The following is a 113,140-nucleotide window of genomic DNA, read 5'->3' as shown; positions in this document are numbered from 1 at the left end:
GCCGTGGTCGCGGCGGCATCCGGCGCGCGGGCGCACCGGGGGACGATCAGTCCTTGGTGAGCCGGGTCTCGGTCTGCGCGGGGGATTCCTCGACCGCGTCGGCCGCGTGCGCGCCGTTGGCGTCCGCGGCGGCCGGCTCGACGGCGATCGTATCGGCGTCGGCGTCGATCGTGTCGGCATCGTCGGTGTCGGTGCGCACCTCGCGGATGGCCGCGCGCAGCCAGGTCGTGACGACCTCCTCGGCGATCTCGAGATCAACCGTGGTGTCGTCGAGATCGACGACGGTGCCGTACAGCCCCGACGTGGTGATGACCTGATCGCCCGCCTTGAGGGTGTCCTGCATCTCCGTGACCTTGGCGGCTTCCCGCTTCTGGCGGCGGACGCCGAGGAACATCGGCACGAGCAGGGCTACCAGCAGCAGCGGAAACAGAAGTTCCATCGTCGAAGTCAGTCCCTAGTCTTGTGGGTGGGATGGGTATGTACCCAGACAGTCTGCCAGTTCATGTCTCCGCCGCCACACCGGCACACCTGCTGGGGAGCGCCGATGTGCCCGCGAGCCATATCGCATCGCGAATCGTAGGCGCCCACCGGAGCCCGAAAGACCCGGTCGGTTTGCCCGGAAATTCTCCGGCGAGAAACCCGTACGTAACGAATTCCGTTGCCTTACAGTAGAAATCGCAGGGAATTCATCAGCGCAGGACGTCCCGACGGCGTGGCCGGGGAGCCTGATCTACGCACGAACTCAGCACTCTTCGAGCCGTGTCCCGGGACCTTCTGTGCCTTCACAAAGGGGACGATGATGGCCGAGGAAGCTCGGATCGACGTCAAAACGCTCATGCGGAAGGCAGCGGGGGATCTTGCCGCACCGGAGCTCTATGACCTGGCGCGCAGCGCCGAATCGGGACCGTGGTTCGGCACGCCGGAGGCCCGCGACGGTGAACCGGCGCGGCGGCCGGAGTTCGAGTGGCCGCTCGTTTCCGAACATCCCTACCTGGGGAAATACGGTAAGGGCACGGCGGCGGTGCATCTGGGGAACGGGCACGAGCGCTTGGTGAATCCGATGATCTTCGCCGACGGGTTCAACTACGGTCCGAGCGACTTGGACGGCCTGTGGCAGTGGTTCAACCATCCGTATTCCGACGCGGGTGAGCGCCTGTTCGACCAGTTGCTCGCCGCCGGCATCGACATCGTGTTGCTCGGCTTCGATGCCCGGCACGACTACATCCAGGTCAACGCCGGGGTGGCGCGGGCCTGCATCGGCAAGGTGATGGCCGAACAGCAGGGCACGACGCCGCTGATCACGGGCGGGGTGAGCATGGGCGGGCTGATCACCCGGTACGCGCTCGCCGCGATGGAGAAGGCCGGGCAAGACCACCGGACCGGGACCTATCTGTCCTGGGATTCCCCGCACAACGGGGCGTGGATTCCGCTGATCCTGCAGCAGATGGCCTACTTCTTCGAGTTCTTCGAGACGCTCACGCCCGGGAAAGCGAGCAAAGCCAGCCTGATTCGCAGCCCTGCGGCGCAGCAACTGCTGTGGGCCTGGGTGGCGGACGCGCGATATTCGGGTCCGGTCGCGACCGCGTCGCCGCTGCGTGCCCAATTCGTCCAGGAGCTGGCCGATCTGGGCGGATTCCCGCAGCGTCCGGTGCGGCTCGGCGTGGCGAACGGGCGCGGGGACGGGCAGGGTCCCGAGCTACCCGCCGGGGAGGTCGTGTTCGACAAGAAGTTCCTCGGCGGGCTGGTCGGTAGCGCCACCGCGCGGTATCAGCCGGCGTTCGGGGACAAGCAGCCGATCGGCGGCATGCATCTCGGGCTGACCGCGCGCACCTCGACGACCACCGCGGTGGCGCCGTTCGACGGCGCACCCGGCGGCCTGCTCGATTCGTTCGGCCAGGTGGCGAACACGCTCGGGATCGAGCTGGCGGAGGCGAAGCGCTGGGGCTGTTTCGTCCCGTCGGTCAGCGCGATCGCGCTGGACTTCGACCCGATGACCTGGGCGGTCGAGCTGGACAAGGATCTGCGCAAGGTGACCGCCGAGCACACGGCGCTCACCGAATTCTGTTGTAACGCAACCAATACCGAGCACTCGGTGGTGACTCCGACGCTCGCGGACTGGGTGCTGCGCAAGATCGCCAAGTAGCGACGCGAGCCCCGCCGGATCGTATTCCGGCGGGGCTCGACGCAACGAGATCAGGCGGACTTGCCGTAGACGTAGTCGTCGAGCGGGAAGCTGACCGCCTCACGGTGCGCGTTGAGCGTGCTGGTCGGGCGCAGCAGCGCGGCCTCGCCGTGCGGGTTGAAGTAGTAGCTGCGCGCGGTGGAGCAGTCACCGCCGTAGAACACGGAGGTGCCGAGCTTATCGGTGACCCGATCGAGGAAGCCGGCGTTGGCCTGCTCGGTCACCTCGAAGGTGTGCTCGCCGCGGCGGAACAGCTCGGTGAACAGCCGCCCCATGTGCTTCATCTGCGCCTCGATGGTGGTGAAGTAGGACAGGCCGCTGTAGGAGTACGGGCTGTTGAGGCTGAGGAAGTTGGGGAACTTCGGCACGGTGATGCCCTCGTAGGCCTGGAAACGGTTGTCCCGCCAGAACTTTCCGAGGTTGACCCCGTCGCGGCCGATGATCTCGATGGCCGGGAAGTTCACGTCCCACAGGTTGAAGCCGGTGGCCAGGATCAGGGTGTCGATCTCGGTCTTGTGCCCGTCGGCGGTGACGATGCCGTCGGCCTCGATGTGGTCGATCGAGTTCGTCTCCAGACGCACGTTCGGCTGGTTGAACGAGCGGAAGTAGGTGTTGGAGAAGGTGGGGCGCTTGCAGCCGAAGTCGTAGTGCGGGGTGAGCTGCTTGCGCGTTTCCTTATCCCGCACCGAGGTCCGCAGATGCGCCTTGGCGAGCAGGCCCGCGGCCCGGTTCAGCGGCTTGGCCTGGGTGTAGTGCAGCACGCCGACCACCATGAGCGCCTCGAGCAGGCTGGTGTTGAACAGCCGCGCCGCCTTCTGGGTGGCGGGCACCCGGTCGAACAGCTTCTGCACCGGCTTCGGGATCGCGGTGTCGATCTTCGGCACCACCCAGATCGGGGTGCGCTGGAAGACGGTGAGCGCCTGCGCCTTCTTGGCCACCTCGGGTACCAGCTGCACGGCGGTGGCGCCGGTGCCGATGATCGCCGCCTTGCGACCGGTCAGGTCGAAATCGTCCTCCCACGCGGTGGTGTGGATGATCTTGCCGGCGAACGAGTCGATGCCGGGGAACGGCGGGGTGTAAGGCTGGGACAGGAAGCCCGTCGCAGTGAGCAGGTAACGGCCCGTGAGGGTTTCACCGCCCGCGATCGACACCACCCACTGCTGGTGCTCCTCGTCCCAGCGGGCGCCGTCGACCACGGTGCCGAAGCGCATGCGGCGGCGCAGGCCGTACTTGTCCGCGACGTGCCCGGCGTACTTCTTCAGCTCCGCGCCCGGCGCGAACAGGCGCGTCCAGTACGGGTTGGGCTCGAAGGAGTACGAGTACGTGACCGAGGCGATGTCGACCGCGAGGCCGGGGTAATGGTTGACGTGCCAGGTGCCGCCGAGATCATCCTCGCGATCGAGGATGACGTAGTTGCTCAGGCCGAGCCGATCGAGCTCGATGCCCGCCCCCATGCCACCGAATCCCGCACCGACCACGACCGCGTCGTACTGAGGCGCCACTCCGAACCTCCAGGTATGTGAACCGTTTATCACAGAATGACACATCATTCCGTTTGTGACGACTGTATCATCGGTGGCGTGACGAAGCCATTGACGCGTGCCGAGCGGCGCAAAGCCGAGCTCCGCCAGGAAATCATCGACACCGCCTTCGTCTGCTTTTCGGAGAAGGGCTATCACGGCACCGGCATCGCCGATATCGCCGGTCACCTCGGCATCGGGCACGGCACCTTCTACCGGTACTTCAGCAACAAGCGCGACATCATCGACCACGTCATCGACGACCTGTCCGCCAAGATCATCGACGCCCTCGGCACCGAGAACGCGCCCGACGCGGCCACCACGCTGGACGAATACCGGGCGCAGACCGACCGGATCGGCCAGGCGCTGACGCACATCCTGATGGACGACCGCCGGGTCGCGCAGCTGCTGCTGGTGCACGCGCCCGGCATCGACGACGAACTCACCGCGCGCCTCTACGGACTGCTCGACATGGCCGACGCGCTCACCGCGGGATATCTCGACCACGGTGTCGAACTCGGTTATCTGCGAGCGGATCTGGACACGGTCAACACCGCGCGGGCGGTCACCGGCATGCTGCTGGCCGGCATCGTGCACGGCCTGCGCGATACCGACGAGGGTTCCATCCAGGGACTCAACGAGGCCATTCGGCGGCTGCTGATCGACGGTGTCCGCAAGGATTGAGCAAATCGATAGGCCCCCTGACGGCGTCGGCGGCGTTATGGTGTGAGAACAGTTCCGACGAGTCCGCCAGGGGGCGCTCGTGGTCGCACGAGACCAGGGAGTACGAAAAACGCACATTCCGCCGGCCCGGCGCGTCGGGCCTGACAGAATGTCGCCCGTGACCCCCGAGGATGTGAGCCGAATCAGTTTCGCGACACCACCATTCGGGCAGCGTGGTTATCACGCCGACGAGGTGGACGCCTTCCTCGACCTCGTCGCCGCGACGATGGCCGGGCGGGGTTCGCTCGCGGCCGACGATTTGCGGCATGTCACCTTCGACGCGCCGCGGGCCGGTGCGCGCGGGTATCGGGCGGATCAGGTCGACGAGTATCTGGATCAGGTGCGGGTCGAGCTGGAGAGCCGGCAGCGTGGGGCGCGGCCGGCGCCGTCGGGCAACGGGCATTCCATCCTGACGCCGGATGATGTGCAGCGCATGCGATTCACCTACGCGCCGGTCGGCCGTCGCGGGTATCACGAAGACGAGGTCGACGCCTTCCTCGACCTGGTCGCGGCGACCCTCGCCCACGGCGGCCCGGGCAGCCTGACCGTCGCGGACGTGCGCTCGGTGCGCTTCAGCGGAGCCCGCATGGGCACCCGCGGCTACCAGGGCGACGAGGTAGACGCCTTCATGGACCTGGTGGTCGCCGCGTTGCAACACGCCGAACACCAACACCACCGCTGGACACTGCATCGAGACGCCGGCGAGTAGCGCCGCACCGCTGAGCAATTCGCACTGCCTGTATCGCTCCAGCCGCCCAGAAGTGAGCGCCACCAACACCCGCACACCTCCCGACGCCTCGCACACCAACTCGCCGCACCAACACCCGTACGTATGTCAAAGGGTGTGCGGCGCTGGTGCAACTCAATCGAGTCGAGTCAAAAGGTCGCTCGTTGATCTTTGACGGCCACCTTTCGACTCGACTCGGCGAGAGGCACGCCTGCACAGAGAGCCGCCACTTGACTCAACACACCCAACCTGCCACGGCACCCAGCTCCACTCGGCGTCAGGACCGACAGCCGCACACCTTCTTATTCCCCGCACACCGACTCGCCGTACTAACACGCGTGCGTATGCCAAAAGGTGTGCGGCGCAACGGCAGCTCGATCGAGTCGAGTCAAAAGGTTGCTAGTTGATCTCTGACAGCGACCTTTTGACTCGGTTCGATGGTTACTCGAACAGGTCGAGGGTGGGTTGGGGGTTGTGGGTGCGGACTTCGATGGAGCCGAAGACGAGGTCGGGTGGGGGGACCAGGCCTAGGTGTTCCCAGGCGGCGGCGGTGGCCACGCGGCCGCGGGGGGTGCGGGCGACCATGCCGGCGCGGACGAGGAATGGTTCGCAGACCTCCTCGACGGTGGCGGCCTCCTCCCCTACCGCGACCGCGAGAGTGGAGACGCCGACGGGGCCGCCGCCGAAGCTGCGGACCAGCGCGGCGAGCACGGAACGGTCGAGACGGTCGAGGCCGAGCACGTCGACGTCGTACACCTCGAGCGCGGCCTGCGCGATGGGCAGGGTGATCATGCCGTCGGCGCGGACCTCGGCGTAGTCGCGGACGCGGCGGAGCAGCCGGTTCGCGATACGCGGCGTGCCGCGGGAGCGACCGGCGATCTCGGCGGCGGCGGCGCGATCGATCTGCACGCCGAGGATCTGGGCCGAGCGCAGGATGATCCGCAGCAGTTCGGCGGGATCGTAGAAGTCCATGTGGCCGGTGAAGCCGAAGCGGTCACGCAGCGGGCCGGTGAGCGCGCCGGACCTGGTCGTCGCGCCGACCAGGGTGAACGGGGCGATATCGAGCGGAATCGAGGTCGCGCCAGGACCTTTGCCGACGACTACGTCGACGCGGAAGTCCTCCATCGCGAGGTAGAGCATCTCTTCGGCGGGTCGCGCGATGCGGTGGATCTCATCGATGAACAGCACGTCGCCGTCGACCAGGTTGCTGAGCATGGCCGCGAGATCGCCGGCGCGTTCCAGCGCGGGGCCGGAGGTGATGCGCAGCGCGGTGCCCAGTTCGCCCGCGATGATCATCGCCATGCTGGTCTTGCCGAGGCCGGGCGGGCCGGACAGCAGCACGTGATCCGGGGTGCCGCCGCGCTGTTTGGCGCCGCGCAGCACCAGCGCCAGCTGTTCGCGCACCCGCGGCTGGCCGATGAAATCGTCCAGCGACTTCGGCCGCAGACTGGCCTCGATCTCCCCGTCGGACTTCAAAAGGCTTGGCGTGACCTGGGATTCGTCCGGTTCCTCGTCATATTCCATGCCGGACTACCGATTCCGGCCGAGCAGGTTGAGCGCGGCGCGCAACCCGACCGAGGTGTCGGCGGCTGGCTGTTCGGCCAGCACAGAGTCGATGGCCTGCTCGGCCTGTTTGAGCGGGAATCCGAGGCCGGTGAGCGCCTCCACCACCTGCTCGCGCACCGGGGTGATGACCGGGGTGGGCGTGCTGCCGGGCGGACCGGATTGCACCGGAACGAGATTCACCTTGTCGCGCAACTCGACCACCATGCGTTCGGCGCCGCGCTTGCCGATGCCGGGCACCCGGGTGAGCGCCGCGACATTGCTTTCGGCGAGCGCCTTGCGCAGCGCCTCGGGTTCGAGCACCGCGAGCACCGCCATGGCCAGGCGCGGGCCGACGCCGGACACCGTTTGCAGCAGACCGAACAGGTCGCGCGCCTCGGTATCGGCGAAGCCGAACAGCGTCATCGAGTCCTCGCGGACGATCATCGCGGTGTAGAGCCGGGTTTCCTCGCCGCGGGTCAGCGTGGACAGCGTCGCAGGGGTGACATTGAGCCGGTAACCGATGCCGGCCGCCTCGATCACCGTGTGGTCGAGGGCGATTTCCAGCACCTCACCGCGAACCGACGCGATCACCTCTTTACCGCCTTCCGTTGTTCGGCAAGCCGTTCCGCGTACTTGCGTTGCGCCTCGGCCGCTTGGGCTTCGGCCTTGGCCATCCGCTCGATCAGCGGCGCCCGCCAACAATGGCAGATGGCCAGGGCGAGCGCATCCGCCGCGTCGGCCGGTTTCGGCGCGACCTGCAGTCCTAGTATTCGGGTAACCATGGCCGTGACCTGCGCCTTGTCCGCGGTGCCGTTGCCGGTGACCGCGGCCTTCACCTCGCTGGGCGTGTGGAACGCGACCGGTATGCCGCGGCGCGCGGCCGCCAGCGCAATCACTCCGCCGGCCTGCGCGGTGCCCATCGCGGTACGCACATTGTGCTGGGCGAAGACCCGTTCGATCGCGACGGCCCCCGGTTTGTGCGTGTCCAGCCACAATTCGGCGGCATCGGAAACCTGGAGTAGTCGCCGCGCGAGGTCCATGTCGGGTGGAGTGCGGACGACATCGACGGCGATGGCGGTCACCTTCCGGCCGATACCGCCCTCGACGATGCTGAGGCCGCATCGGGTGAGACCCGGGTCGACACCCATCACCCGCACGAAAACCCCTCTCGCAGACACGAACAACTGTTCGAGAGTTTAGCCGAGGGAAGGGGTCGCGCAGTCCAGCGACACGGATGCCCGCTCCTCCCGCCCGGAGGTACGCCGCAATAACGCCGGACGAAGCGGGATCCGCAGAAAATGCTGCGCGGTGCGCGTCGCCGCCGCCGTCACGCCGTGCCGTATGCCCGCGCGTTTCATTGCGTGCTGGAAATCCGAGCAGCTCCGGATTCGTAAGGCGTGCAGCTCACTCGTCCACTGGATCCGGGACGAGGCGGTACACCCGCAGGATCAATGCTTCGCGGTCACGCTGTGCGGTGCACCGCATTCAGATTCGACGGTTAGTGCCGGCCCGCGAGGCGGCCTGTCCGACGGTTCATGCCGAGCCGGAAAATCCGAGTAGCTCCGGGTTCTTGGCGCGGGTGGCCCATTCGCGGGCCGGGTCGGTGACGAGGCGGCGGGCGCGGAGGTCCAGTAGACCGCTGACGTTGGTGACGGTGGCGGCGACTTCGCCGTCCATGCGGGTGAGGATTTGTTCGACGCGGTAGGTCTTGCCGGTTCCCCACAACCAGTGGCAGGACACGTCGACCGCGTCGCCGCCGCGTAGTTCCTTGTGGAATTTGATCGTCGTCTCGAGGTTGACCGGTCCGAACCCGTCCGCGATCAGCTCGTCGACCGAGATGCCCGCGGCCTGCACGCAGGCGAAACGGGAGTGGTCGGCGAACTGGTGATACGCGGCGCCGGTGACATGCAACTGCGGATCCAGATCGGACACACGAACTTCGATACGCGTACTGAAGGGCACGTGGCCGACTATGCCAGCACCCACCGACAAGTTCGGGCACCCAGGTTGCCTGGAGCCGATTCACAGGGTGTCTCGAGGAACGGTGTCGACAATGCCGTACGTGTCTGCCCCTGGAGTGCCGTTTGCCGCGCCCGCGATCCCGGCGCCACCGCCGCCCCCGCAGCTGCCGTCGGCGAATCTGAATCCGAACTACCAGAACACCTTTCACCACGGAATTTCGCTGCTGCACGGATGGCTGCCGCTGACCGTCGAACTCGTCGCGGTGGCGTTGCTGCTGCTCGCCGTCGCGCGGAGAACGCGGCGGTGGTGGGTGATCCAGGTGCCGGTGTGCGTGCTGATCGGCGTGGCCGGGGCGCTGGTCGCGCGGTGGTATGTGTCGAATCAGGGGCTGGCGTCCGATCCGGCGCCCGCGTTGCTGTGGGCGTGCATCGGCGCGACGGCGAGTGCACTGGCCGTCGCGGTGCTCGGCTGGCCCGGCGCGCGGTGGTGGCGGCGCGGAGTGGCTCTGCTCGCCATTCCGCTGGCGCTGATCAGTACCGGGATCGTGCTCAATCAATGGGTCGGCTACTACCCCACCGTGCAGGCCGCGTGGGGCGCGGTGACCGCCGGTCCGCTGCCGCACCAGACCGATCTCGACGCGCTGGACGGCCTGCGCGACACCGACGTCCAGACGGGCAAGGTCGTACCGGTCCGAATTCCCGACTCGGGCAGCGGTTTTCCGCATCGCACCGAATACGTCTACCTGCCGCCGGCCTGGTTCGCCGGGCCGAAGCCGCCCACGTTGCCGGTGGTCATGATGATCGGCGGCGAGTTCAACACGCCCGCGGACTGGATGCGCAGCGGGCAGATCATGCCCGCCGTCGACCAGTTCACCGCCGCCAACGGTGGCCGCGCGCCGATCCTCGTCTTCGTCGACTCCAGCGGCAGTTTCAACAACGACACCGAATGCGTGAACGGCCCACGCGGCGACGCCGCCGACCACCTGACCCGAGATGTGCCGGGCTACCTCGAATCCGAGTTCGGCGCGTCCGCCGATCCCGCGCAGTGGGCGGTGGTCGGCTGGTCCATGGGCGGCACCTGCGCCGTCGACCTGGCCGTCATGCACCCCGAACTGATCCGCACCTTCGTCGACATCGCCGGCGACATCGGCCCCGTCTCCGGCACCAAGGACCAGACCATCGCCCGCCTCTTCGGCGGCAACGCCGACCAGTGGGCCGCCTTCGACCCGATGACGGTCATGGCCAAGCACGGCCGATACACCGGCACCGCAGGGCTTTTCGACGACCTCACCCCGCCCCAGCGCCACCCGAACGGCAACGCCACCCCGCGCGCCAACCGTCCCCCGGTCGAGGACGACGACACCGCAGGCATGGGCGGCCACGACGGCATCATGGACACCGGCGAGGTCGGCGCCGCCGAAAAGCTCTGCGACCAGGGCCGCGAGGTAGGCATCGACTGCACCATCCACACCACCCAGGGCGGCCACACCTGGCAATTCGCCTCGGCCGCCTTCACCTCCTCCCTCCCCTGGATCACCGCCCGCCTAGGCCTCCCAACTCCCAACCCCACCTGACCCCCACCGCACAGTGCCCCCACTCGCCCTCAGCCACGGCCATCACCCGTCGACCACCCGCCGCACACTCAGACCTCGCCAATCCGACTGCCGCCCTTCGACACCCACCACTCCAGACCAACGGGACATGAGGGTGTGCCTACTCGCACTTTGCCACCATCATGTCCCGTTGATCATGGTGTGCCGAGCGGACTGCCGATCCAATCCGCCGAGCGTCGCCTAGATTTCGTTCGACCAGTGGAATTGCGTGCGGGCGTTGGCCTGACGAAACTCGCGCGACGACAACGCGATTGAAGCCCGGCCTCAGGCGGGGGCGAGGGTGCGGGTGAAGGTGCGGCGGTAGGCCTGGGGGGAGACGCCGATGGCCTCGTGCAGGTGCTGGCGCAGGGAGGTGCCGGTGGCGAAGCCGACCTCGCCGGCGATGCGGTCGACGGTCATGTCGGTGGATTCGAGGAGGTGGCGAGCGCGGAAGAGTCGCTGCTGGATGAGCCAGCGGCCGGGGCTCATACCGACCTCCTCGCTGAAGCGGCGGGCGAAGGTGCGCTTGCTCATGCGCGCGGTGGCGGCGAGTTCGTCGACGGTGAGCGGCAGGTGGAGGTTTTCCAGTGCCCATTGCCGGGCGGCGGCGGTGCCCGCAGAGGTGGGCGGCGGAACGGGCTGCTCGATGTACTGAGCCTGGCCACCCTCGCGCCAGGGCGGCATGACGCAACGCCGGGCGACCGCGTTGGCCACCGCACTGCCGTGATCGCGGCGCACGAGATGCAGGCACACGTCGATGCCCGCCGCCGCGCCCGCGGAGGTGAGTACGTCATCGTCGTCGACGTAGAGCACGTCGGGATCGAGCCGGACGCGCGGGAACGTGCGCCGGAACAGCTCGGCCTCGCGCCAGTGGGTGGTCGCGGGACGACCGTCGAGCAGACCCGCGGCCGCCGCCACGAACGACCCGGTGCAGATGGCGACGAGCCGCGCGCCGGGCCGGATCCGGGCGAGCGCGTCGCGCACTGGTCGGGGCAGATCGCCGCCGAGGGTCATCCGGATGTCGCAGGCAGGCAGGATCACCGTGTCGGCGGTGTCGAGAATGCTGCTGTCGTGTGCGACGGCGATCGAGTAATCCGCGACGGTTCGCACCGGCTGACCGTCGAGCGAACAGGTGCGGATCTCATAGCGTCCGTCGGCACTGCCGAACACCCGGGTGGGGATGCCGAGCTCGAACGGATAGACCCCGTCCAGCGCCAGCACGACGATCCGATGCGCCGAAGGCTTCATGGCACGATCATATCGAAGAATGGCAATCGTGCCATTTTCCCGCCGGGGCCAACCGAGAAAACTCGATGCCATGAACGAAACCATGCGTGCGATCAGTCAGAACACCCTCGGCGGCCCGGAGGTCCTCACCGAGGTGCGACTCCCCCGCCCCGTTCCCGGTCCGGGCGAGATCCTGGTCAGGGTGCGCGCGGCCGGCCTCAACCCGACCGACTGGAAGCACCGGGCCAACGTCGCCTTCCTCCCGGCACCGCCGTTCGTCCTCGGCTGGGACGCGTCCGGAGAGGTCGCCGCGACCGGCGTCGGCGTGACCCTGTTCCAACCGGGCGACGAGGTCTTCGGCATGCTGCCCTACCCGAACGGCCATGGCGCACTGGCCGAATACGTCGTCGGCCCGGCCCGCGCCTTCGCCCGCAAACCCGCGAGCCTGGATCACGTACAGGCCGCCGCGATCCCGCTGGCCGCACTGACCGCGTGGCAGGCGCTGGTCGACACCGCCGATCTGCAGGCCGGACAGCGGGTGCTGATTCACGCGGCGGCAGGCGGCGTCGGGCACTTCGCCGTCCAGATCGCCAAGGCCCGTGGCGCCTACGTCATCGGCACGGCCAGCGCGCCCAATCACGAATTCCTGCACGGCATCGGCGCGGACGAGGCGATCGACTACCGCACGACCGATATCGCCGAGGCGGTTCGCGACGTGGACGTGGTGCTGGATTCGGTCACCGACGACAACAGCGTCCGCTCACTGCGCACGCTGCGTCCGGGTGGCGTGCTGGTCACGTTGCGCCCGATCGGCGACGTCGATCTCGCGGCCGAGGCGAGCAAGCTCGGCGTGCGCGCGCTGCGCATGCTGGTGGAGGACGACCACGCGGGCATGGTCGCGCTGGCCGGGCTGGTGGACTCCGGCCGGTTGCGTCCGACGATCGCGGGCACGTTCCCACTGACCGACGCCGCGAAGGCACACGCGTTGGGCGAGACGGGCCGCACCGTCGGCAAACTGGTTGTCACTGTCCCCTGACACCGAAACTTTTTCCGCGCGGCGCTTCGGTGAATCCACGAAATCGGGACGGTCACGCTTCTACCATCCGATGATGAGCACTGTTGTGAAGGCTGTCCTCGAGGGCGGGCCGAAAGACATGCCCGCACGTATCGTTCCCATCACCCCGCCGGGAATCGAGCTGAAAGTCCCGTTCAAGGGTGGTTACGAGCACTTCAAGGTGACCGGTAAGGAGAAGGACACCCCGGAGGGGCGGTTGCGTGTTTACGAGTGGTCCAGCCGGACCGAGCTCCCGAAGTGACGCGCGAATAATCGTCCTGTGCGGCCGGTCGGATCATCGACCGGCCGCCTTCCCCTGGACCGCCCAGGCAACCACGGGCAACCTCTGGACAAAAGCGTAACCAATTGGTTACGCTTTTGCGGTGGACGAAGTGGCGAGCGCGATCGCCGATCCGGTGCGGCGGGAGATCCTGACGCTGTTGCGCGGGACCCGGCTCACCGCGGGTGAGATCGCGGGGCAGTTCGAGATCAGCAGGCCCGCGATAAGCCGGCACCTGCGGGTGCTGCGCGAAAGCGGGCTGGTCCATGACGAACTCATCGGCAGACAGCGGTATTACGTGCTCGACCCGGAACCGTTGAACCAACTCGCCGACTGGATCGCACACTTCGACACCAGCACTGCGTGGGAGCACCGGCTCGACGCACTCGGCACCGAGGTCTACCGGACGCGCCGCGAGCACCGCGCCGCACCGGCCGACCGAAACCCCAAGGAGAACACGGGATGACCCTGCGACCCACCGGACGCCTGGACCGCGCCGACGGCAAGCGCGACCTGATCCTGACCCGGACCTACCGCGCGCCGATCGCGGACGTGTGGGCCAGCATCACCGAATCCGACCGCACCGCACGCTGGTTCGGCCCATGGGAGGGCGAGCCGGGCACCGGACAGAACATCAAGGTGCAGATGGCGCACGAGGAGGGCGCCCCCTGGTGCGACGCCCGCATCGACGCGTGCGAACCACCGCACCGGCTCGCGCTCACCACCACCGACAGCTACGGCAGCTGGCACCTCGAAGCAGTGCTCACCGAAACCGACGGCGTCACCGAACTCGTCTTCACCCACCACCTCGAGCCCGAGGCGAAGATCGCCGAGGTCGGCCCAGGCTGGGAGTACTACCTGGACGCACTCGGGGCGGCCCGCGCAGGCACGGACCGCCCCGAGTGGGACGACTACTACCCCTTCATGAGGGAGTACTACGAATCGCTGCCGGACTAGTCGTCCAGCTGCGCCAGGATCTCGTCGGAGATGTCGACGTTGGTGTACACGTTCTGCACGTCGTCGCTGTCCTCGAGCGCGTCGACCAACTTGATCACCTTGCGCGCGCCGTCGGCGTCGACCTCGACCGACACCGACGGCTGGAAGCCGGATTCGGCGGAGTCGTAATCGATTTCGGCGGCCTGCAACGCCTTGCGCACCGGGATCAGGTCGCCCGGTTCGCTGATGATCTCGAACGAATCACCGAGGTCGTTGACCTCCTCGGCGCCCGCGTCGAGCACGGCCATCAGCACGTCGTCCTCGGACAGGCCGTTCTTCTCCAGCGTCACGACGCCCTTGCGGTGGAACAGGTACGACACCGAACCCGGGTCGGCCATGTTGCCGCCGTTGCGGGTCATCGCGACCCGGACCTCGCCCGCGGCACGGTTGCGGTTGTCGGTCAAGCACTCGATCAGCACCGCGACACCATTGGGGCCGTAGCCCTCGTACATGATGGTCTGCCAGTCGGCGCCGCCGGCCTCTTCACCACCGCCGCGCTTGCGGGCACGCTCGATGTTGTCGTTGGGCACCGACGACTTCTTCGCCTTCTGGATGGCGTCGTAGAGCGTCGGGTTGCCGCCGGGGTCACTGCCACCCGTGCGGGCCGCCACCTCGATGTTCTTGATCAACTTGGCGAAGAGCTTGCCACGCTTGGCGTCGATCCCCGCCTTCTTGTGCTTGGTGGTGGCCCATTTGGAGTGGCCGCTCATTCCCTACTTCCTTCAGGTCGATGGCACGTTCGGTGGTGTGTACCGTACCGGCCTGGCCGGACGAACAACTTCTCCAGCCTACTCGGCCGGTCGCGGCGGTCTGAACAGCGCGTGAACTACGCGTCCCGGACCAGGTCCACGAACATCCGGTGCACGCGCAGATCGCCGGTGACCTCCGGGTGGAACGACGTCGCCAGCACGTTGCCTTGGCGCACTGCCACAATGCGGCCGGCGAACGGCCCGTCGGGCACGGTCGCGAGCACCTCCACGCCGTCGCCCGCCCGTTCCACCCAGGGCGCCCGGATGAATACCGCGCGCATCGGTCCGTCGTCGAGTCCGGTGAAGTCCAGGTCCACCTCGAAGGAGTCGACCTGACGGCCGAAGGCGTTGCGGCGCACCGTCATATCGATGCCGGACAGGTGCTGCGCGTCCGGCCGGGTGTCGAGCACCTCGTCCGCCAGCAGGATCATGCCCGCGCAGGAACCGAAGGCGGGCATGCCATCTCGCAGTCGCGCGCGCAGCGGTTCGAGCAGTTCGAAGACTTCCAGGAGCTTGCTGATGGCGGTCGATTCGCCGCCGGGCAGGACCAGCGCGTCGACCGCGGCCAGCTCGGCGGCGCGGCGGACCAGCACGGGCTCGGCGCCGCAGTGCGCGAGGGCCGCGATGTGCTCACGCACGTCACCCTGCAGGGCCAGCACGCCGATGGTGGGGGCCTGCGCGAGGTCGGCGGCGGCAGGGGCGGCGACCGGGGAAGCGTTCACGTCGGAAAGTTTACGAGCCGTCGCGGTGTGGGCCTGCTCACGGTCTCCGTCAGGGTTCCGTCAACGGCAGGGGCTGTGCGCGCGAAACGGGTCGACACTCTCAGGGTGATAGCTGTGTTGCCGCGCAAGGTCCCCGCGCCGCGCGGAGGGGCGAAGGGTGTCCGGGCCCGCAAGGGGCTGACCGTGCCGACCGGATTGGCGGGGCTTTCCCTCGACGCGATGGCGTCGGTGTCCTACGGTCCCGAGGCGATCGTGCTGGTGCTGGCCGCGGCGGGCGGGGCGGGGCTCGGGCTGACGCTGCCGGTGACGTTGGCGATCGCGGCCCTGCTCGCGGTGCTGGTCGCCTCGTATCGGCAGGTGATCGCGGCGTTCCCGAACGGTGGTGGGGCGTACGCGGTGGCCAAGGCCCATCTCGGGCATCGGACCAGTTTGACCGCCGCGGCCTCGTTGATCATCGACTACGTGCTGAACGTCGCGGTGTCGATCGCGGCCGGTGTCGCGGCGCTGACCTCCGCCTTTCCGGCGTTGCTGCCGTACACGGTGTGGTTGTGCGTGGCGATTCTGGTGGGCATCACGGGGTTGAATCTGCTCGGGATCACCGAGAGTGCTCGGGCGTTCATGGTGCCGACCGTGGTGTTCGTCGCAGGGATCTGCACGGTGATCGTCGCGGGGTTGCTGCGGTCCGAGCCCGCGAGTCTCAGCCAGGGCGCCGCGACGGTGCTGGACGCGCACACCGTCGGAGTTCTGTTGCTGCTCAAGGCTTTCTCCAGTGGGTGTGCCGCGTTGACCGGCGTGGAGGCGATCGCGAACGCGGTGCCGAGCTTCGAGGCGCCGAAAGTTGTTCGCGCGCAACGGGCCGAGGTGGCGCTGGGGGCCCTGCTCGGGGTCATGCTGATCGGGCTCGCGGTGCTGATCGAGAAGTTCGAGGTACGTCCGATCGAGGGCACCACGGTGTTGTCGCAGTTGACCGAGGCCGCACTCGGACATGGAATCGGTTACTACGTAGTGCAATTCGCGACGGTCGTGTTGCTGGCGCTGGCCGCCAACACCTCCTATGGCGGGCTGCCTACGCTCACCAAGATTCTCGCCGACGACAACTGCCTGCCGCATCGATTCGCGGTCAGCTCGCCACGGCAGGTGTACCGATATGGCGTGCTGACCCTGGCCATCGCGGCGGGCGTGCTGCTGATCGGCGCGAACGGCAAGATGAACGCGCTGGTCCCGCTGTTCGCGATCGGGGTGTTCGTCGGGTTCACCATCGCGCAGGTCGGCATGGTGCGGCATTGGCTGCTGCACAAGACGTCGGGTTGGCGATGGCGGATGGCGCTCAACGGATTCGGGGCGCTGCTCACCTTCATCGCCGCAATCGTCACCACCGCAATGAAATTCACCGAGGGCGCGTGGTTGATCGTGTTGATCCTGCCGGTACTGGTGGTCGGGATGGAGCGAATTCGCGACACCTATGGCAAGATCGGCGCGTTCCGGCGCTCCGACGAGGTACCGCCGCCGCCGCGACCGCGCGACGCCGTCATCGTCGTGCCGGTGTCCGAGGTGTCCGACCTGAGCTGCGAGGCGCTGTCCGCGGCGCTCTCGATCGGCAAGGACGTTGTCGCGGTGCATGTTTGCCTGCCCGGCGAGTCGATCAAGGCGTTCACCAAGGCGTGGGAGGCATGGCATCCCGAGGTGCGGCTGGTGCTGCTCGAGGACAGCGACGCCACCGTCGGCGGGCCGGTCGCGCGCTATGTGCGGGACAACTTCGAGGGGCGGCGCAAGGTCGTCGTCATCGCCGAGGTCGACCCGCCGGTCGGCTGGAACCGCGTCCTGCCCAGCCATCGCAGCGATGAACTCGAACGCGTGCTGCGCCGTATGACCGACACAGTGGTCTGCCACCTGCGCGTCCAGGTGGGATAGAGCCTGAGTGAATTCAGGCGGCCGCGGTGGTGTGCGTCGGCCACACGCACACCACTGCGGTCGACAAATCGCTCGCGGTTCGGTACGCCGAGATTGCCGGCCAGGCCGATGCGCACCAATTCACCCGCCGCGCAGCTGTTTGCCAGCGATTCCTGCCGCCACGGGCCAGGCAGGCGCGCACCAATTCACCTGCCGCGGAGCTGCTTGCCAGGGACTCCTGCCGCCACGGACCGGGCCGGTGCGCATCGATTCACCTGCCGCTCAGCAGCTGTTTGGTGGCAATTCCTGCCGCCGCGTGCCATGACACGCGCGGCGGCCGGCGGTCAGTCGCGGAGGTTACGGATGAGGCCTTCCTGGACCACCGCTGCGACCATCTGCCCTTCGCGGTTGAAGATCTTGCCGCCGGTGAGCGCTCGGCCGAAGCCGGCCGACGGCGACGATTGGTCGTAGAGCAGCCAGTCGTCGGCGCGGAACGGGCGCAGGAACCACATCGCGTGATCGAGGGACGCGTTCTGGGTCTGCTCGTCGGGGTGGGTCACCTTCGACGAACCGAGCAACGTCATATCGCTCATGTAAGCCAGCGTGCAGACGTGGAACAGCGGGTCGTCGGGCAGCGGGTGCCGGTAGCGGAACCACACCTGCTGCTGGGAGACCACGCCGTCGCGGCGGGTCACCTGGTCCTGCGGGACCGTGCGGATGTCCCAGTGTTCCCACTCGCGCATCGCCCACAGGCGTTCCGGGCTCATCGTGATGCTCGCGTCCGGGAGCTCGTCCGGCGGCTGCACCGGCGGCATCTCGTCCTGATGCTCCGGGCCCTGGTCGCCGGTGTGGAACGACGCCGACATCGTGAAGATCGCCTGACCGTCCTGCACACCGGTGACCCGGCGGGTGCAGAACGAGCGTCCGTCCCTGATCCGTTCGACGAGATACACCGTCGGCTGGTCCGGGTTACCCGGACGCAGGAAGTATCCGTGCAGCGAATGCACCTGATACCGCTCCTCGACCGTGCGCACCGCCGACACCAGCGCCTGGCCGGCAACCTGTCCGCCGAACGTGCGCGGAAGCTGAGTCTTCGTGGACGCCCCACGGAAGATGTCGCGCTCGAGCCGCTCTATCTCCAGCGCCTCTTCGATTGTCGCCATGGGCTGAGATTAACTCGCCACGTCGTCACGGTCGTCCTCGGCCGTCGGGTGATCCGCCAGCAATGAGGTTCCGGTCCCCGGTCGGGTCGTGCGGCGAGATGACCGGGCCGAGCTACCGCGCGGGTTCGGCCCGTCAGTTCCCTTCGAACTGAGCGAGCATGCGGCGCCATCTCCGTTTGCGGGTGCCGCCGACTCGGCACGTCCGCTTGGTTTGCTCTGATTGACCGGTGCCACAGTTCGTTCCGATCACTCAGGACGCACTCGTCGAACGTCTCGTCGAGCGGGTCCGCACTCTGCCCGGCCGTCGGGTGATCGCCATCGACGGCGCCGATGCGGCCCGTCCCCTCGATTTCGCCCACCGCACCGCCGCCGCGTTGCGTGACACCGGCAGATCTGCCGAGGTGGTCTCGCTGCACGACTACGTCCGTCCGGCATCGCTGCGGGTGGAGTTCGGCCGCGACGACATTTCCTATCGGACCGCCTGGTTCGACTATGAAGCGCTCCGCCGCGAGGTCATCGACGCAGTGCACAAAGAGGGCCGCTGGCTCCCCGCCCTCTGGGACGAAGCCACCGACCGCTCCGCCCGCGCCACCATCCGCCCCGCCGCCGCCGACACCGTCCTCTTCATCGCCGGCCCCATGCTGCTCGACCACTACCTCGACTTCGACCTGACCCTGCATCTCCACATGTCCGAACAAGCCCTCCGCCGAACCACTCCACCCGAAGACCACTGGACCATCCCCGCCCTACTCCAAACCTCCCCCACCCCAACCTTCTTCGCCCGCTGGGACCACCCCGACCGCCCAGCCCTGCGCCTCACCGACTAACCTCCGACCCCGCCAGGATCCCACCAAAGAATCGCCTCCTTGCCTGCTGCCCCTTTGCCTCCTTGCTTCTTTTATCTCTTGTCTCGCGGCGTTTCCCGGAATCTCGTGACCGGTTGAATAGATAGATGCGCATATCCACGTAACCAGATGTGTCTATGCCTACGATCGAGCTCCAGCTCACGACTTGGTGTGCCACAGCAGTCGTCCTTTGCCGCCGAGCGGGCACAGCGGCGGGGCCACTCGTACTTTGCCGCAGCCACATCCCCCGCCAGCGCTCGCTAGTGTGGCCCGATGGGGAGTGAATGCGCCATCTGCGCGAAACATCAAGGGGTCGGGCCACTTGTCGGGCCGGTGATCTTCGAAAACGATCTGATCGTGGTCACCCATCGCCCCCTCGACCAGGCCTCCCCCGTCCCGGGCTACCTGTTCGTAGAAACCCGCCGCCACACCCCTACGGTCGCCACCCTGACCGACCCCGAAGCCGCGGCCGTAGGCATGGCGGTGACTCGCGCGGCCCGAGCCCTGCACGAAGAACTGGCCCCTGAGCACGTTTTCTCCGCCATCACCGGTCGCTCGGTCCCGCACTTCCACCAACACGTCTTCGCCCGCCCGCACGGCACCCCACCGACCACCCCCTGGACCGACGTCGACTCCTGGCCTGACTCCCCCCGAACCACCCCCACCGCCCTGAAACCCTTGTGCACCCGCCTCTCCAACCATTTCACCGGCTTTTGAGTGGCACACCACGGCGGGCCGCTCTCGGCGTTTGCCGCCACCCTGTGCCACTCGATGTGGGGCTAGACGAGGCGGTGGCCGCCGTCGGCGTGCAGGACGGTCCCGGTGATGAAGGGGTTGTGCATGAGGGCGAGCATGGCTTGGGCTATTTCGGCGGGGTGGCCGATGCGGCCTACGGGGAGGCGGGCGGAGAGTTGTTGGTGGCGTTCGGTTTTGGCGGAACCGGCGATGGCGTCCCAGATCGGGGTGTCGATCCAGCCGGGCGAGACGACGTTGACGCGGGTGGGGGCGAGTTCGACGGCCAGGGCGTAGGCGAGGGATTCGAGGGCGCCGTTGGCGGCGGCGACGATCGAGGAGCCGGGGCTGGGGCGGTAGGCGGCGATGCCGGAGGTGAAGGTGAGCGAGCCGCCGGGGGCGATGCGGGCGTGTTTGGCGAGGAGGGCGGGGCCGATCAGCTTGGCGTCCAAGGTCTTTCGGGCCAGGTCTACGTCGAACGAGGCGACGGGCTGGTACACGCCCTCGACGTCGACCGCGGTGGTCACCACGTGGTCGACCTGGCCGACCTCGGTGAACAGTCGCTCGATGTCGGCCTCGATGGTGATGTCGGCGACGAGAGACCGCACCTTGCCCGGCCCCTCGGGCAACGCGCGTTCCGTGTCGGCGAGCCGATCAGCGGAGCGACTGGCGATGACTACCTCCGCGCCCTCCCCCACAAGGGCGGCGGCCAACGCCGCGCCCATGCCGGAGCTGCCGCCGATAATGACGACTCGTTCCGCTGTTGTGGTGCTAACTGTCATGCCTCCACCCGACCATCGCGCTGGCCGAGTGTCCATGTCGCGCTATCGAATTCGCGTTAGCGCCGACCTAACACCGCAGGTAGGCACCGCACCGAGCGAGGGTGTGCGCACGGAAGACGAGTGAGCCGCACGCCTTTTGATTTCCCGCACCAGAAATCGCATGCAATTCTCGGTGCGGGAAATCAAGAGGCGTGCGGCTGTGTGCCAAACGGCGGAATCAGGCAGCGCAGGCCGGGGACTGCTGATTGAGGTTGGCGAGAGCACCGCAGGCCCAGGACTTCTGGACCTTCCACTTGCCGCCGTCGAGCACGAACGGCACGTCGACCACGTTCTCCTGGCCGTTGACGGTGAATTTCCCTTGAGCGCTCACGGATTCACCGAAAACGGTAACCCCGGTGATCTCGGCCTTGGCGTTCGCCTGCTTGAACGCCTCGGCCAGCCGGTTGGGCAGGTCCGGGTCGGCCTCGATACCCTGCACGAGGTCCAGCTTCTCCGCGCTGGGCACCGCCGGATCCAGCGCCTTCTGCAGCAGCGCGTTCAACTCGTCGACGGTCGGCGGCGCGGGCGTGTTCGCGGTGGCAGTCGCGCTGGTCGAAGTGCGGGAAGGCTTCGGCGGATCCGACTTGTCGTCGCTACCGCAGGCCGTCAGGCCCAGTGCGGCCACCACGGCCAAGCCGGCAATCGCCATGCGTCCGGTCTTACGAAGCTTCAACTGCTCGTCCTTTACGTTCGGCTGATACATCGACGGTGATGCGGCACGAGCAACCAGCGCAGTGGTCGACAGGCATCGAAACGTCAAGCTACCCAGCACAATTGTGAGAACAATAAGACGATGGTGAGGTCCGGAGAAGAGTCCGCCCAGACCGCGTTCAATCCGCGCTGTACCGGGTCGAAACGCTGAGCAAGAGATTCGTCAGCCGCACATAGGACAACTGCGGAACGGAAGTCACCAGCCGTTCGAATACCCACCTACTCACCAACTCGAAAGTCGGCCGGAACGAGAATTTCTCGGTCCAACGCCGGCCAACTCGACAACGACCGCGTCGATCACGCTGTCGAGTTCGTCGGTGTCGATGAACCACCCCCGATCACCGAGCTGGTCATCCTCGAAGTCGAACCCGACCCGCAACTCGACGTCGAACGGCGCCCCGGGCGATCGGACCGCAACCCCGCGGGCTCGTCGCACCGGCGACGGAAGACCTTGCCGCGCAGCGAATTCGCGTGTGATCTCGATCGTGAACATGCGGGCAGAGTAGTCGAACTCGATCGGGCGCTCAGCGTCGACAACGGCGCGGAGGCCTCAGGTTCGGTCGGCGGTCGCTCGCCAGTTCGGATTGGTAGCCACGACATCGACCAGCGCGCGTACTGCCGGATTTCGGATGGGGACCCGCCAGATCGCCACGTAGGTGACCTCGACGGGGCCGCCGCGGAGTGGGCGCCAGGTGAGGCCGGGGTGGTGGGCGGGGCGGGAGGTGCTGAGGCCGATGACGTCGGGGCGGGAAGGGAGGACGGCGAGCATTTGGGCGTGGCCCATGGCGCTGTCGCTGAGCCGGACTCGGGCGCCCCTGGCGTGGAGGGTGCGCAACAGTTCGTCGTGCAGGCCCGGGGCGGAGTCTCTGGCGAACAGGATCAGTTCGCGGTCGGTGAGATCGGTGGGGTCGATCTCGGCATGATCCGTGAGCGGGTGGGCCGAAGACATCAGGACGCCGAGTTCGTCGCGGGCGATCGGCTGCTGGGCGAAACGGTCGGGCAGCGCGACCGGAGCGCGGACGAGGGCGAGGTCGACTTCGTCGTCGTCGAGCAGCCGGACCTGGTCCGCGGTGGTTCCGCCGGTGAGCACCATGCGGGTGCCGGGCGGCAGCAATTCCTCGATTCGTGCAGGGAGCCAAGGGGGTACGCCGTTCAGCAATCCGAACCGCAGCACCGGCGCGCCCGCCGCGGACGCACGCCGGGTCTCCCGCACCACCGCGTCCACCGACCGCAATACCTCGCGCCCGGTCCGGAACAGCACCTCCCCCGCCGCCGTCAATTCGACCCGCGGATCCCGATTGAGCAGCGCCCCGCCCATCTCCCGCTCCAGCACTTTGATCTGCTGGCTGAGCGTCGGCGTGGAAATGAACAGCCGCTCCGCCGCCCGCCGGAAATGCAACTCCTCCGCCAGCACCACGAAGTACCGCAACTGCCGCAACTCCACGACCGCCTACGCCCCCGCACCCTCGATCAGCCGCGTACAGCCGACACCCACATCAATTCCCGCCATACCACCGACGCTACTGCCCCGCAGCGCAACCAGGCTTCGCAGGCCGTGGCTCCGACACCTTCCTACCGGCATACCGGTTTCACCCCTCCAGCCTCACGAACCAACGCTGCCCACAACGCACGCAATCCCGGGGATTCCCGCCCGCTACAGTCCCGCTGAGCCCAGACGAGGCGCAATGGGTTGTCCGCCACCAACCAATTCATGATCACCGGGAACTGATGCCAGTGCCTTCTCGACGGATGCCAGCACCAGTTCCCCCTGATCTTGAAACCCGACCCCGACAGACAAACAGGCAGGGACTCCGCGGAGTCCCTGCCCGTACAACGCTCAAATCGCCCGCACGGGGCGGGAATTCACCAACCGCGCTCGGCCAGCCGGTGATCGACCGGCAGTTCCTCGACGTTGATGCCGACCATCGCCTCACCCAGTCCCCGCGAAACCTTCGCGAGCACATCGGGGTCGTCGTGGAAGGTCGTCGCCTTGACGATCGCGGCCGCCCGCTCGGCCGGGTTGCCCGACTTGAAGATGCCGGAGCCGACGAAAACACCCTCGGCACCGAGCTGCATCATCATCGCGGCGTCGGCGGGGGTGGCGATACCGCCGGCGGTGAACAGCACGACGGGCAGCTTGCCGGTCTCGGCGACCTCGCGAACCAGCTCGTAGGGCGCCTGCAACTCCTTGGCGGCGACGAACAGTTCGTCGGCGGGCAGCGAGGACAGCCGGCGGATCTCGCCGCGGATCTTGCGCATGTGCGTGGTCGCGTTGGACACGTCGCCGGTGCCTGCCTCGCCCTTGGAGCGAATCATGGCCGCGCCCTCGGTGATTCGGCGCAGCGCCTCACCGAGGTTGGTGGCGCCGCAGACGAAGGGAACGGTGAAGTTCCACTTCTCGATGTGGTTGGCGTAGTCGGCGGGGGTGAGCACCTCGGACTCGTCGATGTAGTCGACGCCGAGGCTCTGCAGGATCTGCGCCTCCACGAAGTGGCCGATGCGGGCCTTCGCCATGACCGGGATGGAGACGGCGGAGATGATGCCGTCGATCATGTCCGGGTCGCTCATCCGGGACACGCCGCCCTGCGCGCGGATGTCGGCGGGCACCCGCTCCAGCGCCATCACCGCGACCGCGCCGGCGTCTTCGGCGATCTTGGCCTGGTCGGCGGTGACCACGTCCATGATCACCCCGCCCTTCAGCATCTCGGCCATGCCGCGCTTCACGCGGGCGGTGCCGATGGTCTGGGTGGTCTCGGGCGTCGTCACGGCAAACTCCTGGGTCATCTGCGCCAATCGGGGTCGCAAGGGATGGAATCGACCCAATTCTAGGCGGGCCACCCAGGCCACTTGATAGCCAGTCGGAGATGACTGGCCTTGTCACCTACCAGGGGCTCTGCCCGTCGGCGTGCCGCACTGGACCGCTCGGCCGGGCCACGGAACCGGATTCACCGGGCGGCGGGGCGGTTTCACCGTCCCCGCTAACTTCCGGCGGCGACTCAGAGCGGGCCGACCACCAGCAACTGTGCCCAATACTCGGCGGCGGCGGGACCGATGAGGGGCAGCAGGAAATCGAACAACAGGTAGGACATGTACTACGTACCTCCGCACACCGAGCGCTTTCCCCACGACGCGTGGGGGACGCGGCACCGAAATCACCGTGCCTTGCGACAAGCACTACCCAGCCCGCGTCGATCCAGTCGCGACCGTAGCACGATCGTGAAACACATCACATCCGCGTCAGCGGATCGAGCGGACCTCGGGATCTGCGACGCCGGCCGCGGCGGCCGCGGCTTCGGGCAGCAGCTGATCGAGGTTGTAGGGGTAGACGGTTTCGCCCGAGCGATCCAGTCGGACGATGTCGTCGGCGGTGCACCATTTGCTACCGGTGATCGAGCGGCGTTCGATGGTGGTCAGGTTTGCGGCCTGCGGTTCGTAGGCGGGCACGCGCAGGGCGAAGAACAGCTCTTCGGAGCGGATCAGGTCGCCGTCGAACGGAAACACCGCGACGCGACGCCAGATCGGCCCGCGCAGGCTGTCCGGGTCGGCCTTGTGCCCGGTCTCCTCGTACAGCTCGCGGACGGCGGCGTCGCGCAGCGACTCCCCGGGGTCCACGCCGCCGCCGACGGTGAACCAGAACGAGATATCCGGCGTCTTCGGGTCGTTGCCGCGCATGAGCAGGGTGCGGCCCTGTTCGTCGAACAGCACGATGCGCGCCGTGGTGCGGGTGGTGTCGACGGTGAGCCCGGTGGACGCGGCCGGATTGGCCCGCTCGGTGATCTCGAAGTAGGTGGGCAGCGGCGCGGTGCCGCCGAGGTGCAGGATGCGCACCGATCGCCGGGTGCGCAGCGCGAGGGTGTCGCGGACGGCGTCGTTGTGGAAGCGGCGCGCGATGAGCACTCGCGCCTCCGCGTCGGCCAGCTCGGCCACCATCTGCGGCCGCAGCTTCTCGATGTCGATCGTCGACAGCGCCGCGGAGAGCTGGTTCTCCACCGTCTCCCGATCGGCCCTGGAGACGCGTTCGGCCCGATCCGCCAGCAGCGCAAGCACTTTGCCCCGATCGGCCAGCTCCGGATCGGCCACCGGACCCGAGATCGCCAGCGCGACCGAGCGAGCGACCACCGCCCGCCGGGCCAGCGCCGCGTCCAGCGCCTGCCAGGACTGATCCGAGCGCACGTGCAGCCGATCGAGCCGGTTGGCGGTCGAGTAGGCCCAGATACCGATCGCGACGATGACCGCCGCGATCAGCGCGAGAACGAGCACCGTGGTGGCGGAGAAGGTGATCATCCGGCGGCTCGCACCCTGGTGTCGCCGACGGTCACCGTCTCGTAGACGCGCAGGATCTGCTCGGCCACCACCGGCCAGTCGTACTCGCCGACCACCTGGGTCGCGGTGTCCACCAGCGCGGCCCGGCGACCGTCGTCGGTGAGCACCTCGTCGATCGCCCGCGCCAGCGCCGCCGAATCACCCACCGGCACAAGGGCGCCCGCGGCTCCGTCGCGCAGCACCCGCCGGAACGCGTCCAATTCGCTTGCCACCACGGCGGTTCCGGCCGCCATCGCCTCGATCAGGATGATGCCGAAGCTCTCGCCGCCGAGATTGGGCGCGACGTACACGTCCGCGCTGCGCATCGCCGAGGCCTTCTCCGCGTCCGAGACCTGCCCGAGGAAGCGCAGATGCCCGGCGAGCGGACCCGCTTCCCGGCGCAACCGGTCCTCGTCGCCGCGCCCGACGATGAGCACCTCCAGCTCCCTGTGCTTGCGCACCAGTTCGGGCAGCGCGCCGAGCAGCACGTCCATTCCCTTGCGCGGCTCGTCGTAGCGGCCGAGGAACAGCACGGTCTTGCCCGCCCGCGGATACCCGGGCAGCATCGGAGCGCGCGCGAACGCGGGCACGTCGACCCCGTTGGGAATCTCCACCGCGTCGGACCCGAGCGCCTCCACCTGCCAGCGCCGGGCCAGCTCGGAGACGGCGATCCGGCCGCTGATCTTCTCGTGATAGGGCCGCAGCACACCCTGAAAAGTGCTGAGCACCAACGACTTCGTGGTCGAGGTGTGGAAGGTGGCGACGATCGGCCCCTCGGCGATCTTCAGCGCGAGCATCGACAGGCTCGGTGCGTTGGGCTCGTGGATGTGCAGCACGTCGAAGTCGTTGCCGTCGATCCAGCGCCGAATCCTGGTGTAGGCCATGGGCCCGAAGGACAGCCGCGCCACCGAACCGTTGTAGGGAATCGCGACCGCGCGACCGGCCGACACCACGAAATCGGGCAGCGGTGTGTCCTCCGAGGCGGGCGCGAGCACGCTCACCCGGTGTCCGCGTTCGATGAACACCCTGGCCAGCTCGACCACATGGGCCTGCACACCGCCGGGGACGTCGAACGAGTAGGGACAGACCATGCCGATCTTCATCGGGCGCCGTCCGAATGTGCCGTCGGGTCAACCGAATCCGGGCCGGCCGGGGCGACGGGCTCCGGCCGGTGGGGCTGCGCGGCGGCGATCCGGGCCAGCCGCTCCGCGGACAGATCGCTTTCCCACATCGGTTGCAGCATGTGCCAATCCGCCGGATGCGCGGCGATATTCGCCGCGAACCGGTCCGCCAGCTCCTGCGTGGCCGCCGCGACCCCGCTCGACACATCAATGGGCGGTTCGACTTTCATCCCCCAGCCCTCGCCGCCGTCGGCGGTGAACCAGGTGTGCACCGGCAGCAGCGGCGCCCCGGTCTCGATGGCCAGCTTGGCCGCACCGGCGGGCAGCCAGGTGCGTTCGCCGAAGAAGGTGACCGGCACCCCGCGACCGGTCAGGTCACGCTCCCCCATCAGGCAGATCGCCCTGTTCTCTCGCAATCGCTTCGCCAACTGCACGAACGGCGGCTGATCGGCGCCGGTCAGCGGCACGACCTCGAAGCCGAGACTTTCCCGGTAGGCGACGAACCGCTTGTACAGCGACTCCGGCTTCAACCGCTCGGCGACGGTGGCGAAGGTGCCGTGGTTCTGCACCAGCCACACCCCCGCCATGTCCCAGTTCCCGGAGTGCGGCAGCACCAGGACCGCGCCGCGGCCGGCCGCCAGCGCCGCGTCCAGATGCGACTTCCCTTCCAAGGCAAGCTCACCGATCGCCGCGTGGTCCATCGACGGCAGCCGGAACGCCTCACGCCAATACCGCGCGTAGGACCGGACGCTCGCCTGGATCAGCTCGTCCGGCACGTCCGCGGGCGTGCCGCCGATCACCCGAGCGAGATTGCGCCGCAGCTGATTCGGCTCGCCGCCGGCCCGGAACGCACGGTTCGCCTTGCCCGCTACCCGATCCGCGCCCGTGTCGAACAGCCGCAGCGCCGTCGCCTCGGGCAGCGCCCGCACCAACCGCCAGCCCGCCGCGTAACCGGCGTCGCTCAACCGCTCCCCGATACTCATGACCACTGCCCCGTTTCCCGCACCACACCACCACGATATGGCGGTCTCACGTCGCGTTCGCCGTTCCTGCCGTAGGGTTTTCGGGTGCGGTCGACGTGGCCAGCGGGATCACGTCGCGCGCGCCCGGCGACCTGCGCACCGCCAGCACCCGCTGACCCACCGTGATGATGCTGAGCACCGCGAGAATCCACATCGCGACATGCACCGCGTAGGTCAGCCAGTCCAGGCCCCAGTACCCGCCGATCCCGGTGAACCCCGCCCCGACCAGCACGATGATCAATCGATCCGGCCGCTCGATGATCCCGCCGTCGGCGGACAGCCCGCTCGCCTCCGCCCGGGCCTTCGCGTACGAGATCACCTGCGAGGTGACCAACACCACCAGCGTCGCCGCGAACAGCGGCTTGTGCTGCTCGTGATAGACCGCCCACCAAGCCAATCCGCCGAAGATCGCCCCATCGGCCATCCGGTCGCAGGTGGCGTCGAGCACCGCGCCGTACTTCGTGCCGCCGCCGCGCGCCCGGGCCATCGCGCCGTCGAGCATGTCGAACATGACGAACAACCAGATCACCATGGTCCCCCAGAACAGATGTCCGGACGGGAACAGGGTGACCGCGGCGGCGATCGACGCGGTGGTGCCGATGACCGTCACCGCATCCGGCGTGAGCCCGGTGCTCACCAGCGCTTTGCCCAGCGGCGCAGTCGCTTTGGCAAACGTATCGCGGCCGAAGAAGCTCAGCACTTCTAGTCGACTTCCTTCCAGGCTGCCGCCAGCAGCGCCCTAGTCTCGCGTAGCAACTGGGGCATGACCTTCGCGCCGCCGACCACGGTGATGAAGTTCGCGTCGCCGCCCCAGCGCGGGACGATGTGCTGGTGCAGATGGTCGGCGAGCGAACCACCGGCCACGCCACCGAGATTCAGGCCGACGTTGAAGCCGTGTGGCCGCGACACCCGCTTCATCACCCGGATGGCCTGCTGGGTGAACGCCATCAGTTCGGTGCCCTCGGCCAGCGTGAGGTCCTCCAGGTTGGCCACCTTGCGGTAGGGCACCACCATCATGTGGCCCGGGTTGTAGGGGTACAGGTTCAGCACCGCGTACACCAGCTCACCGCGGGCGATGACCAGGCCGTCCTCGTCGGACATCTTCGGGATGTCGGTGAACGGATGCCCGGTCGACGCGGGATCGGTCGAGGCCGCCTCCGCGATGTAGGACATCCGGTACGGCGTCCACAGCCGTTGCAGCCGATCGGGTTCGCCCGCGCCACGATCGACGATGCGGCCCTGATCGGCGTCGTTCAGCTCGGAGAGTCCGTCCGGCGCCGTGCGATCACTCATTGCGCACCCTTGATCTCGAAGCCCTCCGCGGTCGGCGAAGCGTTCTCCCGATTCGCGATCCATTCCACAATGGTGGCGACCGCGTCCGCGACCGGCACCCCGTTCACCTGGGTGCCGTCGCGGAACCGGAAGCTCACCGCGTCGGCGTTCACGTCCCGCTCGCCGGCCAGCAGCATGAACGGAACCTTCTGTGCGGTGTTGTTGAAGATCTTCTTCTGCATCCGGTCGTCGCTGCGGTCCACGTGTGCCCGCACGCCCGCGTCGTGCAGCAGCTCGATCACCCGATCCAGGTGCGGCGCAAAGGCTTCCGCGACCGGGATGCCGACCGCCTGGACCGGCGAGAGCCAGGCCGGGAAGGCGCCGGCGTAGTGCTCGGTGAGCACGCCGAAGAAGCGCTCGATGGAGCCGAACAGCGCGCGGTGGATCATCACCGGCCGCTGCTTGGTGCCGTCGGAGGCGGTGTATTCGAGGTTGAACCGTTCCGGCAGGTTGAAGTCCAGCTGGATGGTCGACATCTGCCAGGTGCGGCCGAGCGCGTCCTTGACCTGCACGGAGATCTTCGGCCCGTAGAACGCGGCGCCGCCCGGATCCGGCACCAGCTCGAGGCCGGAGGCGGAGGCCACCTTGGACAGGGTCTCGGTCGCCTCTTCCCACAGCTCGTCCGAGCCGACGAACTTGACCGGGTCCTTGGTCGACAGCTCCAGGTAGAAGTCGTCGAGGCCGTAGTCCTTCAGCAGCGCCAGCACGAATTGCAGGGTGCTGGTGAGCTCGGCGTGCATCTGCTCTTTGGTGCAGTAGATGTGCGCGTCGTCCTGGGTCATGCCGCGCACCCGGGTCAGGCCGTGCACCACGCCGGACTTCTCGTACCGGTACACCGAGCCGAACTCGAACAGGCGCAACGGCAGTTCCCGGTAGGACCGGCCGCGCGCCCGGAAGATCAGGTTGTGCATCGGGCAGTTCATCGGCTTGACGTAGTAGTCCTGGCCGGGCTTGCGGACGGTGCCGTCCTCGTTCAGCTCCGCGTCCAGGTGCATGGCCGGGAACATGCCGTCCTGGTACCAGTCCAGGTGACCGGAGACCTCGAACAGGTGCCCCTTGGTGATGTGCGGGGTGTTGACGAACTCGTAGCCCGCGGCCACGTGCCTGCGCCGCGAGTACTCCTCCATCTCCTTGCGGATGATGCCGCCCTTCGGGTGGAACACCGGCAGGCCGGAGCCGAGCTCGTCGGGGAAGCTGAACAGGTCCAGTTCGAGGCCGAGCTTGCGGTGGTCGCGGCGTTCGGCCTCGGCCAGCAGGTGCAGGTACTCGTCGAGCGCCTCCTGCGACTCCCAGGCGGTGCCGTAGACGCGCTGCAGGTCCTCGCGGTTCTGATCGCCGCGCCAGTAGGCGGCCGAGCTGCGGGTCAGCTTGAACGCGGGGATGAACTTGGTGGTCGGAATGTGCGGGCCGCGGCACAGGTCGCCCCAGAGCCGGTCGCCGGTGCGCGGATCCAGGTTGTCGTAGATGGTCAGCTCTTTGCCGCCGACCTCCATGACCTCCGGATCGTCGATACCGGACTTGTCGCCGATCAGCTCCAGCTTGAACGGCTCCTTGGCCAGCTCGACCCTGGCCTCCTCGACCTCGACCACCCGGCGCGCAAAGCGCTGCGCGCCTTTGACGATCTTCTTCATCCGGGATTCCAGCTTGGCCAGGTCCTCCGGGGTGAACGGCTTGTCGACCTGGAAGTCGTAGTAGAAGCCGTCCTTGATCGGCGGGCCGATGCCGAGCTTGGCCTCCGGGAACTCCTGCTGCACCGCTTGAGCGAGCACGTGCGCGGCGGAATGCCGGATGACGCTGCGCCCGTCCTCGGTGTCGGCGGCGACCGCCTCCACCTCGACGTCGGTGTCCGGGGTCCAGGACAGATCCTTGAGCCCCTCGGCGTCGCGCACGACGACGATGGTGTCCGGGCCTTTGGTCGGCAGCCCGGCCTCGCGCACCGCGGCACCCGCCGTCGTCCCGGCCGGCACCCGGACGAGGGCGGCAGGGTTCTTGCGGGCTGAGGTGGTCACGGCGGTGCTCTCCTTGGAGTTTCTCGGGTGCGGGGCATTCCCCGCGGATCATGGCCGGTGCAGCGACTGCCCCGGCGCGACCATGCTAGCTCCTCCGCCTCTCCGCGTATTCAGGCCAGGCTCAGGTGCGTGGCGGGTGACGTCGGCGGCCGGCGGTTGGGTGATCCAGGACTCAGCCGGTTCCCGGCGAGTTACCCATGTACGTACGAAATCAGTTGTTAACAGAGGAACATACGGTTGTCGGTCAGGTGTCCGCAGCCAGTTTTTCCAGCATTGCCTCGCGTTCGGCGGAGGGGCGTTTCGGGCAGCTCGTGCACATGTCGCAGTTGGGGACCTCGTAGACGAGGCAGCAGGAGATGCGTTTGACGAAGGTGCGGCCGCCGACCTCGACGAAACGGGGAGTGGGGAGTTTGCCGCCGATCTCGGTCGCCAGCCGGGCGCCCGCGTCCGGGGAGCCCGCGTCGAGGGCGCGGTTACCGACGGCGTCGGCGACGATCGCCCACAGCGCCGGCACACCGGCCCCGGAGACCTCGGCTACCGGACCGATCACGGCCGCAAGGGTTTCCCGCAGGGCCGTGCCCGGCTCCGTGACGTCGTCGGGTTCGGCCAGCACGTGGATGCGTTCCACCCCACCGTCGGGCCGGACCTCGCAGTCGATGTGGTCGAGCACCGGTTCGACGGCCCGCTCGTCGCGGGCGTAGGCGCGCGCGATCTGCTCGACCAGCGCGGAGGCGACCATGCACCACCACAGCGTGCCCGCGATGCGCGGAGACGTCGTCCCCCAGGAATGGCCCATCTCGGCGATCCGTGCCGCCAGCCAGTCCGGTTGGGTCAACGTGCGCCCGGGAACCGTGTTCACCACTTCAGGGGACTGCGTAACCATTGCCACTCGACTCCGATCCAGCTGCCGACCATCCCGAACGTGCCCAATATCCATAGTGTCGCGACAACCAGCGCAAAGGTAGCGCCCGCCGCGAACACGCGCATGGCGGTACCCCGTGCGGAATACCACGCCATACCCTGCCGGTACTTGTCCCGCAGCCAGCCGAGTGCCCGTTGCGCCCAGGCGAATTCGGTGGCCAGGATGCCCAGTCCGGCGAAGACGATCGCCCAACCGGGTCCGGGGTAGGGAATCGCGACGATGCCGGCGGCGAGCACCGCGGTGCCGACCGACGCGACCCCGACCCGATAGGCGAAGTTCAGCGTAGGGCGCGCGGCGATGCGTGCCCGGAAGGCGCGCCAGCCCGTTCGAGTCTCCAGGTCAGCCGTCACCTATCCCAGCGTACGAGACCGACCGGTCCAGCCCGGGGTCGCAACCGCCCCGAGCCCGCCCGAACCGGACAGTTCGAGCGGGCCGGCGGTCACCGCTCAGACGAGTTCGGGCGTGACCCGGTGTCCGGCCTCGTCGTCGATGTGGGCCAGACCGTCCTCGGTGATCTCGATGACCCGCGCGCTGGCGATATCGAAGAACAGGCCCGACACGGTCACGCCGCGTTCGGCGACCGCCGCCCGGACCGCGGGATGCCGTTGCAGGTTTTCCAGCTGCACGGCCACGTTCACCATGCTCAACTGGTCGACCTCGCCGAAGCCCGCCCTGGCGGCGGCAATGGCCACCGGGTGTCCGCGCTGGACCCGGTCCAGGCTCGGATGGGCGTGCGCGAGCCACTTGTCGATTTCCGGACCGGCCTGGGCGCCCGAGTGCAACGCCTTCATGGCGCCGCACGAGGAGTGACCGCAGACCACGATGGAACGCACGTTCAGCTCCTCCAGGGCGAACACCAGCGCGGCGTCCACCGACGGATCACCGACGGCCGGAACCAGATTGCCCACATTGCGCACCGTGAACAGGTCGCCGGGCCCGCTGTTGGTGATCATGTTCGGCACGATCCGGGAGTCCGCGCAGGTGAGGAAGAACGAATCCGGATCCTGGCTGTCGCGCAGCTCGTCCAGGTGCGGCCGGACGACGTGCGCGTGGCTGCGATGGTAGGCGGCCACGCCGGCCGCGATCGGGTCGGCGTGTTCGTCGCGCCGCCACGGGCCGAGGATGTCGGTCCACACCGCGCGCCCGAAGCTGCGGGACGGCGGGCCCGCCGTCGCGTAGGCCATCCTGGCGCTGCCGATCTCCACGAAATCGACGCTGCCGCCGCCGCTTTCCTGCTGGCGCACCCACTCCTCGATGGCCTCGAAGGCGGCGTGGTCGAGGAAGTCGACGGTCATCTCGACGGTGACGTCGGCGTCGGCGGGCACCTTCGCGAACTCGGCGGACAGCTTGGGCAGTGCGAGGAACGTGCAAGAGCCGTCGATGGTGATCATCCACCGCTGCGAGCCCGGAATCTGCCTGGCGCTGATGGCAACTCGCACCACCCGCCACAGCAGCAGCGCGAAGGCCAGCGCGAGGCCGATCAGCACGCCCTCCAGCAGGTTCAGGAACACCACCGACGCCACGGTGACGGCGTAGACCAGCAGATCGCCGGTGCGCCGGGCCATCCGGATGTGCGCCAGCTTGACCAGCTGGATGCCGATCACGATCAGCAGGCCGGCCAGCGCCGCCTTCGGAATCTGTTGCACCACACCGGCCAGCGCCACCGAGAACACCAGGATCCAGACGCCGTGCAGCACCGCCGACGCGCGGCTGCGCGCGCCCGCCTGCACGTTGGTCGCGCTGCGCACGATCACACCGGTCACCGGCAGGCCGCCGAGCAGGCCGGAGAGCACGTTGGCCGAGCCCTGACCGATCAGCTCGCGGTCGAAGTTGGTGCGCCGGCCCGAGTGCATCTTGTCCACGGCCACCGCGGACAGCAGGCTCTCGACACTGGCGATCAGCGCGATGGTGATGATCATGATGACCACCGCCGACCAGTCGCCGCGCGGCAGCTCCGGCAGGCCGATCGCGTCGAACAACGAGCCGTTCAACACGATTCGCTCGGCGCCGGTCGGCAGCACCATGGCGAGGATCGTGGCCACGAACACCGCGACCAGCGGACCGGGAACGGCCCGCGCCTTGGCGGGCACGTACTTCCAGCCGAGCATGATGGCGATCACCACCGCGCCGAGGAACGCGTCGCCGCCGTGCAGCGACACCAGCTGCTGGGGCAGCTGGGTGAGGTTCTTCCACGCCGAACTGTGCGACGAACCGCCCAGCAGCACGTGAATCTGTTGCAGCGCAATGGTGATGCCGATACCGGCCAGCATCGCGTGCACCACCACCGGCGCGACCGCCAGCGCGGCGCGTGCGATCCGGCTCAGCCCGAACAGGATTTGCAGCACGCCGGCGGCGACGGCGATGAAACAGGTTACTTTCCAACCGAATTGGTTGATGGACTCGGCCACGACAACGGTGAGACCGGCCGCCGGACCGCTCACCTGAAGAACGGAGCCGCCCAGCAGGCCGGCGACGATGCCACCGATCACGGCGGCGATGAGACCGGCGGCGACGGGCGCACCGGAGGCGAGGGCGATGCCGAGGGACAGCGGCAGCGCGACCAGGAAGACCACGATGGAAGCGGGCACATCGTGACGGAGGATTGCTTGCAGACGATCGGACAGGGGTCCGGGACCAGGACCCTTGCCCGCCGAACCCGGGGGTGTAATCGGTGGGGCCAAATCGTTCTCGACGACCATGACTATCTCCTTCGCCGAACTCGGCACAGCGGCCGAGGTCGGTTGACGATCAAATGTCCAGCAGGGCACACGACCGCGAACCGGCATCTCGCGGTGAAGCAGGACTCGACGCACCAGCGGGTCGAGTTGTAAACCTCAGCAAGGCTATTAGTAAAGACTAAGCAAAGCCTGAGAATCGTGCTAACTGCGCGTTAACACGACGTCAGGCCAGCCTGTCGCGGCGCCGACGCGCCGGGGACCGTCGCGGCGGTTAAACCGGCTCTGCGGCGACACGGCGGCCCTCGTCGTCGAATTCCGCGATGCCGTCCACGGTCACCTCGATCACCCTGGCCGTGGCGATGTCGAAGAACAGCCCGGACACCGCGACGCCCCGCTCCTCGATCCCCTGCCGCACCGCCGGGTGCGCGTGCAGGGTCTCCAATTGCAGCGCCACATTCACCATGCCCAGCTGGTCCACCTCGCCGAAGCCGGCCAGCGCGGCGGCCGCGGCGACCGGGTGCCCGAGCCGGAACCGGTCGAGGCTGGGTCGCGCGTGGGCCAGCCAGTCGCCCAGACCCGGGCCGGTCCGCACCTCGCGGTAGAGCGCCTCCATCGCGCCGCAGCCGGAGTGGCCGCACACCACGACCGCGCGCACGTCCAGCTTTTCCAGCGCGTAGATCAGCGCGGCCTCGACCGACACGTCGCCGCCCGCGGTGGGGACCAGATTGCCCACGTTGCGGACGGTGAACAGGTCGCCGGGCCCGCTGTTGGTGATGACGTTCGGCACGATGCGGGCGTCGGCGCAGGTCAGGAAGAACGAATCGGCGTCGGGCCGGTGCCGCAGGCCGTCCAGGTGCGGACGCATCAGGTGCGCGTGGCTGCGGTGGTAGGCGGCGATGCCCGCCGCGATCGGGTCCTCCCGGATGCCGGTGCGCCGCCACGGGCCGATCGCCTGGTCGAGAACCTGCCTGGAGTGTCCCCGCTCCGGCGGGCCTGCCATCGCACGGGCCATCCGCGCGCTGCCGATCTCCACGAATTCGACGGTGCCGCCTTCGGATTCGTGGTGCGCCGCCCATTCGGTGATCCGCTCGTAGGACGCGTGATCGAGGAAATCGACCGTCATCTCCATCGTGACCGCCACGCCCGCAGGAACTTTCGCCAGTTCCGCGGACAGCCGGGGCAGCGCGAGGAAGGTGCAGGTGCCGTCGATGGACACCACCCAGCGCCGTGCGCTCGCGACCGGTTCGGCGGTGATGGTCACCCGGACCACCCGCCACAGCAGCAGCGCGAACGACAGCGCGAGCCCGATCACCATGCCCACCAACAGGTTCAGGAACACCACGCTCAACACGGTCGCGACATAGACGTACAGATCGCCGGTGCGCCGGGCGAGCCGGATGTGCGCCAGCTTCACCAGCTGCACGCCGATCAGGATGAGCAGCCCGGCCAGCGCCGCCTTCGGGATCTGCTGCACCAGACCGGCCAGTGCCACCGCGAACAGCAGCACCCAGATACCGTGCATGATGGTCGACGCCTTGGACCGCGCGCCCGCCTGCGCGTTGGTGATGCTGCGCACGATCACCGCCGCCACCGGCAGGCCGCCGAGCAGGCCCGAGACCATGTTGGCCGAGCCCTGACCGATCAGTTCGCGATCGAGGTCGGTCGAGGTCCCCGGGCGCAGCTTGTCCACCGCGACCGCGGAGAGCAGGGTCTCCACGCTGCCGATCAGCGCGATGGTCACCACGGTGATCACGATCGCGGTCCAGCCGCCGGCCGGAATCGAGGGCAGCCCGATCGAGTCGAGCGGCGAGCCGTTCAGCACCAGCCGCTCGACGTGGGTCGGCAGCGCCAGCGACAGCACCGTCGCGATCACCACCGCGACTAGCGGTCCCGGCACCGCGCGGACCCGGCGCGGCAGGAACTTCCAGGCGATCAGGATGACGATCACCACGAGACCGATCAGCAGGTCGCCGCGATGCACCGACATCAGCTGACGTGGCAACTGGACGAGGCTGTCGAACGAGGAGCTCTGCGACGTGCCGCCGAGCAGCACATGCACCTGTTGCAGCGCGATGATCACGCCGATCCCGGCCAGCAGGCCATGCACCACCACGGGGGCGATCGCCAGCGCACCGCGCGCGATCCGGCTCAGCCCGAACAGGATCTGTACGGCGCCGGCGCAGACGGTGATGAAACACGTCGCGGCCCAGCCGAATTGGTGCACGCTCGCGGCGACGACCACGGTGAGGCTCGCGGTCGGGCCGGTCACCTGCACCGCCGACCCGCCGACCAGCCCCGCGACCACGCCGCCGGCCACCGCGGCGATCAGGCCGGCGGCGACGGGCGCGCCGGAGGCGACCGCGACGCCGAGCGACAGGGGCAGCGCGACCAGGAAAACCACGATCGAGGCGGGCAGATCGTGACGGCCGATACCGGCCAGGCGTTCGGGTAAAGCGAAGTGGCGCAGCGACGTCCGTGGTGCGGAATCGGTGTCGGTGGACATATTTCTCCTTCGCCGAGCGGACGTGAGCCGTCCCGGTTCATCGGTGGAACATGTACTGGCATCGAAAGCGAGCGGCGGGCGTAGCTCAACCGCTCGAGAGCGGCGACCCGGTTGACGCGAAGGTCTGGCTAATAGTAAAGACTTCGCAAAGCATTTGGAAAGGTTTCAGGTGAAATCGGTGCAACCGTCACCGAATTGTGATCTATATCACTGCCTGCCGGCAAGGGTCGTCTACTTCAGGTACCACGCGATCAGGCGTTCGAGCAGACCGAGATCGCAGGCCTCGTCCGGGACGGTGAGCACCGACTCGAGGTTGCTGCGGTCGAACTCGATCCGTTCCAGCAGGTACTTACCGGTGTAGGCCATGCGGGTGGCGACCGCCCGGTCCAGCGCGGTGAGCTTGCCGTCGTCCCATTCGCCCGGGGCGACGGGACGCAGGGTCATGCCGAGGCCGGCGCCGATCATGCGGACCGTCTCGTCCGCGGGAACGCCGATTCGGTCGGTCAGGTTGACGATCTGCGGCAGCTGCTCGGCCTCGGCGAGTCCCAGCAACCACTCCACCGTCGTGTCGATCGGGACCAGGTTGAGCGTCGCCCCCTCGGCTACCTGCACGGCCGCGTCGCCACCGGGAAAGCGGCGGATGACCCGTTTCATGTTCGACATGAAGTTGTAGATGCCGAAATCCGAAGTGGTGTGGGCGGTTTTGGCCGAACCGACCACCTGGCCCAGGCGGAACACGGCACCGTCGACGCCGTGCTCGTGGATGAAATCGCGCAAGACCAGCTCGCCGCCGCATTTGGTCGCCTCGTAGACCGTTCGATACTGCGTGGTGCTGGTGGGCGGCAGCCAGATTTCCGCGCTGGGCGTGTCCGATACGCCGCCGACGTAGGCGGTGCTGATCAGGAAGAACCTGGAGCCCGGCCGGCTGTGTTCGACGAACAGTCGCAGCGCCCGCTCGGTTCCGCGGGTGTTGACCTCCTGGAGCAGCGCGGGCCGATTGGGCGAAAGGTCCACCGCGGCAGCGAAATGCCAGAAATCGCAGGGCTCGGAGAAGATCGCGGCCGCTTCGAAGTCGTTGACGCCCAGGTGTTCCTGGGTCAGTTCGCAGTCGTAGGTCTCGAGCCCGGTGAGGTCGGGCGGGGTCTGGCCGTCGACGATCGTCGCGGATGCCAGCGCCTCGGGCACTCGCGTCCGCGCACCCCTGGCCAGCGCTTTCACCCGGATGCCGCGGTCGAGCATCGCGCAGATCGTATTGCTGGCCACGTAGCCGTTCGCGCCGTCCACCACGGCCATTCTCGAATGCCCCATCAGACGCTCCACATATCGCGGTCGAAGCGGCGGTCGACGGCGCCGGACAGCCGATGCAGGGCGACGCCGGGGTCGCGGGCGGCCTCGACGCACAGGTCGACCACGCTCGCGCACATGGCGGCGGCCAGTTCGTCGTTCCACAAGCGCTGTGCCGCATTGAAAGTCATCGCCATCGCCGCCTGGGTTCCCTTGATCGTGAGCATGCCGTCGATCGGCAGCACGTTGCCCACCGAGGTCCCGCGCAGCGCGTGCTCCGCGGCGACGCAGTCGGGTCCGAACAATCCCTCCCCCACCGACGCCTTCGGCACGTTCAGCATCTGCACCGGGAACAGGGCGCTGTGCGGATCGATCAGTGCGACGGACAGGTCCGGGCAGTCCTCCAGCACCTCGATGAAGGGATACCACTGAAATCGGTAGGCCGACAGGCAGTTCTGCTTGAACGACGCGACCAGATCGGCGAACGACAGCTCCGGCGACCAGCGGAACGCGACCATGAACGGGTTGAACAGCATCGCCACCGACTCGTGGAACCGCGGATCCCGGCGACCGTGACTGAAGGTCGGCATGAGGTACGCGGCGGAGCCGCTGAGCTGGCCGAGGACGAAGCCGTACGCCGCGGCGATCACCATGAACGGTGTCGCGCGCAGCTTTCCGGACAGGCCGCGCACCGCGGCGAGTTCCGCGGGCTCCCATCGGCGATCGCCGCGGCAGGTGATCGCCCGGTCGTCGGGCGAGGCCTGCGCGGCGATCTGCAGAATGTCCAGGGAGCCGAGGTATTCCGGCCAGAACGCGCGGGCCGCGTCCGCCTCCGGGGTCTCCAGCGCGGCCAGTTCGTCGAGCACGAGCCGGCCATAGCGCACCGCCGGCGGTTCCGGTGTCGGTTCCAGTCCGGCGGCGGCGCGATAGAACCGTCCGATATCCCGTTTCAGCACTTCCAGCGACCACGCGTCGGCGACGCTGTGGTGCACCGTCACCTGCAGTAGCCGCCGATCGGATTCGCGTTCGAGCAGCAGCACGCGGAGCAGCGGCGGGCGGGCGAGATCGAAGGGAGAGTTGTTGTGCTCGACCAGCTTTCCCGCGATCTCCGGTGCGTCCCAGGACGCGGCGCGGACCCGCTCGACCGTCGTCTCGGGTTCGATGCCGGAGCCGACGACCTGTTCGTCCATGCCGCGGCCACGCACGATGGCCGTGCGCAGCGCGTCGTGCCGTTCGACGGTCCGGGCGATCGCCGCGAACAGCCGATTCCGGTCCAGCACACCGTCGATGGTGAGCCGGAAGGAGATGTTGAACGCCTCCGCCGCTCCGCCGGGGCGGATCGATTCGAGGAAGTCCAGCAGATGCTGCCCCGGCGTCAAGGGCAGCCGCTCGATCGATTCCGTCGGGCTCATTGCGCGCCTTGATGGAGAAACAGCTGCGCGGCAACGGCATAGGCCAAGGCATAGCGCTTGAGGTCGCGCACTTCCACGTACTCGTCGGCCTTGTGCGCGATCCACTTGTCCCCCGGTCCGTACACCACGCTCGGGACGTTGCCGAAGTGGGTCAGGATGGTGCCGTCGGTGGTGCCGGGCACGCCGCCGAGTACCGGACGGACGCCGTTGACCAGTTCGTGCGCGCCGACCACCGACGTGACAAGTGGAGTGTCCGAACCGGTTTCGACCCATGGCCGGTCGTCGATCACGGTGATCGCGCAGCCGATCTCGCACTCGCGGGCGGCGGTGTCGACACACTCCCCGATCCGCTTGAGCAACATCTCGTGATCCACCCCGGGGACGGTGCGCACATCCAGGTACAGCGCGCTCGTCCCGCAGATCACGTTCATCTGATCCGCGGTTCCGGCCTGCGCCACGGTCGGGGTGATCGACGGTGCGCCGAGCGCCGGCGTGGTACCCGCCTCCTCGATCAGCTTGCGCTCGAGCGCCTCCAGGCCGAGCACCACCCTGGCCATGGCGGGCAACGTGTTCCGGCCCTGCAGCGGCATCGCGCCGTGGCTCATCACCCCGGTGAACTCCACCCGCACCCGGATCGCGCCCTTCGAGATCGGGCACACCTCATCGCCTTCCGGCTCACAGCAGATCACCCCGTCGACGTCGCGGACGAAGCCCTGGGCCACCGCCGCTTTGGCGCCGGTCATCATGCCTTCTTCGTCGCACAGCAGGAGCAGCCGGATCCGGCCGGGGAACGGACCGGCCTGCTGCACCGCCCGTGCGCCGTAAAGCATCGCCGCGACACCGGATTTCATGTCGGCGGAACCGCGCCCGTAGAGCTTTCCGTCGCGGATCTCGCCGCCGTACGGGTCCACGGTCCACTGATCGGGGTCGCCCTCGGTCACCACATCCAGGTGACCCTCGAAGGCCAGCGTCGGGCCGGCACCACCGCCGCCGGTCAGCGTCACCACGATATTCGGGCGGCCGTCGGCGTCGAAAAGTTCAGCGCGCCAACCCCATTCCTCGATCTTGGCGAGCAGGTAGGCGGCTACGGCACGCTCGCCGCGGCCTTCCTCGTGTAAGGCATGGGTCCGTACGAGCTGCTGTGTGAACTCGATGAGTTCCGGCTCGACGATTCCGGCATCCAGCGAAGCGATGTCCACGGTGTGACCCCCAGAAGTCAGGTTGGTCCATGCTACGGCGCGGCCGGTGTCTCCGGGTCAGATCCGGGTCCGTTGTGTCTTGATCCACGACATCGCCTGCCGCAGTCCGGTGACCTCGCCCGACTCGACCACAACGGTGGTGCCGAAGGAGCCGTCGTCGGCCATCTGCCCGAACGCCGGCAACTGGCGCCGGATCTCGGCCGCCTCCCGCGCGCCCGCGCCGCCGTCGTCGAGCCACTCGTCCAGCGGCCGGAAACTGGTGGTGCGATGGCCTTCGACGATGTCGAGCGAGTTGTCCAGCAGCAGGTCGATGAGCTGGCGCTCGGTGAGCGTGCACGCGTGTCCCGGGTCGCGCAGGCGCTGTAGATCCTCGAACCTGGTGTGTGCGGCGCCGGACAGGCCGGTGACGTTGTCCGCGATGATGACGTGCCCGCCCGGCCGGACCACTCGCGCCATCTCGGCGACGACGAGGTCGGGACGCCTGACGTGGTGCAGCGCGCGGGTACACAGGACGAGATCGAAAGTGCGGTCCGCGAACGGCAGTTCCTCGACCATGGCGACCACCAGGCGCACACCGTTGACCCCGTCGCGGGCGCGCGCCTGTTCGAGCATCTGCACCGACGAGTCGACGCCGACGACCTTCGCCCGCACACCCACGTCGGCGACCACGGCCGCCGCGGCGGCGGTCCCGGTGGCGACATCGAGGGCGCATTCGAAGGTCAGCGGGCGGATCATCTGGGCCAGCAGTTCCACGTCGAGGCGGCGCGCCTGCCCGCCCGCGTACGCCTGCGCAATTGTCGCGAATCTCAACTGGTTTCGGGAAACCTGCTCGCGGTAGCCATCGGTCATCTGTCGCACCTTCGGCGGCGTGAGTTCCGGCGATGTCACGGAACTGGTGGGACGGCGAACTCGGATATTCGCCGATATTCAACCGCCCTACGGTACCGTGTATTCACGCAAAAAGCCGCGTCCGTACACCGGGGGGACATCATCGGGACTGCCCGGTTCGTGGTCGCCACGGCGACCGGCCGGCGGTGCCCGAGATGTTGCCGGAGTCCGTATCTCGGTGCCCTGCGGTAGATCTCGTCGTTCATTGGAGGCAGGTGGTCGATGGACGCCGCCCAGGCCCGGGTCAGCACCCTGTTGCTCGACTCGCCGCGCACGATCGTCGGAATGCGCGCCGCCGAGGTCGCCGCCGACGTCGTGGCCGCCGCCGCCCGGACGAGGGTCCCGCGCGTGCTGGTGATCGCGGGCAGTGGCTTCGCGGTCCGCGGCTGGTCCGAACCGCTGCTGACGGCATTGCGGACGTTCCCGTTGCACCTGGTGACCCAATCCGGTTTGCCCACACCCGAATCCGTGGCGCGGCTCGCGCACGACGTGCGCGCCCATCGCGCCGACGTGGTGGTCACGGTCGGCGGCGGCAGCATCATGGACGCGGGCAAAGCCGCTGCGGCCCTGTCGGTCAGCCCCGATCCCACTCCCCAGTTGGTGGTGCGGACGTGTGCGGAAGAAGCGGGCGCCGAGGGCGTACCGCCGATCATCGCCCTGCCGACGACACCGGGGACCGGCGCGGAAGCGACCCCGTTCGCCACCATCTGGCATCGCGACCAAGGCCGCAAGCTCTCCCTGCGCGGGTCCGCGCTCCAGCCGGCGACCGCGATTCTCGACCCCGATCTGCTCGTCGGGCTTCCGGAAGCCCATCTGATCAGCTGCCTGCTGGACACCCTCGCGCAGGGCCTGGAGGGCGCCTGGTCGATCCGGGCCGACGAGCGGTCCGAATGGCTGGGCGCGACCGCGTGGTCCCTGCTGGCCGAATTGCTCGACGAGCCGCACGCGGACTTGGGCTCGGCGCAACGGCACGCGGCCCTGCTCGCCGGGCACTTCGCCGGGCGCGCGATCGCCATCGCGGGAACCACTGTGTGCCATGCGCTCTCGTACCCGCTGACGCTGCGCTACGGGCTGAGCCACGGCCATGCCTGCGGGCTCACGCTGGCGTCGGTGCTGCGCTACAACGCACTCGTCGGCGACGACTGCGCCGACCCGCGCGGCGCCGATCGGGTGCGCGGCGCGATCGCCCAGGTGGTGCGGGCGGCCGGTGTCCGCACCGTCGACGAGCTGGCCCGGAAGATCGAGGCGCTGGTGCGATCGCCCGCATTACCGCCGGCCCCCGATCTTCGCCACGAGGCAACTCGGATCGCCACCGAGGCACTCGCTTACGACCGCGCGGGAAACAATCCGCGCCGCGTCGACGGCGAGGGCCTGTCACGCCTGTTGGCCGGGACCGCGGAGAGAGACTATGCGCGTTGACAATTACAAGCTCATGCACTGGCTGAACACCCGGAAGATGACGACCGGCCAGGTCGCCGAAGCCGTCGGCCTGGACCACGAGCAGGTCGAGAAACTGCTGTCGGTCAGCGACGAATGCCCGGACGAGATCGCCGGCGCGCTGGCCCGGGCACTCGAGATCACTCCCGAGCAGCTGGTCGCCAGCGGTCGCTCCGACCTGACCGTGCTGGTCCGCACGGCCGAGGAACTGCGCGATACCCGGCGGCCCATTCAGCGCGACGGCATTCATTTCTACAACTACTACACAATGGCGGCGCCGCAGGGCGCGGTCGCACCGGTCATTCTCGACATCCTCTGCCCGGCGGATCGATTACCCGCCTTGAACAATGGGCACCTGGAACCCGCCATCACCATCAATCTCGGACCCGGCGATATCCACGGACGGTGGGGCGCGGAACTCGGCGCGGCGACCTGGCAGGTGATCAGCGCCAATCCGGACGAGGACAGGTGGATCGTCGGCGACTCCTATGTCGAACCGTCCTATTGCCCGCACACCTACTCACTGGCCTCGGCCGCCTCGGCGCGCATCGTTTCCTACACCGGTCAATCCTCCCTCGCCGGGCTCATCGAAGACTTCAACGACTGGTCCGATCCCGCCGCGAACGCCTTGCTCGGCTGGCTCGACGAAAGCCCGGCGCCGCAGCAGGTGGCGACCCTGCTGCTGGCCCGCCGCGGGCACACGCTCGAATCGGCCGCCGAAGCACTGGGTAAACGGGCGAGCGACCTGATCGCGGCACTCGACGAGGGTCGGCTCGAGCTACTGCGGGACCTGGGCACAACTCTCGGCTTCGACTACCGGCTGCTGCTCCGCCCGGCGACCAGACACGACGCCGTGGGCAAGACCTTCAAGGACATCGCGGAGTGCCGCAAGGAAATTCGTGACTTCCGGGGTTACACCGTCAGCTCGCTGGCGTCCGCCCCGCATCTGCCCGATCTCACCGGGCTCTTCCTGCTCGTGGCCGGTCAGGCCGGCACGGACCTCCGCGAACCGGCCGAGTCCCACTACCTGGTGACCGCCGGGTCGCCCACGCTGCACTGGACCGATGCCGCAGGGCGGGAACGACATTCGAAGCTGGAGGTCGACGCGTCGGCCTGGGTCGCGCCGTTCGTGACCCATCGATGGTCCGGCGACGGCGCGTTGATCAAGCTCGGTTCCGGCCGGCATCTCGGCTACCTCGACCTGTACGAGCTCACCAATACCTATGCCGCGGCGTCGACTGTGCGGCGCGGCCGCCGCGACCGTCGCGGCTGGGGTTACGACTCTTGAGAAACACTCTGCGTCACAACGGGAGACAAGATTGCGCGTCGTCTACACCGATCCCGCCTGGGCACTGAACGAACAGGGCCAGCCGGACCTCGCCCGCGCCGACATCGAACGCTCGGTGTTCGGCACCGGCATCGATCTGCGCTTGGGCCTGTTCGACGGTCGATACCGGTTGCAGGGTAACGACTTTCACGACCATGTCCGTGGCGCCGACGCCCTGGTGATCTATCGCTGCCAGGTGACCCCGGAACTCCTCGAGGCGATCGGGCCGACCTGCCGGGTGATCGCCCGCAGCGGCGTCGGCATCGACAACCTGAACGCACCGCTGCTCGACGGAACCGGGATCATCTCGTTCAACGTCCCCGACTACTGCGTCGACGAGGTCAGCACCCATACGCTGGCCCTGCTGCTCGCGCTGGAACGCAAGGTCTGCACCCAGGACCGCCTGGTCAAGGCCGGCCAGTGGAACATCCACGCGGGCGGGGTGCCACGGCGAGTATCGGCCTGTACCGCGGGCATCATCGGATTCGGCCGCATCGGCCGGGCGACCGCGCGCAAACTACAGGCGTTCTACCGGACGATCATCGCCTACGACCCCTACGTCTCGGCCGATCTCATGGCGGGTTACGGCGTCACCGCCGCAACGGATTTGGCCGAACTGTTCGGCGCCGCGGACGCGGTCGTGATCCACGCGGCCCTGACCGGCGAGACGGACCGGCTCGTCGACGCCGCCGCCCTCGCCGACGTCCGGCCGGGTGCGTTGCTGGTCAACACCGCCAGAGGCCGGCTGGTCGACCCGGTCGCCGTCCTCGAAGCGCTCGAATCCGGCCGGCTCGGCGGCTTCGGCTCGGACGTGTTCACGCCCGAGGACCCCAATGACGATCCGACCGCCCGCAAGCTGCTCACCCGGGAGGACGTGGTGGTGTCCGCACACCGCGCGTTCCTCTCGATCGAATCCGAACGCAGCTGCCGGCGCCGGGTCGCCGAGGGCGTCGCCAGTGTCCTGGCCGGCGGTCCACCGCCCGCCGCAGGCAGAGTGACTTGATCCGAGAGGCAGTACGCGTGATAGAGAACTTCCCCGTTCAGACGGGATCACCGACCGAGTTTTCCGCCGGAACGCGGTTGCGCGGGCTACTCGCCGAGCCCGAACCGACATACCTGATGGGCGCGCATGACGGCCTCAGCGCCCGCATCGCGGCCGACGCCGGATTCACCGGCCTCTGGGCATCCGGACTCTGTATGTCGACCGCCCTGGGCGCCCGGGACAGCGACGAGGTGTCCTGGGGCGAGCTCCTCGACCTCGCCGCGCGGGTGGTCGACGGCGGCCTGCCGGTCCTCGTCGACGGCGACACCGGCTACGGCAACTTCAACACCGCCCGGCGCTTCGCCGCCCGCGCCGAGCAGATCGGCGCGGCCGGGATCTCCATGGAGGACAAGGTCTTTCCGAAGATGAACTCCTACTTCGGCGACAGTCACCCGCTGGCGCCGATCGGTGACATGTGCGCCAAGATCGCGGCCTGCCGGGACCGGGTCGGCGCCGAGTTCGTGCTCGTCGCCCGGACCGAGGCGCTGATCGCCGGGGCCGGGCTGGCCGAGGCCCTGCGCCGGGCCGAGGCGTATCGGCAGGCCGGCGCCGATGCCATCTTCATTCACTCGCGCAAGCAGACCATCGACGAGATCGCCGAGTTCACCCACGAATGGGCGGCGCGGCTGCCGCTGGTGATCGCGCCGACGACCTATCACACGGTCCGCCGGGAAACCTTCGCCGAACTCGGCATCGCCGCGGTGATCTGGGCGAATCAGGCAATGCGTGCCGCGGTGGCCGCGATGCGGCAGGTGTGCCGGGCGCTACTGCTCGACAGCGCGGCCGCGGTGGAGCCGACCATCGCCCCGCTCGCGGAGGTGTTCGCGCTCATGGGATATCCGGAGCTCGAAGCCGACGAGGCGCACTATCTCGAACTGGCGCGGAAGTGGGCGGATTCGTGATCGACGCCGACGATCTGCTCGGCGGGCTGATCGCGCGTGGCGTGGTCGACGTGGTCGGGGTGCCGTGCTCGTATCTGACGCCGATCATCAACCGGGTGGCGTCCGGTTCGGCGGCGGGGTATCTGCCGGTCACGCACGAGGGTGAGGCGGTGGCGATCGCCGCGGGGTGCTGGCTGGCCGGTACCACGGCGTGCGTCATGGGGCAGAACTCGGGGCTCGGCAATATGGTCAATCCGCTGACCTCGCTCACCTATCCCGGCCGAATTCCGGTGCCGCTGATCATCAGTTGGCGTGGGGAACCGGGGCGCCCGGACGAGCCGCAGCACGAGCTGATGGGGGCGATCATGCCCGGACTGTTGGAGCTGATGCGGGTGGGTCATGCGGTGATACCCGCCGAGCCTGCGGCGGTCGACGCGTGTCTGACCGGCGGCTGGGCCGAAATGGACCGGGAGCAGCAGCCTTTCGCGTTCATTCTGCGCGATGGGGTGATGGCCGCGCAGAAGCTCGAGGAGCCGTCGCTTCCCGGCGCGGCGACTCCGGCGGTGAGCCGATCTCCCAAGAGTCGTACTGCGCCAACGCGTTCGGCGGCGCTGGAGTCGCTGATCGGATCGCTCGACGATTCCGCCGCGGTGGTCTCGACCACGGGCAAGGCCAGTCGTGAGCTCTACACGATCGCCGATCGGCCGCAGCACTTCTATCTGGTCGGCGCGATGGGGTCGGCGAGCGCCGTCGGGCTCGGGGTAGCGCGGCATGCCCGCCGGACCGTGGTCGTGATCGATGGCGACGGCGCGGCGCTCATGCGGCTCGGCACGTTGGCGACCGTCGGCGCCCACGGCGGGCCGAACCTGATACATGTGCTGCTGGACAACGGGGTTCACGATTCCACCGGCGGTCAGCAGAGCCTCGCGGCACAGGTCGACTTCCCGGCCGTCGCGCGGGCCTGCGGCTACACCCGGGTATACGACTGCGCGGATCTCGCCGAATTCACCGAGGCCATCAAGGTAGCGCAGGTCGAGAGCGGGCCGACGTTCGTCTATCTGGCGATTCGACCGGGCTCGATCGCCGGGCTGGGCAGGCCGGCGGTTTCGCCGGCCGAGGTGGCAAGGCGGTTCCGGGATTTCGTGACAGGAGGCGATCATGTTTCGTGACGGCGCGGTACAACCCTCGTCCGGCCAACTCACCGTGCGCAATCCGTGGAACGGCGAGAGCGTCGGGACGGTCGCGCGCGACACCGTCGCTCAGCTGGACGAGGCGATTCAGGGCGTTCGAGCCGGATGGCGGCCGTTACGCGCGGACCAGCGGGCGGCGATCCTCGGCCGGACCGCCGAACTGATCCGCGAGCGATCCGGCGAACTGGCCGAACTGATTTCCCGGGAGTCCGGCGTGTGTATCGCCGAAACCCGCAAGGAGACCGAACGAGCCGCGGCCAACCTCGTCGTTGCCGCGACCGAGACCGAGCGGTTGCGCGGGGAGAGCATTCCGGTGCCGGGTCAGGATCGGCTGGCGCTCACCAAGTTCGAGCCGGTCGGCCTGGTCGCGGCGATCACGCCGTTCAACCGGCCGCTCAACCAGGTGGTCGTGAAGGTGGCGCCCGCGGTCGCCGCCGGTTGTGCGGTGGTGCTGAAACCATCGGAGAAGACACCACTTACGGCCCTCGCCTTCGCCGAGATGCTGCTCGAAGCGGGACTTCCGGCCGAAAACCTTGTCGTCACAACGGGTGAGCCCGGTGTGCTAGGTCCGGCGCTGGCCGGGCATCCGGACATCGACATGGTCACCTTCACCGGCTCCGTGCAGACCGGGCGGGCCGTATCCGCGGCGGCGGCGGGCAAGAAGATCCTGCTGGAGTTGGGCGGAAACGATCCGCTGATCGTGTTGCCGGACGCCGATCTCGCGCTCGCGGTGCAATTGGCGGGCCAGGGCGCCTTCGCCACCGCCGGGCAATCGTGCCGAGGGATCAAGCGGGTGATCGTCGTCGGCTCGGTGGCCGACGACCTGGTCGAGGGACTGACCGAGGCGACCCGGCGCAAACAAGCGGGGGATCCCCTCGATCCTGCCACCGACGTCGGGCCGCTGATCAGCGAGGAAGCGGCGAAAACCGTCGAACGACGCATCGGTGACGCGGTCGCCGCGGACGCGAAACTTCTGCTCGGCGGCGATCGGCGCGGTCCGCTCATCACTCCCGCCGTCCTTGATAACGTGCCTGCCGACGCCGAATTGGTGGTCGAGGAGACGTTCGGTCCGGTCGCCCCGGTCATCCGGGTGACCGACACCGCGGCGGCGATCCGGGTCGCGAACAGCACGCGCTACGGATTGCAGGCCGGGGTGATCACCTCGGACGTGGCCGAATTCACCGAGATCGCCGCCGCACTGCGGGTCGGTGCCGTAAACCTCAACGCGGGACCACATTTCGACTCACCACACATCCCGTTCGGCGGGGTGAAGTCCAGCGGGATCGGCCGCGAGGGCATCCCCTACTCGATCCGGGAGATGAGCACCATCAAGACCATCACGCTGCCCTACCCACTACCTCGAGGTTAGGACGACCCATGACCGCAGAACCCGCTGCTCCCGACTACCAGGCCATGTTCCGGCTCGACGGGAAACGCACCCTCGTGATCGGCGCGGGCAGCGGCATCGGCCGCGAATCGGCGCTCGCCGTCGGGGCGCTCGGCGCCGAGGTGACGTGTGCCGACATCGATCTCCCGACGGCCGAGGAGACCGCGAAGCTGGCCGGGCCGCTGGCGGTGGCAATCCAACTGGATGTGCGGGACGCGGCGGCCGTGGACGCGGCCGCCGCGGCGCTGCCGGAGCTGGACGTGCTCGTGTTCACCACCGGGCGCAATGTCCGCAAGCGGCTGCTCGACTACGCGGTGGACGAATTCGACGCCGTCGTCGACCTGAATCTGCGCGGCGCGTTCCACCTGCTGCGGGCGTTCGGCCGGGGCATGGTGGCGCGCGGGAGCGGCTCGATCGTGGGGATGTCGTCGATCCGGGCGATCACCGTGGAGCCGGGGCAGGCCGTGTACGCGGCGACGAAAGCCGGTCTGCTCCAGCTGATCCGCGGGGCCGCCGCGGAGTTCGGTCCGGCCGGGGTCCGGGTGAACGCGGTCGCGCCGGGCGTGGTCCGCACTCCGCTCACCGATCCGATCTTCGAGGTGCCGCAGTGGCAGCAGGCCTACGCGAACAAGAGCGCGCTCGGGCGGTGGGCGCAGCCGAGCGAAATCGCCGGGGCGGTCGCGTTTCTGGCCTCCGACGCGTCCAGTTTCGTCACCGGGACGATGCTGACCGTCGACGGCGGATGGACCGCCGTCGACGGGCGCTACGAACCGCCGCGCTAGGCGGGCGGTGAATCGACCAGCAGGACCGCGTCGTTCACGAATGTCCCCATGTCCGGCGCCTCGAACAACAGGTTCATCGGGATCTCGACGCCGAATTCCGTGCGGAGCGCAGACATCAGTTCGCCGGCCAGGAGGGAGTCGCCGCCCAGTTCGTAGAAGTTGGCGGCCGGTTCGGTGTAGCCGGTGCCGCACACCCGCCCGACGATGGCCCAGATACGTTCCCGCACAACCGCTCTCCTAGTCTGTTCGGCGCAGCTTGCCGGCGGCGGTCCGGCGCACGTCGGCCACGATCTCGATCACTCGCGGTGTCTGGGCTCTGGTCAGTTCGGCGCGACAGCTCTGCCACAGTTCGGCCGAGATTCGCTCCGGGTCACCGCGGTACAGACTGACCGCGACATGCACGACCTCGCCGAGCGCCGGGTCGGGCACGGCGCGGACCCGGACGTCGCGGACGGCGGGATTGCGTTCCAGCACCCGTTCGACGTCGCGGGGGAAGACCATGACGCCGCCGACGTTGATGGCGTCGTCCTTGCGGCTCACGAGCGTGACGTAGCCCTCGGCGTCCATGTAGGCGAGGTCACCGACGCTGAAATGCCCGTCCACCTCCGCCAGTTTCGGGCCGCCGCCGATATAGGCCGGCTGGGTGGCGTTGTCGTCGGTCATGAACAGCTCGCCGGTCCGGCCGACCGGCACCTCCTGGAGGTATTCGTCCAGGATTCGCACCGAGCAGTGCAGCGGACGGCCTACGGAGCCGGGGTGTTTCAGCCACTCGTCACCGCGGATGCTGAGCACGCCGATCCGTTCGACGCTGCCGTACTCCTCGTACACCCTGGACGGTTCGATCAGTTCCAGCCAGCGGCGTTTCACCGTCTCCGGGCACCTCGCCGCGGTGTGCACGACCAGCCGCAGCGACGAGAATCGCTGCCTGTTCATGCGACTCGCTTCGATGAGCGTGCCCATCTGGGCGGGTACGGTCCGAAGTACCTCTACCCGTTCGGCTTCCAGCAGATCGAGGAACAGCTTGGGTGAGGCGTTGGCGGGAATAACGATGCGGTGTCCGAGGGCGAGGCCGTGATAGAGCGCGCCGAAACCCGCGTGATAGAGCGGGAGTCCGACGATCTGGGTCTGGCCGTAGGCCATCCCCCGCTCCTTCTCCTTGCCGCTGAGCGGCCCGGAGTCCGGGTACACCCACGGACGGTTGCGGATGATGAGCTTGGCGACGCCGGTTGTGCCGCCGGACAGCGATATCGATCGCGGGATACCGTCTGCCGGTAGCTCCGTCGGGACGGCCATGGCGTGTGCGGCGCTCAGCGCCAGGTCGTCTCCTTCGACGACCCAGCCGCGGGAATAGCGTTCGACAATGCCCGATTTCACGGTCTCCGACCAGCGGTAGTCCACCGGTAGGACGGCGACGCCGGCCTCCCACAGCGCGAGCGTCGCGACGACGTGACCGATTCCCGGCGGCAGGGCCACCGCGACGATGTCGCCCGCGCGTAAACCGTTGTGCCGGTAAGCTTCCGCTAGTTCACGCGAGGCGATCACCAGGTCGTGCCAGGTGATCTCCTCGGCGGCGGTGAAGCCGCGTACCGCGACGGCGGCTTCCTGCGGCCGGTCCCTGGCAGTGCGCGCCACCAGTTCACAGATCGAGACGGTCATGCGCTCATCCCTCGGTGCGGACGTATTCGTCGGCGATGGACAGGGTTTCGTCGAGCAGGGCCATTCCCTCGTGGATCTCCGCCTCCTCGATGATCAGCGGCGGGCAGATCAGGATGATGTTCCAGTGGGTGAGCAGGTACAGACCCTTGCGGAATGCCGCGGCCGTCAGCTTCGACATCGGTTCGGACGCAGCGGCATCGGGGTTGTACGGGACCAGCGGTTGCTTGGTCTCGCGGTCGGTGACCAGTTCGATGCCCCAGAAACAGCCGCTGCCACGGATATCGCCGATCGACGGGTGCCGTTCGGCCAGCTCGCGGAGTTCCGCTTCGATCAGTGGGCCCAGCTGATTCGCGCGTTCGATCAGCCGTTCCTTCTGATAGACGCTCAGCACCGCGACGGCCGCCGCGCAGCCGACGGGATGGGCGCTGTGGGTCAGGCCGTAGGGGAAGACCGAGTCCTGAAGCCAGCCGGAGAGCCGATCGCTCACCGCGACGGCGGCCAGTGGCACGTAGCCGGCGGTGAGACCCTTTGCGCACGTGATGATGTCGGGCACGACGCCCCACCGGTCGCAGGCGAACCAGCTGCCGGTGCGGCCGAATCCGGTCATCACCTCGTCGAAGATCAGCAGGATGCCGTGTTCGGCGCAGACCTCGCGAATCGCCTCAAGATATCCGTCGGGCGGGACGATCACGCCGTTGATGCCGGTGATCGGCTCGATGATCACGGCGGCCACGTTCTCGGCACCCTCGTACTGGAGCAGCTCGCGCAGATGGGGCGCGCCCGTGCACACCGGGCACGGTGTGGGATGCCCTGCGGGACAACGGTATGTGTAGGGGTCGAGCATGCGGACCACGCCGGGCATACCCGGCTCGCCCACCCAGCGGCGCGGCTCACCGGTCAGCGTGAGGGCGCCCGCCGTACTGCCGTGATACGAGCGGTACCGGGCGATGACCTTGCTCCGGCCGGTGTAGGCACGGGCCAGCCGGATCGCGGCCTCGTTCGCCTCGGTTCCACTGCACGCGAAGAAGAACGAGTTGAGGTCGCCCGGCGTGACTTCGGCCAACCGGTCCGCCAGCTCCTCGACGATCGCGACATCCCAGGGACGGCCGAGGGTCGCCATGGTGGCCACCTGCTTCTGCACCGCCTCCTGGACCTCGGTGCGGCTGTGCCCCAGGTTCGCGTTGACCAGCTGCGAACCGAAGTCCAGGTAGGAATGTCCGGCGGCATCGAAGAATCGGCAGCCGTCGCCGCCGACGATCCGCGGCGGCGGTTGCACCCCCTGGCGCGACCATGACTGTATTACCCGCCCGCTTGACTCTGCCATTGGCGAGACACCTCCCGAATTACCTTGGTACTACTCGATTTCGACCTCAGCGAATGGCGACGCGACGCTGCGTACCCGGGTCGAAGGCGAAGGTCGCGATGATCGATAGGACGCAGGCCCAACCGGACAGCACGACGATGTTCGGCGCGATGCTGGACAGCCCGCCGTTGTCCGCCAGCACTCGCTTCATGCCGTCCACCGCCCAGTACTGCGGGGTCAGCGGGGCGAGCGGGCGGTCCCAGGCCGGCATCAGATGGACCGGCACGACGGCGCCGCCGACCGCGCCCATGCCGAGAACCACCAGCTGGCAAAGGTTTTGCATGGCGGAGACGTTTCGCGTCAGGGAGACCAGCACCAGGCCGAGAGAGATGGCGGTCCAGGCGATGGCCAGAATGAGGACGGTCAGCGCGAGCAGTGAGCCGCTGATCGTGCCGCCGAACAGGAATCGTCCGGTGCCGATCAACAGCGCCATTTGCGCCGCCGAGAGCACGAAGTACGGGATCGCGAGTTGAATCGCCATCGTGCCCCGGGACAGTCCGCTGGTCCGCACCGAACTCCAAGCGCCCGAGGCATGTTCGCGGTAGTGCGAGGTGCCCATGAACATCATGACGTAGAAGCCGAACATGATGGTGAAGCCGGGGACCGTCTGGTTCGCGCCCGTGCTGCCGGTGATTCCGGAGAAGGCGTCGCTGAGCAACGCCTGCATCAACAGCGGTGCGGCGAAGAGAAAAACGAACAGGGTGGGGTCCTGACGCCAGGCCGCCAGCTCTTTTCGGGCGAAAGCCCAGGTGATCGTCATGGTTTCGCCGATCTGGACTGCTCGATGGCGTGCAGGAACGCGTTTTCCAGGGAGGTTGGGACCAAGCGCACGTCCTTGATCGGAACGTGGCTCTCGTCGAGGACGCGGACCACGGCGGGAAGAATCTCCGCTTCCGGCGCCGCTACCCGAACCCGCCTGCCGTGCACCGTTATCCCGGTGCCGGGCAGCGCGTCGTGCAGCAGTGTGGTCACCGCCGCGGTCTCGTCGCTGACGATCTCGCAGTAGGGGCTACCGTATTCGGCGACAAAGCTTTTCACGTCGGCGGTGACGATGATCGACCCGGCATCGAGCACGCCTATCCGGTCGCACAGGATCTCGGCTTCCTCCAGGTGATGCGTGGTGTAGAGGATCGTCGAGCCTTCGCCGCGCATCTCCCGGAGCAGATTGTGGATGGCGTGCCGGGAATCGATGTCGACGCCGGTGCTCGGCTCGTCGAGGACCATCAGGGGTGGCGAGTGGACGATGCCCATGCCGATCGAGAGCCGGCGGCGCTCACCGCCGGACAGGTGCGCGCCGCCCCGGTCGGCGATCTGGCTCAAGCCCAGGCGTTCCATCACCTCGGCCGCTCTGTGCTGCGCGGTGGCGCGGGACAGGCCGCGGATGATCGCGGAGAAGCGGAGGTTCTGCCAGACCGTCATGGCCAAGTAGACCGTATTGTCCTGCGGCACATAGCCGATGTGGCGACGGACCCTCCGGCCGTGCTTGCGCACGTCGGTGCCGAATACCTGCACGCGGCCCGCGGTCGGTTTGACCAGACCGCAAATGATGTCCAGCGCAGTGGATTTGCCGGCGCCGTTGCGGCCGAGGAGGCCGAAGATCTCGCCGCGGCCGATCGCCAGGCTCAGCTCGTTCAAGGCGCGCACCGAGCCGTATCGCTTGCCCAGGCCGTCCACCGAGACGACCGGTTCGTCGGGAGTTATGTCCATGACTGTCTTTCCACGATCGAGCGGACCAGATCGCGGTAGTGAACCGCCCGGCCGTAGCGCTGGGTCATCAGGACCGCGCCGACACCGCTGGGGACGTGGTAGACGAAACTTGTCGCGGCGCGGCCGAGCCAGCCGACGGTGCGTGCGTTCGGGTCGAGGGCCGCCCAGGCCTGGTCGCTGCTCGGGACGTGGAGCCCGTAGGAGAAGCCGTAGCCCTTGCCGGGGATGTAGTCCGGGCCGGTGCCGGCCAGCGGGCCGATCTGATCGATGAAGAGTTCCTTGGTGATCGGGCCCAGCGCCGGGATCGAGAGTTGGCCGTCACGGTCAGGGGTGATCGCGCACAGCAGCTCGGCGAAGTCGCCGACGGTCGAGTAGGCGCCCGAACCGGCGGACAGCCACGCGGGGGTTTCCTGATGTGCCACAAGCCCGTTCGGTGTTCCGTCGGCGAGCGGTTGGGCGACACGGCCCGGTGTCCGGACGCTGAATCCGGTGTCGCGCAGTCCGAGTGGGCGGCAAACTCGCTGATCGATGATCGCGTCGAGGGGGCGGTGGTCCGCTGTTTCGAGAATGCGGCCGAGGACGTCCATGGACATGCCGTATTCCCACACGGTTCCGGGGTCGGCGGCGAGGGGTTGCCGCGCGAGGTCGCGCACGGCATCGTCGAGTGTGTATGTGCCGGTACGGTGTTCGTACTTCTGGACGTTCGACGCCGCGTAGTACGGCTTGATGTTCTCCGAGGAGTGGTAGCCGCCGCCGATGCCCGCGGTCTGGCGCATCAGGTCCCGGACCGTCAGCGGGCGGCTCGGCGGTCGCAATGTGCCGTCGTGGACGGTCGTGTCCGCGAAGCAAGGCAGCCATTCGGCGACCGGATCGTCCAGCCGGAGCCGGTCCTCGGCCACCATCGTGAGCGTCGCCAGCGCGGTGAATACCTTTGTCATGGAGTAGATCCGAAAAATGGCGTCGGTCGGCATCGGACGCGCGCCACTCGCGTCGAGGTCACCGATCGCCTGCAGATCGATCAGCGACCCGGCGGCCGTCACCGCGACCACCACGCCCGGCATCCGGCGCGCTTCCACGTCGGCCGACACGGCCTTCAGCAGCTCGGTAATCATGTCCATCGTCGCCTCCCGCGCCCCCGGTGCCTCCAGCCGTGGGCTAGACCGCCATGTTGTCGATCAGGCGGGTACTCCCAACCCACACGGCGACCACGAGACGGTTGCCACGTTCGGCTTCGCGCACCGGGTCGAGCGTCTCGCTGTCCACCAGCTCTAGATATTCGATCCGCTGCACGCCCGCCGTCGTTAACGCCTGACGCCCCGCGGCGAGCACCGCGTCGACCGGCGCCCCGCCCCGGAGCCGTGTCGTGAGCTCGGCCAGGATCCGGGAAATCGATGCGGCGACCGGGCGCTGATCAACGGTCAGGTAGGCATTCCTGGACGAGAGGGCCAGCCCGTCCGGCTCTCGCACCGTCGGTACCGCCCGCACCTCCAGCGGCAATCCCAGATCCCGGACCAGCGCCCGCATCACCACCAACTGCTGAAAGTCCTTCTCCCCCAGATAAACCGCAGTGGGCGCCAGAAAGATCAAAATCTTGCCCATCTCGGTGGTGACGCCCGCGAAATGCGTAGGCCGCCCCACCCCGCACAGCACATTCGACAGCCGCGGCACCGCGATCGTCAGCCCGAACCCCGCCGGAAACAGCTCCTCCGCCGAAGGCAACCAGGCAATGTCCGCCTCCGCCTGCTCCAGGAGCCCCAGATCCCGCTCCTCGTCCCGGGGGTACGTCTCGAAGTCCTCGTCCGCCCCGAACTGCAACGGATTCACGAAAACCGAGGCCACCACCACGTCGTCCAGCCCCCTGGCCGCCCGGACCAACGCAAGATGCCCGTCATGCAACGCCCCCATCGTCGGCACATACCCGACAGAGCTCCCCCGCGCCTCCCCCAACGCACGCCGAAGCTCCGCCCCACTCCTGACCACGATCATCGCGTCGATCCCTCAGCGGTACAACAAGCGACAACCGCCGCCACCAACGCGCGAAACCCCCCACGCTCTGTACATCACGCGATCCTAACAAGCAGGTTCAGCTTGTGTTCTCGAATCCGCGCTACCCAGAAGGGTTTTCGAGGACGTTCGCGACCCTCCGCCATCCGGCGGGCGTTACCGATCATGGACGGCATCCCCGGCCCGGAAGACCAGCCGGATGAAGGTCTCGACGTGCCGGTGGATGTCAGCGCGGGCTTTCGCGCGGTCCTCGGCGTGCAGGTGCAGGATTCATCCTCGCCCTTCTCCACCCGAACTTCCGCAACGCGGTATCCCGGAAAATGCGCGCGAACCGAGTCGGCTTCGCATTCATTCTGATCTTGCTATGCATGTCCTCCCGAGGTTCGTTCAGCGGACCTAGGCATTGAAACGCCTGGCATCCATTGGCAAAATAATGCGCAACTGTGAGATGCAGCGCTACCCGGCCCGGACAGGGAGGTCCTTCGGCGGAGTGGCGGGAACCGGGGGTACCAATGACGTTGCAGGTCGATCTGGAAAAGCTCGGTGCGCTATCGCGCACCCTGCATGACTTGAGTGGCGAGGCGTCCCAGCTATATGCACGGGAGGGGGTTCCGTGGTCTTCGTTGCCCGGTTTCGACTCGATGGCGCTGCCGTCGGTCATCGAGGCGAGCAAGCTGACGTCCGTGGTGCAAGACAACCTGATACCGGCGATGTCTGCGCGGCTGGACGAGATCGGGAATCTCATGCACGCGGCAACCGTCCATTTCGGGACGATGGAGGGCGCCAATGAGGCAGCGCTGGCAGAAACGTACACCACGGCTTCCGGTGACTGGGGTATACCGAAATGACATTGACCCGAAGCCAACTCGACTCCTACGACCCAGTTCCCCTATGGGACATCGCTGCCGGCCTCAAAGGTCTCGGCCTGAGAATCGAGGGCCTGTTCGAACGTTACGTCACACACGTGAGCGTGCCCGGTTGGCAAGGTGTCGCCGCTGAAGCCGCGCACAATCGTGCTGTTGCTGATCGCAAGACGGCGTATCTGCTAGTCGACTCCCTGGATAAGGCAGCGGGCCGACTCGATCAAGGCTATTGGGACATCAGCACGCTTTTGAGCAAGGTACGCGGCCTCATCACCTCTGCTGAAGCCGCCGGATTTCCTGTCCGAGACACCGGCATGCCGATCCCGCTCGGCCCGCCCGTAGCGGGCAGCCTGGCTGTGCACTACCCGCCGGGCAGCGAACAGACTGCTGAACTGGAATCCGCGCGCGCGGAATGGGAGCGCCAGATCCTGAGCGCTGCCAGCGCCGTGGAGGCCGAGGACAAACGCGTGCAACAGGACCTGACCAGTGTCTCCGCAGCGTTGAAGGTGGAGTTCGAGGCGGTCGGCGGTAGTCAGACTAGCCAGAACGAACAGCGTTACGTACGTGCCGAGGATTTCATCTTCGATGAGATGAAACGCAATATAGACTCCAATCCCGTCAAATGGATTCACGGCATGCTCCATCCAATTGACGGAAAGCAGAGCTTCGGTCTTTGGGCCGAAGGATTGAATGCGTGGCGGGTACAGGTCAAAACAAACGGGCCCTGGGATCACAAACCGCAGTTGAAGCAGCTGCTAGACCTGAAGGGCGAAGGCATGGAGCCTGACTTCTTTTTTCAGCAGCCCGGCACCAAACGACAGGTCAACTACGACATCTATTCCAACCTCCACTACGGATATGTCGGTCGTGCTGCCGGAATCGAGGGATCAACACTGCTGTGGGGTGCGGCGCGCGGCGGCGAGGCCGGTCAAAACGATCAAGGAGATGAAATCACCGTGCAAGCCGGGATCGATCTTTATGAGAAATATGGTCCGGGTATGACCCGCGAACAGTTCCATCATGCAGTCGAGGAGACCGTCGACAAGTTGGAAACGGCCCAAAATCAGGGCAAGAATGTCCCCCAGATCAGGCACGACTAGTGAGAGAGTCCGCGACTCACGGCCGAATCCGTGAGCCGAGCAGCGCTTCGCGTCTCTAATCGCTACACCCGTTCCGAATCACCCCAGCTGTCGGTTGATGGCCGGGCGCTTGGAGCGCGCGCGACCACGAGCCGCGGCGCGCGCCTATCGATCACCCCGCCCACCACAGGCACCCCGGTCGCGGTGTCGGCGGTGCTGCGGCTGCTTCAACGCACCCGCATCCTGATCGTCTCCTAAAACGAAGATCTCGCGCGCCAAGCCCTGGCCGGACGGACCATGGTCGCCGCCTTCGGCATCGGCGCCCCTGACGGCGTCACGCTGCCGGACCATCTCGGCTGAATTTGGCCGACGCCTGGCACCGGGCGCGGTCTCGCAGGCCATTGGGCACACGATCTCGGTAACGTGGATCGCCATGTTTATCGTGTGCCCGTTGGTGTTCCTGTCCGGATTGGCGTTTCGGTGTGGGTTGGCTAGCTGTGCTCCAGCTGTTCCGAAACCTCGGGGTGGCGTTCGCGAGGGCGGCCTAAGTGACGACGGTGTTGCAGGCGACGTGGGCCAAGGGCGCCAACCGCGCGGCATGGGTGACCGCGAGCCTAATGGAGGAGGGCTCCGCGGTGATGATGGTTGGAAATGTGACGTGGATACCGTCGCGGACACGTGAAATGAAACAACCCCTGACCTTGCAATGCAGGTCAGGGGTTATTTTTGTGTGGTCCCAGCTGGTTTCGAACCAGCGACCTTCCGCGTGTGAGGCGGACGCTCTCCCGCTGAGCTATGGGACCTGAACTCATGCCACATGGTGGCGGTCCGGCGGGTTGGTGCCCTCCGAACGAGATGGAACATTAGCATGCGGCACCGGCGGTTCACCAAATCGCCACCAGGACAGGGGTGGAACGTGGTGGGCGGCAGGCTGCCTCAGCGGGAGGGACGTAGGGTGGTTCGCTTCCCCGCCGGCCTCGCCGCGCGAGCCCGAAATCCTCGCCAACCACACCGGCCACCTCCGCCACACTGGCAACCTCGCCGATTTCCCCCGTTCTACCAGCGGATTTGTAGCTTTCACCCGGCGTCCGCTAATGTTCTGTCTCGCACCACGGAGCCCACAACGGCCACCGAGATGCAGAATGCGGATGTAGCGCAGTGGTAGCGCATCACCTTGCCAAGGTGAGGGTCGCGGGTTCAAATCCCGTCATCCGCTCGGAAGAGGTAGGGCCAGGCAAATTAGTTTAGCCGTCCCCCTTCGCACGGTGGAGTGGCCGAGTGGTGAGGCAACGGCCTGCAAAGCCGTGCACACGGGTTCGATTCCCGTCTCCACCTCGCGCGATTAGCTCAGCGGGAGAGCGCTTCCCTGACACGGAAGAGGTCACTGGTTCAATCCCAGTATCGCGCACCACCGTAGTACCAGGTCAGGCCTCCTTTCGAGGGGGCCTTTCTTGTTGTGCACTAGATATGCACCAGATACTCTGCGCAGCACTAGCTCGCGGTGAACGACGCCCCTGCCCTGTTGCCAGACTGCCCTACCACCGCCGGCGTGGGATACGTCCACCCACACACCCTCTTCGGGGCGCCATTGCGCCCATGGCTTGCTCATCAGCGACGGGCAGAAGCACGGACCGATGCCTGGCCACCTCCCGGCCCTACAACCTCAACTGGCAGCGATACAGCCGCAGGGGGATCTCGTTAACTCCGTCATCTCGACGCGCGCTTGCGCGGGCGCGATCAGAATCGAGCGATGTCCGGGGGTGGGTGAGGGCTATCGTGCGTAGATACGCAAGACGACAACCGCAGCGGGCGCGGATCAGCAAGAACAACACGGCAATCGAGCGTGAGGCTCAGCAGATCGGCCTTCTACCCGCGGTCGTGCCGCGCTCGCCGCCGGACTTCGAGTCGCCTACGTGGCCTACAAGGTCGTCCATCAGCACACTCTTCTCTCACCGCCGGACAAGACTGGTTAGACCCGGAAGGCGTCATATCCTTCCAGCTCGTGTCTATGGCCTCGGGCATACTCGCCTTCGTCTCGGCGCAGCGGGTACCGGGGTTCTGGCGCGAGGGAGCATAGATTGACTAGCAGCGCACTGTCGTCGACGGATGAGCAGCCTGGTCAGGCATGGCTGGTACTGACAAAGGCGGCATACCGGCGCCTGGGCGGCGCGGCGAAGTACGACGACGACCCGGCAAGTCATTACAGCTGGGACAGCACAGTGCCGAACCACGCGAATGTCGCGATCGGGGACGTCGTGCTGCTGTGGAACCAGACCGAATCGCTCGGGGTCTCGGTCATCGACAACATCACCCTCGGTACCGCGGACAAACGCCGTGCACGATGCCCCAGCTGCAACAGCGTCAACTTCGAGGATCGGACGACCGTGCGGCCGATCTACCGATGCCAGAACTGCAAGCACGTGTTCGATGACCCGGCGTACGAGGAGCTTTCCGGGCTGACGACCTACCGTTCCAGCCATGAGCAGGGCTGGATCGACTTGCTCGGCGAATTCACCGCGACGGAACTGCGAAATCTATGTGTTAAGCCGAAGGGACAGAACAGTTTTCGGCCGTTGCGCTGGCCCGAGACGCGCCAAGCGATCAATACGCGCCTCGGTAGCGAGGTTCTGCGGCCACTGGACACGACCACCGCGCAGTTGCAGCATGGACACACAACCAAGCCCACTCGGGTTCGGATCGGACAGCGGCAGTTCCGAGCGATGCTCCTCGGACAGTACGGGCCAACCTGCGCGTTCACCGGAGTGCTCCCGGAGGCGGCATTGGACGCGTGCCACCTCTACAGCTACGCCAAGGTCGGCAAGCACCACGAGCACGGCGGGGTGTTATTGCGCCGCGATCTACATACGCTGTTCGACCGCGGGATCATCGCCGTCGACAGCGACGATCGCATTGACGTCGCCGCCGCTTATCGCCGATACACAACTTATGGCGACTTGCACGAGCAGCAGCTCACTGTGAAGACGAGTAGCGCGCAACGGGATTGGTTCGCCCTGCATTGGACCGAACACCGTGGATGATGCCCAGAGCGAAGCGGCGCGACCAGGCGAGCCCGAGCTCGAAGTTCTCGCGAGGCGGGTCCTGGAAGTCCTCGACGCGGCTGATTGGCCGATGACGTTGTTTGAGCTAGGCCCTCCGACCTTCGGCGACGACGACGCGGCCGAACCCGTATCCGAGGACGAGTCGCTCGAATTGGTTCGGGCACTAGAGCTTTTGGAGACGCGTGGCCTGGTAGTGAGTTGGGATGCCCCGCTCCGAGATATCGGTGTGGAGCGTGTCTGGCGCCGCCTGGGTAAGCGTCTTCGTGGTTGACGCTGCGTACGATCCGCGCATCGGAAGCTGGACGTTGGGGTGCGAGAGTCCCTGCGGTACTGCCCGGCGATTCGTATCAAAGCGCCTTGGTCCGGGTCGCCGGCCGATAGCCTGTACTCGTCGTTCTCCTTGCTGGAGCGCAACGTGCAGCCCGTCACTCGGACGGCCTGACGTTGCGCTCTGAAAGGAGAGGGATGACCAGAAGGCGTCATAGAAATGACGAGACCCCGGCATGGTTTTACGTGTCTGCCGAGGTCTCAGCGCGATGCCCAGGTCTGCTGTTGATGGTGGTTCTAGTGCTACTACTGCACTGAACTGAGGGGTGGGGCGGTATCCGCTGCAACGGTGCTGCCTCATCCTTCAGCCGTCGTTGTCTGCCCGGCGTCAACGCTTACGTTGACCGTACCTCACTTGACATTGAACGAAGCCCAAAAGTTGACTAGTAACGGAATTGATCGAGCGTCAGCACCTACTTCCCTACTTCCTCATACTGGCCGCCAGGTGCTGAGGGAGGGATAGTCAAGGGTGGCCGAAGGTCACCGCGTAGCGACGCGAAGCCCTTTACTCCCCCGGACTGAAGTCAGAGCACGGGGCCCGTGAGGAGGCGGGCACCGGCTCAGCCACGGCGATCAGCAGATGAGAAGTTGTCTGCGGAGCTGGTCCGGGGCGCTGGCAGTGCCGGCCGATTGAGACTCATCGAGATCAGTGGATTTCGGTCCTGTGGGTCGTCGCCGACGCGTCGGCTGCGCCGGGCGACGCCCTACAGGGCCGTCAGGGTATCCTCCGCGTGCGGTGTGAGGATGGACGATCAGCAGGTCGAAGATGACGGCGGATGTTTCATAACTAGGCAAACAGAGGGGTTCGATCCGATGATCGACAGCGACGAAACCTTATCGCTCGATGTTTCCGAAGACGACATCGCTGAAGAGGTTTCCCCGGATGCAGCGGTGACCTGGGGCACGGACTGGACAGTCACAACCATTATCGATCAACTTACACGCGACCGATTCGACCTCGAACCTGCATTCCAGCGCCGCGATGTCTGGTCTGACACAAAGAGATCTCGATTTATTGAATCCCTCATTCTAGGCATTCCCGTACCGCAAGTAATACTTGCAGAGCGCAATAAAGCTCGCGGACAGTTCATTGTCTTAGATGGAAAACAGCGACTCAGGAGCCTCCAGCGGTTTGCAGGCATAGACGGACCCAAGATGCGGCTCACCGGCCTTGAAGTACTTAAGGATCTAAACGGTAAAACCTATGACAGTCTAAGGAATGACGCCAACCTAGATCAGTATCTGGCCGCCTTTGAGAACCAGGCCATTCGCGCAGTTGTCATTCGTGGCTGGCAGAGCGAGAGCTTGCTATACCTAACTTTCCTGCGCCTCAATTCAAATGTGGTAGGTCTCTCACCCCAGGAATTGAGGCGCGCCCTGCATCGTGGTCCCTTTATGGAATACATCATGCAAACTTCAGCGGAGAGCGAACAGTTGCGCAATTTTCTGGGTAATCGCGCCAAGAATCCGGACTTCAGGATGCGCGATGCCGAGATTTTGATAAGACACGTGGCAATGACGATGAGGCTGCAAGAATACTCGGGAAACTTGCGAAAGTTCCTGGACACCACTTGCGAGATTATGAATAAGAACTGGGATACCGTCGCATCACGTGTTGTGGAGACAGCAGAAGGGCTCGACAAGGCCATGGATGCGGCATACACGATTTTTGGCAAGGACGCTTTTAAAAAGTACGTAAATGACCGATATGAAACTCGAAAGAACCGAGCAGTTCTCGACTGCGTCGGATTCTACCTTCAGCATACGACGCTCAGAGAGGCTGCCCTTGAGAACTCAGTACAAGTGAAGTTCGGTTTCGAGCGGGCATGCATGGATATCCCCGAGTTTCAGAGTTCGTTGACAAGCACGACTAAAACGTTGCCATCGGTACTAACACGCCTTAGCGTGTGGGGAAGCATTCTGCACGAAGCAACTGGCGTAAGCCTTCCACAAATCCCACAAGGATAGGCATGGGCCGCAGCCTGCTCGCCTATTTGGAACTTAAAAATACAATAGACGAAATATCATCTACTTTCATGAGACCACAGAAGGCCTCGCCTGATGACGCAGACCTTAGAAGTGGCGACGCATATCTTGTAATGGCGCACGCCGCGTTTGAGTATTTTTTTGAGGAATTATGCAGGCGTTCACTCTACTCAGCACTGTATAGATACAAATTCAGTGGCCGTTCCGTATCGCTTTTGGCAAACGTCGCCAACGCGCATTTCTATTCACGAGTTGCGTCACTCCCTCGAGATGATAGCAGCGCATGGAGCCCCGGCGAGACCGAGAGAATTTCTGCCGCAGTGAAGTGGTATACGGCGAGGGTGGATAAGAATAATGGCGTGAAGAAGAGCAATTTGAGGGCGTTGCTATACCCTTTAGGATTTGTAGAGTCTGATTTTGATAGTGTGTGGATGAATGCCATGGACTCATTCGGACAGTCGCGCGGTGACACCGCACATGGGCGGCCGACTTCGCCCTATCACCGCAGTTCGGTTTCTTTGGGCAGCAAAGTTAGCTGCGCGATCTGGACTCCAGGTGTGACGAGGCCCCGCACTGCCACCGCAGTTTGGGATGTCTCCCGCGAGGTGAAGCAGCTAATGCCAGAGATGCTCGCGTGGGATCGTCGCCTGGTGGCGTTATGCCGCAAATAGGAACCGAATACGATTGCATAATGTGGAGCACACTCTAAAACCTAGAGATTGCGCTCTCCGCTCGATTTTCTCTACACACTGCGGCCGGACCGGCGGTCTCGATCGCTGACGGCACATACGTCAACCCGCTCGCTGATCACCATGCCGAAGTCACCTCAACCTGGTAACTCACACGCTCGCTTGAGCAGGTATCTCCGGATATCTAGAGATGGGCTACAGCTCACGCCGAAGGCCCGGTTTCCGGGCCTTCGGCGTGTCGGTCAGGCGGCGATGCGGTTCTTTTCCTTCTTGCCCTTGTTCCACTCGGCAAGGATGAGCTGATAAGCGGTGCTTACTCTCGACCCCGTGCCGCTGTGCTGCGTACCGCCGTCGGACGCGAGCGAAGTGATTTTTCCGCGCCACCGGAACGCGGGCTCCTTCCTGCCCAGCTTCTCGGCGAGCACGCCGTCATCGATATGGTCGCCATGCCTGCCCAGGAACATCCCGATGCCGCCGAGCAACATTCCATCCCAGGTGTCTTTCGTTCGCCCCCAAGCATCCTCAGCGACCTTGAGCGTGCGCTCAAGTATCCCAGGGCCGTACTGATCGGTGATGCGGAGAACACCCGCAACTGCGCCCACAGTGTTCGTCCCGGACGAACCCATGGCGAGCTTGCGGGCCACCAATGCCGATTCGGTGTCTACGAACAACGGCAGACCGGCTGTCAAGCCGATCTTGTACTCGTCGAGGGGCCTTGGCTTGCTCGATTCGCGATTCTTGATCAGGAACAGAACCGCCTCGGCCTGCTGATCGAGGTCGTGGTGTACCTCGGCCACGAGAGTCGGAATGCCAGTGAGCTTCGCTGCATGCCAGCGGTGCATCCCGTCGACGATGAAGCGATCGCCGTTCGCGCGTTGGGAAACGACGATGGTCCCGATTGCCTCCGGCACCATGTTATTTGCAATACCCACAGCACGGGCCGTGTTCAGGGTGCGCTGAGCCTTGTCGTCAATCTTGAGCTCTTCAACCGGGATGATGACGTCGTACACGACGTCATGTCGCGGGAGCGTGTAGGGGTACTTCTTGGGCATACCGCTGCCCTCTCTGCGTCACGCTTAGGAGTTCGGCTCATGCCATCTATGGGATGCGACGCACGACAAGGGTACTGAGTTGAACAGCAAGAGTAGGCGATTCGCGATTATTGAGATGATCTCTCCCCGTTCATCTTTCGTCGAACTACGCCTGCCTGGCTTTAGGTGTCGGCTACCGGCGTGGCGTCCCCACCGAGTAGTTCGTGTCGCGGATCTGGGACGTTCTACATGGGCCACGGTGGCGACGACGAACTTCCCGAGTTCGTCTACGACCGCGCACCTACCCGCGACGGGCCACTTCTGGGACGAGGCCTCGGTGTGCGTGTTCCACGCATTTGGCTGCTTGCCGGTCTGCGCGGTCGTATCCCCGCATCAACCGAACAGCTTCAACCATGTCCTCTGGCTGGAACCGGGCGAGTTGACGTTCCAGCCAGGCGGGATCGATCTCGTGGTTTGTCGGCATCGCACGAATGTTTCCAGGCCACCGCGACTTACGGGCCGAGGATGGCTTTGATTTGGTCTGTGGCGCGCCGAGCGGTCAGATCGTCGAGGATCGCCATGGGCTCGTTCGCCCCGGCGAACCACCCTGGGCCGACCGTGAAAGGTGCGCCGGTGAGCGCGATACCGACTGGTCCGAGGTCGCAGATTATCGCGTCGCCGGTCAATGGTTCCGCGAGGACTTCGACGATGATGTATTGGCGGCGGATGCGGTTGTAGTCGTCGCTGGACACGATCAGGCACAGCATTCCGCCGGGTAGCACCGAACCCGACGGGGCGTTCCAGACCTCGCCGAACCGGGGAAGAGTCATCAGTTGGCGGCGCGGCGTTGGGCGATCAGGGCAGCGGTGAGTGCGCTGGCGCGTTCGAGCGTGTGGCCGGCCGCGGAGAGCGTGGCCGTGTCGACGGCGAGGCGGCGGCGTAGGTCGTCGCGGCGGACCAACTCGGCAAGGTAGGCGGACCGGTCCATGCCTTCCTCGCGCGCGCGGCGCGCGAGGATTTCCAACGTTGCGTCGTCGAAGCTCACAGACGTTTTCCGACCGGCCATACCGTCGAGCATACCGCCGCTCACGGTAGGTGGTCAGTTCATTCCAAGCCATGCTTGCGTTGCCGCGTCATTGTCGAAGGTCTCCAAGACCTCCCAGGCTATTTGGCGCACAGATTCAGCTGCGGCGTTTCCCGCGAAAGGGTGCATACTGTCGGGCGCGGTGAATACGGCGTTTGGGTCCTCGCTGTACAGGTGGCCGTGTCCGCGCTTGACGAATCCGATGTAGACATCTCCGGGACCATTCGGGTCGACGTGGGCTCCTCCGTCCTTGTTCGCCATCAGCCAGACGAGTTGCTTCCGCGACAGCTTGCTACCTGATGCTGTGTCGATCACGCACGTCGTCCACCATTCCTGAAACGGCTTGAGCGTCTCGTGGCCGCGCCGCCGGCGAGGGGCACAGATCCTGCCGCCCCCATCCGGCGCCGGCACCACCTCGACCAATCCGTCCTGTCCGGACGGAAGGGTGCCTGTCTCCCCGTCGACGGTCACATACTCGATCTGGAGCACGATGGGGCCCGCGTGGATTTCGGTGCCGCCGACGATCGCGGTGTCCAGAAATTCCATCCCCGACTTCAATCCCGCCAGCTTGAGCAGCGAGTGGCTCTTTGCCGTGTCGTGCAGCAGGACTCGGAGCGTGACGGCAAGCCGGATGGCTTCGTCCTCGTCGCCGTCATCGAACAGGCGGGCAGAGGTCTCCAAGTATCGGACTTGCCGACGAAACTGCTCGCCCAGCGTAGACATGCGGAGAAGCGTATCGGGCAGGCGATGCTGCCGAGAATGGATTTGACCTGCCTACCGGCCCTCACGCGGAGTTGGGCACCCGTAAGGCCCTCTGGCACGGCAATAGCTGTCGCGTCCGGTTGCGTGGTTCTGTCCGTCGTGTGCGCTTCATCGCCCTACGAGGCGCCGGGTGCTGTCGAACTCACGAACACCTGATCGAGCGGTGCTTGAATTCGCGACCCCGGTGATACTGAGATTGGCGACCAGAACCAACTCCTCGTACCGCGCGCCTCTGGACAACCGGAGGAACATGCTCGACCGTGCTCAGAGAGTGGATTGTCCCGGGATCGGCTTGCGGATGACGCACTCGGCGCGGTCGATCGATACGTGGAACCAACCTCGTGAGACGACACACCTAGGTTGGTCGGTGCCTTGCTGGACACTGACATCATCGCGGTCGCGATACTGAAACGGTAGACCTGGGCGGGAGCACAATGGCTAGGACCGATGGAAGAGCGCGTTGGGGGAAGAAATGCGCCATGTGCTCGGTGCCGGTTGTCGACGGGCGTGGCCAGCTTGGCGGCGAACCTGGTGCCTGGACGGTGACATGTGGCCGTTGCGAGGACATTGCGCGGCGGACCGGAATCCATGCTCATGCCCATCAGCGGTTGGGAGAGATTCAGATCGACAAACCTCCAGGCAATGCTGTGAAAGGCCCGATTTGGCTGCGCGCCTACGGGATTCGCCGTCCATGTGTTTCGTGCGACGCCGCGCCCGTCCGTGTTGTCGGCGTTTATCCGGTATTTCCGGCACCGGAGTTCCGGCTGCTAGTCCTGACATCGACCGATAACGCGTGGAAGCTCGCAAAGCATCTGCTGGACCGCTCTCGGGTCGCCAGCGATATTGCCGCGACGATCCGCTTGAGACCGCACCCGGCCGATCACGGTGAGCGTTTTGCGGGAGGTTGTGTCGGCTGCGGCGCAGGCCAATTCGACACGAATGATGATCCAGGGCTGCGGGAGGAGATCGAGCGGCGTGGTCTGCACGGGCTGGATTCGATTGCGTCCGAAGAGTGTTCGGTCGTCAAGTGGCACAGAGCCCTCTACGACCCTTCTCGGTCCCTCGTACGCGTGTAAGCAGCTATCGATACCAAAGGAGCGGACGGTTGCCGATGTCCATGGGGCTCGCCCGATAGCGGTCGCTCAATGCGCAGGTGACCAGCTGCTTGTTGTCAGGCACCGCCAGAGCGATCGGCAGACCGACCATCTCTTCCAGATCGATGACAGTGCCGGAGTCGTGCATCGTGAATCCGGCAGCTGTCACGAACGAGTCGAGCTGCGTGCCAAGGTCAACCTGGTCGTAGAGAAGGTGCACGCCCGCGCGTCGGAGCGTGTCGATGGCGTGTCGCACCAAGAGAGTCCCGATTCCTGCGCGCCGGTGCTCGGGTTCGACGACGACCAGATGCATGGCAGCGACTCGGAGGGCGACGGCGCAGAGAGGTTCGCGGATGTCGGCATGCGGTAGCTGATGGGTGTTGTCGATGGCTGCCGCGGCTTCCGCCGTCGCAGTTAGTAGCCGGAGTTTCGGCCCTGCAACGAGCGTTCCGACGACCGTTCTGTCGATGCGCGCGACCAGCACGAGGGTTCGTGAGTGCACGACACCGATCAGACCGGCGTCGGCGAGCGCGTTCAGGATTCGTGCTCGGGCGGCGGGATAGTCGAGATCAAGAGCCGTGGACAGGCTGCCGCGGAAATTGGCGTGAGAAAGGGCAGAAGCCCACTCGTCGGTAATAGTCAGGTCGAACGTTGCTGCACGATCGAGGTAGTGGCGGACAAGATCGTTCGCGGTCACTCGCTCGATCGTCACAGTGCCCGCGACACTGGCGATAGTCGTCGGCTCTCGCTCGGTGCGCCAACCGGGAATCAGCTTGAACGACTGCGCCCTCACCTGGGCGCTGCTGGTTTTCCTGGCGTCCAGATTGGCGCGATTGCGGCGGTAGGCATCCACGGTCGACGCTGTCACGCACATCTCAGTTTCCAGCCGTTCGAGTGCCGCGAGGCCCTGCTCAACGGTTTCTTCGGGAAGGCGCTGATGGCGGTCGAACATGGTCTCTCCGTCCATATGCAGCAAGTCCTCGAGTTCGTCGGCATAGTCCTCGCGGATGTCGGTGACATCGCTCGCGAGGAAAGACATGGTTCCGTACCTGCCGGCGTCGATGATCGCTGCGATTCTCGACGTCTCGCGGATCAGCCACGGATCAACGTTACGGGTGACCAGGTGTGTGATGCTCGTGCGACGCCCGGAGACGTCGAGCGCATAGGACCGGCGCTCGGCGCGCCGTAAGAAGTAGAAGTCCCACGCGGCATTCCATGCTTTGTCGGCAATCTCGTCAGGGGACTCGCCACCGCTGATCTTCAACATCTTTCGGGCTGCGTCTGTCCGGGCTCCGCCGGCTAGAAAGATATCTCTGGCCAAGGTGATCTCGTAGCCACACACAGCGCCGAACTCATCCCTCGACCAGGAGACCAAGCGCCGCATCGGCCACATCTGTCCGCGCGACCGCCACCGGCTACGAGTGCGGTCCAGGTAGCACGTGTACAGCAGTGTGGCGTAAGGCCCCAACAGCAGACCCAATGGGTAGGTGGCTTCTATTGTCGGGTCTGGCAGCGGAACTCCGCGCCGCCACGCCTTATCCCGCCGTTCCGGTGGATACCGATGGGCGAAGGCGGTTTTCGTGTCCTCGATCGTCCAATCTCGCAGAACGCGGTCGAGAGCGTGGCGCAGCGCTCGCGTCCCCGGTGCGTTGAATGTGCCGTCACGCCGCCAGGCTGCTTCACAGATCGCGGAACCGTACTCCACATCCACAGTTTTCGCGGCGGTATCTCGCCACGGGAAGGTCAAGAGCAGGGCACACAGGTCGGAGCGATGACCCGAATTCCGGAGCGTGCCGAAGTAGAAGCGCTCAATATCGATGGCGACATTGGTGTCGATGAGTATGCAGTCGGGCAGATCCTCCCGACTGCTCGCCCCGATCACGCGATAGCGGCCGACCGCGCCCGACCATCCCTTGTCGCTGAGACTCACTACCGCTGCACCCCCTTGCGACTATCCCCGGCCTGTGATCGAGGTAGCCCAAACATACGTCGGCACTGTGCGATGCCGCACAGGGATTACCGCCCGTTTTCGTAGCCACTCCAGCCACGCCGGTCACCCCAAACTGAACGCGGCGCGGCATCTCAGATTGTTGACCGTGACATCACCGCTCTGCGGCCACGTCTACCCAACCGCCGCCGCTTCGCCTCACCTCACCACCCACCCGACTGCGTACTCAACGCGACTTCCGCTCCCCACCTAGCCACCCACCCAACTCTCTTTTGATCTTTTTCTCTTCTACTTCCGTACCCAAACCCTCCTCGCCTCTACTACTTACTTAGGTTCCTGGTCCTGTTCCCGGGGCACACTTCATGCGCCCGCAGGGTGTATGAAGTGTGCCCCGGGAACAGGACCAGGGGCCGACCCCATTTGCCCAGTTCAAGGAGGGTTTTGGGTATGGACAGCAAGGTATGGACTGCTGTCCATACCTGAACAGTCCATACTTTTGGGCGATATCGGGGGCGCTCCGCACATCAAACGGCCCCGCGAATCGTAGGGTTCGCGGGGCCGTGACGGGTGGTGCTATGGAGTTGTCGATGGGGTTGGGAGTGGTGTCGCGGGTCGCATCCGCGTCATCGCTGGTACTCGCCCCCTGCGTGCGGGACATCTTGATCGGGGTCGTGCACGGTGCCGTGCACGGCATCCCGGCCGTTCCGCAATGGATGCGTTCGGCGGGTGTAGGTCGTCATCGCTCGAATCCTTCCCGTTCGATCAGCTCGTGGACATCGAGCTGCGGCCGGCCCTGGCCCTGTCTGGTGATGGCCGCGGCGCGCATGTCTTGGGCTTGGCATTGGCTACGCCACTCGGTATCGGTGAGTCCGGACGCGCCGGCGGCCTGGTCGCGGCGGATCTGCTCGTGCAATCGGGCCATGTATTCCGGTTCGCACAGCCAATCGTGGTACGCGAAATTCAAGTAATGCCAGGCTTCGCCCAGCTCGTCCTTGCGGTCGAACCACCGCGCCTCGAGCTCGCGGGCCTCGTCCAACAGCAGATACTTTTCCTTCTCGGTTTCGGCGTGCCAGGCGATTCGCCGCAGTTCTTCGACGCGGGCGAAGTCCTCGCGCATGGACTGCTCCTCGATACCGGAACAGTCCCTACCTGGGTCGGGCTGGGTGGCTCGCACAGGTTCGGCCGCATCGTTGCTGCTCATCGGTCGAATCCCATCTCGACCGATGGCCGAATATTCTGGGCAAGTTCATTTTCCAACTCCGCCTGGGTTAGTGGCGGCCGGCCCTGGCTGCGTTCGGCGGCGAGGCTGAGGTTCAGGTCGTGTGCTTGGCGTTGGCTGCGCAGTTCGACGTCGGTGAGCCCGGGGTCGAATCCGCCGGCCTGGGCGTGCTCGATGTTGTCGAGCATGCGCTGCATCGTGCCGGGGGCATGTCGCCAGTCGTAGTGGGCGTCGGACAGGTAGCGCCAGTTGCTCGCTTCCTCGGCTCGCCCGGTGGTCCACTGTTGCATGAGTTCTTTTGTGCGGGTAGCCAACTGGTCGATCTCGTGGTCGGTGCGTGCATGGAATTGGGCTTCGCTGAGCCGGATCATGCGAGCGAAGTCGGCGCGCATGGCTCGCTCATCGACTCCGGCCGCATCGGGGTAGTGGCTGCGGTCGATGTCGTCGTGCGGCGTGTCGTCGTGCCCCGGGGCCGGCATGGGCTACTTCTCCTTCGTGGTAGTTGGGGTGGTTCCACCGGCGATCAGCCGGAACCCGTTGTGCTCGTCGTCGCTTGCGCCGTCGCGGTCGTTGCGTGTTGCGTTGCGGCTGTTGCGATCGGTATCGGTGCTGTCGGCTTCGGCGACGATCCGCGAGACAGTCGAGTAGTGCAGTCCGAATGCCTCGCCGACTTCACGGGTGGACTTCACTTGCCGGTACATCGCGCGGATGCGGTCGTTGCGGTCGGTGTCCTCTGCGCCGTCGCGCAGGGTGTCGGGCGGTGTCGCGGTGGTGTCGCGGCCGGTTGCGGTGGTGTCGCGTCCTGGTGTTGCACTCGGCGCGGGTGTTGCGGTGGTGTCGGCAGGTATGGACTCCGAGAGCAGTGCGAACCCGGAGATGACCATCAGTCCGTCGAGGACGATCGGTCCGACCGCGGCGCCGAGTTGGCCGTATCCCCAGTTGGTGAGGACGTCGTGGACGTGGCCGTAGGAGATGATCGCCGATCCCAGAGCGACGCTGCCAGCACCGATGTAGCGGGCGATCAGCCAGCCCAGTCCGCGCCGCCATCGTGTGCGGGACAGGACTTCCACGCTCAGCAGCAGTCCGATCGGCCATACCGCTGAGCCGATTTGGGGTGCAACACCGGGATGCCAGCCGTCGGGCATCGCGGCGGCGGGCAGCCAGGTGTGGAGCCAGTTCGCCGCGACCGAGAGCACGGCACCGAAAATGAACCCGGCCCATGCAACACCGCTCCCACCGCCGGATGCAACACCCTTACTGCGATTTGACCCGGTGCGACGGGCGGTGCGACGTTGCGGCGCAACAGCGTTGGGGGCTGCGCCTGTGCGACGCCAGCGCGCGACACCCGTGCGGGTAGGTGTTGCGTTCATCGCTCGAACTCCCATCCCGGGTCGCTGTCGGAACGGTCGAATCGGCTCACGTATGCGCTGATTTCGCGTTGGTGTCGCTCGCAGTCCTGGCCGTGTCCGGTCTCGTTGCCGGTGGGATCGGCGTCGTAGGGTCCGCGGTCGGTGACGCGTTGCTCGCACGATGTGCACGTCCAGTAGGCATTGGTCTCTGTCCAGCGTTCCGGCGGTGCGACGCGCTCGAACGCCGCGACGGCCGGTTCGGAGACTTCGTCGCGGTCGATGCCGAAGGCGTCGGCGATCTCCGCCCACGAACGGCCCTGCCCGCGAGCCTTGCGGGCATAGTCATCGACCATGCCCTGCGCGATCCGGCTGAGGCGCTCAGCGCCCTCGATGGCGTGGAGATAGTTGACGGGGACCTCTCGGTCACCGAAGTTGTAGCCGGTGAACTGCGAAATCAGCGGCTCCTTCGCCATCGCGTTGTCGCCGTGATCATCTCGGATGTGGGAGAACACCACACGTTCCAGCTGATCTCTGGTCACCCATGCATCCATCAAGCCACCTCCTCGCTTGTCGTGTTCGGTTGCGTAGCAACTGATTCCGGCGCAGCGGTGTCGGTCTCCGGCGGGGTGTAGGTGGCGTCGAAGAGCTTGGCTGGGCGGAAGTTGACATTGACCGGGGTACCGAGGCCGCTGAAGGTGATCCGCAGGAACGCTCCTGCGGCGGGTTCGCGGGCGCCGGCGTCGAGGACTGCTTCGAGGATCGCGTCACGGACACCGGAGCGCATCCACAGCTTGCGCAGGCCCGGGCCGACGCGGCGCGTGGTTCCATCGGTTTGCAGGATCACGACCGGGACCATGATCGGTGCACCGGTGCGGCGGTCGACCGCGGGTTTCTTGGTGACCCAGTCCTTTTCCTGCTCCTCCTCGATGCGGATGACGAACCCGGACACCTCGGTGCCGATCGGGTCGCTGCCCGCGAAGGCAGGCTTGATCTTCGGGTTCATCGCCGCGTGCATCGTTTTGGCGGTGGCCCGGGCCCGGCGGGCAGGGCGCGGCGTGGCGGTCTTGACGTTCATGCGGGGTGTCCCTTCGCGGAAAGTGTTGCGGGCCTTGGCTGTCGACGCCCGGCGTGGTTTCGGTGGCGCATCCTCGCTGCTGGGGGCGGGTTCGGTGAGCTGGTATTTGCGGCGCAGCGCCGCGGCTTTATCGCGGTAGTTGGCCGCGGCGCGTTCGTCGGTGAGGCTGTCGGCCGCAGCGGTGAGTTTGGCCGCGAGCGCGGCGGCGGCTTCGGGTGTCATCGGTCGAACCCGCCGCCGATATCGGGACGGTGCGCTCCGTTGCCTGGCGCGTCGGCCATGGCTGGCCGCTTCACCGAGAGCAACGGACCGCTGCGGTCGGTTCGGGGGGTACCGATCCGCTGTTCGGACGGGGTCATGGCGATGACTTTCGCGACGGCCTCGTCGCGTTCCTGCGTCCGTTTACCTGCCAGCGCGACCGCCGCATCACGTTCAGTAGTGAGTTGACCGATCCGGGTGGTCAGTTTGGCGTGGTCGGCACGCAACGCCGACAGGTCATCGACCGCGGTGCGCCGCTCCGTATCGACCTGCTGATATCGCGTCGACAGGTCTTCGGTCTTGCGGTTCAGTGCGTCGTACTCGGCTCGGGTCGGCGCTGTGTCCGCCTCACGCTGATGGTCGTTGCGGACGGTCTCATGCTCACGGGCCAGGGCGTTCTCCCGTGCGGCCAGCGACGCCATCACCGCGCGGTGTTCGCCGCTGTGGGAGTAGAGCGGCGCCCGATCGTCGCGGTTGTCCCAGGTCTGCGCGTGCGCTGTCACGCCGAAGGTGAGCATCGTGCCCGGGTTGCTGCGCATCCACGCTGTCGCGTCAAGCTCGCTGCCGAACGACTGCGACCTGGTCGAGGTGACCCCGTTGCGGTCGGTCCATCCGACAACAGCCCGGAATCGACCCGTGTCCGCCGCGTCCGCCGGGGTCTGGTGCTGCTCGTTTCCGTCGCGTCCCGGGCCTTGCCCGCTGCGGTCCGGATCTCGGAACACAACGCGATCAGCTCGTGCAGTGGTACTCAGCTGCTCGGCGCGGTCGACGTGGGGCATGGGCTCCACGGCCGGCCTTTCGATGCCCGCGGTTTGGCGGGCTCGCGCGACCTGCGCGCGGTAGCGCAAGGCCTCCCGGCCTTTCACCCGGTGCGCACGGTCGAACAATCCCTTGTTCGCGAACTCGGGGAACACGTTTGCGCTGTCCAGGCCATCGAGCGCGATACCCTGCTCCACCAAAGTCAGGTGTGGGTTGCGCAGTACCCGCTCGGCCATCTCGTTGCGATGCCGGGCCAGTGCCTGGACGTCGCGGTAGCGGCGGTCGTGATCGACGCTCGGGTCGTTGGCGCGCCGGGACACCGCTAGCGAATGCGCCCGGAAGGTCTCGACCGAGTTCGCGGTCCAGCTCAGCTGATGGGCGCGGTCGTGTTCGGTTTGGCGCATCTGCGCCCGCCAGGCTTGGGTGATTTCCTTGCGGATCTTGCGCTTTTCCAGCCAGTTCGCGGCCTGGGCATAGCGGCGCAGGGTTGCCGACATCGCGGACGCGAATGTTCTTGCCTCACTGACCAATTCGTCTTCGACGCTGCGTTCGGACATGCTCAGATCTCCTTTGTCGGTAGTGGTGAGGGGGATGGTGTGGGCATCTGTGACCACCTGCGGCCGTCGAGTTCTCGGCCTGCGATCTTGGGAGTGCGGCCTCCCCATTGCTTGAAGAAGAACGGGACGTCGCTGTCGCTGCACTGGTCGCGCAGTTCACGAACCCAGTCCAGGTGCATGGGTCGCGCGCTCGGTCCGGACTCGCCGCCGGCGATGACCCAGTCCAGGGCCGGCCTCGGTCGCCAGTCGGCGCATGCGCCGCCGCAACCGCATTCGTGTCGGTCGCCGTCGTCGGGTCGCCGACATCGGCACCCACCGGGACAGACCGCGGGGAACAGGTGTTTGTCCAGATCGATCGGCCCGATCAGTGGTTCGCACGACAGGAACCGCACCGCGGCGGCGGTTTGCCGCAGCGCGGGGATACGGATGTCGGCCCAACGCTGGTCCTCGACCGAGACACCGAGCCAGACATGCGGTAGCACCCGATGGCGGAGGCCGTAGCCGGGCGGGTACTGCCATCGGCCCGGCGCGGTGAACATCAACTGCTCGCTGTGCGCGGCGACGGCCTGCCAGAACCGCTCGCTGTCGAGCAGACTGCGCATGCGTGCCGGGCGCTTGGTCAGCACCTGGAAGGTATGCGCAGCAGCGCTGCTCATCACTGCCCACACCTGGGCAATGAAGTCGTCGGGTACATCGTGATGGAACAGGTCCGACATCGAATTGACAAACACAAGTCGCGGCGTTCGCCACCGCAACGGAATCTGTAGTGCGTCAGGGTGAATCGTCACTCCGAACCCCGGACCGGAGGTGCGGGTTGGGCCGTCGTGCTGGTACTTCGCGACGCCCATGGGGCCTTGAGCCGTTTGGCCATCGACAGGGCGTAGCAGTGGTCGCAGCCTGCGCTGACGCGGTCGCAGCCGGTGACCGGGTTCCAGGTGGCTTGGGTCCACTCGATTCCGGTCACCGCGCACCACCGCGCCTGGCGGCGAGGATTTCGCGGATGCCGGGGCGCCCGCGAGTGATCCACACGGTGTAGGCGATCCAGCCCAGCCCGTACACCGCTACTGCGGCTGCGACGGTGATCCCGGCGGCAAGAGCCAGGACGACTGCGCCGGCCACGCCGGCACTGGTGAGCGCTGCCCGCCACCAGGTGGTGACGAACTCGCGTATCGCGAGCGCGGTCCGCACGGCAGGGTCGTCGGTGTCAACTTGGTCGGCGCTCTTGTACAGGTCGACTGCGCCGGGCCCGGCGGCGATGACCGTGGTCCCGCCGTGCTCGCCGGGCAGGCCGATGTCGAGGTCGCCGAACATTGCGCGCAGTTGACTGGCTGTTGGGGTGGCGACGTTGATGTCGTCGCGGCGAGCCGGGAACCGCTCGGGCTGTTCGTCGGGTTCGTCGGGAGTTGGTGCGTCGTAGTCTTTTTCGATGCTCATGCGGGGTCTCCTTGTCCGTGGATGAGGGCCGACCAGACGGTGCGGGCGCGGCCTTCGCTGCGGTCGCCGTTGGTGCGGTTGATCGGGTCGGAGGGCAGCAGTGGGATCGCCTTCGGGTCCAGGCGGGCGACGCGGCCCCAGCGGGCGGTACCGGCGTTGACGTGCACGGCGTCGCCGGGTTCGATGCGGCGCAACAGGTTCGGGTCGACCAGGAAGCTGTCCTGCATGCGCACGGAGCCTTCGCTGCCGTGTTTGCCGTCGAGGGTGTGCCGGGAGGGTTCGATGGCGCGGCGGGTGCCGAAGTTCTTGAGGATGTCGTCGGCGCCTTCGGAGCGGCACGCGATCACCCCGCCGGCGCAGCCCTTGATGGTGCGGGCGGCTTCACGGTCGGTCGCGGCGATCGACTCGAAGGAGTGATAGCCCAAAATCAGTGCGACGTCTTGGGAGCGCAGTGCTTCGGCGGCGTCGTAGACGTTGGCATCGACGCGGGAGAGTTCGTCGATGGTGAAGGTGATGACGTGGCCGTGCTTGGTCGCGGCGGTCTGCTCGACCATCGCGATCAAGGCGTTCATCTGCGCCGACGCCACCGACTTGTTCGCCGTGCCGGGCACGGTAACGAACCAGTACTGCTTGTCCAGCAGAGAAGTGGTGCCGTCGAAGGCGTCCCCGAGCTCACGGAACAAGTTGCTGAACCGGGCGGTCTCGGCCGGCAACACGGGCTGCTTGCCTTCCACCATCGCCTGCACCGCATACAGCTCCCGCAGGTACGCCTTCGGCGCACCGCCGGTATCGGCGGCTTCGGTGCTAGTGGTGTCTTCGGCGGATTCGACTGTCTCGGTGCCAGGTTCGGCGTCGAGGAGGTTGCCGCCCCAGGCGTTCCAGAGCCAGGGCTGATCGAATCGGGCCAGGAACTCCTCGGAGTTGGCCGGCGGGTTCTGGCCCGGCCCCAGTCCTTTGTCGGGGTCGGGGGCGTCCACGATCAGATGCACCAGCGAGATACGCATCTGCTCGAAGAACGCTTGGCTGGCGTCGGCGGCTTTCTCACTGGGGCACAGCTTTTCGAGCACATACCGCAGCGAGCCGATCGGCATCCCGAACAGGTTCAGTTTTGTTTCCGGGAACATCGCGATCTTGCTGGGATGCAGCCCGGTCGCCAGGATCGCCTCGCGCTGCTCGGCCCACACCCGCAGGTCTTCGTGGCCGCCCTTGCAGGAGGCGTTGATCGTCAACGGACGTTTCGGGGTGACCCGCAATGCGGTGCGCAACCAGGGGCGCATCTGTGCGGCCTGGAGGTATCGCAGCTGCGCTGCCACGTGTACCGCGATCACCAGCCGCGACAGCAGTGTCGTCTTGCCAGAGCCGGGACCGCCGACGACCATCACGTGTTTGCGGATGTCGGCGTAGGCGAGCTTGAACAGGGTGTCGAACGCCGCGACCAGTTCCGCGGCGGCGCTTTTACCCTGCTGGCTGATCTCCTCGGCGAGGCGGCCCAAGACCACCCAGCGGTGCGGGCGAATCCAGCCGGTCAGCACCGTCAACGGGGTCGGTGTCGACGCGAGCTCGCGCGCCATCCGCAGTTTCGCGTTGGTGCGCCGCCGCTGCGCGCGTTCGGTCGCGGCGACCGAGCGCTTGCCGATCGTGGCGACCCGGACCGAGTACCGTGCCCACAGGATCGCCGCGACAGCGAGCCCAGCAGGAACCATCGTGATCGCCAACGCCATCAACCCCGCACGCACGTCACCATCGACGGTGTGGGCGGCGCCCTCGATCAACAGCCGTACCGGCGCCCGCCAATCCCACTGCGCGACAACGGCGACCGCGGGCAACACCGTCGACGCGGCAGCGAAGTTGCGGACCCGGCGCGCGTCCCACCCCAACCGCGACGCGCTCACCCACGCGACCCCGACCACGGTCGCCATCGCGCCGAGGGTGACCGCGGTCCCTGCCAGGATCTCTCCGATCTGCGCCCACACATGTGAGTCGCCGGTCTCGGTGGTGCCGGGTGTGCCGCGCAGACCTGGATGCTGGTGGGTATTCATCCACTCCAGAACCCGCTCCCCGACTCCGTGGTGGGTGTCGGCCGGCGCGTTCGGTCCTGGCGTCGGCTGCGTCGGCGCGCAGTCGGTGGGGGTCAGCACGGGAGTGCAGTTCGGTTGCGGCGCAACCGGTATCGGCGGGTCGGTATTGACCGGTCCGGACGGCGCGGAGGTCGGCCCGCAGTCGGTGGGGGTGATGATCGGCGTGCATGCCGGGGACTGGGAAAACAGGTAGGGGTTCATGAGACGGCCTCCTCGGGGCCGGTACTGCTGGCAGGGAGTTCGATGCTTCGGCGGGCGGTCACCGCGTCGAGGCGGCGCACCCGGATCCCCGGCTGGCGGGGCAGCTTCTTCGCGGCGATGAGTTCTTTGATCGCCTTGTGCACGGCGGTGCCGATCCGGTCGGTCGCGCACACGTACAGCAGGCCGTGACCGTTTTGCAGGGTCCGATACGCGGCGAGAACGCTGATCAGCAGCCGCGCGGACGGTGTCTTGAGTGAGAGTTCGACCTCGACGGCCCACCAGCGTTCGCCGTCGAAGTAGCGGCCGTCGTGCACGTGCGGACGCGCCGAGAACTGCGACAGCAGCGTCGCTTGGCCGGCCGCGAACAGCCCGGGGGTCTTGCGGGCGGCCTCACGCAGCAGCAGCCGCTCCGGCACCCACACCCCGGTCTCCAAACCGACCAGCGCGGCCCGGACCCGTGCCACCTCGCCTTTGTGAATCAGGTTGGTGGAGCGCGGAACCCACGCCGATGCCTCATAGCCCAGGCATCGGGTCGCGGTCGCTTGCGTCGGCCACACCCACGTGACCGCGCGGTCGCGGCCGCGGGCCCGCAGCGAATCCGAATGCACTGCACCGAAGTCGTCACGCCACTTCTCGATCAGCTTGTAGGTGCGGGACCGGCGCGTACCCAGCAGCAGCATCAGCGTGGCGAAATCGGCGATCCACTGCTCGGAGACGAATTTGGCGACCAGCTCGTCACGCGGGGTCCACCGGCGCCGGCGTCGCGCGCTCACCGCGACAACTCCCACTCCGGTTGCGCACGGTCGGCTCGTTCGACCGCTGAACGCCCGCCTGCCTTGGCGAGGATGCGTTGTACCGAGCGGGCCGTGAGGTGCAGCCGCTCCGCGGCGAGCTCGGTTGTGGCACCGTGGCGGAGCTCGGCCAGCACCGCGGCCTCGCGTTCAGCGCTGCGTGCCTTGACATCTCGCCCGACCCGGCGACACCGAATCGGCTGCGCAGCCGGGTCATCGATGGCGTCTTCGTCCCACTGGAACGGCAGCGGCCACGCCCGTTTCCGGGCATGCAGCCGAGCGTCGTCGGAGGGTCCGGGCGACATCTGCAACCGGTCGAACAACACCGCGACGCTCTGGTGCAGCTCTGCCGGAATTTGCTGCCGCGACAACGACGCGCCACCGGTGGCCGGCGCGGTCAGCGCCTGCATCTCCGGCAACGAAATGCCCAGTTCCTGAGCGAGGTTCTCGTGTGGGTGCCCGAACGCCACCAGGGCGCGTGAGCGGCGTATCGCTCCGATCGCCGGAACGCGTGCCTGGTTATGGGCCATATCTGTCATCGCTCTACCTCCCATCCCTGCTCGTGCTGCGGGACCGCGTTCAGATGCCGGTCCGGTGCGCTCGCGGGGCGCAAACGCAGCACGCCCGGTGTCGGTTGTTGCTCGGTCGACTGCGCCGACTGCGCCAGCGCTGTGGCGACGGCGGCGAACCGTGCGCCGGTCTGCCGGTCGTGGCAAGGACGCAGCCGCAGCAATCCGTCGCGGCCGTGGCGGCCCTCGACCGTCCAACCGGTCCGGAACAGCGCCTGCTCGGCGGACTGGAACACGCTCAGCGCGTCCCGCCGGGCGAGGTGGTCAGCGTCGACGGCGTCCAGCGCTGCCGTGCCGACCTGGCCGCGGGTGACCACTCCGTCCCGGCCCGCCTGCTCATACATTTGTTGTGCCGCCTCGAATGCCGCGGTGGCCGCGTCGGCGCGGTCTCCGGTCGCCCGGGTGATCTCGGTCCGGAACCCGGGCAGGGAACGTTCCAGGGCGTCGGCGAACCCATCGCGGCCTTCGCTACGCGCCTGCTGCATACGGGCGACCGTGCGGTCGTACTGCCTCAGCACCGTTTCCACGTGCTGGTCGACGGTGGTGTAGTCCTCCCACCGCTGATCCGCGCCCAGCAGGTACGGGCGCTGCCGCTCGGCCTCCTTCGCCAGCCGCAACAACCGCGATTCCGACGCCTGCATGGCCGGGCCGCCCGGGCCGCCGGGGCGCAGCTGCTGTGTCAACTTCTGGTACTGCGACCACGACTCCCGCAGATCAGCGACCAACGCCACCACCCGGTCGGCGTCCGAACCATCTGCAGAGGGAACCGAATGCATCGCGGTCATCGCTCGAACCCCCACTGCCGCGAAGTCGAGCCACCGAGTCCGGCCATCGCCGGACCCTGCGACCGCGCTGCCGGCGCCAGCCCGGCCTGCGTCGACTCGCCGATATCGGCGGCGTCGGTGCGGGCGTGGTGGGCGCGTGGCTGCCCGTACCGGTCGATCACCGCAGCGGGAGTCAGCCGCTCGTGGGAGGCACACAGCGAATGCACCTGCTCGCGGTCCAACGCGTCATCAAGTGCGACAGCCATCTGCGTGAGCTGCTGATTCTTGTCCGCGAGCTGACCACGCAACAACGTCACTTCCCGGCGCAGCGCACCGGAATCACGCTGGGGCAGATGCAGATTCAAATGAGGCAGGTGCATACTCATCGCTCCCACCCCGAATCCCACTGCGGACCCGGATCCCCGACCCGGCCGGCCTCGGCGCGGTCGAAACCGCGCCGCTCCCACGCCCGCAACTGCCGTTCCCGGTTCGCTTTCGCCAACGCCACCAACTGCGCCGGCGTCGCGTCCCGCTTCGGCGCGGCCAGATCAGTCCGGTACAGGTATGCGGCATAGCGTGGCGCCCCACCGTGCGGCTTCGGCTCCACAAGGTAGGCCGCGATGTCCTGGCCGTTAGGCCGCAACTGCATCGACCGCAACTGCCGACGAGTCACGTAACCCGCTGGCGCGGAACGCCATTGATAAGTCGGCAACCCGAACCTTTCACCGGTCAAATCCGGCAGATCACGACGCTGCACGTCCTTCGGCCCGATCACGACCGATCACCCCGCCTTCGCCGGCGTCGCGGGGACGCACGAACCCGACTGCTGGGCAACCGAGCCCAGCTGATCGACCCGGCAGATGTTCGGCGACGGTGGATACTTCGGACCCGCCACCATCGCGGCGGTGCAGCCCGCCATCCCGATCACCACCAGCGCGGCTATCGCGATCAGCGCGTGCTGCGGCGACAGCCACGCCAACCACCCGTAGACCGAACCGACACCGGTGAACTCCGGGCCGGCCATCGACTCCAACGCGTGACTACGACCCCGATCACGGATCACGGTGTGCCGTGGATACGGGTCATGCCTCCAGGCGCGGGTCATCGATCCCACCCCAGGTACTGCTCCCGAGAAGTAACCAGCCGATCCAACGGAGTCGGCGTCTCGGTTTCCACACCCGCCCCGATCTGCGCGAGTTCGTGGTCGATCCGGGAAATCTCAACAGACTTCCTCGACGCGCTGAGCACCACATCAGGTGCCCACGCGCACACGAAACCCATTGCGTAATCACGCTGTTCAGCCGTCAGCGACTGCCATGCGCTCAACGCATCCCGCACAAAGGGGTCCAGGCCCTCGAATGGATCAGTTGGTGTCAGCATGCTCATCGCCGCACCCCCGGCCGACGCATCGTGCGCCATAGAACAAACACACCCAGCACGAACAGCGTCCCCAGCAACACAGCAGGCTCCGTCACAGCGACGAAGCCGATCGACACAATTGCGATCGTGAGAACCAAGGTGCGGAAGCGCATCAGAACTCACCGCCCGCCGAAATCGGACTCAACAGAGCGATGACGTCGTCCTGGCGCACCCGGATTGCGCGCGTCCCTCGGACCTTGTACCCCTTCAGCACCCCTGCGGAAATCATCCGCCGAATCGTCCGGACATTGAGGTGAAGCTGAGCGGCAGCCACCTGCAAACTAAGTACAGGGCCGACGTCTCCATCAGTGTGATCTCTAGTCATTCGAAGTCCTCCCTTGGCCTGACTTGGCTGGAACAGCCTGAAACGAAGCTAAGGTCGACTTCGAACTTCAACCCGGAAAAAAATTCCGGGGTACCTCCGAAAGCCTCTTGTTACGAGTACAATTGAATGATGCGCGGAATGACGGACGCTATGACCATCGGTGAACGAGTTTCCTGGTATCGCCGACGCCGCGGCATGTCCCAGAGAGTCCTTGCCGATCTTGTTGGGCGAACCGAAGACTGGCTGAACAAGATCGAAAACAATCGAATTCAACTCGATCGAATTTCGGTGATTCAGAATCTTGCGACACAACTCGATATCACTTTGGGCGATTTATTAGCGGAACCGAGCTTGGTCGACTCGTCACAGGCTTCCGGTAAACATACTGTTCCCGCATTGCGCGAAACTCTTCTAAGCTACAACCATCTAATGCCATTTGCTCAAAGAGAAATTCTTGCAACGCAGCCGATAGCACAGCTCGAAGGACGTTTACGAGCCGTATGGGATGCATATCAGTCAACGCGGTTCGCTTATGTAAGCGCCTCGTTGCCAACTTTGATTGCGGACCTCGATATCGCATCACGCAATCTGGCATCGCTCGACGCCGAACGCGCAACCCTGCTGCTTGCGAGCGCCTATCATGCGGCCGCCACCGTCTTGACTAAAGTCGGAGAGGTAGATCTCGCTTGGGTAGCGGCGCAACGAGGTTTCGATATCGTTCAGCAAGTAAACGAACCTATGACATGGTTATCGCTCGCTAGATCCATAGCGCATGTAACAATGTCCACTGGCCGACACAAGGAAGCAGCGGTCCTGGTTGGGCAACTAGCATCACATGCTGGTCCCGTTACAAATAGCGCCTCACCCGAGTACTTGTCGATCTACGGCACACTGTTTCTTACGGGTGCGATGGCCGCCGCCCGTACTGACGATCGCAGTCTGACTAATGAATACCTGGATGAATCAGCAGCAGTCGCCGCGCGACTAGGTCGCGATGCGAATTACGCATGGACAGCATTCGGCCCAACCAATGTCGAAATACATCGAGTATCGACTGCAATGGAACTCGGCGATGTCGAGACGGCTCTTCGAATCGGACCGCAAATAGACGCCTCCCCGCTGCCAACTGAACGGCAGATCCGGCACTCTGTCGAAATGGCGCGCGCAAATAACGCACGGGGCCGGAAGGAGCAGGCGCTCAGTATCCTGCTGTCGGCGGAAGCCAGGGCGCCGGAACAGGTCCGACACCTCAGCCTGTGCAGAGATCTGGTGGTCCAGTGGGTTCGAGTTGGCAAGACCCAACCTTCCTCGACCCTCGCCGAACTTGCTTTGCGTATGAACCTGCTCTGAGCCCCCTACGATGGGTCGCATGAGCATCGTTGAACCTCCCCCGATGGCCACACCCCGAGTCGCCGCCGGCGCAGTCGTCCTTCGAGGAAGCGCGGTACTCATGGTGCGCCCCACCTACAAGGAGTACTGGGATATCCCTGGCGGCTACGTCGAGCCGGGCGAATCTCCAAAGGCAGCTTGCCAGCGAGAGATTCACGAAGAGCTTGGCCTAACTGTCGACAATCTCGAACTTGCGGCCATAGACTGGGCGCCGAACGAGAAGGAAGGCGACAAACTTCTATTTCTGTTTGCCGCTCCGGATTTGAATGGCATTGAGGTTGACGGTCTTAATTTTCCAGACCAGGAGCTGGACAAAGCTCAGTACATAGAGCTGTCCGAACTCGGCCGGTACACCGTTCCACGCCTAGCTCGACGACTCAGCGAAACAACGAACGCCTTACTAGCAGGCCGTGTTCCACTCTACCTTGAGCATGGCGACGACCCGAATACCGGTCACACGCACAACAGCAACGACAACCGTGGCTGATTGAGTTTTACCGGCTGACGCTTGCGACCCGTCGGGCTGCTGAGCGGACCGCGTAACTCGCCGCGATCCCAGCCGCATAGCAAATTCCGGCGACGCAGGCGACGAAGATAACCAGATGCCGCGAGGCCCAGTGCGATTGCTTCGTCGCTACCTGCCGCGGCGTGCTGGACCTCATTGCAGCTTGATCACTGGTTTGAACCCTACTTCGCTTAATAGGTGACTGCGGCCAACGCCACGGTGATCAACAGTAGACCGATGGCGACTAGCAGTAGTCGTGTCGCCCATCGGAGTCTCTTGTAGCGGTACCGGTGCAGACCCGACGCCCTCCACAATTCAACAAGCGCGCCCCGGAGTTGTTGCTCCGGGGATTGCTCTGTCATCGCTTGTCGGAACTCATCGAAGGTGGGCCAACGGTCACTGATACCGGCGTAGTTGTAGATAGCCGCCGCCGCGTCGCGAGGGCCATAGATCCGGTGGTCGACGCGGAATAGCGTAATCAGCGCCGTGGCCGCACAAGTGACCGATGCAGCGACCACGACGAGCGCACTGTACGCGGAAATCAGCACCGCCAGGTTGAGCCGCTGCGCGCTTTTCAGGGACAGTGCCAATGCGGTGCCAGCGACCACCAGTGCATTGGTACTCAGTACTGCCCCTGCACGCGCGGTGACGGCGCCTCGAAGCTGATCTTCGCGCGCAAGATGCCAACGAATCGTCTCCAGTGTGTGCCCTCGTGCCCTGCCCGCAGGCCCTCCCTCTATCACCACTTGATTGTCACTGGATGTGGTTCTAAGGAGGGGTGAATCGTCCGTCGGGTACCACTGATCTCGCCAGTCTGTGGCGTTCTGCGCTGGCCAGTCCTCGAGACTCATGACCTCCGCGACGCGTGGTGACACACCAATCTCATGAGACAGCACGCTCAGTGCGTCACGATGCCCAGATGAGTCTCGGTTCGCGAGGCAGCAGCGATCAATTCCGGTGCCGCCTCATTGAGGGACAACGTCACGACATGTTCTATTCCATACCGTGCATTCACTTCGTTGATGCGGTCTTGAACACCCGTTTGTTGGCCATCAGGAGTCGTGGTCATGTCGGCCCACCACAGCGCATCGCGAAGGGGCGTCTGTTCGTCCTGCCAATCCAGTTCGAGACCACGACGGCGTGCCTCGACGCAAGCACAGGAGTGGTTTGCCACCAGAGCGCACAACCGGTTGTCGACGCCCTGAGCCTCCAAGAATCGCGCGCCGTCGACCGGATGAAATCCTATTTGGACTAGGTCGGGCGCGTAGCCGACGTCATGGAGCCACGCGGCGGCAACGAGCAGGTCACCATCGTCAACGAGGTCAGCAGCGCGAGCAGCCTGCCGCGCGACACCTGCAACATGCGTCCATCGTCGCGGCAGCGACGATTCGAGCTTGGTACGAGCCAGCTCGGCCGCCCAGGTCACAAGATGGTCAGCCATGCCTTCAAGTCTAGGGACGGATTACGCACTGTTGCTGCTACGGGTGGTTATCCGACTGATTCGGTTGACCGGATGACCGCGACGACGCGGCACCTGCTGGATAGGTCGCACACTACGGCGCCTACTCACTCGATTGATTGGCTCTGGCGTCGGAGACGACGGTGGCGTGACGAAGGACGAAAGACCTTGGGCAATAGCCTCATCGCTATTAGCAGCGGCGTGCTGGTACCGCATCGCCGCTTGGTGGGTCGAGTGACCGAGCCGTTCCATCAGGCCCGCGAGTGTCGCACCCGTCGCCGCGGCCAATGTGGCTCCTGTGTGGCGCAAGTCGTGCAACGTGAGGTCAGTTTTGCCGACCTTGTCGTTTTCGTCTTCGTACTGCCAACGTCCCGCCGCCTGACAAGCTCGATACCAATGGCGGTAGAACGTCGACGGCGCGAGATGTCCCCCACCTGCTGCCGGAAAAAGCAGCGCATCCATACCGGGTTCGACATGGTCGCGAAGATGGTCTTCGAGAGCCGGGACAAGGTGCGGCGGCAACGTAACCGGTCGCTCGCCGGCTTCGGTCTTCGGCTTCTTCACCTTCCGGCGGGCAACACCCTTCGTCTTACTCTTCAGCCTGACGACTCCGTGGTTAATCCAAACCTTGCGGCGCACCAGATCGACGTTCTTTCGCCTGAGTTCAGTCAGCTCGCCGAAACGGAGTGCACACCACGCGGCGAGGAGCACCATCGCTTGAAATCGGTCAGGCATCGTCAACGTCAGAACCTCAAGTTCCGCGAGATCCGCTGGCCGAACCTTATGAGCTGCTTTGACCGAGGTCGCACCGCGAATCCGGCACGGGTTCGTCGTCAGCCCGGTCTTCCTCTTGTCATCGACTGCCGAGTTGAAGATGGTCGACGCCAGGCTGTACACGCGCGCACGGAGCGTCGGAGTGTCCGGGTTCAGCTTCTTGTACCACTTGTCGATGAGTTCGCGATCCTCGAACAGCTTCATCGGCACGTCACCGAGCGTCGGCAGGATGTGTTTGTCGAGCCAGTCTTGGTAATCCTCGCGCGTTCGGTCTGCGAGCTCCCGGTGTCGCATCCAGCCTTCCGCGTACTGCCGGAACGTCATTGGCTTCGCCCGCATTTCACCATCCGGGCTCGGAGGTGACCACAGGTTACGGTCGATTTCGCGACGCCGATCCGTCAACCACGCCTCAGCGTCAATCTTTGCTGCGAACGTCGATGGCGCCTTGTACTGGATACCGTCCGGACCGAGATACGACGCTCCCCAGCGCTTGGATCGCCATTGCCGAATAGTGCCGAAACCTCGCTTGGTTCCCTTGCTGTTTCCCATGTCCACCCCCTCCTGTCCTGCACTAGATTTGCACCAGATCAGAGTACAAACCTGTCCATCTGTGTCCATACCTGTCACGAACAAATTCGTCATTACAGCAGGTAAGAGGCAGGAAATTGCCGGTCAGCACTCACTGCCAGAATAGCAGCGATACTGGTTCAATCCCAGTATCGCGCACCATCGTAGTACCAGATCAACCCCGGTTTTCACCGAGGCTGATCTGCGTTTGGACCCAGTAGGCGACCTACGGGCGAACTAGGTGGCCCGCACGGACCACCCGAGCTCGGCATGAGAGCTAGCGCCATCACCGCCGGAGACGCGCTCGTCCTGCGACCACTGCAGGTCCAGAGGCGCCCCTGGGATTCATGAATGTGGAACGTAGCATCGTCACCGTCACGATCAGACGAACTCGGGATGTTCGTCCGAGCCGATCGCTACCGTTGACACGTGGGGAACGTTCTTGCCAGACAATGGCAGCGAGCTCGACAGGCGGCGGCGACCTTTTCGGACGTGCCGCGCCGGATCTCGGCGCTGGAAGCAACGGTCTCCTCGACGGCGCAACGCGTTTCGACTCGACCCACGGTGTCCTCGTACACGTGGGGCGGGCGCAGATCGCCACTGGCCTTCATGATCTTTCATACCTTTTTTCTCGTACGACTGCTCTCGCCGCTGCAGTGGCTGAAGTTCCGAGTGCGACAGCGAGTGCGGGCAAACCCGCCGACCACCAACATGCGGCCGGATTTCCCGGCTGCCTACACGGAGTGGTACTTCCTCGGAGTGCTGGCGCTCGCGCTGTCTGCATACCTCGTTCGACACAACACAACGCTGCGACTGCCCGGCCCTGTCGCCGACGTCTTGCGGGTACTGGGCTGGATTCTCTTGATCGAGTGCGTCGTTTGGATGCTGTACTACTTGATGCTTCGGGCATTCGTCGAGCGGTACTACACGATCTTCCACCCGGCGGAGTACATGCTGATGTTTCCGTTGACGCTGGTCATCCAGACACTCTTGCTGAGCGATGTCACGGGCTATGGGGTCATCTACATCCTGCAAACCTTCACCGGGAGCCCGGCGGTCGGCGGCGTCTTCGGGACTACGCTGGCGGTGTTCCGCTACCTCTATCTGGGAGCTGCAATCACCGTGGTCCTCAGTTCGCACCCCGGCATCGCTACCCGACCGGCACAGAATATCTCCGTCATCGGCGCGGGCGACGTGACCGTCAACCGGATCCTCCCTGCATTGAAGACCCTCGGCTATGCTCGCGACGAGATCCTGATCGCCTCGCTCGACGACCCAGAGACCGCCGCGGCACGAAGGGCGATCGGCAAGGACGCCCGACTTCAGATCACCGAGCCGGACAAGGTGCTGGAGACCGCGCTGCGCGAGCACGCGCCGACTGTCATCGCCTCCCCCACGTTCGCGCACTTCACTCAGCTGGTCACGCTTGCGACCGCCGGCATACCCTTCGCCGTGGAAAAGCCCATCACCGCCCAGCGGTCGGAACGCGAAATTCTCCGGGCACAAGGCGATTCGATCATGGCGTGTGGTTTCGCGTTGAGCTACTACAGTCTGGAGAAGGGCCTTCCACTCACCTATTTGATGGATCCGCTGCCGAGCTACCTGCCGTTCCTCGCCGCGAGCGAGCCGGGACTCCTCGGCGGCCAGGCCCTGCATTCCCTGCGCGAAGAACTCGGACCGGTTCGGTCGGTACGGGTGGAACTGCTCGAAGGAGCCTCGCGATCGCCCTCGGGATTCGGTCGTTTATGGACCGAGGTGCCCGGCACGCTCCACACATTCATCGAGACCACCATCCACCCATTGCTGATGATGCGTCACATCATCGGGCCGGGCTCGATCGTGTGGCAGCAGTGTGCGCTGGGACGCTACGCCCCGCGCGCCCAGCAGGTGGCAGCCGAATACGGGCAACTGATCGCACCGACCTGGATCGAAGCGACCGGCACCCACGGCAGCATCGATCTGTCATTCTTGGTGGCCAAGCACCTTCCCGATGACCGAGCGCATCGAGCCGCGCTGATCGAGTACGCGGGAGGCAAGGTCACCTGCGACTTCGACAGCCGCCGAGCCGAATTCAGAGACACTGCCGGCAACGACCGCGGCTGGATCGCTATCGACAACGACCGATTCGGCGGCCGCTATCGGCAGAATTACGCCGTCCAGATGGAAATGTTCATGAATTTCGCGATCAACGGCTGGGGTGCGGTGCGTTTCGACGACTTCGTCCGTCAGCTCGATGCGCTCGATGCCTGGGATGATTTGTGCGATGCGGTGACCCGCAACAACATTCGGGTATCGGACTATGACGCATCCACCATCGGGTCGAGACAGCCGCAACTCCACCCGGTGAACTGATCGAGGAGACAGGGTGATGGGGACGCCTGAGGTAGATGCTCGGCCGCGGTGGCGGTCGACCGGGGACTCCAAGTTTCCGGTGGCCGCGCTGGTGGAAGGGCGGTGGTGGGTGTTGCGGATGAATTGTTTTCCGGATCATGGGTTGTGGACGTTGTTCATCGATGGGGTGGTTCGGTTCGATATCGATGATCTGCCGGTGGGGTGGGGGCGGCCGCTGGAGGAGTCGGGGCCGGTGCTGGAATCCGGTGTTGCTCAGCGGGTTTTGGGGGCCGTTGCCAGGCTGAGGGCGTATGGGAGTGAGGTGGGGCGGCCCTGTGATGATCCGTTTTGTTGCGGGTGACGGGGTCAGACGTCGAGGAAGCGGACGTCCTTGGCGTTGTGGGTGATGAAGGTGCGGCGGGCTTCTACGTCTTCGCCCATGAGGATGCTGAAGAGTTCGTCGGCCGCGGCGGCGTCGTCGAGGGTTACCTGGCGGAGGACGCGGACGGAGGGGTCCATGGTGGTTTCCCAGAGCTCTTTGGGGTTCATTTCGCCGAGTCCTTTGTAGCGCTGGACGCCGTCGTCGCGGTTGATCTTCTTGCCTGCGGCCAGGCCGTCGGCGAGGAGGGTGTCGCGGTGGCGGTCGGAGTAGGCGAAGTCGGGGTCGCTGCGCTGCCATTTGAGTTTGTAGAGGGGCGGCTGGGCCAGGTAGACGTGCCCGTTCTCGATGAGGGGGCGCATGAATCGGAACAGCAGGGTCAGCAGCAGGGTGGCGATGTGCTGGCCGTCGACGTCGGCGTCGGCCATCAGGACGATCTTGTGGTAGCGGAGCCTGGTGATATCGAACTCGTCGTGGATGCCGGTGCCGAAGGCGGTGATGATCGCCTGGACCTCGGCGTTTTTCAAAACCCGGTCTATGCGGGCCTTTTCGACGTTGATGATCTTTCCGCGCAGCGGCAGGATCGCCTGGAACATGGAGTCGCGGCCGGATTTGGCGGAGCCGCCGGCGGAATCGCCCTCGACGATGTAGATCTCGGACTTGCGTGGGTCTTTGGACCGGCAGTCGGCGAGCTTGCCGGGCAGGCCGCCGAGATCGTTGACGCTCTTGCGGCGGACGAGCTCACGCGCCTTGCGGGCCGCGGTGCGCGCCTGAGCGGACGAGACCGCCTTGGTGACAATGGTTTTGGCGTCGGCGGGATTGGCTTCGAACCAGTGGGCCAGATGCTCGTTGCAGGCTCGCTGAACGAATGACCGGACCTCGGTGTTGCCGAGTTTGATTTTGGTCTGGGCCTCGAACTGCGGTTCGGCGAGGCGCACGCTGACGATGGCGGTGAGGCCCTCGCGGATGTCGTCACCGGTGAGGTTGCCGTCCTTGTCCTTCAGCAGTTTCTTGTCCTTGGCGTATCTGTTGACCACCGAGGTCAAGGCCGCGCGAAAGCCCTCCTCGTGGGTGCCGCCGTCGTGGGTGTTGATGGTGTTGGCGAAGCTGTGCACCGACTCGGCGTAGCCCGAGTTCCACTGCATGGCGACCTCGAGGTCATGGCCGGGACCGGCGCCGGTGAACGAGACGATCGAGTTGTGGATCGGCTGTTTGGTCCGATTGAGGTGGCGCACAAAGTCTTCCAGGCCACCGGGGTAGTGGAAGGTGCGAGTCCGGTCTTCGGCGGCATCCGGCGCCTCGACCCGCTCGTCGGTCAGGACGATGGTCAGTCCCCTGTTCAGGAACGCCATCTCCTGCATGCGCCGGGCGACGGTCTCCAGGTTGAACGTGGTCGTCTCGAAGATGTCCGGGTCCGGCCAGAACCGCGTGGTGTTGCCGGTTCGCTTCGTCGGCGCACCACGCACCAGCTCCTCGGGCTTGGCGCGCAGGTAGTTCTGGGTCCAGTGGTAGCCGTCGCGGTCGATTTCCAGTTCGATCCGGGTCGACAGGGCGTTCACCACCGACAGCCCGACGCCGTGCAGCCCGCCGGCCACCGCGTAGGTCGCCGAATCGAACTTGCCGCCGGCATGCAGCCGGGTCATCACGACTTCGACGGTCGGTATCCCGATCTCGTGCATGGCGACCGGGATGCCGCGGCCGTCGTCGGCCACTTCGACGCCGCCGTCGGCGAGCAGGGTGACGTCGATCCGGGTGGCGTAACCGGCCATCGCCTCGTCGACGGAGTTGTCCACGATCTCCCGGATCAGGTGGTGCAGGCCGCGTTCGTTGGTGGAGCCGATGTACATGCTCGGACGCATGCGGACCGCTTCGAGCCCCTCGAGGACCGTCACCGACCCGGCGTCGTAGACCGGCTCGTCCGGCTTCTGCCTCGAACCGGTCGAGGTGGAGTTTTTGGTAGCCACTGGTCGGTAGACCTCCCCGCTTGTCGATCTCCGACGCAGCGGCGAGCGCACACAGAAGGCCCAGGGATGGTGTTGCCGAGAAGTACGGGTCCTCGCGCGTGCTACGCGCCACGCGCCGAAGGGTTCGCCGCTAGTTACATTTCCATCATAGCCATAAGCCGTCTTAGAATGTCCATTCGACACGGCTAGAGTTGCCATAGATCCATCAGAACCGACCAAGTCGATCCCCCCTACGCGCTAATCACTATCAGACGCTCCACGAGCGCGCTAGACATCAATAGAAAGAAATCCGTCGATCTGGCGAGAATGACGCTCTATGACGTGTCCACTACCCAACGGCCCGCACGGGAACACAGCCCGGACACCGGCGAGCCGCCCACGCCCGACGGAACCAGCACGCGCACGTCCTCCAGGGACAGGAGACAGCCGCACTCCCTATCGGGATCCGCCGCGCTACCGGGCCCTGAAGAGACTGCGTATCCGAAAGGGAGTGCGCGCGATGACGCCGAGGCGGCGAACGATTCCGCGCAGCAGAACGCCCCCCTGCCGACGTAGGTCGAAGGCAAGGGGGCGAATCAGGCCGAGGTTCGGGGCTAGATCATGGCGGCCGGAGTGGCAGAAACCAGCCCTCCATCGATGAGCAGGTCTTGTCCGTTGATGTACGCACCCTCGTCCGAGGCGAGGAACGCGACCGCGGCAGCGACCTCCTCGGACGTACCGATCCGCCCCGCGGCCACGGTGGCGACCGCGGCCGCCTGGATCTCCGCCGAGGCCTCCGCCTCGAACGCCGGAGTCGCGGTGTACCCCGGGCTCACCGAGTTGACCCGAATTCGCCTGGGCGCCAGCTCGGCCGCCAACGTGCGCGCCAGATTCTGCACGGCCGCCTTGCTCGCGGAGTAGAGCGCCGCACCGGGGCTCCCCCGATGCAGCGCGAACGACGCGTTGATCACGATCGCCCCCTGCTCGGCCAGCAGCGGCAATGTCTTCTGAATCGTGAAGAACGCCGCCTTGAAGTTGATGTCGATCACCCGGTAGAACTCGTCCTCGGTCACCTCGTCGAGCTGCTGGAACGCGCCGACACCCGCGTTGGCGAACACCACGTCCAGCCGGCCGAACCGCTCCTTGATCGCCGTCGCCAGCGCGTCGAGATCCGCGAGCTTCGCGGCGTCCCCGGCCACGGCGAGCACTCGGTCCCCGCCGTCCAATTCCTCGACCGCGGCATCGAGGCGGGCCTTGTCCCGCCCCGTGATGACCACCCGTCCCCCCTCGGCGAGCAGGCGACGCGCGGTGGCCAAGCCCATCCCGCTGGTGCCGCCGGTGATGAGGGCGATCTTGTCGTCGAATCGGGAACTGCTAGCACGCATCTGGGGCGACCTTTCAAGACAGTTGAACTGTTCAAAGACTTACGTACAGTTCGACTGTTTGTCAACAGTCGCGCTATTCTGGTCGCTGTGATGACGGCACACCCCGAGCGGGCGCAGATCCAGCTGGCGAACGTGCTCGCCGCGGTGGGAAACCCGCTGCGGCTGTGCATCGTTCGCGTCCTGGCCGACGGGTGTGAGCACACCTGCGGCTCGATCGTGGACGGCGTGCCCAAGTCGAACCTGACCCACCACTACCGCGTGCTGCGCGACGCCGGGATCATCTGGCAGCGTGTCTCCGGCCGCGAGACACTCCAATCGCTGCGCCGCGAGGACCTCGACGCCCGGTTCCCCGGCTTGCTCGACTCCCTGATCGCCGCGGCCCGCAGCGAAGCCGGGGAACCGGTCCCCGCCAAAGCCTGAACAAACCCGGAAAAAGCGGTAATCACGTGAATATCGCACCGGCGCAGCTGATTTCATATTTGCACTTGGAATTATTCACTTACACTCACCGGTGTGACCATCCCCACAGAGCTGATCGGTAGCATTCCCCGTCCCCCAGAGCTGCAAGCCGCGATGGCGGCCCACGGCGCAGGCGAGATCGATGACGCCGCGTTCGCCGAGGTGCAGCAACAGGCTGTCAGTGACACCATTCGCCGGTTAGAGGAGACCGGGTCGCCGGTCGTCACTGACGGCGAGCAGAGCAAACCCAGTTTTGTCACGTATCCGATCGCCGGGTCGAGTCAGCTGGCACCCGCCGGCGCGGTGATCCCGTTCGCCGACGGACATCAGCGGCAGTTACCGGTGCTGACCGGCGGGCCGTTCCGGTATCAAGCACACGCGGTCGATTACCTGCGGGCGGCGCAGGCGCTGGCGACCGTGCCGGTGAAGCAGGCGGTGATCGCGCCGTCGGCGATGAGCCTGCTGTACCCGAGCGAGCCCATCGACGGCTATCCGCGCGAAGCCTTCCTCGCGGATCTGATCAACGAGGCCGAGGCCGACATTCGCAGTTGTCTGGACGCGGGCGCGCAGAGCGTGCAGCTCGACTTCACCGAGGGCAGGTTGTCGCTGAAGCTCGATCCGAGCGGCGGCGTGCTCGACCAGTTCATCGAGCTGAACAACCAGGTGCTGGAACGTTTCTCGGCCGAGGAGCGGGCCAAGATCGGGGTGCACACCTGCCCCGGCGGGGATCAGGACTCCACGCACAGCCTCGATGTCGACTACACCGGGCTGCTGCCGAAGATGTTGCAGCTGAAGGCGGGCAACTTCTACGTCCAGCTGGCCAGCGAGCCGGACCCGGAGAAGGTGCTCGCGGTCATCGCCGAGTACCTGCCCACGGACGCGCGCGTCTTCGTCGGCGTCATCGACCCGATCGATCCGCGGGTCGAGACGCCGGAAGAGGTGCGCGATCGGGTGCTGGCCGCGGCCAGGCACCTGCCGGTCGACCGGCTGGGCACCTGCGACGACTGCGGGTTCTCCCCGTTCGCCGACGACACGTCGACCTCGCGGGAGACCGCGTTCGCCAAGATCAAGGCGCGACTCGAAGGCACCAGGCTGGCCGCCGAGCAGTTGGGCGTCTGACCCGGGCGACCCCCTGGACGCGGTCGGTGCGGCGGAAATGTCGGTGGTCGGCATTAGGCTGAGCCGCACAGGAAACCGAGCCAGGGGGTCGCAGCGTGACGGTTAGCCGGGAGGTCGAAGCACCCGCCGCGGCGGACGGGACCGACCCCGAACTACTCGATCTGCAGGACGATATCTCGTTCGGGCTCGAGGAGGTCAACGAGCTGCTGGCCGAGCTGATCGCGCTGCAGGCCGACCGTAAGGCCAAGGACGGGGAGATCCTGTCCTACCGGCTCGGCGTCACCGGCGAGCAACCGGAGACGCTGGCCAAGATAGGCGCGCGCTACGACCTGTCCCGCGACCGGATCCGGCAGCTGCACACCAAGGCCGTGAGCCAGCTGATTCGCAACGCCCAGCTCAGCGGGCACCGGGCGGCGAGTGCGTTCGCCGAGCGCTATCCGATCGGCGCGCGCGACCAGCAGTTGGTCCGGACGTTGCTGGTGGAGACCTACGCGACCGACACCGACATCGCGGCAAACGAGTTGTCGTACTTGAAGTTGCGGCTGGCCGGCCATGCCGCCGAGGACGCGAAACGCGTCGCGGGCTTCGTCACACAACGGATCGCCGCCTGGCAGAAGAAGACGAACCGGCGGCTGGCCAAGCTGCGCGACGCCGAACCGCGCGCGACCAGCCAGCTGAATCCTTGGCTGGGGCAGGTCGATTGGCCCGGATCGGGCGCCCCGGACGCGCTACCCCTCAGCTCCGCCCGCACGGTCGACAGCGACGACGACGGACGCGGGCACTTCTACCTCGACAAGGTCGGCCGTGACGTCCCGTTCGACTCCGGGCTGGAAGCGCGCCTGCTGTGGATCCTCAACGCGAGCGATCTCGTCGACTCGTTCCAGGAACAACCGGCCGCCGTCGGCTACGACCTGGACGGCACCGAACACCTCGCCTACCCGAGCATCGCCGCCCGGCTGACCGACGGCCGGGTCGTGCTGATCGATGTCCAACCGCTCGGACACGTTGCCTTCCACGTCAATCGGGTCAAAGCCGCCGCGGGCCGCGCGTACGCACACGGCAAGGGCTGGGGCTGGCTCATCTGGACCGGTAGCCTGCTCGGCCTCCCCGATCTCCTCGCCCGCAAGGCCGACGCGAACAGCGAGGCGAAACTGACCGAACTGGTCGAGCACGGGCCGGCGCCCTGGGCCGCGATCCGGCAGGTCCGCGACGAAACCGGCCTCGAACTGCTCGACTTCATCGCCCTGGTCCTGCGTCACGAGTGGCGTTGGGACCGTGGTCCGTTCCGGCTCAGCGCACCACCATCGCGCCCGCGAGGAACGTGACGATCAGCATCATCGCGCAGCAGGTCACCAGCTGCCAGTGATTGATGGTCTGCTGCAGATGTTTGATCGTGTTGCGCAGTGAGGTGTCGACCCGGCTGTGGTCGTCGATCTTGCGGCGCGCCTGCGCGAGCGAATCGGCTCGCTCCTGCGCCTCCTGCTCCGCGCGCTCCAGCCGGGCGGTCAGCTTCATCAGGTGTTTCTGCTTGTCCCGCACCGTTTTCCGGGACAGGGCCAGCGTCGTGCGCTGGTTGACCAGCTCCTGACGCTGCCGGGCGATGATCATCGCCTGCGTTTTCGTGTGGTGCTCCCAGTCGGCCACGGTGGCCCAACCTCCTGTCGTCACATCACGATATCCCCAGACGATGTCGCCGGTGACCCAGCCGGCGATGAAGTCACGCAGCTCCAGCGGCCGCTTGCGCGGCGACGCGACCGCGCTGTGCTCGGTGTCCAGCACGCCGGTCACCGTCTGGTAATCGCAAGCGGGCGGGGCGAAATCGGCGACGCCGAGCGCGTGCAGGTGATCGACCCAGTGGCCGGGCGGGCACAGCCACAGCACGTCCTCGATGCCTGCCTTGCGCAGCCGATCCGTATGTTCCTGCGCGAGCGAACGTTCCAGCGCGCCGCTGCGCACCTCGATGACGAACTCGCGCTCACCCTTGCGCCAGTAGATGTCGACCGGCAGCCCGTCCACCCGCCGATCCACCTCGGCCACGTCGGCGCCGTTCGCCAGCAGCCGGCCGCACACCCAGTACTTCAGCCGCCGCATATCCCATTGCGCCGCGTCACATTCCGGACACTTGCAGCCGTATCCGCCGGAGCGCCTGCGGGCCCTGCCCGCGGCGTCCGCTATACCCAGCTCGGCGAGCATCGCCTGACGACCGCAGGCGATCTCCGCCCGCTGCTTCGTTCTCACGCCACCACTCCCCTGCCCAAACCACCGCAGGTCTGGCGACCTACGCCATAGATCAAGAGTGCGCCACGCGCGCCGACCTCGCCAGTCCCCTTTACCCCGCGCCCGGGTGCGCCACAGTGTCAGATTTCCGGCTGAACGCCTGGTGTAGGCTGCGCCACAAGGAAATTCGCCGCGACAGGCGGCCTCGACGACACGTATATGTCGGTGGATTGACAGTAGCCGCCATCCTGCGACGTCGCCGCGCCACGCGCTCATGTGCGCTGTCGCACGCTGCTCGGCGCGCCACCGGAGCGCGATAACGTTTAGGCTACGACGGGGTGCGCCTCGGTTGGGTGCCGATTCGTAAGCAGATCTGTTCCGGACAAACGGGATCGTGCCGACCTCGCCTGCATCGGTACGGGACGGCCCGCCTACGCTGCTTCGATCAGATCCAAGGAGGCCGGTACAGCGCCGGTTTCGGAGACCGCGTATTTCCAACTGGGCGGATAGAATCGTCCGGCCCGGCGCGAGCTGGGCCGATACGGGGAAGTGGGTACTGGATGGAGCACGGTCAAGAGACCGGCGAGTCGATCGGCGCGATGCTGTCGAGCATCGCGGCGGTTCTCCGTGAGGTCAGCGACAAACTGGACGCCGTGGCGGCCCGGGTCGACGGTGTGGACACCGTCAGCGCCGCCAGCATCGTCCCGGCTGACCACAGCATCGAGGCGCGACTGGCCAAGCTCGAGGCGTGGGCTTTCCGTGCCGGGCAGGACATTTCGGGCATCGACGGGCGGCTGGAGCAGGTCGAATCCGGTGCGGCACCGGCGCCTGCCGCGGCCGCGTCGCACGCCGCGCCGGAAACCGCCGAGCGGCCACTGCCGCGTGCCGCCGCCCGCCGTAACTCGGTGCCCGCCGAACAGGTCGTCCAGCGCGAAACCGCCTCCGCCACGACCACTCCCACCGCCAGGGAGAGCGTCGGCAGCTCGCACGACCTGGTTCAGCCCGCCCGCGACACCACCACGACGGCCAGGGAGAATGCCGCGGCGACCAGGGAGAGCGTCTCCCGGCGCTACGACTCCACCCCGCGCGACGCCGCGCCGGGCCGCGATTCCGCCGCGCACGAGGCGAACTCGGTGCCGCAGCGCAGCTTCAGCACCCCGCGTGAGCCGGTGCCGTACGAGCCGACGCCGACGCCCGCGCCGAACTTCACCGCACCGACCCCGCGCGAGCCGAGCCCGGCCCAGTCGACGAACTTCACCGCACCGACACCCAGGGAACCGCTACCGGTCCGGCAGTCGAGCTTCACCGCGCCGCGCGAACCGGTCGCGTCCTCGTACCAGAACTTCACCAGCCCGCACGAGAATTCGTACGAGAGCATGATTCCCTCGGCGCCGGACAGCGCCGAGTACAGCCGCGCGACGAACGGCGCGAAACCGGAAACCAACGGCAGCTCGCTCACCGGGGCCCACCGCGCCGACGAGGACCTGATCCCGGTCGACAACACCCACGTCGACAAGTTGCAGGCCATGCTCGACGAGCTGAAGAAGACCGCGGCGGCCCCCCTCGGCCGCTCCGACGTCTTCGGACCGCCCGCGACAGACCTGAACTCGACCAACTACGCCCCCGAGCGCAGCACCGAGACCCCACGCGACTACCGGCTGTCCAGCCCGCCGAAGTAAACCGATCGACACACCGGCAATACGCGCGGCATCGAAATGCCATGAGGCAACAGGCCTAGCCAGTCGAGCAAGGTCAGCGGATCAAACCCACACAACGGCAACCCACGGACGCGACACTCGAGACGCCGCGCCCAGCCGCTCGCGCAACGTCAGCCGATCGAGCCGCACAACGGCCAATACGCGGCGCGACACCCAAACGCCGCACGATCACGCGCCCAGCCGATCGACCACGCACCCCGCCGATACGCGGACTCGGCAACCGAACGCCGTGCGGCAACGAGCACAGCTGCTCGCGCGGGGCAGCCAATCAACCCCTCCCCGGACACGCGGACTTGCAACCAACACGCGGACTCGGAGCCCGAAACGCCGCGGCAACGAGCACAGCGGTCGCGCAAAGTCAGCCGATCGACCCCGCCCCGCACACGCGGACTTGGCAACGAAAACGCGGACGCGACAACCGAACGCCACGCGGCAACGAGCACATCCGCACGCGCAGGGCAGCCAATCAACCCGCCCTGGATACGAGGACTTGCAACCAAAGGCGGACTCGGCGCCCGAAACGCCGCGCAGCAACGCGTCCACCCATTCGTGCAGGGTCCGCCTGTCGTCCCACGCACCGACGATAGGCCAGCGCGACACCCAGCCGCTGCACGATCACGCGCCCAATCGGTCGAGCAGGGTCCGCCGACCGACGCACGCACGGCAATACGCCAGCGCGGCACCCGAAACGCCACGCGCCCAGCCGCTCGAGCGCGTCAGCGGGTAGACCCCTGCACACCTGCCAGGCCGGGGCGCGGCATCGAAGCGTTCTGTGTCCAGCTCCTACTCGGAGTCCGCCGGTCGGCTCAGGATCGTCGCGATCAGTTCGCGTAGCCAGCGATGGCCGCTGTCGGCGGTGTTGCGCGGGTGCCAGGCCAGGCCGATCGCGACCTCGGGTAGCGGGAGGGGGATCTCGAAGGCGCACAGGCCGAGTGCGGGTAGCGCCGAGCGGGTCAGTAGGGCGGGGGCCGGGCAGATCAGGTCGCTGCCGTGTACCGCGAACAACGCGGTGGTCAGGTTCGGCACCGTGGCGACCACGCGGCGGGTGCGACCGTGCAGCGCGAGGCGGTCGTCGATCGGCCCGCGTGCGTGTCCATTCCGCGAAATGCTCAGGTGTGCGGCGGCCGCGAATCGGGCGACCGTTACCCGTTCGGTGACCAGTGGATGATCGGCCGCGGCGATACCGATCATCCGATCGCCGAGCACGCGCCGCACGGTCGTCTCCGGATCGCCGTGATCGAGCACGCCGATCTCGATGTCGACGCGTCCGTCCCGCAGGGCGGCTGTGCCTTCGAGGGTGTCGGGCAGGAAGCGCAACGTCACTCCGGGTGCCTCGGAGCGCACCGCGGCCAGCAGCGGCCCGGCCAGCTCGGTGAGCACCATGTCCCCCGCCTGCACCGCGAAGTTCCGCTTGAGCGCACCGGGATCGATCGCTCCCCGCGGCGTCAGCAGCGCACGCCCCTGCTCCACCAGAGTGCCGACCTCGTAACGCAATTCCAGCGCGCGCGGCGTCGGCACCAGATTGCGGCCTGCCCGCACCAGCAGCGGGTCGTCCAGGGCCTCGCGCAGCTTGGCCAGCGTCCGGCTCATGGCCGGCGCCGAGGTGTGCAGCCGTTCGGCGGCCCGGGTGACGCTGTTCGTCTCCAGTAGCGCGTCCAATGCCACCAGCAGATTCATGTCCAGCGTCTCCACCTCTGGATTATCTCCAGCGGAAGTGGAGTTAGCCAGCATTTCGCTGGTGATCATCCACCGGCGAGTCCCGGTACTGTGGGCTGCGTCTATCGGTCAATTCGCTTATTTGCCTTGCGAACCGTGCAGCAGGTCGCCCGGCATGCCGGTGCTCAGGTCGTGCGACGGGGGCACGCCGAGGTCCGGCTGCCTGGGTGCGCCGAGGCTCGGGCCGGGCGCGGCGACATCGGCGTGCTGGGTCACCGGGTGCGCCGGCGGCGCGGGGTCGGCGGACTCGTGCTTGGTGGCGAGCCCGCGGTAGGACTCCGGGCGAACGGTGCGGAACCATTGGGCCACCCGGGTGCGCAGCGGCAGCCGGAACTTCAAGTCCGCCAGCATGTCGTCGATGTTGCGGATGGAGAAGGGCGTGATCACGGTGCCGTGCGCGTGGTGACCGCGGGTGCGCTCGTCGGTCCAGCGCAACCGGGCGTCGATCTGCTCGGCCGTCTCCTCGCGCGGCGGCAGATCGATTTGACCGGCCAGCAGCGCGGCGGTCCAGTGCGCGCCGACCTCGGCGTTGAGCGTGCTGATCACCGACGAGTTGTAGCCGGCGAAGGTCAGATTCGGCACGTCGAGCGGCAGGATCTGCCGGTGCAGGCGGAAGTTGCCGTGCTCGTCGGTGAGCCTGCGCTGCACGTACGGGGTCAGGAACGGCACCCGCTGCTGGAACCCGGTGGCGCAGACGACGATGTCGGCCGGTATGACCTCGCCGTTGGCCAGCTGCACGGCCGGCTGCTGGCCGCCACCGCCGCGCATCTCGGTGATGGTGGTGTCGCGTTGCACCACGATCCGGCCGTTCGCGACCTGCTCGTAGAAGTTCTCGGTGGCGAGGCTGACCGTGCTCTCGGCGATCTGCTCGAACCGGCCCTCCGGCACCAGGCCGAGCTCGCGCAGGTTCATGTGCTTGGTGGCCAGTTCCTGGATCAGGTCGAGATTGCTGATCCGGAACGAACTTCCGGGGCCGTCCAGGAAGCGGTCCATCCGGCCCGGTTCCATGTGGTGGAAGTGCGCCTCCCCGAAGCGGGTCAGCATCAGGCGCTCGTAGTCGAGGACCTTAGCCAGCTTGCGCGGCATCTTCCACAGCAGGCGGCGCGCCACCACGGTGGTCGAACCCGCGACGTCGCTCACCGCCTCGGCGATGTCGCAGGCGGACTTGCCGTAGCCGACGACGACGACGGACTTGCCGCGCACCGCCTCGACATCCAGGAACTCCGACACGTGTCCCATCTGTCCGCCCGCGGCGCGGAACAGCTCGATGCCGCGGAAGTCCGGGATCGCGGGTTCGCTGAACACTCCGTTGGCGATGACCAGGTGATCGCAGGACGTGCGATGGATACCGCCCGGATCACGAATCTCCAGCAGCCAGCCGCTGTCCACCGGATCCGCGGCGACGACCTCGGTGTTGAGCCGCAGGTGTTCGCGCAGGCCGAAGTGGTCGGCGTAGGCGGCCAGATACGCCTGCATCTGTTCGCCGTCGAGCACCTTCGGGTAATCCGAGGGCATCGGGAAGTCGGAGAAGTGATAGGTGTTCTTGGAATTCTGGGTTCGCAGCCCCGGGTACCTGCGGGTCGCACTCCACACGCCACCGACATCGGGCGAACGGTCGAAGATCTCGACCGGAAAACCCTTCTGGATCAGCACTTTCGCGCAGGCAAGACCTGCGATACCCGCACCAACGATCGCGATGCGGTTTCCGCTCGTCATGCGCAGGAGATTACGTCGCTTGCGGGCCACAGCAAAGTCGGTTGCCCTAATCGGCGATTCGATTCAGCACATGGGTGCCGGTCGAGGCCACCGGGGCACCGGGCGGACGCGCCGGCCCGGCGCCCGGATCGACCGGCAGTTCGAGCAGCCCGCGGATCAGGATGCTCTCGCGCCAGCGCAGTTCGTCCATGTCGACGGCCAGGCGCAGGCCGGGGAAGCGCGCGACCAGGCGGGTCAGGGCGATGCGGGCCTCCAGCCGGGCCAGGCCGGCGCCGAGGCAGTAGTGGATGCCGTGGCCGAAGGCGATGTGGTTGGCCGGGCGGCCCGGATCGAAGGCCGTGGGCTCGGTGAAATGACGTTCGTCACGATTGGCCGAGCCGAGGGCGACCAGCACGAGTTCGCCCGCGGGGATCTCGGTGCCGCCGAGGGTGATCGGGGCGCCGGTGTAGCGCAGGGTCGCGATGTTCACCGGGCCGTTGTGGCGCAGCACCTCCTCGATCAACGGTGTGACGGAGTCCGGGTCCTCGGCCAGCGCGCGGTAGCGCGGCGGGTCGGTCAGCAGGGTGAGCACGGTGTTGCCGATCAGGTTGACCGTCGTCTCGTGCCCGGCGACCAGGATCAGGAACGCCATCGAGATCAGTTCGTCGCGGCTGAGCCGATCGCCGTCCTCGGAGGCGGTGAGCATGTGCGAGATCAGGTCGTCGCCGAGACCACGCGTGCGGCGCAGGGCCACCAGCCGGTCGAAGTACTCCACGAGGGCGTCGGTCGCGGCGCGCATGGCCCCCGGCTCCGACATCGAGACATCGACCACGGCGGTGGACCAATCGCGGAACTGCTCGCGGTCCTCGACGGGCACGCCGAGCAGCTCGCAGATCACGGTGATGGGCAACGGAAAGGCGTACTCCTCCAACAGGTCCACCCGGGCGGCGCCCGCGGCGGCGATCCGATCGAGGAGTTCGTCCGCGATGGACACCACCCGCGACTCGAGCGCCGCCATCCTGGCCGGGGCGAACGCCGGGGCGACCAGTTTGCGCAGCCGCGCGTGCCGCGGCGGATCGGCGTTGAGCAGGTGGTAGCTCGATCGCCGATTGGCCGAGGTGACCCCGCTGTCACCCGAGGCGGCATGCCGGGCCTCGGCGCCCGCTGCGGTATTCGGATCCTTACGGATATCGGGGTGGCGCAGCACCTCTTTGGCGGCGTCGTAATCGACGACCAGCCAGGCGCGCACCCCGTTGGGCAGGCCGATCCGGTGCACCGGCCCCGCCGAACGCAGCTCCCGGTAAAACCGATACGGCGTGCTGAAGAACTCCGCTGGCAGCTGTCTCATCTACGCCGGCCTCCCCGTTTCGCGAGTATCGTTGCGCCCCTTCGATGGTGACACGCGCCCCGACCCGCGCACCGGGAACGTCGCCACCCCCGTCCGCCCGATCGCGATCACCGATCGCCACCGCACACCTGCTGATTTCCCGCACACGGATTCGCATGCAATTCCGTGTGCGGGAAATCAGGAGGTCTGCGGCGCGCCCAGAGGTGCGTGCGCCTGGTTGATTCGGCGCGCGCGACCTTGTGCACCCCGCTACCCTGCGCAGATGAGTTCGATCGCGCCTGTCCTGCGGGGCGCCCGGATCGCGAACTCGTTCGCGTTCGGGCTGCAGGGGTTCTTCTTCGCCGTGGTGCTGACCCAGTTGCCGCAGCAGAAGGACAAGTTCGGGCTGTCCGACGGGTTGATCGTCGGGTCGGTGGTGCTGGTGTCGTTGCTGGCCGGCGGCGGGAGTGTGGCCGCGGAGCGGTTGGCGTTGCGCTGGTCGAGCCGGGTGACGGTGCGGATCGGGCTGTCGCTGATCGCGATCACCGGGACCGCGGTGGCGTTCGCGCCGAATACGGCGGTGCTGATGACCGGGCTCAGTTGTTATGGGATCGCGGTCGGCATCGTCGACGCGAGCACCAATATGCAGGCGGTGTTCATTCAGCACGGGTACGGGAAATTCGTGCTGGCGTCGTTTTACGCGGCGTGGAGTGCGGGATCGATCATCGGCGCGCTGTACGTGTCGGGGTGCGAGGCGCTGGATGTGACGCTGCGCGAGTCGTTGCTCGGGGCGGCGGGAATCGTGCTGGTCATCGGACTGATCCTCGGGCCGCGGCTGCTGGGACCGCAGGAGGCCGAGGCCGGTCCGGCCGAAGAGGTCGTGGAACCGCCGCCGGTCGCGTTCCGGGCGTATCTGGTGTTCGGCATCGCGATGGCGTTGGTGTTCGCGATCGACCTGGCCGTCGGCAACTGGTCCGCGCTGTATCTGACCGACGACCTGCTGGCCAGTTCGGCGACCGCGGCGCTCGCCCTGGCCGCGTACCAGGGCACGTCGCTCGTCGCACGACTGACCGGTGATCTGTTCGTGCGACGGTTCAGGCCGCGGCGCGTGGTGCGAACAGCCGCGGCGATCGGCGTGACCGGCCTGGCGATCGTGATCGCCGCGCCCGGACCGATCGTGGCGATCGTCGGCTTCCTGATCGCGGGCATCGGCATGCCGGTGATCGCGCCGCTGTGCTTCAGCGAGGCCGGGCAGCTGACCAGTGGGCGCGGGCTGGACGCGCTCATCGCCCGGCTGAATCTGTTCAACTACGCGGGCACTCTGGTCGGTGGCGGAGTAGTCGGCGCGGTCGCGGCGGGCTTCGGGCACCGGATCGGCTTCGTCATCCCGCTGCTGTTCGCGGCGGCGCTGATCGGGTTGGCGCGGGTGTTCCACACCCGGCCCGATGCGGACAAACATCCCATCTCTCCCGGTGGTCATGCTCTACTGGATTCATGAGCAACATCCCAGTCACCGTCGACCGGGCCGGTCTATGGGACGCCGAAGAACTCAGTGACGTTGCGGCGGCGACCTTTCCGCTCGCCTGCCCGCCGGAGGCGACCGCCGACGACATCGACATCTTCATCACCGAGGCGTTATCCGGGGAACGGTTCGGCGAATACCTGAGCGACCCGGCCACGACCGTACTCAAAGCCGTTGCGGGCGACGAGATCGTCGGCTACGCGATGCTCATCGAGGGCGACCCGGCGGATCCGGCCGTGACCGAGGCGGTGGCGCTGCGGCCGGTGGTGGAGATCAACAAGATGTATGTGGTGCCAGGGCACCACGGCACCGGAGTGTCGACCGCGTTGATGCACGCCTGCCTGGAACGTGCTCGCGAGAGCGCGTTTGCCGGAGTGTGGCTGGGGGTCAACCAGGAGAACTCGCGGGCTGTGCGGTTCTACCGCAAACACGGGTTCAGCACGGTCGGCACCAAGACGAACACCGTCGGTAGCCGACAGCACGACGACTACCTGATGCGGTTGGTTTTCTAGCTCACTTGACGAAGTCCACCAGCGCGCTGTGGAAACTAGGCGCGATCACGGCCATCAGGTGATCGCCGGGCACCACGTGCAGCGTTCCGTCGGGCAGCGCGTCGGCGAGCCGCTCGGGCTCGGCGGCGAAGGGATCGTTGTCGCCGGCCAGCACCAGCGCGGGCACCGTCACCTCGGACAGGCCGCTGATCGGCCGGGAATCGAGCCCGGTCGCCACCGCCTGAATCGCCTGCCGGTCCGCGTGCACCGCGTCCGCGAGAATCCGGAACATCATCGCGGTCGAGGGCGCGCCCTCGTTGTCGTCACTCATCGCGGTCTGCAGGTCGGTCAGCTCGACGACCCGGCGATCGACGCCGCCGCAGTCCAGCACGCCCGAACCCACCCCGCCGACGACCAGCCGCTCGACCCGTTCGTCCGACGCGGCGACCAGCAGCGAGATGATCGCGCCCATCGAATACCCCACCTGCACAACCCGATCGAAGCCCAGCTCGTCGTACAGCGCGCGCACGTCTTTCGCCATGAACTCCCACGAGTACCGCGCCGCGTCGTGCGGCTTGGCCGAACGCCCGTGCCCGCGTGCGTCGAGCGAAACGACGGTGCGCCCGGCCGCCTGTAGGGCGCCCACCACGCCGGTGCTCATCCAGTTCGCGTTGGTGTCCGCGACCACGCCGTGCTGCAGCACGACCGGAACGCCCTCGCCCTCCCACACCCGATAGTTGAGTTCCAGGCCGTCCCACGTCTTGAACTTCGTCATGACCGGATCGTAGTGCGCGGCCGCGGATTGACATGTTCTGCTTGTTCAGTATTTACTGAACATATCGTTCCTTGCAGAACAAACAGCACTCAGGAGCCGTTATGACCGCCGCGATCCGCACCGAAGGACTGACCAAGCACTACGGCAAGCACGTAGCGATCACCGACCTCGACCTAGAGGTGCGGCCGGGTGAGGTGTTCGGCTTCCTCGGCCCCAATGGCGCGGGCAAGTCCACCACCATCCGCATCCTGCTCGATCTGATCCGCCCCACCGCGGGCCGCGTCGAGGTGCTCGGCGTCGATCCGCGAGCCGGCGGGCCCGAGCTGCGCCAGCGGATCGGTTATCTGCCAGGCGAATTGGCGATCGAAGGACGCAACACCGCGCGAGACCTGTTGCGCTTTCTCGCCGATCAGCGCGGCACCGTGCCGGCCGGGCGGATCAACGAGCTGGCCGAGCTGCTCGACCTGGACCTGTCCCGGAAGGTCGGCGCGATGTCCAAGGGCAACAAGCAGAAGGTCGGCATCGTCGCCGCGTTCATGCACCGGCCCGAACTGCTGATCCTGGACGAACCCACCTCCGGCCTGGATCCGCTACTGCAGCAACGGTTCATGGATCTGGTGCTCGAGGCCAAGGGCAACGGGCAGACCGTGTTCATGTCCTCGCATGTGCTCAGCGAGGTGCAGCAGACCGCCGACCGCGCGGTCATCATGCGCGCCGGGAAGCTGCTCGGCACCGAGAACGTGGACGATCTGCGCCGCCGGTCACCGCGCTCGGTCGAGCTGGTGTTCGGCGCCGATGTGTTCCCCGACGACTTCACCCGGCTGCCCGGCGTGCGGGACCTGCGGGTGGACGGAAAGACGTTGCGCTGCACCACCGAAGGCGAGGTCGACGAGCTGTTCAAGACCGCGGCCAAGTACCAGCTGGTGAGCGTGCTCTCGACCGAGCCGGACCTCGAACAGATCTTCTTCAGCCTCTACGGCCGCTGACCGCACTCGAATCACTCATCCGCACAGGAGAACTCGTCATGACCCGCTCGGTTTTCACCCAGACCCTGAAGGAACAGCGGCGCGGCCTGATCGGCTGGTCGATCGGCATGGCCGTGGTGCCGCTGATGTATCTGCCGTCCTACCAGACGCTCAAGGAGCAAGGGTCGCTCGATATCAAGCAGAACCGGATGTACGAGGCGATGGGCCTGAGCGACTTCGCCAGTGCCGCAGGCTATCTCAATTCGACGATCTTCTCGCTGATGGGCCTGTCGCTGCTGCTCATCTTCGCGGTGACGTTCGCCACCCGGTCGGTGACCCAGGAGGAGAACGGCATGCTGGATCTGCTGCTGGCCCAGCCGATCGGCCGAACGAACCTGCTGGCCCAGCGTTTTGCCGCGCTCACCGTGCAGACCGCGGTGGTCACCGCCGTGCTCACGCTCAGCGTGCTGGCCGGGACGAACGCGGGCAAGATGGACGTCCCCACCGGGCACATCCTGGCCGCGAGCACCGGGCTCGGGCTGCTGGTGCTGGCCGTCGGCACCATCACGCTGCTGCTCGGCGCGATCACCGGAAAGCGCTCGCTGACACTGGGACTCGCGTCGCTGGTGGCGGTGGCGGGCTATCTGGCGAACAATCTCGGCGGCATGTTCGACGGCGGCGCGTGGTTGCGCAAGCTGTCGCCGTTCTACTACGCGAACGGGAGTTCGCCGCTGGTGAACGGGTGGAACGGCGTGCATTTGGCCGTCCTGATCGTGCTCGCCGCCGTGGCTTTCGGCCTCGCGCTGGGCGCGTTCGAACGTCGCGATCTCGCGGTGTGACGGAAACGGCCTCCGCCCGGTTTGCCGTAATCCTTACTACTGAAGGGATACTCGGTCCATGAGTTCCACGGACGACATCGCCCCCACCCCGGAACAGCTGGCCTTCGTGGAGGATTTCGCGCTGGTCCTGGAACGCATGGGCCTGGTCCGGATGACCGGCCGCGCCGCGGGCTGGCTGCTCGTCGCCGAGCCGCCGGAACAGACCTTCGGCCAGATCGCCGACGCGCTGCAAGCGTCCAAGGGCTCCATCTCCAGTGCGCTCAAGGCGCTCGTCACCATGCGCTGGGTGGACAAGATCTCCAAGCCGGGCGACCGCAAGGACTACTACTCCATCCGTCCCGGCATCCTGCCCGAACTCACCCGCCAGCAAAGCGGCATGTACGACGACCTCACCGTCATGACCTCCCGCGGCCTGGCCCTCTTCGACGACCCCGAAGCCCCCGAAGCCGCCCGCGTCCGCGAGATGCACGAATTCTTCGTCTGGATGGGCAAGGAACTCCCCGCCCTGATCGACCGCTGGTACGCCGAGCAGCGCGGCTGAATCAGGCGAGCAGCTTGGTCCGCAGGGCGGCGAGGTCGGCGTCGGTGAGCTTCAGGCCGTCGCGGACGTAGTTGTCGAAGCTGCCGTAGGTCTGGTTCGCCTGGTCGAAGGCGGCGTCGAGCCAGGGCTGCTGGACGCCGTTGATCGGATCGTTCGGATTGGCGTTGCGGTACTGGTTGGACAGCAGGTAATCCTGGTCGACCGTGTCGCGGTCGACGCCGAGCAGGGTGAGCAGGACGGCGGCGGTCCAGCCGGTGCGGTCCTTGCCCGCGGTGCAGTGAAACAGGACCGCTCCATCGGAATCGATGATGTCGTGCAGCACCGAGGCGAATGCCTGGTTGGCGCCGGGGGCGGTGATGAACGCACGGTAGAGGCCGGCACCGCCGGTCAGGGTGGTGGCCATGACCTCGGGCGGGGCCTGGCCGATGACGTCGTCCCAGTTCGCGGTCGCGCCGGCGGGCACCTTGTCCGGGCCCAGCGCGCGTTCGTAGATCGTGCGCAGATCGTCGACGACGCGGACCTGGCGGCCGGCCAGTTCGGCGAGGTCGGCGGGGGTCGCGTTGTTCAACTGGCCGGTGCGGTAGACGAGCCCGGTGCGGACCGTCTTGCCCGTGCCGGTCCGGTATCCGCCGAGGTCACGAGCATTCTGCACGCCCTGCAAGTTCAGCGAACGGTCGAACGCGACCGCCGAGGCGGCCGGCGGCTCGGCCGGCGCGGTGCCGGCCACGGGCCCGAAGGCGACGGCCAACCCGGCGGCCAGCGCGATCGGGGTGCGAAGCGTGCGGGTCATGCGAGTGCTCCAATCATCGGTCCCCCGAGACCCCAGCAAACCAAATGAAACATCAGCGGTTCAAACCAGGGGGGTTTACGCGGGGACCTCGAACCGGGACAGCGCGAGCAGGCGCGAGATCGCCCGCAGATACTTCTTGCGGTACCCGCCGTCGAGCATCTCCTGGGAGAAGATCTGGTCCAGCTTGGCGCCGGAGACGGTGACCGGGATGCTCGCGTCGTAGAGCCGGTCGGCCAGCACGACCACGCGCAACGCCACGGCCTGATCGGTGACCGGATGCACGTTCGCGATGAACACCGCCGACACCCCGGCGATCAGCGCGCCGAACTTCGACGGATGCAAGGTGCTCAGGTGCTTCAGCAAGGCGTCGAAGTCGTCGAGTGTGGAACCCGTTGTGGCAGCGGCCCGTTCGGTCAGCACCGCCGACGAGGCCGGCTCCGGCGCGGGCGGCAGATCGCGGTGCCGGTAGTCCGGGCCGTCCACCCGCACCGGCTCGAAGATCGAGCCGAGCTTCTTGATCTCGCGCAGGAAATCCTGTGCGGCGAAACGACCTTCGCCCAACTGACCCGGCAGCGTGTTGGACGTCGCCGCGATCGACACGCCCTTCGCGGACAGCTCGGTCAGCAGCCGCGAGACCAGCATGGTGTCGCCGGGATCGTCGAGCTCGAACTCGTCGATGCACAGCACGCTGTTCGCCGACAACCGTTCCACGGCGTTGGTGAAGCCAAGGGCACCAACGAGATTGGTCACCTCGCCGAACGTGCCGAACGACTTCGGCGCGGGCGCGCTGTGGAAGATGGAGGCGAGCAGGTGGGTCTTGCCGACGCCGAACCCGCCGTCCAGGTACAGCCCCGCCCCGGACACCTGCTTCTTCTTGCCGAACAGGCTCTTCTTGTTCACCGCCTGATGGATCTTGGCGACCTCGCCGGCGAACTGTTCCGCCTTCTGCACCGCCGCCGCCTGGCTCGGTTCCTTGGGGTCGGGAATGTAAGAGCCGAAGCTGACCTCGTCGAACATCGGCGGGGGCACCATCTGGGCGACGAGCTGGTCGGCCGGAACCTCAGGGTGGCGGTCGACGAGGCGTTCTTGCATGGACAGAGCCTATGACGTGGTGAGATCTACGTTCATGCAGCGTATCCACAATGCGATCCAGCTCACAGACCTGAAGCCGGACGAGCTGGCCGAGTTGTACGCGTACCCGGCCGAACTGCGCGAACCGTTCGTCCGGGCGAATTTCGTGTCCAGCATCGACGGCGGCGCGACCAGCGACGGTCAGTCCGCGGGCCTCGGCACGCCCGCCGACAAAGCCGTGTTCCTGATGCTGCGCGAACTCGCCGATGTGGTGCTCGTCGGCGCGGGCACGGTCCGCTCGGAGAACTACGGCGGCGCCCGGGCCGATCCGCAGTACCGGCGCGCGCTGCACGAGCGCGGCCGCGGCGGGCATCCGGACGGCGCCGCACCGCCGATCGCCGTGGTCACCGCGAGCGCGGCGATCGACCTGAGCGCCCGGCTGCTCACCGACACGACGGTCCCGCCGTTGATTATCACCACGACCACCGCCCCCGCCGATCGCAAGCGGCAACTGGCCGACGCGGGCGCGGACGTGATCGAGGCGGGCGACGTCGCGGTGACCCCGAAGGCCCTGCTGCGCGTGCTCGGCGAGCGCGGCTTGCTCCGCGTGCTGTGCGAGGGCGGACCCCACCTGTTCGGCGAACTGCTGGCCGCCGACGCGGTCGACGAGCTGTGCCTGACCACCGCACCCCTGCTGGTCGGCGGCACGGCCCGGCGAATTTCGCTGTCCGCGCACGAGTTCCACCGCCCCATGTCCCGCGCGCATATCTTGCTCGACGACGACGGCACGATGCTGACCCGATGGGCCCGTGCATGAAACAACCGCCCGAACCTGGCAGGCTGTAGCGCATGCGCTGGACTCGGGCCGTCGTGCTGGCCGCGACACTCTCGATCATGATCGCCGGATGCGGGGCAGGCCCCTCCGACCGTCCCGGCGTGGCCGTCGAGCGCCAACCGGCCGGCGGCATCGCCCCGACCTCGGTTGCTCCGGCCCCACCGCCGGCCGCCGAACTGCCGAAGACGGATCTGGCGTGGAAGGACTGCACGACGCCGACGCTGGATCTGCTCGGCCTCGGCCCGGCCCCCGCCGGCCTGGTGCTCGACTGCGCGGAATACACCACGCCGATCGACGCGAGCGGCGGCGTGCTCGGCAACTTCCGCGCCGCGGCGATGCGGGCCCGGCTGCCGCAGACCCCCGCGGACGCCGCGCCGATGATCCTCACCTCCGGCACCGACCGCTCCTCCACCGCCACCCTCGCCGGGCTGGCCGCCGGACCGGCGAGCGCGCTGCTGGCCGCGCGCCCGATCGTCGCGGTGGACAGGCGCGGCATCGGCAGCTCGCAGCCGATCGACTGCCTGCCGCCCGAGGTGCGCAGGGGTCTGGCCGACAACGCCCAATTCGGTCCCGGCGCAAACGATCCCGTCGAGGCGATGACCGGGTTCAGCCAGGACGGCACCATCGCGTGCCGCGACTTCCTGCAGCCCTACGAGGGCGCGTTCGACGCCCAGCACGCCGCCGACGACATCGAACAGCTGCGCAGGCAGTGGCAGGTCG

111 protein-coding genes and 4 tRNA genes (1 of these 115 running past the window's edge) are annotated in these 113,140 nt (G+C 66.6%); 42 read left to right on the top strand and 73 right to left on the bottom strand.

Annotation, left to right across the window (positions count from 1 at the left end; translation table 11 throughout):
* Positions 1-46 precede the first annotated feature (46 nt).
* Positions 47-439 carry a preprotein translocase subunit YajC gene (gene yajC / locus ACFYO1_RS08480; protein WP_387228431.1) on the bottom strand — a complete coding sequence of 131 codons (393 nt, stop codon included), beginning with the start codon at positions 437-439 and terminating at the stop codon, positions 47-49.
* Between the two features lie 360 nt (positions 440-799).
* On the opposite strand from yajC, the gene ACFYO1_RS08475 reads away from it, so the two are divergent.
* Entirely contained in the window at positions 800-2,143 is a 1,344-nt protein-coding gene (locus tag ACFYO1_RS08475; protein WP_387228429.1) for a hypothetical protein, read from the top strand.
* A gap of 50 nt (positions 2,144-2,193) precedes the next feature.
* Here the strand turns inward: ACFYO1_RS08475 and ACFYO1_RS08470 are convergent, their stop codons facing one another.
* Positions 2,194-3,684 carry a flavin-containing monooxygenase gene (locus ACFYO1_RS08470; RefSeq protein WP_387228428.1) on the bottom strand — a complete coding sequence of 497 codons (1,491 nt, stop codon included), beginning with the start codon at positions 3,682-3,684 and terminating at the stop codon, positions 2,194-2,196.
* A 36-nt stretch (positions 3,685-3,720) separates the two neighbouring features.
* On the opposite strand from ACFYO1_RS08470, the gene ACFYO1_RS08465 reads away from it, so the two are divergent.
* Both ACFYO1_RS08465 and ACFYO1_RS08460 read left to right on the top strand, forming a co-directional pair.
* The gene (locus ACFYO1_RS08465; protein WP_387228426.1) at positions 3,721-4,386 is read left to right on the top strand and encodes a TetR/AcrR family transcriptional regulator; all 666 of its coding nucleotides are present in this window, start codon (positions 3,721-3,723) and stop codon (positions 4,384-4,386) included.
* 148 nt (positions 4,387-4,534) lie between these two features.
* Entirely contained in the window at positions 4,535-5,134 is a 600-nt protein-coding gene (locus ACFYO1_RS08460) for a DivIVA domain-containing protein (protein WP_387228424.1), read from the top strand.
* A gap of 459 nt (positions 5,135-5,593) precedes the next feature.
* On the opposite strand, the gene ruvB is transcribed toward ACFYO1_RS08460, so the two are convergent.
* The 4 genes from ruvB to ACFYO1_RS08440 form a co-directional block, all read right to left on the bottom strand.
* Positions 5,594-6,676 carry a Holliday junction branch migration DNA helicase RuvB gene (gene ruvB / locus ACFYO1_RS08455; protein ID WP_387228422.1) on the bottom strand — a complete coding sequence of 361 codons (1,083 nt, stop codon included), beginning with the start codon at positions 6,674-6,676 and terminating at the stop codon, positions 5,594-5,596.
* Between the two features lie 6 nt (positions 6,677-6,682).
* The gene (ruvA, locus tag ACFYO1_RS08450) at positions 6,683-7,288 is read right to left on the bottom strand and encodes a Holliday junction branch migration protein RuvA (protein WP_387228420.1); all 606 of its coding nucleotides are present in this window, start codon (positions 7,286-7,288) and stop codon (positions 6,683-6,685) included.
* Positions 7,285-7,854: a crossover junction endodeoxyribonuclease RuvC gene (gene ruvC / locus ACFYO1_RS08445; protein ID WP_378720471.1), complete on the bottom strand. Its 570-nt coding sequence runs from the start codon at positions 7,852-7,854 to the stop codon at positions 7,285-7,287. Before ruvC ends, ruvA begins: the two co-directional genes overlap by 4 nt.
* 376 nt (positions 7,855-8,230) lie before the next feature.
* On the bottom strand, positions 8,231-8,629 hold the full coding sequence (locus ACFYO1_RS08440; protein ID WP_387228419.1) for an acyl-CoA thioesterase: 399 nt from the start codon (positions 8,627-8,629) through the stop codon (positions 8,231-8,233).
* A 130-nt stretch (positions 8,630-8,759) separates the two neighbouring features.
* Here ACFYO1_RS08440 and ACFYO1_RS08435 point away from each other — a divergent pair, with 130 nt between their 5' ends.
* Entirely contained in the window at positions 8,760-10,232 is a 1,473-nt protein-coding gene (locus tag ACFYO1_RS08435; protein ID WP_387228417.1) for an alpha/beta hydrolase, read from the top strand.
* Positions 10,233-10,535: 303 nt separating this feature from the next.
* On the opposite strand, the gene ACFYO1_RS08430 is transcribed toward ACFYO1_RS08435, so the two are convergent.
* Complete coding sequence (locus ACFYO1_RS08430; RefSeq protein WP_387228414.1) at positions 10,536-11,498, bottom strand: GlxA family transcriptional regulator; 963 nt, start codon at positions 11,496-11,498, stop codon at positions 10,536-10,538.
* Positions 11,499-11,568: 70 nt separating this feature from the next.
* On the opposite strand from ACFYO1_RS08430, the gene ACFYO1_RS08425 reads away from it, so the two are divergent.
* From ACFYO1_RS08425 to ACFYO1_RS08410, 4 genes are all read left to right on the top strand, one after another.
* On the top strand, positions 11,569-12,513 hold the full coding sequence (locus ACFYO1_RS08425) for an NADP-dependent oxidoreductase (protein WP_387228411.1): 945 nt from the start codon (positions 11,569-11,571) through the stop codon (positions 12,511-12,513).
* A 73-nt stretch (positions 12,514-12,586) separates the two neighbouring features.
* Positions 12,587-12,793, top strand: coding sequence for a DUF5988 family protein (locus ACFYO1_RS08420; protein WP_387228410.1), 207 nt, complete (start codon positions 12,587-12,589; stop codon positions 12,791-12,793).
* 121 nt (positions 12,794-12,914) lie between these two features.
* Complete coding sequence (locus ACFYO1_RS08415; RefSeq protein ID WP_387228408.1) at positions 12,915-13,277, top strand: metalloregulator ArsR/SmtB family transcription factor; 363 nt, start codon at positions 12,915-12,917, stop codon at positions 13,275-13,277.
* On the top strand, positions 13,274-13,768 hold the full coding sequence (locus tag ACFYO1_RS08410) for an SRPBCC family protein (RefSeq protein WP_387228406.1): 495 nt from the start codon (positions 13,274-13,276) through the stop codon (positions 13,766-13,768). Before ACFYO1_RS08415 ends, ACFYO1_RS08410 begins: the two co-directional genes overlap by 4 nt.
* Here the strand turns inward: ACFYO1_RS08410 and ACFYO1_RS08405 are convergent.
* Entirely contained in the window at positions 13,765-14,517 is a 753-nt protein-coding gene (locus tag ACFYO1_RS08405) for a YebC/PmpR family DNA-binding transcriptional regulator (protein ID WP_378720463.1), read from the bottom strand. The genes ACFYO1_RS08410 and ACFYO1_RS08405 overlap by 4 nt on opposite strands.
* Positions 14,518-14,633: 116 nt before the next feature.
* On the bottom strand, positions 14,634-15,278 hold the full coding sequence (gene pdxT / locus ACFYO1_RS08400) for a pyridoxal 5'-phosphate synthase glutaminase subunit PdxT (RefSeq protein ID WP_387228404.1): 645 nt from the start codon (positions 15,276-15,278) through the stop codon (positions 14,634-14,636).
* Between the two features lie 219 nt (positions 15,279-15,497).
* On the opposite strand from pdxT, the gene ACFYO1_RS08395 reads away from it, so the two are divergent.
* Positions 15,498-17,189, top strand: coding sequence for an APC family permease (locus ACFYO1_RS08395; RefSeq protein WP_387231779.1), 1,692 nt, complete (start codon positions 15,498-15,500; stop codon positions 17,187-17,189).
* Positions 17,190-17,512: 323 nt separating this feature from the next.
* On the opposite strand, the gene ACFYO1_RS08390 is transcribed toward ACFYO1_RS08395, so the two are convergent.
* On the bottom strand, positions 17,513-18,331 hold the full coding sequence (locus ACFYO1_RS08390; RefSeq protein ID WP_387228402.1) for an acyl-CoA thioesterase: 819 nt from the start codon (positions 18,329-18,331) through the stop codon (positions 17,513-17,515).
* 227 nt (positions 18,332-18,558) lie between these two features.
* On the opposite strand from ACFYO1_RS08390, the gene ACFYO1_RS08385 reads away from it, so the two are divergent.
* Both ACFYO1_RS08385 and ACFYO1_RS08380 read left to right on the top strand, forming a co-directional pair.
* On the top strand, positions 18,559-19,158 hold the full coding sequence (locus tag ACFYO1_RS08385) for a hypothetical protein (protein ID WP_387228400.1): 600 nt from the start codon (positions 18,559-18,561) through the stop codon (positions 19,156-19,158).
* Between the two features lie 291 nt (positions 19,159-19,449).
* Positions 19,450-19,893, top strand: coding sequence for an HIT family protein (locus tag ACFYO1_RS08380; protein WP_387228398.1), 444 nt, complete (start codon positions 19,450-19,452; stop codon positions 19,891-19,893).
* 62 nt (positions 19,894-19,955) lie between these two features.
* On the opposite strand, the gene ACFYO1_RS08375 is transcribed toward ACFYO1_RS08380, so the two are convergent.
* From ACFYO1_RS08375 to ACFYO1_RS08285, 19 genes are all read right to left on the bottom strand, one after another.
* On the bottom strand, positions 19,956-20,690 hold the full coding sequence (locus ACFYO1_RS08375) for an SDR family oxidoreductase (protein WP_387228396.1): 735 nt from the start codon (positions 20,688-20,690) through the stop codon (positions 19,956-19,958).
* Positions 20,691-20,907: 217 nt separating this feature from the next.
* On the bottom strand, positions 20,908-21,402 hold the full coding sequence (locus ACFYO1_RS08370; protein ID WP_387228394.1) for a hypothetical protein: 495 nt from the start codon (positions 21,400-21,402) through the stop codon (positions 20,908-20,910).
* Between the two features lie 261 nt (positions 21,403-21,663).
* Positions 21,664-21,933 (bottom strand): hypothetical protein, encoded by a 270-nt coding sequence (locus ACFYO1_RS08365; protein WP_387228392.1) that lies wholly within the window; start codon positions 21,931-21,933, stop codon positions 21,664-21,666.
* 57 nt (positions 21,934-21,990) lie between these two features.
* A complete protein-coding gene (locus ACFYO1_RS08360) occupies positions 21,991-22,884 on the bottom strand; it encodes a LysR family transcriptional regulator (protein ID WP_387228390.1) in 894 nt (297 codons plus the stop codon).
* A 419-nt stretch (positions 22,885-23,303) separates the two neighbouring features.
* On the bottom strand, positions 23,304-24,206 hold the full coding sequence (pdxS, locus tag ACFYO1_RS08355) for a pyridoxal 5'-phosphate synthase lyase subunit PdxS (protein ID WP_364721548.1): 903 nt from the start codon (positions 24,204-24,206) through the stop codon (positions 23,304-23,306).
* A gap of 471 nt (positions 24,207-24,677) precedes the next feature.
* Positions 24,678-25,721 (bottom strand): NUDIX domain-containing protein, encoded by a 1,044-nt coding sequence (locus tag ACFYO1_RS08350; protein ID WP_387231777.1) that lies wholly within the window; start codon positions 25,719-25,721, stop codon positions 24,678-24,680.
* Positions 25,721-26,845 carry a glycosyltransferase family 4 protein gene (locus ACFYO1_RS08345; protein ID WP_387228388.1) on the bottom strand — a complete coding sequence of 375 codons (1,125 nt, stop codon included), beginning with the start codon at positions 26,843-26,845 and terminating at the stop codon, positions 25,721-25,723. The genes ACFYO1_RS08350 and ACFYO1_RS08345 overlap by 1 nt, the downstream gene beginning before the upstream one ends.
* The gene (locus ACFYO1_RS08340; protein ID WP_387228386.1) at positions 26,842-27,846 is read right to left on the bottom strand and encodes a phosphatidylinositol mannoside acyltransferase; all 1,005 of its coding nucleotides are present in this window, start codon (positions 27,844-27,846) and stop codon (positions 26,842-26,844) included. Before ACFYO1_RS08340 ends, ACFYO1_RS08345 begins: the two co-directional genes overlap by 4 nt.
* A gap of 46 nt (positions 27,847-27,892) precedes the next feature.
* Entirely contained in the window at positions 27,893-28,585 is a 693-nt protein-coding gene (gene pgsA / locus ACFYO1_RS08335; protein ID WP_387228385.1) for a phosphatidylinositol phosphate synthase, read from the bottom strand.
* Positions 28,586-28,587: 2 nt separating this feature from the next.
* Entirely contained in the window at positions 28,588-29,178 is a 591-nt protein-coding gene (locus ACFYO1_RS08330; protein WP_387228383.1) for an HIT family protein, read from the bottom strand.
* Entirely contained in the window at positions 29,175-31,226 is a 2,052-nt protein-coding gene (thrS, locus tag ACFYO1_RS08325; RefSeq protein WP_387228381.1) for a threonine--tRNA ligase, read from the bottom strand. Before thrS ends, ACFYO1_RS08330 begins: the two co-directional genes overlap by 4 nt.
* A 244-nt stretch (positions 31,227-31,470) precedes the next feature.
* Entirely contained in the window at positions 31,471-32,085 is a 615-nt protein-coding gene (locus ACFYO1_RS08320) for a (2Fe-2S)-binding protein (protein WP_387228380.1), read from the bottom strand.
* Positions 32,082-32,498: a TIGR02611 family protein gene (locus tag ACFYO1_RS08315; protein WP_387228378.1), complete on the bottom strand. Its 417-nt coding sequence runs from the start codon at positions 32,496-32,498 to the stop codon at positions 32,082-32,084. The genes ACFYO1_RS08320 and ACFYO1_RS08315 overlap by 4 nt, the downstream gene beginning before the upstream one ends.
* Positions 32,499-32,594: 96 nt before the next feature.
* Positions 32,595-34,847, bottom strand: coding sequence for a SulP family inorganic anion transporter (locus ACFYO1_RS08310; protein WP_387228377.1), 2,253 nt, complete (start codon positions 34,845-34,847; stop codon positions 32,595-32,597).
* A gap of 250 nt (positions 34,848-35,097) precedes the next feature.
* Positions 35,098-37,329, bottom strand: a complete 2,232-nt coding sequence (locus ACFYO1_RS08305; protein ID WP_387228375.1) for a SulP family inorganic anion transporter — start codon at positions 37,327-37,329, stop codon at positions 35,098-35,100.
* Between the two features lie 231 nt (positions 37,330-37,560).
* Positions 37,561-38,637, bottom strand: a complete 1,077-nt coding sequence (locus ACFYO1_RS08300) for an SDR family oxidoreductase (RefSeq protein WP_387228373.1) — start codon at positions 38,635-38,637, stop codon at positions 37,561-37,563.
* Positions 38,637-40,025: a condensation domain-containing protein gene (locus ACFYO1_RS08295; protein WP_387228371.1), complete on the bottom strand. Its 1,389-nt coding sequence runs from the start codon at positions 40,023-40,025 to the stop codon at positions 38,637-38,639. Before ACFYO1_RS08295 ends, ACFYO1_RS08300 begins: the two co-directional genes overlap by 1 nt.
* The gene (locus ACFYO1_RS08290) at positions 40,022-41,224 is read right to left on the bottom strand and encodes a M20 family metallopeptidase (RefSeq protein ID WP_387228370.1); all 1,203 of its coding nucleotides are present in this window, start codon (positions 41,222-41,224) and stop codon (positions 40,022-40,024) included. The genes ACFYO1_RS08295 and ACFYO1_RS08290 overlap by 4 nt, the downstream gene beginning before the upstream one ends.
* Positions 41,225-41,281: 57 nt before the next feature.
* Positions 41,282-42,073, bottom strand: a complete 792-nt coding sequence (locus ACFYO1_RS08285) for a class I SAM-dependent methyltransferase (RefSeq protein WP_387228369.1) — start codon at positions 42,071-42,073, stop codon at positions 41,282-41,284.
* 261 nt (positions 42,074-42,334) lie between these two features.
* On the opposite strand from ACFYO1_RS08285, the gene ACFYO1_RS08280 reads away from it, so the two are divergent.
* The 7 genes from ACFYO1_RS08280 (at position 42,335) to ACFYO1_RS08250 (ending at position 50,158) form a co-directional block, all read left to right on the top strand.
* Positions 42,335-43,531: a phosphonoacetaldehyde reductase gene (locus ACFYO1_RS08280; RefSeq protein ID WP_387228367.1), complete on the top strand. Its 1,197-nt coding sequence runs from the start codon at positions 42,335-42,337 to the stop codon at positions 43,529-43,531.
* Positions 43,521-44,837, top strand: a complete 1,317-nt coding sequence (locus tag ACFYO1_RS08275) for a histidine kinase (protein WP_387228364.1) — start codon at positions 43,521-43,523, stop codon at positions 44,835-44,837. Before ACFYO1_RS08280 ends, ACFYO1_RS08275 begins: the two co-directional genes overlap by 11 nt.
* A gap of 31 nt (positions 44,838-44,868) precedes the next feature.
* Positions 44,869-45,879 (top strand): C-terminal binding protein, encoded by a 1,011-nt coding sequence (locus ACFYO1_RS08270; protein ID WP_387228362.1) that lies wholly within the window; start codon positions 44,869-44,871, stop codon positions 45,877-45,879.
* A gap of 77 nt (positions 45,880-45,956) precedes the next feature.
* Complete coding sequence (locus tag ACFYO1_RS08265) at positions 45,957-46,820, top strand: isocitrate lyase/phosphoenolpyruvate mutase family protein (protein WP_387228359.1); 864 nt, start codon at positions 45,957-45,959, stop codon at positions 46,818-46,820.
* Positions 46,805-47,968 (top strand): phosphonopyruvate decarboxylase, encoded by a 1,164-nt coding sequence (gene aepY / locus ACFYO1_RS08260; protein ID WP_387228357.1) that lies wholly within the window; start codon positions 46,805-46,807, stop codon positions 47,966-47,968. The genes ACFYO1_RS08265 and aepY overlap by 16 nt, the downstream gene beginning before the upstream one ends.
* Positions 47,958-49,358, top strand: coding sequence for an aldehyde dehydrogenase family protein (locus ACFYO1_RS08255; protein WP_387228356.1), 1,401 nt, complete (start codon positions 47,958-47,960; stop codon positions 49,356-49,358). Before aepY ends, ACFYO1_RS08255 begins: the two co-directional genes overlap by 11 nt.
* Positions 49,359-49,366: 8 nt before the next feature.
* The gene (locus ACFYO1_RS08250) at positions 49,367-50,158 is read left to right on the top strand and encodes an SDR family NAD(P)-dependent oxidoreductase (protein WP_387228354.1); all 792 of its coding nucleotides are present in this window, start codon (positions 49,367-49,369) and stop codon (positions 50,156-50,158) included.
* Here the strand turns inward: ACFYO1_RS08250 and ACFYO1_RS08245 are convergent.
* From ACFYO1_RS08245 to panC, 7 genes are read right to left on the bottom strand one after another with little or no spacing between them, the layout of a single operon-like run.
* Positions 50,155-50,385, bottom strand: a complete 231-nt coding sequence (locus ACFYO1_RS08245) for an acyl carrier protein (protein ID WP_387228352.1) — start codon at positions 50,383-50,385, stop codon at positions 50,155-50,157. The genes ACFYO1_RS08250 and ACFYO1_RS08245 overlap by 4 nt on opposite strands.
* 10 nt (positions 50,386-50,395) lie before the next feature.
* Positions 50,396-51,814: a class I adenylate-forming enzyme family protein gene (locus ACFYO1_RS08240; protein WP_387228351.1), complete on the bottom strand. Its 1,419-nt coding sequence runs from the start codon at positions 51,812-51,814 to the stop codon at positions 50,396-50,398.
* A gap of 4 nt (positions 51,815-51,818) precedes the next feature.
* The gene (locus tag ACFYO1_RS08235) at positions 51,819-53,138 is read right to left on the bottom strand and encodes an aminotransferase class III-fold pyridoxal phosphate-dependent enzyme (RefSeq protein WP_387228349.1); all 1,320 of its coding nucleotides are present in this window, start codon (positions 53,136-53,138) and stop codon (positions 51,819-51,821) included.
* Between the two features lie 46 nt (positions 53,139-53,184).
* Complete coding sequence (locus ACFYO1_RS08230; RefSeq protein WP_387228347.1) at positions 53,185-53,937, bottom strand: ABC transporter permease; 753 nt, start codon at positions 53,935-53,937, stop codon at positions 53,185-53,187.
* Positions 53,934-54,884 carry an ABC transporter ATP-binding protein gene (locus tag ACFYO1_RS08225; RefSeq protein WP_387228344.1) on the bottom strand — a complete coding sequence of 317 codons (951 nt, stop codon included), beginning with the start codon at positions 54,882-54,884 and terminating at the stop codon, positions 53,934-53,936. Before ACFYO1_RS08225 ends, ACFYO1_RS08230 begins: the two co-directional genes overlap by 4 nt.
* On the bottom strand, positions 54,875-56,002 hold the full coding sequence (locus tag ACFYO1_RS08220; RefSeq protein WP_387228342.1) for a serine hydrolase domain-containing protein: 1,128 nt from the start codon (positions 56,000-56,002) through the stop codon (positions 54,875-54,877). Before ACFYO1_RS08220 ends, ACFYO1_RS08225 begins: the two co-directional genes overlap by 10 nt.
* A gap of 37 nt (positions 56,003-56,039) precedes the next feature.
* Positions 56,040-56,870: a pantoate--beta-alanine ligase gene (gene panC / locus ACFYO1_RS08215; protein ID WP_387228339.1), complete on the bottom strand. Its 831-nt coding sequence runs from the start codon at positions 56,868-56,870 to the stop codon at positions 56,040-56,042.
* Positions 56,871-57,053: 183 nt separating this feature from the next.
* Between panC and ACFYO1_RS08210 the strand changes: the two genes are divergently transcribed.
* From ACFYO1_RS08210 to ACFYO1_RS08200, 3 genes are all read left to right on the top strand, one after another.
* On the top strand, positions 57,054-57,245 hold the full coding sequence (locus ACFYO1_RS08210; RefSeq protein ID WP_387228337.1) for a hypothetical protein: 192 nt from the start codon (positions 57,054-57,056) through the stop codon (positions 57,243-57,245).
* Positions 57,246-57,400: 155 nt separating this feature from the next.
* Positions 57,401-57,736 (top strand): hypothetical protein, encoded by a 336-nt coding sequence (locus ACFYO1_RS08205; RefSeq protein WP_387228335.1) that lies wholly within the window; start codon positions 57,401-57,403, stop codon positions 57,734-57,736.
* Positions 57,733-58,851 (top strand): polymorphic toxin type 44 domain-containing protein, encoded by a 1,119-nt coding sequence (locus tag ACFYO1_RS08200; RefSeq protein WP_387228333.1) that lies wholly within the window; start codon positions 57,733-57,735, stop codon positions 58,849-58,851. Before ACFYO1_RS08205 ends, ACFYO1_RS08200 begins: the two co-directional genes overlap by 4 nt.
* Before the next feature lie 710 nt (positions 58,852-59,561).
* On the opposite strand, the gene ACFYO1_RS08195 is transcribed toward ACFYO1_RS08200, so the two are convergent.
* A tRNA-Val gene (locus ACFYO1_RS08195) sits at positions 59,562-59,633 on the bottom strand.
* A gap of 341 nt (positions 59,634-59,974) precedes the next feature.
* Here ACFYO1_RS08195 and ACFYO1_RS08190 point away from each other — a divergent pair.
* The 6 genes from ACFYO1_RS08190 to ACFYO1_RS08165 all read left to right on the top strand — a co-directional run bounded on the left by ACFYO1_RS08190 (position 59,975) and on the right by ACFYO1_RS08165 (position 64,873).
* Positions 59,975-60,046 (top strand) — tRNA-Gly (locus ACFYO1_RS08190).
* Between the two features lie 48 nt (positions 60,047-60,094).
* A tRNA-Cys gene (locus tag ACFYO1_RS08185) sits at positions 60,095-60,165 on the top strand.
* 1 nt (position 60,166) lies between these two features.
* Positions 60,167-60,241, top strand: a tRNA-Val gene (locus tag ACFYO1_RS08180).
* 667 nt (positions 60,242-60,908) lie between these two features.
* The gene (locus tag ACFYO1_RS08175; protein ID WP_387228331.1) at positions 60,909-61,868 is read left to right on the top strand and encodes an HNH endonuclease; all 960 of its coding nucleotides are present in this window, start codon (positions 60,909-60,911) and stop codon (positions 61,866-61,868) included.
* A 1,092-nt stretch (positions 61,869-62,960) separates the two neighbouring features.
* Positions 62,961-64,184, top strand: a complete 1,224-nt coding sequence (locus tag ACFYO1_RS08170; RefSeq protein WP_387228329.1) for a DUF262 domain-containing protein — start codon at positions 62,961-62,963, stop codon at positions 64,182-64,184.
* Between the two features lie 2 nt (positions 64,185-64,186).
* Positions 64,187-64,873, top strand: coding sequence for a HEPN domain-containing protein (locus ACFYO1_RS08165; RefSeq protein ID WP_387228327.1), 687 nt, complete (start codon positions 64,187-64,189; stop codon positions 64,871-64,873).
* Between the two features lie 260 nt (positions 64,874-65,133).
* Here ACFYO1_RS08165 and ACFYO1_RS08160 read toward each other — a convergent pair whose 3' ends face one another.
* The 4 genes from ACFYO1_RS08160 to ACFYO1_RS08145 form a co-directional block, all read right to left on the bottom strand.
* Positions 65,134-65,943: a hypothetical protein gene (locus ACFYO1_RS08160; protein WP_387228325.1), complete on the bottom strand. Its 810-nt coding sequence runs from the start codon at positions 65,941-65,943 to the stop codon at positions 65,134-65,136.
* Positions 65,944-66,434: 491 nt separating this feature from the next.
* A complete protein-coding gene (locus ACFYO1_RS08155; protein ID WP_387228323.1) occupies positions 66,435-66,752 on the bottom strand; it encodes a hypothetical protein in 318 nt (105 codons plus the stop codon).
* Positions 66,752-66,988 (bottom strand): hypothetical protein, encoded by a 237-nt coding sequence (locus ACFYO1_RS08150; protein WP_387228321.1) that lies wholly within the window; start codon positions 66,986-66,988, stop codon positions 66,752-66,754. Before ACFYO1_RS08150 ends, ACFYO1_RS08155 begins: the two co-directional genes overlap by 1 nt.
* Positions 66,989-67,021: 33 nt before the next feature.
* Complete coding sequence (locus tag ACFYO1_RS08145) at positions 67,022-67,729, bottom strand: hypothetical protein (protein ID WP_387228319.1); 708 nt, start codon at positions 67,727-67,729, stop codon at positions 67,022-67,024.
* A 518-nt stretch (positions 67,730-68,247) separates the two neighbouring features.
* Here ACFYO1_RS08145 and ACFYO1_RS08140 point away from each other — a divergent pair.
* A complete protein-coding gene (locus tag ACFYO1_RS08140; protein ID WP_387228318.1) occupies positions 68,248-68,844 on the top strand; it encodes a hypothetical protein in 597 nt (198 codons plus the stop codon).
* Between the two features lie 4 nt (positions 68,845-68,848).
* Here the strand turns inward: ACFYO1_RS08140 and ACFYO1_RS08135 are convergent, their stop codons facing one another.
* From ACFYO1_RS08135 to ACFYO1_RS08040, 20 genes are all read right to left on the bottom strand, one after another.
* On the bottom strand, positions 68,849-70,792 hold the full coding sequence (locus tag ACFYO1_RS08135; RefSeq protein ID WP_387228317.1) for a GNAT family N-acetyltransferase: 1,944 nt from the start codon (positions 70,790-70,792) through the stop codon (positions 68,849-68,851).
* A gap of 754 nt (positions 70,793-71,546) precedes the next feature.
* Positions 71,547-72,011 carry a hypothetical protein gene (locus ACFYO1_RS08130; protein ID WP_387228316.1) on the bottom strand — a complete coding sequence of 155 codons (465 nt, stop codon included), beginning with the start codon at positions 72,009-72,011 and terminating at the stop codon, positions 71,547-71,549.
* The gene (locus ACFYO1_RS08125; RefSeq protein ID WP_387228314.1) at positions 72,008-72,508 is read right to left on the bottom strand and encodes a hypothetical protein; all 501 of its coding nucleotides are present in this window, start codon (positions 72,506-72,508) and stop codon (positions 72,008-72,010) included. The genes ACFYO1_RS08130 and ACFYO1_RS08125 overlap by 4 nt, the downstream gene beginning before the upstream one ends.
* 3 nt (positions 72,509-72,511) lie before the next feature.
* Positions 72,512-73,225 carry a hypothetical protein gene (locus ACFYO1_RS08120; protein ID WP_387228312.1) on the bottom strand — a complete coding sequence of 238 codons (714 nt, stop codon included), beginning with the start codon at positions 73,223-73,225 and terminating at the stop codon, positions 72,512-72,514.
* Between the two features lie 170 nt (positions 73,226-73,395).
* A complete protein-coding gene (locus tag ACFYO1_RS08115) occupies positions 73,396-73,917 on the bottom strand; it encodes a hypothetical protein (RefSeq protein ID WP_378723096.1) in 522 nt (173 codons plus the stop codon).
* An 11-nt stretch (positions 73,918-73,928) separates the two neighbouring features.
* Positions 73,929-74,675 carry a hypothetical protein gene (locus tag ACFYO1_RS08110; RefSeq protein WP_387228309.1) on the bottom strand — a complete coding sequence of 249 codons (747 nt, stop codon included), beginning with the start codon at positions 74,673-74,675 and terminating at the stop codon, positions 73,929-73,931.
* The gene (locus tag ACFYO1_RS08105) at positions 74,672-76,027 is read right to left on the bottom strand and encodes a hypothetical protein (protein WP_387228307.1); all 1,356 of its coding nucleotides are present in this window, start codon (positions 76,025-76,027) and stop codon (positions 74,672-74,674) included. The genes ACFYO1_RS08110 and ACFYO1_RS08105 overlap by 4 nt, the downstream gene beginning before the upstream one ends.
* Before the next feature lie 2 nt (positions 76,028-76,029).
* Positions 76,030-76,875, bottom strand: a complete 846-nt coding sequence (locus ACFYO1_RS08100) for a DUF5131 family protein (protein WP_387228305.1) — start codon at positions 76,873-76,875, stop codon at positions 76,030-76,032.
* Positions 76,812-76,991, bottom strand: a complete 180-nt coding sequence (locus ACFYO1_RS08095; RefSeq protein ID WP_387228303.1) for a DUF5131 family protein — start codon at positions 76,989-76,991, stop codon at positions 76,812-76,814. The genes ACFYO1_RS08100 and ACFYO1_RS08095 overlap by 64 nt, the downstream gene beginning before the upstream one ends.
* On the bottom strand, positions 76,988-77,461 hold the full coding sequence (locus ACFYO1_RS08090; RefSeq protein WP_387228301.1) for a hypothetical protein: 474 nt from the start codon (positions 77,459-77,461) through the stop codon (positions 76,988-76,990). The genes ACFYO1_RS08095 and ACFYO1_RS08090 overlap by 4 nt, the downstream gene beginning before the upstream one ends.
* Positions 77,458-79,740 (bottom strand): hypothetical protein, encoded by a 2,283-nt coding sequence (locus ACFYO1_RS08085; protein ID WP_387228299.1) that lies wholly within the window; start codon positions 79,738-79,740, stop codon positions 77,458-77,460. The genes ACFYO1_RS08090 and ACFYO1_RS08085 overlap by 4 nt, the downstream gene beginning before the upstream one ends.
* Positions 79,737-80,513: a hypothetical protein gene (locus ACFYO1_RS08080; RefSeq protein WP_387228297.1), complete on the bottom strand. Its 777-nt coding sequence runs from the start codon at positions 80,511-80,513 to the stop codon at positions 79,737-79,739. The genes ACFYO1_RS08085 and ACFYO1_RS08080 overlap by 4 nt, the downstream gene beginning before the upstream one ends.
* A complete protein-coding gene (locus ACFYO1_RS08075; RefSeq protein ID WP_387228295.1) occupies positions 80,510-81,070 on the bottom strand; it encodes a hypothetical protein in 561 nt (186 codons plus the stop codon). The genes ACFYO1_RS08080 and ACFYO1_RS08075 overlap by 4 nt, the downstream gene beginning before the upstream one ends.
* Complete coding sequence (locus ACFYO1_RS08070; RefSeq protein WP_387228293.1) at positions 81,067-81,885, bottom strand: hypothetical protein; 819 nt, start codon at positions 81,883-81,885, stop codon at positions 81,067-81,069. The genes ACFYO1_RS08075 and ACFYO1_RS08070 overlap by 4 nt, the downstream gene beginning before the upstream one ends.
* Positions 81,882-82,250, bottom strand: coding sequence for a hypothetical protein (locus ACFYO1_RS08065; protein ID WP_387228291.1), 369 nt, complete (start codon positions 82,248-82,250; stop codon positions 81,882-81,884). The genes ACFYO1_RS08070 and ACFYO1_RS08065 overlap by 4 nt, the downstream gene beginning before the upstream one ends.
* On the bottom strand, positions 82,247-82,621 hold the full coding sequence (locus ACFYO1_RS08060) for an RRQRL motif-containing zinc-binding protein (protein ID WP_387231775.1): 375 nt from the start codon (positions 82,619-82,621) through the stop codon (positions 82,247-82,249). The genes ACFYO1_RS08065 and ACFYO1_RS08060 overlap by 4 nt, the downstream gene beginning before the upstream one ends.
* 24 nt (positions 82,622-82,645) lie before the next feature.
* Complete coding sequence (locus tag ACFYO1_RS08055) at positions 82,646-82,969, bottom strand: hypothetical protein (RefSeq protein ID WP_387228290.1); 324 nt, start codon at positions 82,967-82,969, stop codon at positions 82,646-82,648.
* Positions 82,966-83,250, bottom strand: a complete 285-nt coding sequence (locus tag ACFYO1_RS08050; protein ID WP_387228288.1) for a hypothetical protein — start codon at positions 83,248-83,250, stop codon at positions 82,966-82,968. Before ACFYO1_RS08050 ends, ACFYO1_RS08055 begins: the two co-directional genes overlap by 4 nt.
* Positions 83,247-83,396, bottom strand: coding sequence for a hypothetical protein (locus ACFYO1_RS08045; protein ID WP_387228286.1), 150 nt, complete (start codon positions 83,394-83,396; stop codon positions 83,247-83,249). Before ACFYO1_RS08045 ends, ACFYO1_RS08050 begins: the two co-directional genes overlap by 4 nt.
* The gene (locus ACFYO1_RS08040) at positions 83,396-83,608 is read right to left on the bottom strand and encodes a helix-turn-helix domain-containing protein (RefSeq protein ID WP_378723077.1); all 213 of its coding nucleotides are present in this window, start codon (positions 83,606-83,608) and stop codon (positions 83,396-83,398) included. Before ACFYO1_RS08040 ends, ACFYO1_RS08045 begins: the two co-directional genes overlap by 1 nt.
* Before the next feature lie 150 nt (positions 83,609-83,758).
* Here ACFYO1_RS08040 and ACFYO1_RS08035 point away from each other — a divergent pair, with 150 nt between their 5' ends.
* Complete coding sequence (locus ACFYO1_RS08035; RefSeq protein WP_387228285.1) at positions 83,759-84,958, top strand: helix-turn-helix domain-containing protein; 1,200 nt, start codon at positions 83,759-83,761, stop codon at positions 84,956-84,958.
* A gap of 19 nt (positions 84,959-84,977) precedes the next feature.
* On the top strand, positions 84,978-85,484 hold the full coding sequence (locus tag ACFYO1_RS08030; RefSeq protein ID WP_387228284.1) for an NUDIX domain-containing protein: 507 nt from the start codon (positions 84,978-84,980) through the stop codon (positions 85,482-85,484).
* Positions 85,485-85,693: 209 nt separating this feature from the next.
* Here the strand turns inward: ACFYO1_RS08030 and ACFYO1_RS08025 are convergent, their stop codons facing one another.
* The 3 genes from ACFYO1_RS08025 to ACFYO1_RS08015 form a co-directional block, all read right to left on the bottom strand.
* Complete coding sequence (locus ACFYO1_RS08025; RefSeq protein ID WP_387228283.1) at positions 85,694-86,110, bottom strand: hypothetical protein; 417 nt, start codon at positions 86,108-86,110, stop codon at positions 85,694-85,696.
* A 290-nt stretch (positions 86,111-86,400) separates the two neighbouring features.
* Positions 86,401-86,943 (bottom strand): HD domain-containing protein, encoded by a 543-nt coding sequence (locus tag ACFYO1_RS08020; RefSeq protein ID WP_387228282.1) that lies wholly within the window; start codon positions 86,941-86,943, stop codon positions 86,401-86,403.
* A 21-nt stretch (positions 86,944-86,964) separates the two neighbouring features.
* Positions 86,965-88,284 carry a tyrosine-type recombinase/integrase gene (locus ACFYO1_RS08015; RefSeq protein WP_387228281.1) on the bottom strand — a complete coding sequence of 440 codons (1,320 nt, stop codon included), beginning with the start codon at positions 88,282-88,284 and terminating at the stop codon, positions 86,965-86,967.
* Between the two features lie 447 nt (positions 88,285-88,731).
* On the opposite strand from ACFYO1_RS08015, the gene ACFYO1_RS08010 reads away from it, so the two are divergent.
* Positions 88,732-90,654, top strand: coding sequence for a hypothetical protein (locus ACFYO1_RS08010; protein WP_387228279.1), 1,923 nt, complete (start codon positions 88,732-88,734; stop codon positions 90,652-90,654).
* 345 nt (positions 90,655-90,999) lie between these two features.
* Here the strand turns inward: ACFYO1_RS08010 and gyrB are convergent, their stop codons facing one another.
* The gene (gene gyrB / locus ACFYO1_RS08005) at positions 91,000-92,976 is read right to left on the bottom strand and encodes a DNA topoisomerase (ATP-hydrolyzing) subunit B (RefSeq protein ID WP_387228277.1); all 1,977 of its coding nucleotides are present in this window, start codon (positions 92,974-92,976) and stop codon (positions 91,000-91,002) included.
* A gap of 593 nt (positions 92,977-93,569) precedes the next feature.
* Positions 93,570-94,340, bottom strand: a complete 771-nt coding sequence (locus ACFYO1_RS08000) for a glucose 1-dehydrogenase (RefSeq protein WP_387228276.1) — start codon at positions 94,338-94,340, stop codon at positions 93,570-93,572.
* A gap of 90 nt (positions 94,341-94,430) precedes the next feature.
* Here ACFYO1_RS08000 and ACFYO1_RS07995 point away from each other — a divergent pair, with 90 nt between their 5' ends.
* The 3 genes from ACFYO1_RS07995 to ACFYO1_RS07985 all read left to right on the top strand — a co-directional run bounded on the left by ACFYO1_RS07995 (position 94,431) and on the right by ACFYO1_RS07985 (position 97,243).
* Positions 94,431-94,760, top strand: a complete 330-nt coding sequence (locus ACFYO1_RS07995; protein WP_387231774.1) for an ArsR/SmtB family transcription factor — start codon at positions 94,431-94,433, stop codon at positions 94,758-94,760.
* Positions 94,761-94,853: 93 nt separating this feature from the next.
* Positions 94,854-95,918 carry a cobalamin-independent methionine synthase II family protein gene (locus ACFYO1_RS07990; protein ID WP_387228274.1) on the top strand — a complete coding sequence of 355 codons (1,065 nt, stop codon included), beginning with the start codon at positions 94,854-94,856 and terminating at the stop codon, positions 95,916-95,918.
* Positions 95,919-96,013: 95 nt separating this feature from the next.
* Positions 96,014-97,243: a sigma factor-like helix-turn-helix DNA-binding protein gene (locus tag ACFYO1_RS07985; protein ID WP_387228272.1), complete on the top strand. Its 1,230-nt coding sequence runs from the start codon at positions 96,014-96,016 to the stop codon at positions 97,241-97,243.
* On the opposite strand, the gene ACFYO1_RS07980 is transcribed toward ACFYO1_RS07985, so the two are convergent.
* The gene (locus ACFYO1_RS07980) at positions 97,209-98,156 is read right to left on the bottom strand and encodes a hypothetical protein (protein WP_387228270.1); all 948 of its coding nucleotides are present in this window, start codon (positions 98,154-98,156) and stop codon (positions 97,209-97,211) included. The two genes, ACFYO1_RS07985 and ACFYO1_RS07980, sit on opposite strands and share 35 nt — an antisense overlap.
* A 539-nt stretch (positions 98,157-98,695) precedes the next feature.
* Here ACFYO1_RS07980 and ACFYO1_RS07975 point away from each other — a divergent pair.
* Positions 98,696-99,814, top strand: coding sequence for a hypothetical protein (locus ACFYO1_RS07975; protein ID WP_387228268.1), 1,119 nt, complete (start codon positions 98,696-98,698; stop codon positions 99,812-99,814).
* Positions 99,815-100,636: 822 nt separating this feature from the next.
* Here the strand turns inward: ACFYO1_RS07975 and ACFYO1_RS07970 are convergent.
* From ACFYO1_RS07970 to ACFYO1_RS07960, 3 genes are all read right to left on the bottom strand, one after another.
* Positions 100,637-101,536 carry a LysR family transcriptional regulator gene (locus ACFYO1_RS07970; protein WP_387231772.1) on the bottom strand — a complete coding sequence of 300 codons (900 nt, stop codon included), beginning with the start codon at positions 101,534-101,536 and terminating at the stop codon, positions 100,637-100,639.
* 111 nt (positions 101,537-101,647) lie between these two features.
* The gene (locus ACFYO1_RS07965) at positions 101,648-103,285 is read right to left on the bottom strand and encodes a flavin-containing monooxygenase (protein WP_387228267.1); all 1,638 of its coding nucleotides are present in this window, start codon (positions 103,283-103,285) and stop codon (positions 101,648-101,650) included.
* 46 nt (positions 103,286-103,331) lie between these two features.
* Positions 103,332-104,612: a cytochrome P450 gene (locus tag ACFYO1_RS07960; RefSeq protein ID WP_387228265.1), complete on the bottom strand. Its 1,281-nt coding sequence runs from the start codon at positions 104,610-104,612 to the stop codon at positions 103,332-103,334.
* A gap of 262 nt (positions 104,613-104,874) precedes the next feature.
* Here ACFYO1_RS07960 and ACFYO1_RS07955 point away from each other — a divergent pair, with 262 nt between their 5' ends.
* Both ACFYO1_RS07955 and ACFYO1_RS07950 read left to right on the top strand, forming a co-directional pair.
* The gene (locus tag ACFYO1_RS07955; RefSeq protein WP_387228263.1) at positions 104,875-106,089 is read left to right on the top strand and encodes an MFS transporter; all 1,215 of its coding nucleotides are present in this window, start codon (positions 104,875-104,877) and stop codon (positions 106,087-106,089) included.
* The gene (locus tag ACFYO1_RS07950; protein WP_387228261.1) at positions 106,086-106,625 is read left to right on the top strand and encodes a GNAT family N-acetyltransferase; all 540 of its coding nucleotides are present in this window, start codon (positions 106,086-106,088) and stop codon (positions 106,623-106,625) included. Before ACFYO1_RS07955 ends, ACFYO1_RS07950 begins: the two co-directional genes overlap by 4 nt.
* Position 106,626: 1 nt before the next feature.
* Here the strand turns inward: ACFYO1_RS07950 and ACFYO1_RS07945 are convergent, their stop codons facing one another.
* Positions 106,627-107,379 (bottom strand): alpha/beta fold hydrolase, encoded by a 753-nt coding sequence (locus tag ACFYO1_RS07945; protein ID WP_387228259.1) that lies wholly within the window; start codon positions 107,377-107,379, stop codon positions 106,627-106,629.
* 101 nt (positions 107,380-107,480) lie between these two features.
* On the opposite strand from ACFYO1_RS07945, the gene ACFYO1_RS07940 reads away from it, so the two are divergent.
* Genes ACFYO1_RS07940 through ACFYO1_RS07930 form a run of 3 tightly spaced genes read left to right on the top strand, consistent with a single transcriptional unit; the run spans position 107,481 to position 109,724 of the window.
* Positions 107,481-108,365, top strand: coding sequence for an ABC transporter ATP-binding protein (locus ACFYO1_RS07940; RefSeq protein WP_387228257.1), 885 nt, complete (start codon positions 107,481-107,483; stop codon positions 108,363-108,365).
* Between the two features lie 38 nt (positions 108,366-108,403).
* Positions 108,404-109,183 (top strand): ABC transporter permease subunit, encoded by a 780-nt coding sequence (locus ACFYO1_RS07935; protein WP_387228254.1) that lies wholly within the window; start codon positions 108,404-108,406, stop codon positions 109,181-109,183.
* Positions 109,184-109,241: 58 nt separating this feature from the next.
* Positions 109,242-109,724, top strand: coding sequence for a GbsR/MarR family transcriptional regulator (locus tag ACFYO1_RS07930; RefSeq protein WP_387228252.1), 483 nt, complete (start codon positions 109,242-109,244; stop codon positions 109,722-109,724).
* A 1-nt stretch (position 109,725) separates the two neighbouring features.
* On the opposite strand, the gene ACFYO1_RS07925 is transcribed toward ACFYO1_RS07930, so the two are convergent.
* Both ACFYO1_RS07925 and zapE read right to left on the bottom strand, forming a co-directional pair.
* Positions 109,726-110,514 carry a tyrosine-protein phosphatase gene (locus ACFYO1_RS07925; RefSeq protein WP_387228250.1) on the bottom strand — a complete coding sequence of 263 codons (789 nt, stop codon included), beginning with the start codon at positions 110,512-110,514 and terminating at the stop codon, positions 109,726-109,728.
* 75 nt (positions 110,515-110,589) lie between these two features.
* Positions 110,590-111,606, bottom strand: a complete 1,017-nt coding sequence (gene zapE / locus ACFYO1_RS07920; protein ID WP_387228248.1) for a cell division protein ZapE — start codon at positions 111,604-111,606, stop codon at positions 110,590-110,592.
* 34 nt (positions 111,607-111,640) lie between these two features.
* Between zapE and ACFYO1_RS07915 the strand changes: the two genes are divergently transcribed.
* Both ACFYO1_RS07915 and ACFYO1_RS07910 read left to right on the top strand, forming a co-directional pair.
* The gene (locus tag ACFYO1_RS07915) at positions 111,641-112,402 is read left to right on the top strand and encodes a pyrimidine reductase family protein (RefSeq protein ID WP_387231770.1); all 762 of its coding nucleotides are present in this window, start codon (positions 111,641-111,643) and stop codon (positions 112,400-112,402) included.
* Positions 112,403-112,434: 32 nt separating this feature from the next.
* On the top strand, positions 112,435-113,140 hold the 5' end (the start) of the coding sequence (locus ACFYO1_RS07910) for an alpha/beta hydrolase (protein WP_387228246.1). It continues 851 nt past the right edge of the window; the window shows 706 of its 1,557 coding nt (coding positions 1-706); it begins with the start codon at positions 112,435-112,437; its stop codon lies beyond the right edge, outside the window.

The sequence above is a fragment of the Nocardia sp. NPDC006044 genome (genome assembly GCF_042871115.1).
Classification (GTDB): domain Bacteria; phylum Actinomycetota; class Actinomycetes; order Mycobacteriales; family Mycobacteriaceae; genus Nocardia.
Note: the sequence above shows the minus strand (reverse complement) of the source record. Positions and strands in the feature narration are given on the sequence as shown.

Bases quoted from the DNA above. Each gene is read 5' to 3' on its own strand.
- yajC (WP_387228431.1), bottom strand. From the start codon at position 439: ATGGAACTTCTGTTTCCGCTGCTGCTGGTAGCCCTGCTCGTGCCGATG.
- ACFYO1_RS08475 (WP_387228429.1), top strand. From the start codon at position 800: ATGGCCGAGGAAGCTCGGATCGACGTCAAAACGCTCATGCGGAAGGCA.
- ACFYO1_RS08465 (WP_387228426.1), top strand. From the start codon at position 3,721: ATGACACATCATTCCGTTTGTGACGACTGTATCATCGGTGGCGTGACG.
- ACFYO1_RS08460 (WP_387228424.1), top strand. From the start codon at position 4,535: ATGTCGCCCGTGACCCCCGAGGATGTGAGCCGAATCAGTTTCGCGACA.
- ruvB (WP_387228422.1), bottom strand. From the start codon at position 6,676: ATGGAATATGACGAGGAACCGGACGAATCCCAGGTCACGCCAAGCCTT.
- ACFYO1_RS08430 (WP_387228414.1), bottom strand. From the start codon at position 11,498: ATGAAGCCTTCGGCGCATCGGATCGTCGTGCTGGCGCTGGACGGGGTC.
- ACFYO1_RS08425 (WP_387228411.1), top strand. From the start codon at position 11,569: ATGAACGAAACCATGCGTGCGATCAGTCAGAACACCCTCGGCGGCCCG.
- ACFYO1_RS08420 (WP_387228410.1), top strand. From the start codon at position 12,587: ATGAGCACTGTTGTGAAGGCTGTCCTCGAGGGCGGGCCGAAAGACATG.
- ACFYO1_RS08410 (WP_387228406.1), top strand. From the start codon at position 13,274: ATGACCCTGCGACCCACCGGACGCCTGGACCGCGCCGACGGCAAGCGC.
- ACFYO1_RS08405 (WP_378720463.1), bottom strand. From the start codon at position 14,517: ATGAGCGGCCACTCCAAATGGGCCACCACCAAGCACAAGAAGGCGGGG.
- ACFYO1_RS08395 (WP_387231779.1), top strand. From the start codon at position 15,498: ATGGCGTCGGTGTCCTACGGTCCCGAGGCGATCGTGCTGGTGCTGGCC.
- ACFYO1_RS08390 (WP_387228402.1), bottom strand. From the start codon at position 18,331: ATGGCGACAATCGAAGAGGCGCTGGAGATAGAGCGGCTCGAGCGCGAC.
- ACFYO1_RS08380 (WP_387228398.1), top strand. From the start codon at position 19,450: ATGGGGAGTGAATGCGCCATCTGCGCGAAACATCAAGGGGTCGGGCCA.
- ACFYO1_RS08375 (WP_387228396.1), bottom strand. From the start codon at position 20,690: ATGACAGTTAGCACCACAACAGCGGAACGAGTCGTCATTATCGGCGGC.
- ACFYO1_RS08365 (WP_387228392.1), bottom strand. From the start codon at position 21,933: ATGTTCACGATCGAGATCACACGCGAATTCGCTGCGCGGCAAGGTCTT.
- ACFYO1_RS08345 (WP_387228388.1), bottom strand. From the start codon at position 26,845: ATGAAGATCGGCATGGTCTGTCCCTACTCGTTCGACGTCCCCGGCGGT.
- ACFYO1_RS08340 (WP_387228386.1), bottom strand. From the start codon at position 27,846: ATGAGTATCGGGGAGCGGTTGAGCGACGCCGGTTACGCGGCGGGCTGG.
- ACFYO1_RS08330 (WP_387228383.1), bottom strand. From the start codon at position 29,178: ATGAGTGATCGCACGGCGCCGGACGGACTCTCCGAGCTGAACGACGCC.
- ACFYO1_RS08310 (WP_387228377.1), bottom strand. From the start codon at position 34,847: ATGGTCGTCGAGAACGATTTGGCCCCACCGATTACACCCCCGGGTTCG.
- ACFYO1_RS08305 (WP_387228375.1), bottom strand. From the start codon at position 37,329: ATGTCCACCGACACCGATTCCGCACCACGGACGTCGCTGCGCCACTTC.
- ACFYO1_RS08300 (WP_387228373.1), bottom strand. From the start codon at position 38,637: ATGGGGCATTCGAGAATGGCCGTGGTGGACGGCGCGAACGGCTACGTG.
- ACFYO1_RS08295 (WP_387228371.1), bottom strand. From the start codon at position 40,025: ATGAGCCCGACGGAATCGATCGAGCGGCTGCCCTTGACGCCGGGGCAG.
- ACFYO1_RS08285 (WP_387228369.1), bottom strand. From the start codon at position 42,073: ATGACCGATGGCTACCGCGAGCAGGTTTCCCGAAACCAGTTGAGATTC.
- ACFYO1_RS08280 (WP_387228367.1), top strand. From the start codon at position 42,335: ATGGACGCCGCCCAGGCCCGGGTCAGCACCCTGTTGCTCGACTCGCCG.
- ACFYO1_RS08275 (WP_387228364.1), top strand. From the start codon at position 43,521: ATGCGCGTTGACAATTACAAGCTCATGCACTGGCTGAACACCCGGAAG.
- ACFYO1_RS08255 (WP_387228356.1), top strand. From the start codon at position 47,958: ATGTTTCGTGACGGCGCGGTACAACCCTCGTCCGGCCAACTCACCGTG.
- ACFYO1_RS08250 (WP_387228354.1), top strand. From the start codon at position 49,367: ATGACCGCAGAACCCGCTGCTCCCGACTACCAGGCCATGTTCCGGCTC.
- ACFYO1_RS08240 (WP_387228351.1), bottom strand. From the start codon at position 51,814: ATGACCGTCTCGATCTGTGAACTGGTGGCGCGCACTGCCAGGGACCGG.
- ACFYO1_RS08235 (WP_387228349.1), bottom strand. From the start codon at position 53,138: ATGGCAGAGTCAAGCGGGCGGGTAATACAGTCATGGTCGCGCCAGGGG.
- ACFYO1_RS08230 (WP_387228347.1), bottom strand. From the start codon at position 53,937: ATGACGATCACCTGGGCTTTCGCCCGAAAAGAGCTGGCGGCCTGGCGT.
- ACFYO1_RS08225 (WP_387228344.1), bottom strand. From the start codon at position 54,884: ATGGACATAACTCCCGACGAACCGGTCGTCTCGGTGGACGGCCTGGGC.
- ACFYO1_RS08220 (WP_387228342.1), bottom strand. From the start codon at position 56,002: ATGGACATGATTACCGAGCTGCTGAAGGCCGTGTCGGCCGACGTGGAA.
- panC (WP_387228339.1), bottom strand. From the start codon at position 56,870: ATGATCGTGGTCAGGAGTGGGGCGGAGCTTCGGCGTGCGTTGGGGGAG.
- ACFYO1_RS08210 (WP_387228337.1), top strand. From the start codon at position 57,054: ATGGACGGCATCCCCGGCCCGGAAGACCAGCCGGATGAAGGTCTCGAC.
- ACFYO1_RS08205 (WP_387228335.1), top strand. From the start codon at position 57,401: ATGACGTTGCAGGTCGATCTGGAAAAGCTCGGTGCGCTATCGCGCACC.
- ACFYO1_RS08200 (WP_387228333.1), top strand. From the start codon at position 57,733: ATGACATTGACCCGAAGCCAACTCGACTCCTACGACCCAGTTCCCCTA.
- ACFYO1_RS08170 (WP_387228329.1), top strand. From the start codon at position 62,961: ATGGACGATCAGCAGGTCGAAGATGACGGCGGATGTTTCATAACTAGG.
- ACFYO1_RS08165 (WP_387228327.1), top strand. From the start codon at position 64,187: ATGGGCCGCAGCCTGCTCGCCTATTTGGAACTTAAAAATACAATAGAC.
- ACFYO1_RS08160 (WP_387228325.1), bottom strand. From the start codon at position 65,943: ATGCCCAAGAAGTACCCCTACACGCTCCCGCGACATGACGTCGTGTAC.
- ACFYO1_RS08155 (WP_387228323.1), bottom strand. From the start codon at position 66,752: ATGACTCTTCCCCGGTTCGGCGAGGTCTGGAACGCCCCGTCGGGTTCG.
- ACFYO1_RS08150 (WP_387228321.1), bottom strand. From the start codon at position 66,988: ATGGCCGGTCGGAAAACGTCTGTGAGCTTCGACGACGCAACGTTGGAA.
- ACFYO1_RS08145 (WP_387228319.1), bottom strand. From the start codon at position 67,729: ATGTCTACGCTGGGCGAGCAGTTTCGTCGGCAAGTCCGATACTTGGAG.
- ACFYO1_RS08140 (WP_387228318.1), top strand. From the start codon at position 68,248: ATGTGCTCGGTGCCGGTTGTCGACGGGCGTGGCCAGCTTGGCGGCGAA.
- ACFYO1_RS08130 (WP_387228316.1), bottom strand. From the start codon at position 72,011: ATGAGCAGCAACGATGCGGCCGAACCTGTGCGAGCCACCCAGCCCGAC.
- ACFYO1_RS08125 (WP_387228314.1), bottom strand. From the start codon at position 72,508: ATGCCGGCCCCGGGGCACGACGACACGCCGCACGACGACATCGACCGC.
- ACFYO1_RS08110 (WP_387228309.1), bottom strand. From the start codon at position 74,675: ATGACACCCGAAGCCGCCGCCGCGCTCGCGGCCAAACTCACCGCTGCG.
- ACFYO1_RS08105 (WP_387228307.1), bottom strand. From the start codon at position 76,027: ATGTCCGAACGCAGCGTCGAAGACGAATTGGTCAGTGAGGCAAGAACA.
- ACFYO1_RS08100 (WP_387228305.1), bottom strand. From the start codon at position 76,875: ATGGGCGTCGCGAAGTACCAGCACGACGGCCCAACCCGCACCTCCGGT.
- ACFYO1_RS08090 (WP_387228301.1), bottom strand. From the start codon at position 77,461: ATGAGCATCGAAAAAGACTACGACGCACCAACTCCCGACGAACCCGAC.
- ACFYO1_RS08085 (WP_387228299.1), bottom strand. From the start codon at position 79,740: ATGAACCCCTACCTGTTTTCCCAGTCCCCGGCATGCACGCCGATCATC.
- ACFYO1_RS08075 (WP_387228295.1), bottom strand. From the start codon at position 81,070: ATGACAGATATGGCCCATAACCAGGCACGCGTTCCGGCGATCGGAGCG.
- ACFYO1_RS08070 (WP_387228293.1), bottom strand. From the start codon at position 81,885: ATGACCGCGATGCATTCGGTTCCCTCTGCAGATGGTTCGGACGCCGAC.
- ACFYO1_RS08065 (WP_387228291.1), bottom strand. From the start codon at position 82,250: ATGAGTATGCACCTGCCTCATTTGAATCTGCATCTGCCCCAGCGTGAT.
- ACFYO1_RS08055 (WP_387228290.1), bottom strand. From the start codon at position 82,969: ATGACCCGCGCCTGGAGGCATGACCCGTATCCACGGCACACCGTGATC.
- ACFYO1_RS08050 (WP_387228288.1), bottom strand. From the start codon at position 83,250: ATGAGCATGCTGACACCAACTGATCCATTCGAGGGCCTGGACCCCTTT.
- ACFYO1_RS08045 (WP_387228286.1), bottom strand. From the start codon at position 83,396: ATGCGCTTCCGCACCTTGGTTCTCACGATCGCAATTGTGTCGATCGGC.
- ACFYO1_RS08040 (WP_378723077.1), bottom strand. From the start codon at position 83,608: ATGACTAGAGATCACACTGATGGAGACGTCGGCCCTGTACTTAGTTTG.
- ACFYO1_RS08035 (WP_387228285.1), top strand. From the start codon at position 83,759: ATGACCATCGGTGAACGAGTTTCCTGGTATCGCCGACGCCGCGGCATG.
- ACFYO1_RS08030 (WP_387228284.1), top strand. From the start codon at position 84,978: ATGAGCATCGTTGAACCTCCCCCGATGGCCACACCCCGAGTCGCCGCC.
- ACFYO1_RS08020 (WP_387228282.1), bottom strand. From the start codon at position 86,943: ATGGCTGACCATCTTGTGACCTGGGCGGCCGAGCTGGCTCGTACCAAG.
- ACFYO1_RS08015 (WP_387228281.1), bottom strand. From the start codon at position 88,284: ATGGGAAACAGCAAGGGAACCAAGCGAGGTTTCGGCACTATTCGGCAA.
- ACFYO1_RS08000 (WP_387228276.1), bottom strand. From the start codon at position 94,340: ATGCGTGCTAGCAGTTCCCGATTCGACGACAAGATCGCCCTCATCACC.
- ACFYO1_RS07995 (WP_387231774.1), top strand. From the start codon at position 94,431: ATGACGGCACACCCCGAGCGGGCGCAGATCCAGCTGGCGAACGTGCTC.
- ACFYO1_RS07975 (WP_387228268.1), top strand. From the start codon at position 98,696: ATGGAGCACGGTCAAGAGACCGGCGAGTCGATCGGCGCGATGCTGTCG.
- ACFYO1_RS07965 (WP_387228267.1), bottom strand. From the start codon at position 103,285: ATGACGAGCGGAAACCGCATCGCGATCGTTGGTGCGGGTATCGCAGGT.
- ACFYO1_RS07960 (WP_387228265.1), bottom strand. From the start codon at position 104,612: ATGAGACAGCTGCCAGCGGAGTTCTTCAGCACGCCGTATCGGTTTTAC.
- ACFYO1_RS07955 (WP_387228263.1), top strand. From the start codon at position 104,875: ATGAGTTCGATCGCGCCTGTCCTGCGGGGCGCCCGGATCGCGAACTCG.
- ACFYO1_RS07950 (WP_387228261.1), top strand. From the start codon at position 106,086: ATGAGCAACATCCCAGTCACCGTCGACCGGGCCGGTCTATGGGACGCC.
- ACFYO1_RS07945 (WP_387228259.1), bottom strand. From the start codon at position 107,379: ATGACGAAGTTCAAGACGTGGGACGGCCTGGAACTCAACTATCGGGTG.
- ACFYO1_RS07940 (WP_387228257.1), top strand. From the start codon at position 107,481: ATGACCGCCGCGATCCGCACCGAAGGACTGACCAAGCACTACGGCAAG.
- ACFYO1_RS07935 (WP_387228254.1), top strand. From the start codon at position 108,404: ATGACCCGCTCGGTTTTCACCCAGACCCTGAAGGAACAGCGGCGCGGC.
- ACFYO1_RS07930 (WP_387228252.1), top strand. From the start codon at position 109,242: ATGAGTTCCACGGACGACATCGCCCCCACCCCGGAACAGCTGGCCTTC.
- ACFYO1_RS07925 (WP_387228250.1), bottom strand. From the start codon at position 110,514: ATGACCCGCACGCTTCGCACCCCGATCGCGCTGGCCGCCGGGTTGGCC.
- zapE (WP_387228248.1), bottom strand. From the start codon at position 111,606: ATGCAAGAACGCCTCGTCGACCGCCACCCTGAGGTTCCGGCCGACCAG.
- ACFYO1_RS07915 (WP_387231770.1), top strand. From the start codon at position 111,641: ATGCAGCGTATCCACAATGCGATCCAGCTCACAGACCTGAAGCCGGAC.